At 73.8% G+C, this 114084-nt stretch carries 94 protein-coding genes, 1 pseudogene and 1 riboswitch (2 of these 96 running past the window's edge); of the genes and pseudogenes, 45 read left to right on the forward strand and 50 right to left on the reverse strand.

What is annotated here, in order from left to right; translation table 11 throughout:
• Positions 1–762, reverse strand: partial view of an alanine racemase gene (locus ACI1MP_RS04925; RefSeq protein WP_380332671.1) — the 5' portion only. Its footprint begins 573 nt before the window's first position; the window shows 762 of its 1335 coding nt (coding positions 1–762); its start codon is at positions 760–762; the stop codon falls past the left edge of the window.
• A 247-nt stretch (positions 763–1009) separates the two neighbouring features.
• Between ACI1MP_RS04925 and ACI1MP_RS04930 the strand changes: the two genes are divergently transcribed.
• The 4 genes from ACI1MP_RS04930 to ACI1MP_RS04945 all read left to right on the forward strand — a co-directional run bounded on the left by ACI1MP_RS04930 (position 1010) and on the right by ACI1MP_RS04945 (position 4220).
• Complete coding sequence (locus tag ACI1MP_RS04930) at positions 1010–2140, forward strand: sugar kinase (RefSeq protein ID WP_404867821.1); 1131 nt, start codon at positions 1010–1012, stop codon at positions 2138–2140.
• Positions 2137–2895: an IclR family transcriptional regulator gene (locus tag ACI1MP_RS04935; RefSeq protein ID WP_404867822.1), complete on the forward strand. Its 759-nt coding sequence runs from the start codon at positions 2137–2139 to the stop codon at positions 2893–2895. The genes ACI1MP_RS04930 and ACI1MP_RS04935 overlap by 4 nt, the downstream gene beginning before the upstream one ends.
• A gap of 32 nt (positions 2896–2927) precedes the next feature.
• Positions 2928–3338 carry a RidA family protein gene (locus tag ACI1MP_RS04940; protein ID WP_380332680.1) on the forward strand — a complete coding sequence of 137 codons (411 nt, stop codon included), beginning with the start codon at positions 2928–2930 and terminating at the stop codon, positions 3336–3338.
• Between the two features lie 141 nt (positions 3339–3479).
• Positions 3480–4220, forward strand: coding sequence for a cobalt-precorrin-6A reductase (locus ACI1MP_RS04945; protein ID WP_100584796.1), 741 nt, complete (start codon positions 3480–3482; stop codon positions 4218–4220).
• 16 nt (positions 4221–4236) lie between these two features.
• Here ACI1MP_RS04945 and ACI1MP_RS04950 read toward each other — a convergent pair whose 3' ends face one another.
• From ACI1MP_RS04950 to ACI1MP_RS04960, 3 genes are read right to left on the reverse strand one after another with little or no spacing between them, the layout of a single operon-like run.
• Positions 4237–5796, reverse strand: a complete 1560-nt coding sequence (locus ACI1MP_RS04950) for a precorrin-2 C(20)-methyltransferase (RefSeq protein ID WP_404867823.1) — start codon at positions 5794–5796, stop codon at positions 4237–4239.
• Positions 5793–6419: a precorrin-8X methylmutase gene (locus ACI1MP_RS04955; protein WP_043911352.1), complete on the reverse strand. Its 627-nt coding sequence runs from the start codon at positions 6417–6419 to the stop codon at positions 5793–5795. The genes ACI1MP_RS04950 and ACI1MP_RS04955 overlap by 4 nt, the downstream gene beginning before the upstream one ends.
• Positions 6416–7756 carry a hypothetical protein gene (locus ACI1MP_RS04960; protein WP_404867824.1) on the reverse strand — a complete coding sequence of 447 codons (1341 nt, stop codon included), beginning with the start codon at positions 7754–7756 and terminating at the stop codon, positions 6416–6418. Before ACI1MP_RS04960 ends, ACI1MP_RS04955 begins: the two co-directional genes overlap by 4 nt.
• Positions 7757–7949: 193 nt before the next feature.
• Positions 7950–8088, forward strand: a riboswitch (cobalamin riboswitch).
• Positions 8089–8257: 169 nt separating this feature from the next.
• Here ACI1MP_RS04960 and cobN point away from each other — a divergent pair.
• Entirely contained in the window at positions 8258–11866 is a 3609-nt protein-coding gene (gene cobN, locus ACI1MP_RS04965) for a cobaltochelatase subunit CobN (RefSeq protein WP_404867825.1), read from the forward strand.
• A 187-nt stretch (positions 11867–12053) separates the two neighbouring features.
• On the forward strand, positions 12054–13613 hold the full coding sequence (lnt, locus tag ACI1MP_RS04970; protein WP_404867826.1) for an apolipoprotein N-acyltransferase: 1560 nt from the start codon (positions 12054–12056) through the stop codon (positions 13611–13613).
• Between the two features lie 209 nt (positions 13614–13822).
• On the opposite strand, the gene ACI1MP_RS04975 is transcribed toward lnt, so the two are convergent.
• The 5 genes from ACI1MP_RS04975 to ACI1MP_RS04995 all read right to left on the reverse strand — a co-directional run bounded on the left by ACI1MP_RS04975 (position 13823) and on the right by ACI1MP_RS04995 (position 20767).
• Positions 13823–14587 carry a VOC family protein gene (locus tag ACI1MP_RS04975; RefSeq protein ID WP_380332698.1) on the reverse strand — a complete coding sequence of 255 codons (765 nt, stop codon included), beginning with the start codon at positions 14585–14587 and terminating at the stop codon, positions 13823–13825.
• Positions 14584–15498: an NADP-dependent oxidoreductase gene (locus ACI1MP_RS04980; protein WP_404867827.1), complete on the reverse strand. Its 915-nt coding sequence runs from the start codon at positions 15496–15498 to the stop codon at positions 14584–14586. The genes ACI1MP_RS04975 and ACI1MP_RS04980 overlap by 4 nt, the downstream gene beginning before the upstream one ends.
• Positions 15499–15628: 130 nt before the next feature.
• Entirely contained in the window at positions 15629–17863 is a 2235-nt protein-coding gene (locus ACI1MP_RS04985; RefSeq protein ID WP_404867828.1) for a putative bifunctional diguanylate cyclase/phosphodiesterase, read from the reverse strand.
• Positions 17860–18666 (reverse strand): SAM-dependent methyltransferase, encoded by an 807-nt coding sequence (locus ACI1MP_RS04990; RefSeq protein WP_380332707.1) that lies wholly within the window; start codon positions 18664–18666, stop codon positions 17860–17862. Before ACI1MP_RS04990 ends, ACI1MP_RS04985 begins: the two co-directional genes overlap by 4 nt.
• Positions 18667–18883: 217 nt before the next feature.
• Positions 18884–20767, reverse strand: coding sequence for a glycoside hydrolase family 6 protein (locus tag ACI1MP_RS04995; protein ID WP_380332851.1), 1884 nt, complete (start codon positions 20765–20767; stop codon positions 18884–18886).
• A gap of 551 nt (positions 20768–21318) precedes the next feature.
• On the opposite strand from ACI1MP_RS04995, the gene ACI1MP_RS05000 reads away from it, so the two are divergent.
• The 10 genes from ACI1MP_RS05000 to ACI1MP_RS05045 all read left to right on the forward strand — a co-directional run bounded on the left by ACI1MP_RS05000 (position 21319) and on the right by ACI1MP_RS05045 (position 31743).
• The gene (locus tag ACI1MP_RS05000; RefSeq protein WP_404867829.1) at positions 21319–22500 is read left to right on the forward strand and encodes a winged helix DNA-binding domain-containing protein; all 1182 of its coding nucleotides are present in this window, start codon (positions 21319–21321) and stop codon (positions 22498–22500) included.
• Positions 22501–22662: 162 nt separating this feature from the next.
• Positions 22663–23913 carry an MFS transporter gene (locus tag ACI1MP_RS05005; protein ID WP_380332713.1) on the forward strand — a complete coding sequence of 417 codons (1251 nt, stop codon included), beginning with the start codon at positions 22663–22665 and terminating at the stop codon, positions 23911–23913.
• A gap of 217 nt (positions 23914–24130) precedes the next feature.
• Positions 24131–24781 (forward strand): hypothetical protein, encoded by a 651-nt coding sequence (locus ACI1MP_RS05010; protein ID WP_380332716.1) that lies wholly within the window; start codon positions 24131–24133, stop codon positions 24779–24781.
• Positions 24782–24851: 70 nt separating this feature from the next.
• The gene (locus ACI1MP_RS05015) at positions 24852–25394 is read left to right on the forward strand and encodes a HEAT repeat domain-containing protein (protein ID WP_380332719.1); all 543 of its coding nucleotides are present in this window, start codon (positions 24852–24854) and stop codon (positions 25392–25394) included.
• A 106-nt stretch (positions 25395–25500) separates the two neighbouring features.
• Positions 25501–25776 (forward strand): hypothetical protein, encoded by a 276-nt coding sequence (locus ACI1MP_RS05020; protein WP_404867830.1) that lies wholly within the window; start codon positions 25501–25503, stop codon positions 25774–25776.
• A gap of 359 nt (positions 25777–26135) precedes the next feature.
• On the forward strand, positions 26136–27398 hold the full coding sequence (egtA, locus tag ACI1MP_RS05025) for an ergothioneine biosynthesis glutamate--cysteine ligase EgtA (RefSeq protein ID WP_380332724.1): 1263 nt from the start codon (positions 26136–26138) through the stop codon (positions 27396–27398).
• Positions 27392–28720 (forward strand): ergothioneine biosynthesis protein EgtB, encoded by a 1329-nt coding sequence (gene egtB, locus ACI1MP_RS05030; RefSeq protein ID WP_380332726.1) that lies wholly within the window; start codon positions 27392–27394, stop codon positions 28718–28720. The genes egtA and egtB overlap by 7 nt, the downstream gene beginning before the upstream one ends.
• Entirely contained in the window at positions 28720–29496 is a 777-nt protein-coding gene (gene egtC / locus ACI1MP_RS05035) for an ergothioneine biosynthesis protein EgtC (protein ID WP_380332728.1), read from the forward strand. The genes egtB and egtC overlap by 1 nt, the downstream gene beginning before the upstream one ends.
• Positions 29493–30482, forward strand: a complete 990-nt coding sequence (gene egtD / locus ACI1MP_RS05040; protein WP_380332730.1) for an L-histidine N(alpha)-methyltransferase — start codon at positions 29493–29495, stop codon at positions 30480–30482. The genes egtC and egtD overlap by 4 nt, the downstream gene beginning before the upstream one ends.
• A gap of 73 nt (positions 30483–30555) precedes the next feature.
• Entirely contained in the window at positions 30556–31743 is a 1188-nt protein-coding gene (locus ACI1MP_RS05045; RefSeq protein ID WP_404867831.1) for an aminoglycoside phosphotransferase family protein, read from the forward strand.
• 146 nt (positions 31744–31889) lie between these two features.
• On the opposite strand, the gene ACI1MP_RS05050 is transcribed toward ACI1MP_RS05045, so the two are convergent.
• From ACI1MP_RS05050 to ACI1MP_RS05065, 4 genes and pseudogenes are all read right to left on the reverse strand, one after another.
• Positions 31890–32621: an MIP family channel protein gene (locus ACI1MP_RS05050; RefSeq protein WP_043911319.1), complete on the reverse strand. Its 732-nt coding sequence runs from the start codon at positions 32619–32621 to the stop codon at positions 31890–31892.
• Between the two features lie 403 nt (positions 32622–33024).
• Positions 33025–33321: pseudogene (locus ACI1MP_RS05055) on the reverse strand (DUF3592 domain-containing protein); the annotation flags it as partial.
• Positions 33322–33661: 340 nt separating this feature from the next.
• Positions 33662–34129, reverse strand: a complete 468-nt coding sequence (locus ACI1MP_RS05060) for a hypothetical protein (protein WP_404867832.1) — start codon at positions 34127–34129, stop codon at positions 33662–33664.
• A 124-nt stretch (positions 34130–34253) separates the two neighbouring features.
• Positions 34254–34883, reverse strand: coding sequence for a TetR/AcrR family transcriptional regulator (locus ACI1MP_RS05065; protein WP_404870767.1), 630 nt, complete (start codon positions 34881–34883; stop codon positions 34254–34256).
• A 136-nt stretch (positions 34884–35019) separates the two neighbouring features.
• Between ACI1MP_RS05065 and ACI1MP_RS05070 the strand changes: the two genes are divergently transcribed.
• The 3 genes from ACI1MP_RS05070 to fabG are packed head-to-tail and all read left to right on the forward strand — an operon-like array spanning position 35020 to position 38205.
• Positions 35020–36168 (forward strand): acyl-CoA dehydrogenase family protein, encoded by a 1149-nt coding sequence (locus ACI1MP_RS05070; protein ID WP_380332737.1) that lies wholly within the window; start codon positions 35020–35022, stop codon positions 36166–36168.
• Between the two features lie 55 nt (positions 36169–36223).
• On the forward strand, positions 36224–37411 hold the full coding sequence (locus ACI1MP_RS05075; protein WP_100584816.1) for a thiolase family protein: 1188 nt from the start codon (positions 36224–36226) through the stop codon (positions 37409–37411).
• Between the two features lie 35 nt (positions 37412–37446).
• The gene (gene fabG, locus ACI1MP_RS05080) at positions 37447–38205 is read left to right on the forward strand and encodes a 3-oxoacyl-ACP reductase FabG (RefSeq protein WP_189272174.1); all 759 of its coding nucleotides are present in this window, start codon (positions 37447–37449) and stop codon (positions 38203–38205) included.
• 26 nt (positions 38206–38231) lie between these two features.
• Here fabG and ACI1MP_RS05085 read toward each other — a convergent pair whose 3' ends face one another.
• Both ACI1MP_RS05085 and ACI1MP_RS05090 read right to left on the reverse strand, forming a co-directional pair.
• The gene (locus ACI1MP_RS05085) at positions 38232–39857 is read right to left on the reverse strand and encodes an ABC-F family ATP-binding cassette domain-containing protein (protein WP_404867833.1); all 1626 of its coding nucleotides are present in this window, start codon (positions 39855–39857) and stop codon (positions 38232–38234) included.
• 517 nt (positions 39858–40374) lie between these two features.
• Positions 40375–42009, reverse strand: a complete 1635-nt coding sequence (locus ACI1MP_RS05090; RefSeq protein WP_100584819.1) for an ABC-F family ATP-binding cassette domain-containing protein — start codon at positions 42007–42009, stop codon at positions 40375–40377.
• A 430-nt stretch (positions 42010–42439) separates the two neighbouring features.
• Here ACI1MP_RS05090 and ACI1MP_RS05095 point away from each other — a divergent pair, with 430 nt between their 5' ends.
• Together ACI1MP_RS05095 and ACI1MP_RS05100 are read left to right on the forward strand one after the other, a co-directional pair.
• The gene (locus ACI1MP_RS05095; RefSeq protein ID WP_198520345.1) at positions 42440–42847 is read left to right on the forward strand and encodes a carboxymuconolactone decarboxylase family protein; all 408 of its coding nucleotides are present in this window, start codon (positions 42440–42442) and stop codon (positions 42845–42847) included.
• Between the two features lie 89 nt (positions 42848–42936).
• A complete protein-coding gene (locus ACI1MP_RS05100; protein WP_404867834.1) occupies positions 42937–43302 on the forward strand; it encodes a hypothetical protein in 366 nt (121 codons plus the stop codon).
• Positions 43303–43309: 7 nt separating this feature from the next.
• Here ACI1MP_RS05100 and ACI1MP_RS05105 read toward each other — a convergent pair whose 3' ends face one another.
• Together ACI1MP_RS05105 and ACI1MP_RS05110 are read right to left on the reverse strand one after the other, a co-directional pair.
• Positions 43310–45508, reverse strand: a complete 2199-nt coding sequence (locus ACI1MP_RS05105) for a hypothetical protein (protein ID WP_404867835.1) — start codon at positions 45506–45508, stop codon at positions 43310–43312.
• Between the two features lie 195 nt (positions 45509–45703).
• Positions 45704–46747 (reverse strand): S66 peptidase family protein, encoded by a 1044-nt coding sequence (locus ACI1MP_RS05110; RefSeq protein ID WP_404867836.1) that lies wholly within the window; start codon positions 46745–46747, stop codon positions 45704–45706.
• A 123-nt stretch (positions 46748–46870) separates the two neighbouring features.
• On the opposite strand from ACI1MP_RS05110, the gene ACI1MP_RS05115 reads away from it, so the two are divergent.
• Positions 46871–47437, forward strand: a complete 567-nt coding sequence (locus ACI1MP_RS05115) for a DUF6210 family protein (RefSeq protein ID WP_404867837.1) — start codon at positions 46871–46873, stop codon at positions 47435–47437.
• Here the strand turns inward: ACI1MP_RS05115 and ACI1MP_RS05120 are convergent.
• Positions 47334–48287 (reverse strand): zinc-binding dehydrogenase, encoded by a 954-nt coding sequence (locus ACI1MP_RS05120; RefSeq protein ID WP_404867838.1) that lies wholly within the window; start codon positions 48285–48287, stop codon positions 47334–47336. The genes ACI1MP_RS05115 and ACI1MP_RS05120 overlap by 104 nt on opposite strands.
• A 127-nt stretch (positions 48288–48414) precedes the next feature.
• Between ACI1MP_RS05120 and ACI1MP_RS05125 the strand changes: the two genes are divergently transcribed.
• The 3 genes from ACI1MP_RS05125 (at position 48415) to ACI1MP_RS05135 (ending at position 51174) form a co-directional block, all read left to right on the forward strand.
• The gene (locus tag ACI1MP_RS05125) at positions 48415–48963 is read left to right on the forward strand and encodes a DUF4240 domain-containing protein (RefSeq protein WP_380332756.1); all 549 of its coding nucleotides are present in this window, start codon (positions 48415–48417) and stop codon (positions 48961–48963) included.
• 291 nt (positions 48964–49254) lie between these two features.
• On the forward strand, positions 49255–50004 hold the full coding sequence (locus ACI1MP_RS05130; RefSeq protein WP_404867839.1) for a class I SAM-dependent methyltransferase: 750 nt from the start codon (positions 49255–49257) through the stop codon (positions 50002–50004).
• A 42-nt stretch (positions 50005–50046) separates the two neighbouring features.
• On the forward strand, positions 50047–51174 hold the full coding sequence (locus tag ACI1MP_RS05135) for a hypothetical protein (RefSeq protein WP_404867840.1): 1128 nt from the start codon (positions 50047–50049) through the stop codon (positions 51172–51174).
• Here ACI1MP_RS05135 and ACI1MP_RS05140 read toward each other — a convergent pair.
• Positions 51140–51976 carry a nucleotidyltransferase domain-containing protein gene (locus ACI1MP_RS05140; RefSeq protein WP_380332762.1) on the reverse strand — a complete coding sequence of 279 codons (837 nt, stop codon included), beginning with the start codon at positions 51974–51976 and terminating at the stop codon, positions 51140–51142. The genes ACI1MP_RS05135 and ACI1MP_RS05140 overlap by 35 nt on opposite strands.
• Positions 51977–52198: 222 nt before the next feature.
• On the opposite strand from ACI1MP_RS05140, the gene ACI1MP_RS05145 reads away from it, so the two are divergent.
• Both ACI1MP_RS05145 and ACI1MP_RS05150 read left to right on the forward strand, forming a co-directional pair.
• Positions 52199–52687: a VOC family protein gene (locus ACI1MP_RS05145; RefSeq protein WP_363469846.1), complete on the forward strand. Its 489-nt coding sequence runs from the start codon at positions 52199–52201 to the stop codon at positions 52685–52687.
• Positions 52688–52921: 234 nt separating this feature from the next.
• A complete protein-coding gene (locus tag ACI1MP_RS05150) occupies positions 52922–54397 on the forward strand; it encodes a phospholipase D-like domain-containing protein (protein ID WP_404867841.1) in 1476 nt (491 codons plus the stop codon).
• On the opposite strand, the gene ACI1MP_RS05155 is transcribed toward ACI1MP_RS05150, so the two are convergent.
• Both ACI1MP_RS05155 and ACI1MP_RS05160 read right to left on the reverse strand, forming a co-directional pair.
• Entirely contained in the window at positions 54384–54614 is a 231-nt protein-coding gene (locus tag ACI1MP_RS05155) for a hypothetical protein (RefSeq protein ID WP_404867842.1), read from the reverse strand. The two genes, ACI1MP_RS05150 and ACI1MP_RS05155, sit on opposite strands and share 14 nt — an antisense overlap.
• An 18-nt stretch (positions 54615–54632) precedes the next feature.
• A complete protein-coding gene (locus ACI1MP_RS05160; RefSeq protein WP_404867843.1) occupies positions 54633–55538 on the reverse strand; it encodes a MerR family transcriptional regulator in 906 nt (301 codons plus the stop codon).
• A 159-nt stretch (positions 55539–55697) separates the two neighbouring features.
• Between ACI1MP_RS05160 and ACI1MP_RS05165 the strand changes: the two genes are divergently transcribed.
• Complete coding sequence (locus tag ACI1MP_RS05165) at positions 55698–56624, forward strand: NAD-dependent epimerase/dehydratase family protein (RefSeq protein ID WP_404867844.1); 927 nt, start codon at positions 55698–55700, stop codon at positions 56622–56624.
• Positions 56625–56749: 125 nt separating this feature from the next.
• On the opposite strand, the gene ACI1MP_RS05170 is transcribed toward ACI1MP_RS05165, so the two are convergent.
• The 13 genes from ACI1MP_RS05170 to ACI1MP_RS05230 all read right to left on the reverse strand — a co-directional run bounded on the left by ACI1MP_RS05170 (position 56750) and on the right by ACI1MP_RS05230 (position 70821).
• Positions 56750–61054, reverse strand: coding sequence for a BTAD domain-containing putative transcriptional regulator (locus tag ACI1MP_RS05170; RefSeq protein ID WP_404867845.1), 4305 nt, complete (start codon positions 61052–61054; stop codon positions 56750–56752).
• Positions 61054–61449 (reverse strand): hypothetical protein, encoded by a 396-nt coding sequence (locus ACI1MP_RS05175; RefSeq protein ID WP_152645006.1) that lies wholly within the window; start codon positions 61447–61449, stop codon positions 61054–61056. Before ACI1MP_RS05175 ends, ACI1MP_RS05170 begins: the two co-directional genes overlap by 1 nt.
• 80 nt (positions 61450–61529) lie before the next feature.
• Entirely contained in the window at positions 61530–61967 is a 438-nt protein-coding gene (locus tag ACI1MP_RS05180; RefSeq protein ID WP_157815411.1) for a TadE/TadG family type IV pilus assembly protein, read from the reverse strand.
• The gene (locus ACI1MP_RS05185; RefSeq protein ID WP_100584834.1) at positions 61964–62410 is read right to left on the reverse strand and encodes a TadE family protein; all 447 of its coding nucleotides are present in this window, start codon (positions 62408–62410) and stop codon (positions 61964–61966) included. Before ACI1MP_RS05185 ends, ACI1MP_RS05180 begins: the two co-directional genes overlap by 4 nt.
• Positions 62407–62676, reverse strand: coding sequence for a hypothetical protein (locus ACI1MP_RS05190; protein WP_035868447.1), 270 nt, complete (start codon positions 62674–62676; stop codon positions 62407–62409). The genes ACI1MP_RS05185 and ACI1MP_RS05190 overlap by 4 nt, the downstream gene beginning before the upstream one ends.
• 52 nt (positions 62677–62728) lie before the next feature.
• Complete coding sequence (locus tag ACI1MP_RS05195) at positions 62729–63616, reverse strand: hypothetical protein (protein WP_043911271.1); 888 nt, start codon at positions 63614–63616, stop codon at positions 62729–62731.
• The gene (locus ACI1MP_RS05200) at positions 63613–64590 is read right to left on the reverse strand and encodes a type II secretion system F family protein (RefSeq protein ID WP_404867846.1); all 978 of its coding nucleotides are present in this window, start codon (positions 64588–64590) and stop codon (positions 63613–63615) included. The genes ACI1MP_RS05195 and ACI1MP_RS05200 overlap by 4 nt, the downstream gene beginning before the upstream one ends.
• Positions 64590–66191, reverse strand: coding sequence for a CpaF family protein (locus tag ACI1MP_RS05205; RefSeq protein WP_404867847.1), 1602 nt, complete (start codon positions 66189–66191; stop codon positions 64590–64592). Before ACI1MP_RS05205 ends, ACI1MP_RS05200 begins: the two co-directional genes overlap by 1 nt.
• A complete protein-coding gene (locus tag ACI1MP_RS05210; protein WP_404867848.1) occupies positions 66181–67590 on the reverse strand; it encodes a hypothetical protein in 1410 nt (469 codons plus the stop codon). The genes ACI1MP_RS05205 and ACI1MP_RS05210 overlap by 11 nt, the downstream gene beginning before the upstream one ends.
• Positions 67590–68222: an SAF domain-containing protein gene (locus ACI1MP_RS05215; protein WP_100584838.1), complete on the reverse strand. Its 633-nt coding sequence runs from the start codon at positions 68220–68222 to the stop codon at positions 67590–67592. The genes ACI1MP_RS05210 and ACI1MP_RS05215 overlap by 1 nt, the downstream gene beginning before the upstream one ends.
• 88 nt (positions 68223–68310) lie before the next feature.
• Positions 68311–69219 carry a hypothetical protein gene (locus ACI1MP_RS05220; RefSeq protein WP_404867849.1) on the reverse strand — a complete coding sequence of 303 codons (909 nt, stop codon included), beginning with the start codon at positions 69217–69219 and terminating at the stop codon, positions 68311–68313.
• Positions 69213–69842 carry a hypothetical protein gene (locus ACI1MP_RS05225; protein ID WP_404867850.1) on the reverse strand — a complete coding sequence of 210 codons (630 nt, stop codon included), beginning with the start codon at positions 69840–69842 and terminating at the stop codon, positions 69213–69215. The genes ACI1MP_RS05220 and ACI1MP_RS05225 overlap by 7 nt, the downstream gene beginning before the upstream one ends.
• Positions 69843–69984: 142 nt before the next feature.
• Positions 69985–70821, reverse strand: coding sequence for a hypothetical protein (locus tag ACI1MP_RS05230; RefSeq protein WP_043911262.1), 837 nt, complete (start codon positions 70819–70821; stop codon positions 69985–69987).
• Positions 70822–70988: 167 nt separating this feature from the next.
• Here ACI1MP_RS05230 and ACI1MP_RS05235 point away from each other — a divergent pair, with 167 nt between their 5' ends.
• The 3 genes from ACI1MP_RS05235 (at position 70989) to ACI1MP_RS05245 (ending at position 73662) form a co-directional block, all read left to right on the forward strand.
• Positions 70989–71408, forward strand: a complete 420-nt coding sequence (locus tag ACI1MP_RS05235; RefSeq protein ID WP_100584841.1) for a pyridoxamine 5'-phosphate oxidase family protein — start codon at positions 70989–70991, stop codon at positions 71406–71408.
• 139 nt (positions 71409–71547) lie between these two features.
• The gene (locus ACI1MP_RS05240) at positions 71548–72003 is read left to right on the forward strand and encodes a MaoC family dehydratase (protein ID WP_198520348.1); all 456 of its coding nucleotides are present in this window, start codon (positions 71548–71550) and stop codon (positions 72001–72003) included.
• A gap of 324 nt (positions 72004–72327) precedes the next feature.
• A complete protein-coding gene (locus tag ACI1MP_RS05245; protein WP_380332855.1) occupies positions 72328–73662 on the forward strand; it encodes an MBL fold metallo-hydrolase in 1335 nt (444 codons plus the stop codon).
• 7 nt (positions 73663–73669) lie between these two features.
• Here ACI1MP_RS05245 and ACI1MP_RS05250 read toward each other — a convergent pair whose 3' ends face one another.
• The 4 genes from ACI1MP_RS05250 to ACI1MP_RS05265 form a co-directional block, all read right to left on the reverse strand.
• Positions 73670–74023, reverse strand: a complete 354-nt coding sequence (locus ACI1MP_RS05250) for a hypothetical protein (protein ID WP_043911256.1) — start codon at positions 74021–74023, stop codon at positions 73670–73672.
• 52 nt (positions 74024–74075) lie between these two features.
• Positions 74076–74609, reverse strand: coding sequence for a TetR/AcrR family transcriptional regulator (locus tag ACI1MP_RS05255; RefSeq protein WP_404867851.1), 534 nt, complete (start codon positions 74607–74609; stop codon positions 74076–74078).
• 451 nt (positions 74610–75060) lie between these two features.
• The gene (locus ACI1MP_RS05260) at positions 75061–77724 is read right to left on the reverse strand and encodes a DUF6493 family protein (RefSeq protein ID WP_404867852.1); all 2664 of its coding nucleotides are present in this window, start codon (positions 77722–77724) and stop codon (positions 75061–75063) included.
• A gap of 133 nt (positions 77725–77857) precedes the next feature.
• Positions 77858–79162, reverse strand: coding sequence for an SWIM zinc finger family protein (locus tag ACI1MP_RS05265; protein WP_404867853.1), 1305 nt, complete (start codon positions 79160–79162; stop codon positions 77858–77860).
• A gap of 105 nt (positions 79163–79267) precedes the next feature.
• On the opposite strand from ACI1MP_RS05265, the gene ACI1MP_RS05270 reads away from it, so the two are divergent.
• The 6 genes from ACI1MP_RS05270 (at position 79268) to ACI1MP_RS05295 (ending at position 84545) form a co-directional block, all read left to right on the forward strand.
• Positions 79268–80179 carry an acyl-CoA thioesterase gene (locus ACI1MP_RS05270; RefSeq protein WP_404867854.1) on the forward strand — a complete coding sequence of 304 codons (912 nt, stop codon included), beginning with the start codon at positions 79268–79270 and terminating at the stop codon, positions 80177–80179.
• Positions 80180–80255: 76 nt separating this feature from the next.
• On the forward strand, positions 80256–80885 hold the full coding sequence (locus tag ACI1MP_RS05275; RefSeq protein ID WP_043912645.1) for a TetR/AcrR family transcriptional regulator: 630 nt from the start codon (positions 80256–80258) through the stop codon (positions 80883–80885).
• 73 nt (positions 80886–80958) lie between these two features.
• A complete protein-coding gene (locus ACI1MP_RS05280) occupies positions 80959–82614 on the forward strand; it encodes a BCCT family transporter (RefSeq protein WP_380332797.1) in 1656 nt (551 codons plus the stop codon).
• A 324-nt stretch (positions 82615–82938) separates the two neighbouring features.
• On the forward strand, positions 82939–84048 hold the full coding sequence (locus ACI1MP_RS05285) for a hypothetical protein (RefSeq protein WP_380332799.1): 1110 nt from the start codon (positions 82939–82941) through the stop codon (positions 84046–84048).
• A gap of 32 nt (positions 84049–84080) precedes the next feature.
• Positions 84081–84257 (forward strand): hypothetical protein, encoded by a 177-nt coding sequence (locus ACI1MP_RS05290; protein ID WP_404867855.1) that lies wholly within the window; start codon positions 84081–84083, stop codon positions 84255–84257.
• Positions 84258–84332: 75 nt separating this feature from the next.
• Positions 84333–84545 carry a cold-shock protein gene (locus tag ACI1MP_RS05295; protein WP_380332801.1) on the forward strand — a complete coding sequence of 71 codons (213 nt, stop codon included), beginning with the start codon at positions 84333–84335 and terminating at the stop codon, positions 84543–84545.
• Here the strand turns inward: ACI1MP_RS05295 and ACI1MP_RS05300 are convergent.
• Both ACI1MP_RS05300 and ACI1MP_RS05305 read right to left on the reverse strand, forming a co-directional pair.
• Positions 84535–84951: a hypothetical protein gene (locus ACI1MP_RS05300; protein WP_380332802.1), complete on the reverse strand. Its 417-nt coding sequence runs from the start codon at positions 84949–84951 to the stop codon at positions 84535–84537. The genes ACI1MP_RS05295 and ACI1MP_RS05300 overlap by 11 nt on opposite strands.
• Positions 84952–84978: 27 nt before the next feature.
• Complete coding sequence (locus ACI1MP_RS05305) at positions 84979–86361, reverse strand: DUF2398 family protein (RefSeq protein ID WP_380332804.1); 1383 nt, start codon at positions 86359–86361, stop codon at positions 84979–84981.
• 89 nt (positions 86362–86450) lie between these two features.
• On the opposite strand from ACI1MP_RS05305, the gene ACI1MP_RS05310 reads away from it, so the two are divergent.
• Positions 86451–87326, forward strand: a complete 876-nt coding sequence (locus tag ACI1MP_RS05310) for a sterol desaturase family protein (RefSeq protein WP_404867856.1) — start codon at positions 86451–86453, stop codon at positions 87324–87326.
• On the forward strand, positions 87323–88009 hold the full coding sequence (locus tag ACI1MP_RS05315) for a lysoplasmalogenase (RefSeq protein ID WP_404867857.1): 687 nt from the start codon (positions 87323–87325) through the stop codon (positions 88007–88009). Before ACI1MP_RS05310 ends, ACI1MP_RS05315 begins: the two co-directional genes overlap by 4 nt.
• 130 nt (positions 88010–88139) lie before the next feature.
• On the opposite strand, the gene ACI1MP_RS05320 is transcribed toward ACI1MP_RS05315, so the two are convergent.
• From ACI1MP_RS05320 to ACI1MP_RS05350, 7 genes are all read right to left on the reverse strand, one after another.
• Positions 88140–88802: a hypothetical protein gene (locus tag ACI1MP_RS05320; RefSeq protein WP_404867858.1), complete on the reverse strand. Its 663-nt coding sequence runs from the start codon at positions 88800–88802 to the stop codon at positions 88140–88142.
• A gap of 469 nt (positions 88803–89271) precedes the next feature.
• Positions 89272–91638, reverse strand: a complete 2367-nt coding sequence (locus tag ACI1MP_RS05325) for an FtsX-like permease family protein (RefSeq protein ID WP_404867859.1) — start codon at positions 91636–91638, stop codon at positions 89272–89274.
• Positions 91635–92321, reverse strand: a complete 687-nt coding sequence (locus tag ACI1MP_RS05330) for an ABC transporter ATP-binding protein (RefSeq protein ID WP_380332814.1) — start codon at positions 92319–92321, stop codon at positions 91635–91637. Before ACI1MP_RS05330 ends, ACI1MP_RS05325 begins: the two co-directional genes overlap by 4 nt.
• Positions 92318–92845 (reverse strand): PadR family transcriptional regulator, encoded by a 528-nt coding sequence (locus tag ACI1MP_RS05335; protein WP_043911223.1) that lies wholly within the window; start codon positions 92843–92845, stop codon positions 92318–92320. The genes ACI1MP_RS05330 and ACI1MP_RS05335 overlap by 4 nt, the downstream gene beginning before the upstream one ends.
• A 237-nt stretch (positions 92846–93082) precedes the next feature.
• Entirely contained in the window at positions 93083–93886 is an 804-nt protein-coding gene (locus ACI1MP_RS05340) for an exodeoxyribonuclease III (RefSeq protein WP_404867860.1), read from the reverse strand.
• Positions 93887–93991: 105 nt separating this feature from the next.
• Positions 93992–95785, reverse strand: coding sequence for a gamma-glutamyltransferase (gene ggt / locus ACI1MP_RS05345; RefSeq protein ID WP_404867861.1), 1794 nt, complete (start codon positions 95783–95785; stop codon positions 93992–93994).
• An 823-nt stretch (positions 95786–96608) separates the two neighbouring features.
• Entirely contained in the window at positions 96609–97745 is a 1137-nt protein-coding gene (locus ACI1MP_RS05350; protein ID WP_100584862.1) for an ROK family glucokinase, read from the reverse strand.
• Between the two features lie 281 nt (positions 97746–98026).
• Between ACI1MP_RS05350 and ACI1MP_RS05355 the strand changes: the two genes are divergently transcribed.
• Positions 98027–99112 carry an alpha/beta hydrolase gene (locus ACI1MP_RS05355; RefSeq protein WP_380332819.1) on the forward strand — a complete coding sequence of 362 codons (1086 nt, stop codon included), beginning with the start codon at positions 98027–98029 and terminating at the stop codon, positions 99110–99112.
• 141 nt (positions 99113–99253) lie between these two features.
• Positions 99254–100906, forward strand: a complete 1653-nt coding sequence (locus ACI1MP_RS05360) for an IS1182 family transposase (RefSeq protein WP_404867862.1) — start codon at positions 99254–99256, stop codon at positions 100904–100906.
• 80 nt (positions 100907–100986) lie between these two features.
• Here the strand turns inward: ACI1MP_RS05360 and ACI1MP_RS05365 are convergent, their stop codons facing one another.
• On the reverse strand, positions 100987–101901 hold the full coding sequence (locus ACI1MP_RS05365; protein ID WP_404867863.1) for a glycoside hydrolase family 16 protein: 915 nt from the start codon (positions 101899–101901) through the stop codon (positions 100987–100989).
• Positions 101902–102286: 385 nt separating this feature from the next.
• Here ACI1MP_RS05365 and ACI1MP_RS05370 point away from each other — a divergent pair, with 385 nt between their 5' ends.
• From ACI1MP_RS05370 to ACI1MP_RS05380, 3 genes are all read left to right on the forward strand, one after another.
• Positions 102287–102706, forward strand: coding sequence for a hypothetical protein (locus ACI1MP_RS05370; RefSeq protein ID WP_404867864.1), 420 nt, complete (start codon positions 102287–102289; stop codon positions 102704–102706).
• 118 nt (positions 102707–102824) lie between these two features.
• On the forward strand, positions 102825–104915 hold the full coding sequence (locus tag ACI1MP_RS05375) for a bifunctional polysaccharide deacetylase/glycosyltransferase family 2 protein (RefSeq protein ID WP_380340464.1): 2091 nt from the start codon (positions 102825–102827) through the stop codon (positions 104913–104915).
• A 2-nt stretch (positions 104916–104917) separates the two neighbouring features.
• Entirely contained in the window at positions 104918–106141 is a 1224-nt protein-coding gene (locus tag ACI1MP_RS05380) for an acyltransferase family protein (RefSeq protein ID WP_380340178.1), read from the forward strand.
• 446 nt (positions 106142–106587) lie between these two features.
• Here ACI1MP_RS05380 and ACI1MP_RS05385 read toward each other — a convergent pair whose 3' ends face one another.
• Positions 106588–111510 (reverse strand): RHS repeat-associated core domain-containing protein, encoded by a 4923-nt coding sequence (locus tag ACI1MP_RS05385; RefSeq protein ID WP_380340181.1) that lies wholly within the window; start codon positions 111508–111510, stop codon positions 106588–106590.
• A 519-nt stretch (positions 111511–112029) separates the two neighbouring features.
• On the reverse strand, positions 112030–113580 hold the full coding sequence (locus ACI1MP_RS05390) for a PucR family transcriptional regulator (protein ID WP_404867865.1): 1551 nt from the start codon (positions 113578–113580) through the stop codon (positions 112030–112032).
• Between the two features lie 315 nt (positions 113581–113895).
• On the opposite strand from ACI1MP_RS05390, the gene ACI1MP_RS05395 reads away from it, so the two are divergent.
• A protein-coding gene (locus tag ACI1MP_RS05395) for an FAD binding domain-containing protein (RefSeq protein ID WP_404867866.1) crosses the window boundary here: on the forward strand, positions 113896–114084 show its beginning. 687 nt of this gene lie beyond the right edge of the window; 189 of the gene's 876 nt are visible here — the first part of the coding sequence; its start codon is at positions 113896–113898; its stop codon lies beyond the right edge, outside the window.

Raw genomic sequence — 114084 nt, forward strand, 5'->3', positions numbered from 1 at the left:
CAGGTAGTCGCGGACGGTGGCCAGGGCCCGGTCGGAGGCGTCGTGGGCGAGGGCGCCTTCGTAGCCGCCGACGCCGGCCAGGCGCAGCGTGGGGGCGGCGTCCACGGCGGCGGCGACGTCGAGGGCGGCGGGGATGCCGCGGGCGCCGGTGCGGCCGCCGGGGCCGCCGAGTTCGACCAGGACTTCGACGGGGCGCTTCGCGCCGGCGGCGCGCAGCGCGGCGTCCATCTGGCGGACGCTGTCGGCGGAGTCGACCCAGGAGGTGAAGGCGAAGTCGGGGTGCCGGTCGAGTTCGGCGGCGAGCCAGGCGAGGCCGGCGGGGTCGAGCAGGGTGTTGGCGAGCAGCAGGCGCTGGACGCCGAAGGCGCGGGCGACGCGCAGCTGGGGCAGGTTGGCAAGGGTGATGGCGTGGGCGCCGGCGGCGAGTTGGGCCTGCCAGAGGGCGGGGGCCATGGTGGTCTTGCCGTGCGGGGCGAGCAGTACGTCGGCCTCGCGGCACCAGGCGGCCATGGTGCGCAGGTTGTGGTCGAGGGCGGCGGCGTCGAGGGTGAGCAGCGGGGTGCCGAGGCTGTCGAGGGTGGGGTCGGTGGCGAGCCAGTCGCGGACGGTGCGGCCCCAGGCGTCGGCGGGGACGGCTTTGAAGCGCCAGTCGAGGGTTTCGTCGGCGAGGGCGGCGACGGCGTCCCGGTCGATGCCGGGCCCGGGGGCGGGGTCCGCGAAGGAGTGGTGTCCGGTGTGCTGGTGTGCTGCCGTGTTGCTCATGGCTGTGCCTCCGTTCCGGTCCCGGCCCGCCCGACGAGCTGGGATGTTGCAACATGTGCAACCTCTATTGCGCATGTTGGTGTTACGGTTCTAGCATTCACGCCGGACGGCGGTCAACGGACCGCGACGCGGCCCGTCCCCCTTCCCACCAGGTACGCAGCACCGGAACTCACCGCCGAGCGACGGCCGCGCGGGCCGTGTTGGCGGGGGCGGGGAGCACGGGCCCGAGGGTGAGGGAGCGGGATTGATGGCGGATCAGGACGGCGGGGCGGCGACCGGCCGGGCGGTGTGCCTGGGCGAGTCGATGGCGGTGCTGCTGCCCGACCGGCCGGGACCGTTCGAGGCCGTCGGCGCGTTCCGGCCCTCGGTCGGCGGCGCCGAGTCCAATGTCGCCGCGGCGCTCGCCGGGCTCGGCGTGCCGACCGCGTGGATCAGCCGGGTCGGCGCGGACGGCTTCGGCCGCCGCCTCACCGGCGACCTGGCCGCGGCGGGGGTGGACGTCTCCGCCGTGGCGGTGGACCCGCACCGCCCCACCGGCGTCTACCTGAAGGAGACCGGCGGCTCCGACCTGCCGCACGACCTCGGCGCGGGCCGCTCCCGCCTGCACTACTACCGCGCCGGCTCGGCCGCCTCCGCGCTCTCCCCCGCCCTGCTGGACGACCCGGCGGCGGCCGCGCTGCTGGACCGCGCCCCGCTGCTGCACCTGACGGGCATCACCCCCGCCCTCTCCGACGACTGCCTGGAGCTGGTCCGCGCCCTGCTGGCCCGCCGCCGCCCCGGCCGGCTCGTCTCCTTCGACCTCAACTGGCGCCCCGCGCTGTGGCGCCGCCGCGACCCGTCGGTGCTCCCGGCCCTGCTGGACGCCGCCGACGTGCTGCTGCTGGGCGCGGACGAGGCCGAGGACGCGTTCGGCACCGGTGACCCGACCGCACTCAGAAAGCGCTTTCCCACTCCCTCCGTACTGGTCGTCAAGGACTCCGGACACCTCGTCACCGCGCTCGACCGCAACGGCGGTTCGGTCACCGAGCCCGCCCTGCACGTCGAGGTGGTGGAGCCCACCGGCGCGGGCGACGCCTTCGCGGCCGGCTACCTGGCCGGCACCCTGCGCGGCCTCGACCAGCGCTCGCGGCTGCGCCTGGGCCACCTGGCGGCGGCGAGCGCGCTGACCGCGCCCGCTGACCACGGCACCCTCCCGGACGCCCGCACGGTGGCCGCGCTGCTCGCCGCCGACGAGCGGGACTGGGCCGCGACCCGGATCTCCGCGTCCGGCATCACCTCCCCCGCGCTCGCCTCCGCCGTACCCGCCTCCCCCGCGGACGCCGGAACCCGTAACCTCCCCGAAGCCCTCGAAACCCTCGGAACATCGGGACACCCATGAGCCAGACCGTCACCCGCGCCCTGCGCCTGCTCGCCGAACTCGGCGAGGGCGAACGCTCCCTGGACCAGCTGGCCGACCTGCTCGGCGTGCACAAGACCACCGTGCTGCGGCTGCTGCAGACCCTGGAGGAGGAACGGTTCGTCCACCGCGACGCCCAGTACCGCTACCACCTGGGCGCGGGCCTGTTCGCGCTGTCCAGCCTCGCCCTGGAGCAGCGCGGCATACGGCGCACCGCCGCCCCGCACCTGGCGGAGCTGAACGCGACGACCGGCCAGACCGTGCACCTGGCCGCGTACGAGGGCGGCGAGGTGGTCTACATCGACAAGTACGACTCGCGGCACCCGGTGCGGATGTACTCCCGGATCGGGCTGCGCGCGGCGCTGCACAACACGGCCGTGGCGAAGGTCCTGCTGGCCGACCTGTCGCCGGTCGAGCGTCGCCGGGTGGTGGACACCATCGAGTTCACCGTCCACACGCCCAACACCATCACCAGCCCGCACGCGCTGCTCGCCGAACTGGAGCAGGTCGCCGCGCAGGGCTGGGCGCAGGACCACGCGGAGCACGAGGCGTTCATCAACTGTGTGGCCGCGCCGATCCGGGACGCCTCCGGCCGGGTGGTCGCCGCCGCCTCCATCTCCGTCCCGGACGTCGTCCTCCCCTACGAGCAGGTCCTCGACCTGCTCCCCCAGCTGCTCGCCTGCACCCGGGCGATCTCCGCCGACGCGGGCCTCCCCGCCCGCGGGAGCCTTTCCTGACGTATCGTCATCTTCCTTTTGGAGCACCGCACATGAGCGACAAGACCGAGATCCGCACCGACGGCGCGCCCGCCCCGGCCTGGATGTTCTCGCAGGGCGTCCGCAAGGGCCCGATCCTGCAGGTCTCCGGCCAGGGCCCGCAGGACCCGGCCACCGGCGAGTACCTCCACCACGGCGACGTGAAGGCCCAGACCCGCCGCACCCTGGAGAACGTCAAGGCCATCGTCGAGGCCGGCGGCGCCACCATCGAGGACGTCGTGATGTTCCGCGTCTACCTCACCAAGCGCGCCGACTTCCCGCTGATGAACGAGGTCTACGCCGCTTTCATCGACGAGAACATCAAGCCGGGCGGCGTCAAGCCGTGCCGTACCACCGTCTTCGTCGAACTCCCCCAGGAGCCCATGCTGGTGGAGATCGACGCCCAGGCCGTCGTCACCGACTGACGCCACTGCCGCAGCAGGCTCCGGCCGACCGCCGCGGCCGGCCACGAGAGGCTCCCGGCCGACCCGCCGGGGGCCTCTCGGCGTGCGGGCGGCCCCGGTTAGGGTGGTGTGTCCGAATCGCGTCGGCTCCGGGAGTCCGCCATGCACGTCCTGATCCTCGGCGGTACCAGTGAGGCCCGTCGGCTGGCGGAGGTGCTGGTCGCCGACCCGGCCCTGCGGGTGACGAGCTCACTGGCCGGGCGGGTGGCCCAGCCGCGGCTGCCTGCCGGGGAGGTGCGGATCGGCGGGTTCGGGGGCCCGGCCGGGCTCGCGGCCTGGCTGCGCGGGCACCGGGTGGACGTGCTGATCGACGCCACGCACCCGTTCGCCGAGACCATGAGCCGCAACGCGGCCCTGGCCGCCGCCGAGACCGGGACGCCGCTGCTGGCGCTGCGTCGTCCCAGCTGGCTGCCGCAGGACGGCGATCGGTGGCATCCGGTGCCGAGTCTGGCCGCCGCGGCCGAGGCCCTGCCCGCGCTGGGTGCCCGGGTGTTCCTGACCACCGGACGGCAGGGCATCGCCGCGTTCGCGCATCTGAACGCCCTGTGGTTCCTGGCCCGTTCGGTCGAGCCGCCGGTGTCGCCGATGCCCGCGGCCGTCGAAGTCCTGCTGGAACGTGGGCCGTTCACCCTCGACGGGGAGCGCGCACTGCTGCGGGCGCACCGCATCGACGTGCTGGTCACCAAGGACAGCGGCAGCGCCGCCACCGCCCCCAAGTTGACCGCCGCCCGCGAGCTCGGCCTGCCGGTGGTGGTCGTCCAGCGCCCGGCCGCCCCGCAGGGCGTGCAGACCGCCCCGGACGTCGCCGGGGCGGTCGACTGGCTGCGCCAGCTGGCGGGTTGAACGAACTGACGGAGCGTCAGGCCTCCGGGTAACGGCGCGGCGTCCACACCACGTCGTGCCCGCCGTCGCGCTGCACCCACTGGGTCTGGGTGGAGCCGATCAGCAGCAGGGTGCGCATGTCGACGTCGGCGGGGTCGAGTTCGGCCAGCGCGACGGTGCGGACCCGCTCGGTGGGGCCGCCGACGTCCCGGGCCAGCACCACGGGGGTCGCCGGGTCGCGGTACTCCAGCAGCAGGTCGCGCGCCGAACCCACCTGCGTGGTGCGGGACTTGGAGCCGGGGTTGTACAGCGCGAGCACCAGGTCTGCCTCGGCGGCGGCGCGCAGCCGGCGGGCGATCACCTCCCACGGCTTGAGCCGGTCGGAGAGCGAGATCACCGCGTAGTCGTGGCCGAGCGGCGCTCCGGCCCGGGACGCGGCGGCGTGCGCGGCGGTCATCCCCGGCAGGACGCGCACGGGGACGTCCCGGTAGGGGTCCTCGCAGGCGGCTTCCAGGACGGCGGTGGCCATCGCGAACACGCCCGGGTCGCCCGAGGAGACGACCGCGACGCGGCGGCCGCGACGCGCCAACTCCAGGGCGAATTCGGCGCGTACGCCCTCGACCTTGTTGTCGGAGCCGTGCCGGACCTGCCCGGCGCGGACCGGCACCCGGTCCAGGTAGGTGGTGTAGCCGACCAGGTCGGTCGCGCCGGCGAGCACCCCGCGCGCCTCGGGCGTCAGCCACAGCGGCCCGGCCGGGCCGGTCCCGACCACCACCACCTCGCCGGTCTGCGACGGCTGTTCGGCCGGGGCCGCGAACGCCTCGAACGGCTGCCCGTCGGAGTCGAGGGCGGCGACCCGGCTGGGCAGCACGGCGACCGAGAAGTACGGCACGCTGTCGGCGTCGATCTCGGCGAGCAGGCCGGTGCGTTCGCCGTCCATGGTGGCGCGCTCGACGTACCGGGCCTCGTCCAGGCGTCCGGCCCGTTCCAGGGCGCGGCGCACGGTGGGGAAGGTCCGGCCGAGCTTCATGACGACGGCGGAGTCGGTGGCGGCGAGGCGCGCGGTCAGCTCCTCCTCCGGCAGGGTGCCCGGAATGATCGTCAGCACCTCCTCGGCCTCCACCAGCGGGGTGCCCAGGCGGGCGGCGGCGGCGCTGATCGAGGTGACGCCGGGCACCACCTCGGTGGGGTAGCGGTGCGCGAGGCGCTTGTGCATGTGCTGGTACGAGCCGTAGAACAGCGGGTCGCCCTCGGCGAGGACGACGACGGTGCGCCCGGCGTCGAGGTGGGCGGCGAGCCGCTCGGACGCCTCCTGGTAGAAGTCGTCCAGTGCGCCCCGGTAGCCGCCGGGGTGGTCGGTGGTCTCCACCGTGACGGGGTACATCAGCCGCTCCTCCAGCTGACTGCCCGTCAGATAGCGCTCGGCGATGGCCCGGGCGTGCGAACGGCCGTGCCGCGCGCAGTGGTAGGCGATGACGTCGGCCCGGCCGATGAGTTCGGCGGCGCGCACCGTGATCAGCGACGGGTCGCCCGGTCCGACGCCGACGCCGTAGAGCCGACCGGTGGTCGCCGAGGAGGTTTCCTGACGGTCCGTCATTCCTGTTCGCTCGCAATCGCGTTGATCGCGGCAGCGGCTATCGCGCTGCCGCCCCGGCGGCCCCGGACCACCAGGTGTTCCAGTGCGGCCGGGTGTTCGGCCAGGGCCTGCTTGGACTCGGCGGCGCCGATGAAGCCGACCGGGACGCCGATCACTGCGGCGGGTCGGGGCGCACCGGCCTCGATCAGCTCCAGCAGGCGGAACAGCGAGGTGGGTGCGTTGCCGACGGCGACCACGGCGCCCTCCAGGCGGGGCAGCCAGAGTTCCATGGCGGCGGCGCTGCGGGTGGTGCCCATGGCGCGGGCCAGTTCGGGCACCGACGGGTCGGTGAGGGTGCAGATCACCTCGTTGTCGGCCGGCAGCCGCTTGCGGGTCACCCCGCTGGCCACCATGTTGACGTCGCACAGGATCGGCGCACCGGCGTGCAGGGCGCGCCGGGCGTCGGCGACCACGTTCGACGACCACAGCAGGTCCTCGACCAGGTCGGTCATGCCGCAGGCGTGGATCATCCGGACCGCGACCTGGGCCACGTCGGCGGGCAGCGCGGCGAGGTCGGCCTCGGCGCGGATGGTGGCGAAGGACTGGCGGTAGATGGCCGCGCCGTCCTTCTCGTAGTCGATCATGCGGTCCTCCGCCAGTCGGCATTGCGCGCCTCGGCGACTGCCTCGGCGAGGTCGTTCTCGGTCGTGTCGTTCTCGGCCGGGCCGTCCCCGGTCGGGCCGTCCCCGGTCGGGCCATTCCCGGTCATGTCGTTCCCGGCCGCCCCCTGCCCGGACGCCCCCGGCCACGTCGTCTCGCGGACGCGGCCGTCCACGGTGACGCGGTGTCCGGTGGCGGTGGCCAGCACGTCGACCCAGCGTCCGGCGGGGTGCCCGCAGCGGCGTTCGCAGCCGGACCAGTGCACGGGCAGGCCTTCGACGGGCGCGGCGGCGATCGCCCGGGCGGCCTGCGCGCGGACGTCGGCAAGCGCTTTCCCGCAACCGGGCAGGCCGGTGCAGGCGCTGACGCCTTCCCAGGGGCCGCCGGACTCCACCCGGAAGCCCGCGTCGGCGAGCCGCGGCAGCCACTGGGCCCCAGCCCCGGGCACGACGACGCCGCGCCACGGGGTGAGCCGCACGCTCCCGCCTCCGCCGCCACCCGCACCGCCCGGTCCGAGCGCGTCCGCCAGCAGCCGCCACTGCGCGCTGCTCGCCCGCCCGAACCGCAGCCCGACCGAGGCGGCGTCACCGACCGCGCCCAGCAGCGGCCGTTCGCCGACGAAGCGCGGCAGCGCCACGTCTCCGTCGGGCAGCTCGGCCTGCACTTCGCGCAGGTGCCAGGCGCGTCCGGCGGCCAGGTCGAGGAAGTGCCGGGCGGCGGCGAGCGCGGCGGGCACGGGGTGGTCGACGACGGTTCCGGTGCGGGCGCGGCCGAGGCGCAGCAGGGCGCGCCCGTCGCCGACTGCGATCAAGGTCACATCGGCGTCGAGGGCGGCGATGTCGCCGCGGCCGTCGTCCAGGGCGAACAGGAATTTGCCGGAGAGCCGGGCGGCCCACGGCGCGGCGCACAGGGCGGCGTCCAACTCCCGTACCCAGTGCGGCAGATCGACGTCGGGGCGGCCGCGTCCGTCCAGGCCGGCCAGGGGCGAGGCGGCGATGTTTCGGACGCGTTCGTGGGTGTCGGAAGGCAGCAGGCCGACGGTGCGCAGCCGTTCGGCGAGGTCGGCGGCGCACTGCTCGCGCAGGCCGCGCAGTTGGAGGTTGCCGCGGGAGGTGATCTCGACCTCGCCGTCGCCGAGCGCGTCGGCCGCGTCGGCCAGCGCCAGCAGCTGACGGTGCGTCAAGTAACCGCCGGGCAGCCGGAGTCGGGCGAGGTGGCCGTCCTCGGCGAGGTGCAGGCGGAGCGCGCCGGGGCAGGCGTCGGCGCGGCCTCGGTCGGGCCCGACGAAGGGTGCCGCGAAGGCGTCGGGTGTGGGTGGCATGGCGGCGAGCATACCCATGGCGGCGGGTCGCGCCACTGCCCCGAGTGTCGACCTCCGGTGTCGTGGGCCCGGTGAATGCCCAGCTCAGCGCGGGGTTCCGGGGTCGGCGCGGATCGGATCGGGGGCGCGTCGCAGGTCACACTCCCCCGATGCGCCGTCAACCCGTACGATGCTGGCGGGTGCCTTTCGAGGTGTCCCGGGCGCCTTTCGGGGTGTCCGCTGCCAGCGACGGCACAGCGGAGGAAGTCCGGTGAGAATCCGGTGCGGTCCCGCCACTGTGACCGCGGCTCAGTGAGCCGTGGGAGCCAGGAACTCCGGCCGTCCTCCACTGCCCGGGGCGAGGACCCCGAGGAAGGTCCGTGCCATGCGCCGTCGCATGCCCGCATCCTGGCGGGTGCCCGTGGGCTCTGTCCCCGTCGGGCCCTTCCGCGTCCTCGATCGCACCTGTGCTCCCACGACCGGGTTGTCCCCGCTGTCCGAGACGCCCGGGAGGGCTTTCGCATGATCCTGCTGCTGTCCACGTCCGACACGGACCTGCTGAGTGCCCGGGCGTCGAACGGTCCGGTGCGGTTCCGGTGGGGCAATCCGGCCCGGCTGGATCCGGCCGGGCTGCCCGAACTGCTGGACGGCGTCGAGCTGGTGGTGGTTCGGCTGCTGGGTGGGCGCCGGGCCTGGCAGGAGGGTCTGGACGCGCTGCTCGCGGGGCCGCGTCCGGTGGTGGTGCTGACGGGCGAGCAGGCGCCGGACGCCCAGTTGATGGAGTTGTCGACGGTGCCGGCGGGCATCGCCGCGGAGGCGCACGCGTACTTGGCGCACGGCGGTCCGGCGAACCTGGCGGAGCTGGGCGCGTTCCTGTCGGACACGGTGCTGCTGACCGGTCACGGTTTCGCGCCGCCGGCGTCGGCTCCGTCCTGGGGCCCGCTGGAGCGCACCGCGCACTCGTCGGAGGGGCCTTCCGTCGCGGTGCTGTACTACCGGGCGCACCACATGAGCGGCAACACGGCGTTCGTGGAGACGCTCTGCCGGGCGATCGAGGCGGAGGGCGCGCAGGCCCGGGCGTACTTCTGCGCGTCGCTGCGCGGTGCGGAGCCGGAGCTGCTGGCGGAGCTGGGCGCGGCCGACGTGATCGTGACGACGGTGCTGGCGGCGGGCGGCACCCGACCGGCCGACGCGCAGGCCGGTGGTGACGAAGAGGCTTGGGACGCGGGCGCGTTGGCGGCGTTGGACCGGCCGATCCTGCAGGCGCTGTGCCTGACCTGGTCGCGGGCGCAGTGGGAGGGCAGCGACGACGGGCTGTCGCCGTTGGACACGGCGACTCAGGTCGCCGTCCCGGAGTTCGACGGCCGGCTGATCACCGTTCCGTTCTCCTTCAAGGAGGTCGACCAGGACGGACTCACGGTGTACGCGGCGGACCCGGAACGTGCGTCGCGGGTGGCGGGCATCGCCGCGCGGCACGCCCGGCTGCGGCACACTCCGGCGTCCGAGCGCCGCCTGGCGCTGGTCCTGTCGGCTTATCCGACCAAGCATGCCCGGGTGGGCAACGCCGTCGGCCTGGACACCCCGGCGTCGGCGATCCGGCTGCTGGAGCGGCTGCGCGCGGAGGGCATGGACCTGGGCGACAGCCTGCCCGGTCTGCACACCGAGACCGAGCACCAGCACGACGGCGACGCACTGATCCACGCGCTGATCGAGGCGGGCGGCTACGACCAGGCGTGGCTGACGGAGGAGCAGCTGGCCCGCAACCCGGTGCGCATCCCGGCCGCCGACTACCGGCGCTGGTACGCCACGCTCCCGGCGGCGCTGCGCGAGCAGGTGGAGGAGCACTGGGGTCCGGCGCCGGGCGAGCTGTACGTGGACCGTTCGCAGAACCCGGACGGCGACCTCGTGCTGGCGGGTCTGCGCTCCGGCAACCTGCTGGTCCTCGTCCAGCCGCCGCGCGGGTTCGGCGAGAATCCGGTGGCGATCTACCACGACCCGGACCTGCCGCCGAGCCACCACTACCTGGCGGCGTACCGCTGGATCGCGGCGGCGCAGGAGGACGGCGGGTTCGGTGCGCACGCGGTGGTGCACCTGGGCAAGCACGGCAACCTGGAGTGGCTGCCGGGCAAGACGGCGGCGCTGTCGGCGGAGTGCGGTCCGGACGCGGCGCTCGGCGATCTCCCGCTGGTCTACCCGTTCCTGGTGAACGACCCGGGCGAGGGCACCCAGGCCAAGCGCCGGGCGCACGCCACGCTGGTCGACCACCTGGTGCCGCCGATGGCCCGCGCCGATTCGTACGGTGACATCGCGCGCCTGGAGCAGTTGCTGGACGAGCACTCGAACATCGCGGCGATGGACCCGGCGAAGCTGCCGGCGATCCGGGCGCAGATCTGGACGCTGATCCAGGCCGCCCGGCTGGACCACGATCTCGGTCTGGACGAGCGGCCGGAGGACGACGGCTTCGACGACTTCCTGCTGCACGTGGACGGCTGGCTGTGCGAGGTGAAGGACGCGCAGATCCGCGACGGCCTGCACGTGCTCGGCCAGGCCCCGAGCGGCGCCGACCGGGTCAACATCGTGCTGGCGATCCTGCGGGCGCGGCAGATCTGGGGCGGCGTCAGCGCGCTGCCGGGGCTGCGGGAGGCGCTCGGCCTGGACGAGGCGGCGCTGACGCTGGGGGCGACGGACGCCGCCGAGGCGCAGGCGCGGGCGTTGGTGGAGGCGATGGAGGCCGAGGACTGGAACCCGGCCGCCGTCGAGAAGGTCGCGGCCGGTCTGCCGGCCGCCGTGGCGGAAGTGCTCTCCTTCGCGGCCGCCCAGGTGGTGCCGCGGCTGGCGTCCACCACGGACGAGTTGGACGCGGTGCTGCACGCGCTGCAGGGCGGGTTCGTGCCGGCCGGGCCGTCGGGTTCGCCACTGCGCGGGTTGGTCAACGTGCTGCCGACCGGCCGGAACTTCTACTCGGTGGACCCGAAGGCGGTGCCGAGCCGGCTCGCCTGGGAGACCGGGCAAGCGCTTTCCGCCTCCCTGATCGAGCGGTACCGGGCCGACAACGACGGCCAGTTCCCGCCGTCGGTGGGCCTGTCGCTGTGGGGCACCTCGGCGATGCGCACCGCCGGCGACGACATCGCCGAGGCGTTCGCCCTGCTGGGCGTCCGGCCGGTCTGGGACGACGCCTCGCGCCGGGTCACCGGTCTGGAGGCGATCCCGCTCGCCGAGCTGGGCCGGCCCCGGATCGACGTGACGCTGCGCATCTCCGGCTTCTTCCGGGACGCCTTCCCGCACGTGGTGGCGCTGCTGGACGACGCGGTGCGGCTGGCGGCCCGCCAGGAGGAGCCCGCGGAGCAGAACTTCGTCCGCGCCCACGTGCAGGCGGACCTGGCCGAGCACGGTGACGAACGCCGGGCCACCGTCCGGGTGTTCGGCTCCCGCCCGGGGACGTACGGGGCGGGCCTGCTGCAGCTCATCGACAGCCGGGACTGGCGCACCGACGCGGACCTGGCCGAGGTGTACACGGTGTGGGGCGGCTACGCGTACGGCCGGGACCTGGACGGGCGACCGGCCCGGGAGGAGATGGAAAGCGCTTACCGCCGGATCACGGTGGCGGCGAAGAACACCGACACCCGCGAGCACGACATCGCCGACTCCGACGACTACTTCCAGTACCACGGCGGCATGGTGGCCACGGTGCGCGCGCTGACCGGCAGCAGCCCGGCGGCGTACATCGGCGACTCGACCCGCCCGGAGACGGTGCGCACCCGCACCCTCACCGAGGAGGCAGCCCGGGTGTTCCGGGCCCGGGTGGTGAACCCGCGCTGGCTGGAGGCGATGCGCCGGCACGGCTACAAGGGCGCGTTCGAGATGGCCGCGACGGTGGACTACCTGTTCGGCTACGACGCCACCACCGGCGTGGTCGCGGACTGGATGTACCAGAAGCTCACCGAGGAGTACGTCCTCGACCCGGTCAACCGCGAGTTCTTCGCCGAGGCCAACCCGTGGGCCCTGCACGGAATTTCGGAACGCCTGCTGGAGGCCGCCGAGCGCGGCCTGTGGGCGGAGCCGGACCCGGCGCTGCTGGCCGAGCTGCGGCAGGTCTTCCTGGAGACCGAGGGCGACCTGGAAGGCGAGTGACGGCGGAGCCCGCCACCGGGCCGGGGCTCGAAACCGGGCCGGGGCTCGAAACCGGGCCGGGTACCGACGCACGCCGGAGGTGAACGTCGGGACCCGGCCGGGGCCGGAGGTGAACGTCGGACGACACTTGACGTGCCGATGATCGCGAAGGGGTGTCTTCCGGCCCGCCCGGGCGGACAATTTCCGCATGAGCCTGCGAACCGCCCTGACCCGCCCGGCGCGCTACGGCGCGCTGGTCGCGGGCGCGCTGCCCGTCCTGACGTTCCCGGGTGCCGGCCTGGCCGCCCTGGCCTGGGTGGCGCTGGTGCCGGGGCTGCTGCTGATGCGGGCGGCGGGCACGGCGCGCGAGGCCGCGGTGCGCGGCTGGTGGTTCGGCGCGGGGTTCATCCTGACCGCCATGTACTGGCTGATCCCGTCGATCGGCCCGGCGCTGCCGCTGCTGGCGGTGGTGTTCGGGGTGCTGCAGGCACCGGTGGGCGTGGCGGTGTGGTGGCTGCTGCACGGCGAGTTGACGCTCCGCCGGTCGGCGGCGGCGCTGGTGGTCGTCCCGGCGGTGTGGGTGAGCGCCGAGTTCGCCCGGTCCTGGCATGCGCTGGGCGGGCCGTGGGCGCTGCTGGGCGCGTCCCAGTGGGAGCATCCGGCGGTCCTCGGCCTGGCCTCGGTCGGCGGGGTGTGGCTGGTGAGTTGGGCCCTCGTCACGGTCAACACGGCATTGACGTTGCTGGTGCTGGCCCGCGAGGTGCGGCTGCGGGCACTGGCGGTGACGACCGCGCTGGTCGCGGTGGTGTCGGGTCCGGCGGCGTTCGCCGCGCAGCCCGCGCCGGCGACCCGCGGTTCGGCGTCGGTGGCGCTGGTGCAGGCGGGCCAGACCACGGACGAGCGGGCCCGGTTGGAGGCGAACGTCCGGATCACCCGCTCGCTGGCGGGCCGCCCGGTGGACCTGGTGGTGTGGGGCGAGAGTTCCACCACCGCCGACCTCGACCGGGACGGCGCCACCCTCGACCGGCTGACCGCGCTGTCGCAGTCGACGGGCGCGCAGCTGCTGGTCGGCGAGGACGCCCGGAAGGCGGACGGCCGGATCTCCAAGGACGCGGTGCTGGTGGATTCCTCCGGCATCGCGGCGCGATACCGCAAGATCCGGCTGGTGCCGTTCGGCGAGTACATTCCGCTGCGTCCACTGCTGGGCTGGATCGCGGGGGTGAGTTCGGCGGCGGGCGAGAACCGGGCCCCGGGCCGTTCGGTGCACCTGCTGCCGGTGGTGGGCCAGGGCGGCCGCCCGCTGCCGGTCGGCGCGCTGATCTGCTTCGAGTCGGCGTTCCCCGACATGTCGCGCACCGCGTCCCGGCAGGGCGCCGAGCTGATCGTCTACCAGTCGGCGACCTCGACCTTCCAGTCCACCTGGGCGCCGGCGCAGCACGCCTCGCTGGGTGCGATCCGCGCGGCGGAGACCGGCCGGCCGGTGGTTCAGGCGGCGCTGACGGGCGAGTCGGTGGCGTACGACGCGCAGGGCCGCCGGCTGGCGCGGCTGACCACGGCCGAGTCGGGCGCGGTGACGGTCCACCTGTCGCCGGCCGATCCGACGGCCCGGACGTGGTACGTCCGGCTGGGCGACTGGGTGCCGTTGTCGGCGCTGGCGGTGACGGCAGCGGCCGGGGCGGCGGGCCTGCTGCCCCGGCTGCGTGAGCGCCGCCGACCGTCCGCGCCGGCCGCCCCGCCGTCCTCCGACCTGCCGTCGGCTCGGGTCTGAACTCCCCTACTGGCTCCGGGCGTTGCGGTGCTCGGCGCCCGTTCCGCCCGCACCGCCCGCCGCCCCGCCGTCCTCCGACCTGCCGTCGGCTCGGGTCTGAACTCCCCTACTGGCTCCGGGCGTTGCGGTGCTCGGCGCCCGCGCCGCCCGCCGACCCGCCGTCACCCGTGGGCCTGAACTCCCGTGCCGGATCGCAGAGTTGTTCGAACTCAGCTCTCCTGGTACGCCACGTGGATGCCGAACGCCGCCCCTTGCGGGTCGCGCAGCACGGCCAGGCGCGGGCCGTCGGGGACGTCGGTGGGCGGCAGGGTGACGGTGGCGCCGAGGAGTGCGGCGCGTTCGGCGCTCAGGTCGACGTCGGCAACCGCGAAGTACGGCATCCAGTACGGCGGGACTTCGGGCGGGAACTGGTCGGCCATGTCCATCATGCCGCCGAAGTCCCGCCCGTCCAGGCCGAATTGGGTGTACATCTCGCCGACGGTGACGGTCCAGTCGAAGATCTCGCGGTAGAACACGACGGCGCCCCGCGGGTCGCGGGTGGCGAGTTCGATCCAGCCGAGCGAGCCGGGTTCGTTCATCACCTCGCAGCCGCGCCGGTTCCGGGGCTGCCAGGCGGAGAAGACCGCGCCGGAGGGGTCGCGGACGACGGTGAACCGTCCCCAGTCGAGGGCGTCCGTCGGCGGGACGATCAGGCTGCCGCCGCCGGCGGTGATCTTCTCCGCGGTGGCGTCGACGTCGGGGGCGTGGAAGCTGATGTTCCACGCGGTGGGCTGGCCCTCCTTCATCAACCCGACCAGGCCGGCGGCGAGTCGGTCGCCGACGTACAGCCGGGTGTAGCCCATCGCCTTCTCTTCGGGGACGGCCTCGGTGCGCCAGCCGAACAGTTCGTGGTAGAAGGTCCTGGCCGCGACCGGGTCCTTGGTGGACAGTTCGACCCAGCAGGGCGCGCCGGGCTTCGCGTCGGTGATCTTCACGGGCGGTTCATCTCCAGGATCAGCTTGCCGCGGGCGTGTCCGGACTCGACCTCGGCGATCGCCTCGGCCGCGTGCTCCAGCGGGTACCTGGCGCTGATCTGCGCGTTCAGCGTCCCGGCGGCGACCAGGTCGGCGAGGGCGGTGAGCACGGCGGCGGTGCCGTCGCGCTTCACGTACGCGCCGCCGAGGTCCTCGATGGTGGCGCGGTCGGCGGTGGACACCAGCCGTCCGGGTCGGCGCAGCGCCCCGGCGACGTCGCGGACGGCGGCGCCGCCGACCAGGTCGAGGACGGCGTCGACGCCGTCGGGGGCGGCCTCGCGCAGGCGGTCGGCGACGCCGTCGCCGTAGCGGACGGGTGTGCCGCCGAGGGAGCGGACGTGGTCGGCGCTGCCGGCTCCGGCGGTGCCGAGGACGGTGATGCCGCGGGCGCGGGCGATCTGGGTGGCGGCGCTGCCGACGCCGCCGGAGATGCCGACGATCAGCAGGGTCTCGCCGGAGTGCAGGTCGAGTTGCCGGAGCGCGTCGTAGGCGGTGGCGGCGGCGACGGGCAGGGCGGCGGCCTGGTCGAAGCCGACGGTGGGGGGTTTGCGGGCGGTGGCGCGGGCCGACAGCAGCACCTGTTCGGCGAACGCGCCGCCGGGAGCGATGCCGAACACCTCGTCGCCGACGGCGAAGGCGTCCACGTCGTCCCCCACGGCGGTCACCACGCCCGCGGCTTCGCTGCCCATCACCAGGGGCGGCTCGGCGACCGTCCCGAACCAGCCTTCGCGTTTCTTCCAGTCGGCCGGGTTGACGCCGGCCGCCCTGACCTCGATCCGCACCCCGCCCGGGCCGGGCACGGGCAGCGGCCGGTCGAGGAACTGCTGCTGCTCCGGCCCGCCGTACGCGACGAACCCGAATGCCTTCACCATCGCGTCCTGCCTCCTCCTGCTCTCCGGTTCCGCCGACGCCCTTCAGCTTGCCGGGGTACTGGCGGGTAGCCGGGGACGGGTGGGCCGAACGGGAGTGCCGGGCCGGGAGGCGGGGGCGGGGCGCCGGGCCTCAGGAGTCGCCGTCGGTCCGCGGGGCGAGTTCCGACTCGGGGGCGAACTCCGGCCCGAACGTCGGGAGTTGGCGGACGCCTTCGGGCGCGCGTCGGCGTTCGGTGCCGTCGGGGCCGGTGGTGGGCTCGATCTCGGCGGTCCGGTCGGGGTCGCCCTCGGCGATCCGGCGGGCGATCTCGGCGGGGCGGACCGGCCGTCCGAAGTGCCAGCCCTGGGCGAGGTCGCAGCCCATCAGCCGCAGGCGTTCGGCGTCGGCGCGGCTCTCGACGCCCTCGGCGGTGACGGACAGGCCGAGGGTGTGGGCGAGCGAGACCAGACCGCTGACGATCCGCCAACCGAGGTGGGTGTCCTTGGCGGGGTCGTGCAGGTCACCGACGAACGAGCCGGCGATCTTCAGGTTGGACACCGGCAGGTCGCGCAGGTAGGCGAGGTTGGACCAGCCGGTGCCGAAGTCGTCGACGGCGAGCGAGACGCCCATGTCGACCAGGGCATGCAGGGCCTTGAGGGCCTCGTCCTCGGGGCCGACCACCGTCGATTCGGTGATCTCCAGCTGCAGCATCGACGGGTCGAGTCCGGTGCTGCGCAGGATCCGGTCGATGTCGCCGACCAGACCGGCGTTGCGGGCCTGCCGGACGGCCAGGTTGACGCTCAGGCGGGGCGCCCGGTCGCCGAATCTGGCGACCCATTCGGCGGCCTGCCCGCAGGCCTGTTCCAGCACCCAGCGGCCGAGCGGCATGATCAGCCCGGTCTCCTCGGCGACGCCGACGAACTCCTCGGGGCTGAGCACGCCCAGCTGCGGGTCGCGCCAGCGCACCAGTGCCTCGACGCCGGTCATCACGCCGGTGCCGAGGTCGATCATCGGCTGGTAGTCGATGAAGAACTCGCCGCGGTCCAGTGCGGCGGGCATCCGCACGGACACCGCGTAGCGGCTGACGGCGCGCGCGTTCTCCTTCGGGTCGAACAGCGTCCAGCGGCCGCGTCCGGCCTCCTTGGCGCGGTACAGCGTCAGGTCGGCGGCGCGGACGGCCGCGCCGGGGGTGGTGCTGGAGATCCGGCGCTCCAGCACGCCGACGCTGGCGCCGACGGCGAGCCGGTGGTCGCCGATCACCACGGGCTTGGTGAGCGCGGCGAGCACGGTCTTGGCGGCGGCGACGGCCTCCTGTTCGCCGCGGCAGTTCTCCAGCAGCACCACGAACTCGTCGCCGCCGAGCCGAGCCACCATGTGGCCGAGCGGACTGAGCGCGGACTCCAGCCGGCGGGCGACCACGGACAGCAGTTGGTCGCCCATGTCGTGGCCGAGGCTGTCGTTGACGACCTTGAAGCCGTCCAGGTCGACGTAGCACAGGCCGAACCGGGCGTCCGGCTCCGGCGACTCGAAGAGGCGCTCCAGCCGCTCGAAGAACGCGGCGCGGTTGGGCAGGCCGGTCAGCGGGTCGTGGGTGGCCTGGTGGCGCAGCCGTTCCTGCAGCCGGTAGCGGTCGGTGACGTCCTCCAGCATGGCCACCTGGTACAGCGGCGAGCCGTCGTCGTCGCGGATCAGCGAGACCGTCAGGTGGGTCCACACCACTTCGCCGTCGCGCCGGTAGTACGGCTTGTCGAACTGGAAGTACTCGCGCTTGCCGCTGATCAGCTCCTCGTAGGCCTCCCACACGCCGGGGGTGTCCTCGGGGTGCATCAGGTCGTTGACCCGGACGCCCTGCATGTCCTCGGGGCCGCCGCCGAAGATCTCGCCGAGGGCCCGGTTGACGGCCAGGATGTTGCCGTCGGTGTCGCCGAGGCCGATGCCGATCGCCGCGGATTCGAACAGGGCGCGGAAGCGGGCCTCGGAGACCCGCAGCGCCCGCTCGATCTCCTGGCGGGCGGTGTCGGCGGCCAGCCGGATCGCCTCCTGCTCGCGCAGGGTGCGTTCGCGCAGCGCCGCCGCCCAGCCGGCCGCGAAGGCGCCGGACAGCGCCGGGCCGCGCCCGTCGGGGACGGACCGGCTCTGGATCAACTGGACGGCGTCGGAGAGCAGTTGGGGGTCGGTGAAGTGGTTGTCGATCAGCAGCGCGCCGACCTGCCCGGCGAGTTCCGGGCGGAACGGGTGTTCCAGGGCGGCGCGGCGCAGCAGTTCGGCGGTCCGCGCGATCAACGGGTTGAGGACGCCGGGGCGCACGGCCGCCCCGTGTCCGGTGCGCAGCATGGCGGCCCAGGCGGTACGGAACCCGTTGTCCGGGGCGGCCGCCTCGTTCATGACAGGCGTCCGACGCCGGCCATCCCGGTCATCCGCTCGGGGTGCGGGTCGACCGCGGCGGCCTCGTCGGGGCGCCATTCGGGCAGGTAGACCACGCCGGGCTCGACCAGGTCGAAGCCTTCGAAGAAGGAGGTGATCCGTTCGCGGCTGCGCATGGTGAGCGGGGTGGGGGTGGCCCGGTACAGGTCCTGGTGGGAGCCGGCCTGGTCGGGGCGGCCCTCGAGGGAGGCGTGCGAAAGGACCAGGGCGCTGCCGCTGGGCAGGGCTTCGCGGAGCTTGGCGAGGATCTTCTCGGGCTCGTCGTCGTCGGTGACGAAGTGCATCACGGCGTTGAGGATGACGGCGACGGGCTCGCCGGGGGCGAGCAGGTCCTCGACCTCGGGGCGGGCGAGCAGGTCGTCGGTGTTGCGCAGGTCGGCGTCGACGATCTGGCACAGGTCGTCGTCGGCGAGGATCAGGCGGCTGTGCGCGACGGCGACCGGGTCCATGTCGATGTAGACCACGCGGGCGTCGGGCTGGTACTCGCGGGCGACCTCATGGACGGCGCCGAAGGTGGGGATGCCGGAGCCGATGTCGAGGAACCGGCTGATGCCCTCGGCGGCCACGTACTGGGTGGCTCGGTGCAGGAACGCCCGGTTGGCCCGCATGATCTTCGGCAGGTCGGGCCACAGCTCCATCGCCTTGCGGGCCATCTGCCGGTCGACCTCGAAGTTGTGCGAACCGCCGAGGTAGTAGTCGTACACCCGGGCGGCGTTCGGCTTGTCAGGGTCGGTCCCCGCAGGCACCCAGTTCGGACGCGCCATGACGGCACCCCTTCCGGCGGGCAATCGGTCGAAAAATGGCAACAGGACATAAAGATCTTCCTATACTTCCGATCCGCTCGGCAAGCCACCTCGTCCGGGCGGCCGCACCGGCCGCCGTCGGCCACGCGACTTCGGGGGCCCTGCCGCCCGGCAACGCGGCCGCCGCCCGCCCGCTGGATCTGCGGGCGGACGGCGGCCGGGTTGCGTTCCCGCGTCGTCAGCTGGTGGCGGTGCAGGTCAGGGTGGGCAGGGCGTTGGCGCCGGAGTAGGTGGCGCCGAAGCCGAAGGAGGTGCTGGCGCCGGCGCCGACCGTCCCGTTGTAGGCCAGGTTGGTGACGCTCACGGCCTGGCCGGACTGGGCGAGCTGGCCGTTCCACAGGTTGGTGATCTGCTGGTTGCCGCCGTAGTTCCAGCTGACCTTCCAGGTCTTGATCGCCGTGCTGCCGGCGGTGACGGTGACGTCGGCGTTGAAGCCGGCGCCCCAGTCGTTGGTGACCTTGTAGCTCGCGGTGCAGCCGGAGCCGGTGCCGCCGCCGGACGCCGTGGTGGTGGCGACCAGTGCCGCGGACGCCGGGGAGACGTTGCCCGCCGCGTCGCGCGCCTTGACGGTGTACGAGTACGCGGTGGAGGCGGTGAGACCGGTGTCGGTGTAGGAGGTGCTCGCGGTGGAGCCGACCAGGGCACCGCCGCGGTACACGTCGTAGCCGGTGACGCCGACGTTGTCGGTGGCGGCGCTCCAGGTCAGCGCGACGCTGTTGGCGGTGGTGGTCGCGGCGAGGCCGGTGGGCGCGGTCGGCGCGGTGGTGTCGCTGCCGCCGGACGAGCCGAGCGCCGGGTAGGCGTTCCGCATCAGCTCCTGGAACTGGGCGGAGAACCAGTGGCCGGCCAGCGGGGCGTTCGGCAGCGCGCCCGACATGTTGTTGTTGTTGCGCGGGTTGCCGGTGTACGTCGGGTCGCACATCCGGTCGAAGCCCTTGCCCTCGTCGTTCGAGACGGCCGAGCTCGCGCCGTCCGACTCGCCCGGGGGCTTCACCCACACGTACGCGGCGATGCCGTCCTCGGGGGCGGCCTTGGGACGCTCGCCGAGGCCTGCGCCGGACTGGTTGCACCAGTTGCCGGTCTGGAAGCGGCGGTCGATCCGGCCGCCGTCGACGTACGCGTCGACCGAGGTCTTCGGGCCCGGTCCGGCCGGGCGGTTGGCGCCGCCCCAGCCGTTGCGCGAAGTGTCGATCAGCATGCCGACGTTGGCGTTGAAGCCGGACGCGACGGCCTTGGCCCGCCAGGCCTTCGCGAAGGACGCCTCGTCGACGTAGTTGTTCCAGTCCACCCACTTCGACTGGCGCACGGTGGTGCCGTTCACCGAGTCGCCGACGGTGAAGTTGGGCTCGTGCAGCGCACCGTAGTTGGCGGTGTTGACGACGAAGCCCTGGACGTTGCCGAGCGTCGAGCCGGACGCCGTGGCGGCCTGCTTGATGGTGTCGATGGTCGGCTGCAGGTTGGAGTCCCAGCCCAGCCAGCCGTGGTGACCGGCGTCCACGTAGTTGTAGACGTTGGAGATGGCGCCGAGCTTGGCGAGCGCGTAGCCGACGCCGTTGATGTAGTTGCCGTTGGCCTTCATGGTGTCGCAGGCGGGCGTGGCGGTGGCGGTGCCGCCCGCGTTGGTCACCAGGTTCGGCAGCGAGTCGAGCTCGATCGTAGTGACGATCCGCAGATTCGCGTAGGCCGGGTCGGCCAGGATCGAGGCGATCGGATCGATGAACTCGCTCTTGTAGCGCGGCAGGTCGGTGGGGCCGAGCTCACCGTTCGAGGCCAGGGCTGCGCAGTCGCGGCCCGGCAGGTCGTAGACGACGACCTGGAAGACGAACGGCTTGCCGGCCGCCTGCTGCACCGCCTTGTTCAGGTGGTCGCGCAGACCCATGCCGCCGTTGACGCCGTTGATGGCCGCGATCCGGTCCAGCCAGACGAACGTGGGCTGGTTGGCGACGGCCGAACCGCCCGGCTCGGCGGCAGCGTTGGCGGACCACTCGGGGTTCACGTACACCCCGGCGCCGGCGAAGGGGTTGTCCACACGGGCCGCCGCGTGGGCGGCGGGGGTCGACATGGCAATGGGCAGCACGGTCGCGGCGCCGAGCGCCGCGGCCGCTGCCGCCGTCCGAAGACGGCGCGTCAGGTTGGCCGACACAGTGACGGGAGTCCTTTCGGGTGGGGGACGGACTCGGCGGAGCCTCCCTGGGGATGGGAGCGCTCCCAAAATTTGCCCCCGGGCAGAGGTGAACTCGGCCTGGGAACAACCGATATGAAGCCATGGCCTTGATGTGTCGTCAAGGAGTTGCGCAGAAACCGTGGGAGCGCTCCCGCAATGCTTCCAGCGGCCCCGTGCCCGGCCGCGCAGTTCACCGCCCTGCCGCCCCGCGCGAAACCCTCCCCGCCGCACCCCCAGGGCGGGCCGGTCACCCGGGTGAAACTTTCACGTCGCGGGGTCGCGGGGTCGCGGGGTCGCGGGGTCGCGGGGTCGCGGGGTCGCGGGGTCGCCGGGCCGGTGGCCGGTGACGGGTGTTGCGGGCTGTCGGTGCTGCGGGCCGTCCGTGTGGCGGGCGCGGGGTGACGGTGCGGCGTGGCAGGCTGGGCGGCCCGAAGTTCGAGGAGGAACGCGTGCCCGCCCGACCGCAGTTCGACGACGACCAGCGCCGCGCCCGGCTGGCCCGGCGGCACCGCCTCGCCCCCGGCACCCGGGCGGACCGGGCCGAGCAGGTGGTGGACGACCTGGTCGCCGTGCACGCCACCGACCCCGCCACGGTCTTCCTCGCCGTCTCGGCCCGGCTCGCCACGCCCGGCATCGCCGACACCGAACGGGCCCTCTACCAGGACCGCACCGTGCTGCGTCACCACGGCATGCGCAGCACGCTGTTCGCGATCCCCGCCGCGCTCGCCCCGACCGTGTACGCCTCCACCACCGCGAAGGTGGTGGCCCGCGAACGCGCCCGCCTGCTCAAGGACTTCGCCGCCTCCGGCCGCGACGCCGCGTGGACGGCCGGGGTGGAGGCCGCCGTCCGGGCCGCCCTCACCGACTCGCCCACCGAGCTGACCGGAACCCAACTCAGCGAGGCCGTACCGCAGTTGCGCGAGACGATCGAGTACGGCGCGGGCACCTCCTACCAGGCCGAGCAGCCGGTCGGGATGCGGCTGCTGCGGCTGCTGGGCATGGAGGGCAGCATCGTCCGCCGCCGCCCGCAGGGCAGTTGGACCAGCAGCCGGCACCGCTGGGCCCCCGGTCCGGACGCCCCCGCCGCCCCGTCCGCCGCCGAACGTGCCGCCGCGCAGGTCGAGTTGGCGCGGCGCTGGCTGGCGAGCCACGGCCCGGCGACCGAGGACGACCTGGTGTGGTGGACCGGCTGGGGTGTCCGCGAGGTGCGCGCGGCGCTGGCCGGCTGCGCCGCCGTCGAGGTCGAACTCGCGGGCGGCGCAGCGGGCTTCGTCCTCCCCGACGATCTCGACCCCGTCCCGGAGCCGGCCCCGTGGGCGGCGCTGCTGCCCGCCCTGGACCCGACCGCGATGAGCATGAAGCACCGCGACTGGTACCTCTCCCCCGCCCACCGCTCCGAGCTGATCGACCGCTCCGGCAATCTCGGCCCGACGGTCTGGTGGAACGGCCGGATCGTCGGCGGCTGGGCCCAGCGCTCGGACGGCGAGGTGGTCCTCGACCTCCTGGACGACCCCGGCCGCGAGGCCCGCGGCGCGATCTCCGCCGAGGCCGCCGTCCTGCGCACCGTCCTCGGCGACGCCCGCGTCACCCCGCGCTTCCGCACCCCGCTGGAGCGCCGTCTCACCTCGTGAGCCCCCGGCCGTGCCGGACCGGTTCCGCCGGCCCGGCACGGCGCCTGACCTGCGATCGGATCCGGTCCGCTGCGGTGCGGTGGCGATCGGCTTCCGCCCACCGCCGGATCGTGACCCGTGGCGACTGGAAATCCCGCCCGGTCGGCGCCAAGACTGCTTCCCGTGACGCACTCCGAGCTGCAGCCCCCGCTCTTCGGCCCCGCCGCCGCCACTGCCGGGCCGGCGATCTGGTCGCGCAACTTCCGGTACTACTTCGTCGCGCGCAGCGCCGGGTTGCTCGGGCACACCATGCTGCCGGTGGCGGTCTCCGCGGGCCTGATCGGTGCGGGCCACGGGCTGGGCAGCGTCGGTCTGGCGCTGGCCTTCATGACGACGCCGTTCGCCGGCCTGGTGCTGTTCGGCGGTGTGCTCGCCGACCGGTTCACGGCCCGCCGGATGATGATCGGCGCGGACCTCACCAATCTGGTCACCCGCGCTCTGATGGCCCTGCTGTTCTTCCAGGGCATCGAGCGGCTCTGGCAGTTGTACGCGCTGATGGCGGCGGCCGGCGCGGCCGCCGCGATGTTCCAGCCCGGCGCCGCCAGTACCGTCCCGCTGGTCGCCCGCGACGTGCAGGGGGCCAACGGTGTGCTGCGGACGTCCGAGGCGCTGACCGCGCTGCTCGGCCCGGCGCTGGCGGGCCTGCTGGTGGGCGCGGCCGCGACCGGCTGGGTCATGGTCATCGCCGCCGTCACCTACGGCATCAGCGCCTGCGGGCTGTTCGCGCTGCGGCTGGGCCCGGTCGCCGCTCCGCCGCCCGGGGACAGTCTCTGGCGGAACCTGGCGATCGGCTGGCGGGAGTTCCGCTCCCGCCGGTGGCTGTGGGGCACCATCGTGATCTGGATGTTCTACACGATGTTCTCCACCGGTCCGCTGCTGCCGGTCGCCGCCGGTGTGCTCGTCCCGGTGTACGGATCGGCCCTGTTCGGGCTGCTCAGCTGTGCTTTCGCGGTCGGAACGGTCTGCGGCGGGCTGCTGGCGATCCGGCTCAAGCCCCGGCGGCCGCTGGCGGCGGGCGCCGTGGCGTTGCTCGCCTTTCCGCTCTACCCGTTGGGGATCGTCCTGGGCTGGCACGTTCCGGTGCTGGCCGTGGCCCAGGTGCTGGTGGGCACGGGCGTCACGTTCTGGGGTGTGATGTGGGCGACCAGTGTGCAGACCCAGGTCCCCGGCGAGGTGCTCAACCGGATCCACGCGTACGAGGTCGCGGGCTCGGTCTGCATGCTCCCGATCGGCAGTGCGCTCGCCGGCCCGGCCGCCGAGGCGTTCGGCCCGAGCACCGTGCTCACCGCGGTGGCGCTGGCCGCGCTGCTGGTCGCTTCGGCGCTGCTGCTGAGCCGCCCGATCCGTGAACTGCGGCGGGTGCCGGGCACCTGACGCCCGGGCCGGGGCAGGCCGGACGCGTCCTCGGCCCGGGCCGCGGCGGCTTCGTGATGCTTCAACTGTGCTGATTTTCTTGGCCGGTTGATTCCCTTCGGGCCGCCCGTCGGGGACCCTGGAGTGGCCGGCGCCCGCCGTTCGGGGGATCGGGTCGCCGGCCGGGACTGGGGGCCTGATGGAGAGCGAGCAGCGAGTCGTCCGCAGGAACACGCTGTTGTCCAGACTGTTGAACACTTCGGCCGCGGTGGCCTTGGCGCTGCTGGCGTACAGCGTGGTCCACGACAACCTGTCGGACCATCTGCAGAACACCTGGCCGTGGAAGCTGAAGCTCCTCGACATCCAGAGCGCGACCACGGCGGCGCTCGCCGCGCTCGGTGCGTCGCTCGCGCGCGCCCAGTACGCGAGGACGGTCAGGCCCGCGCTCGGGCACTCCGGGCGGGCCGTGGACGGCATGGCCCCGCTGGGGCAGCGGGCCTGGGCGTGCCATCTGACGAACGCCGCCCAGGACGTCGCCGTCATCTCGGACATCAGCTACCTGGTCGCGTTCCGGCCGCCCGCCGACGGCGCGCCGCCCCGCGCACCGGGCGCCTGGGGGACGGCGCTGCACGCGATCGCGGAGATCGCCGCGGCGGGCCTGGAGCAGCGGAAGGACTTCATGCTCGTGGTGCTCACCTCGGGTGTGCCGCTCCCGGCCCAGGGGAGGCGCTTCCTCGGCTGGTTCACCGAGCACGCCATGCAGGTCGTCGACGAGGTCTACATCCGGGTGCAGGTCGTCGACCGGGTGGGGGACACCCACGAGCGGACCATCGCCTGCCTCAAGGCCGCCGACCGCACCCCGGCCCACCCGGACCCTGAGCTGTCCTGACCCCTCCCCCCCCGTGGCCGCGCGGTGAAATCCCTTTGCCGGGGCGGCCGTTGGGGCGGACACTGGCGCCATGCTGGGATTCGTCAGGACCGACAACGAAGCCCTGGTCTCGTGCCTGGGCGACCCGCAGCGCGCCGTGGCGGCCTACCGGGAGCTGCTGCTGCGCAAGGACGACGCGCTGGGCGCCATCCGGGCCGGCCTGTCCGACGGGAACGCGGCCGTCCGCGAGGGGTGCTGCCGCCTGCTGGACCATCTCGTCGACACCGAGTCCATGGGGCGGCTCATCGCCATGGCCGACGATCCGGACGCCGACGTCAGGATCGCGGCGTTCCACGCCCTGGCCTGCGACCGGTGCAAGGACGACACGTGCGCGCCCGGTGCGGAGCGGGTCATCGAGCCCGCGTTGCGGCATCTGGCGTCCGACCCCGATCCGCGGGTCCGGGTGAGGGCCGCCGAGCTGGTCGGCAAGTTCGTCCACACCGAGGCCCGCGCCGTCGCCGCCCTGGAGGCGGCCCGCGCCGACGACCCGAGCCCGGCCGTCCGGAAGAAGGCGGGCTGGTACGCCCCCGGCGGGTCGATCCACCGGCGGACGGCGCCGCGCCCGCCGAGGTAGCCGGCCGGCCGACCGGAGCCCGGTCGAACCGCCGGTGCGCGTCCTCGGACGCCCGGCCCAGGACCCGCCGTCCCGGGCGTCCGATGCGGATGGCAGCATCGCCTCCGTGATCACTCGGGTGGAGGAGGCGGCCGTGGCTCAGGGGGACGAGGTGGTCCGGGCGCTCCTGACGGCGCCGGCGACCCTGGAGGACCTCGTCGCGGTGGGGCACGACACCCAGTTGGCGCTGAGCACGCTGGAGGGGGTCGCCCACGAGCTGGGCGGCATGGACGCGGCGGCGCACCGGCGGTTCGTCGACGGGCTGGAGCGCATCGCCGCAGCGGAACCGGATCGGGCCGCCTGGATCCGGGGCCTTCCCGACGCCCTGGGCCTCGACCGCTGAGCCTGCGGCAGGCCACGCCTCCGGCCGAACCGGCGGCCACTCCTGCGACCGGTCCGGCCGACGGCCGGACCGCCTGCACAGCCGCTCACACAGGGTCAAGTCGAACTGGTGGGCGATTTCATCCGATTGCGCCCGCCCCTGGCCGGATCCCGCCCTGCCGTCGGATCGTCCCCGCACCGCTCTCACCCGCTTGACCTGCGCGACTGCGGGCCGAGCGGCGTCGAGGTTTGCTCCGGGGCAGACTGAGCAGGAACAACCGGGCCATAGTCACGTACCGAGGGATGGTGAGTCCGGTGACATCTCTACGTCCACCGCAGGCCGATCGGCCGGTCGGTTCGACACAGAGCGTAACCGCATTGATGGAATTGACCGAGGCGTCGGCCGAACGACACCTGGGCGCCATCTGCTTCAAGATCGGGCCCCCGGCGCTGGTCGGGGTGGAGGCGGAGTGGTTCGTCCACGACGACCGATGTCCGACCGCTCCGGTGGATCCCGCCCGGGTGGCGTCCGCGCTGGCGGTGCTGCCCGATTCGGCCGACGGCCCGGTGTTTCCGGCCGGCTCGCGGCTGACGTACGAACCCGGCGGGCAGGTCGAGCTGAGCTCCCCGCCCGCCCCCGACCCGGCCGCCTGCGCGGCCGGTCTGAGCGCCGACCAGGCGGTGCTGCGGGCGGCATTAGCCGCCGAGGGCCTGCGATTGACGGGCACCGGCACCGATCCGCTGGACCGTGAGCGCCAGATGCAGGCCACCCACCCGCGGTACCGGGCGATGGAACGCTACTTCGACCGCGGCGGCCCGTGGGGCCGGATCATGATGACGGGCACCGCCTCGGTACAGGTCTGCGTCGACGCGGGCACCGAGCGGACCTACCTCGACCGCTGGCGACTTGCCCACCTGCTGGGCCCGGTGCTGGTCGGCGCGTTCGCCAACTCGCCGCTGCTGGAAGGCCGCCCGACGGGCTGGAAGTCGACCCGGCAGCTGATCTGGTCCCGGATGGACCCCTCCCGCACGCTCGCTCCGCCGCCGCTGGCCGATCCGCGCGAGGCGTGGACCCGGTACGTGCTGGACGCCACGGTGCTGTGCGTGCGCCGCACCGACGGCCTGCCGTGGGACGCGCCGGCCGGGCTGACCTTCCGCGACTGGCTGCGCGGTGGCGGCGAGCGCGGCGTCGCGCTCGCCGACCTGGACTACCACCGCACCACGCTGTTCCCGCCGGTGCGCCCGCGCGGCCATCTGGAGCTGCGGATGATCGACGCCCAGCCGGGCGAGGGCTGGCGGGTGCCGCTGGCGCTGGTCTCCGCGCTGATGGACGATCCGTCGGCCGCCGAGGAGGCCCTGGAGGCGCTGGAGCGGCTCGGCCACGCGGGCTCGCGCGCGCCCCGCTCGGGCCTGTGGCGGCGCGCCGCCGCGCTCGGCATGGCCGACCCGGAACTGCGCAGGGCTGCGCTGGCCTGCTTCGCCGCCGCCGACCGGGCGCTGTCCCGCCTCGACGGCGAACTGCGTTCCTCCGTAATGGAGTTCGCCGAACGCTATCCGGCCCGGGGCCGCTGCCCCGCCGACGACCAGCTGGCCGCGCTGCGCTCCGGTGCGGCGCCCGCGCTGCAGGAGGACTCCTCGTGCTGAACGCCGACCGCACCGACCCCGCCGTGCTGCGCGAGCTGATCGCCACCGAACTGCTGGCCGCCCGGGAGCGCACCGCGCTGCTCACCGGCGCCGTGGAGGACGCCGAACTGGTCGCCCAGCACTCGCCGTTGATGTCGCCGCTGGTCTGGGACCTGGCGCACATCGGCAACCAGGAGGAGCTGTGGCTGCTGCGCAATGTCGGCGGCCGCGACCCGATGCATCCGGAGATCGACCCGCTGTACGACGCGTTCGAGCACCCGCGCTCCGAGCGGCCCAGCCTGCCGCTGCTGCCGCCCGACCAGGCCCGCGCCTACGCGCACGAGGTGCGCGGCCGGGTGCTGGACCTGCTGGCTGCCTCCCCGCTGGAGGGCGCACCGCTGCTGGACGCCGGGTTCGCGTTCGGGATGATCGCGCAGCACGAGCAGCAGCACGACGAGACGATGCTGATCACCCACCAGCTGCGCACCGGCCCGGCGGTCCTGGACGCCCCTCCCCCGCCCGCCGCCGAGGGCGCCCTGCGGCCCGAAGTGCTGGTCCCCGCCGGGCCGTTCACCATGGGCACCGACACCGAGCCGTGGTCGCTGGACAACGAACGACCGGCCCACCGGGTGGACCTGTCGGCGTTCTGGCTGGACACCGCGCCGGTCTCCAACGCCGCCTACCAGGCGTTCATCGCGGACGGCGGCTACCGGGAGCCCCGCTGGTGGACGCCGGCCGGCTGGGAGCACCGGATGGCCGCCGACCTGACGGCGCCGCTGTTCTGGACCGAGCAGGGCGGACAGTGGCTGCGCCGCCGGTTCGGCCACCTGGAGCCGGTGCCTCCGAACGAGCCTGTGCTGCACGTCAGTTGGTACGAGGCGGACGCGTACGCGCGGTGGGCGGGACGGCGGCTGCCGACCGAGGCGGAGTGGGAGAAGGCGGCCCGGCACGACCCGGCGACCGGCCGCTCCCGCCGCTTCCCGTGGGGCGACGAGCCGCCCGGCCCGGAGCACGCCAACCTGGGCCAGCGCCACCTGCGCCCGGCCCCGGTCGGCGCCTACCCGCAGGGCGAGTCGCCGCACGGGGCACGGCAGTTGATCGGCGACGTGTGGGAGTGGACGGCGAGCGACTTCACCGCCTACCCGGGATTCCGGGCGTGGCCGTACCGGGAGTACTCGGAGGTGTTCTTCGGGCCCGAGTACAAGGTGCTGCGCGGCGGTTCGTTCGCGGTCGCGCCGGTCGCCTGCCGGGGCACCTTCCGCAACTGGGACTACCCGATCCGGCGGCAGATCTTCTCCGGGTTCCGCACCGCCCGTGACGCCGAGGGCGCAGGTGAGGCCTGATGTGTCGTCACTTCGCCTATTTGGGAACGCCGGTGGCGCTGCGCACGGTGCTGCTGGATCCGCCGTTCGGGCCGCTGCGGCAGTCCTGGGCGCCCCGGTTGCAGCGCCACGGCACCGTCAACGTGGACGGCTACGGGGTGGGTTGGTACGCCGAGGGCGACGAGCGGCCGGCCCGCTACCGGCGGGAGGGGCCCATCTGGGCGGACGGCGACCTGGCGGACCTGGCCCGGGTGGTGCGCTCGCACGCGATCCTCGGCGCGGTCCGCTCGGCCACCCCGGGCTGCGCGCCGGGCCCGCAGGCGGCGGCGCCGTTCGCCGCCGGGCGCTGGCTGTTCAGCCACAACGGGGCGCTGCCGGGCTGGCCGGGCGCGTTCGAGCCGCTGGCCGAACTGATCCCGACCGGTGAGCTGTTGGAGCTGGAGGCGCGCACCGATTCGGCGCTGCTCTGGGCGGTGGTGCTGAACCGGCTGCGCAGCGGCGTCGAGTTGGGCAAGGCGCTGGCCGAAGTGTGCCTGGCGGCATCCGAGTTGGCCGATGCCCGGATCAACCTGCTGGCCACCGACGGCCGCAGCCTGGCCGCGACCGCCTGGGGGGACACGCTGTTCCGGCGGCGGGACGCGGACGGTTCGCTGCTGGTGGCCTCCGAGCCGTTCGACGACGGGCCGGGCTGGTCCGAAGTCCCCGACCGTTCCCTGCTGGTGGCCGACGCGGCCGGCAGCGCGCTCACCCCCCTGGCCCCGACCGGGCCGCGTAGCCGAGAGGACGCCCCGCTGTGACCGGATACCGGCTGACCCGCCTGCTGCCCGCCGACCACCTGCACCGGGCGCTGCGCGCCGATGCGCGCGCAGGTCTGACGGGGCAGCCCAAACGGCTGCCGCCGAAGTGGTTCTACGACGCCCGGGGCTCCGAGCTGTTCGAGGAGATCACCCGGCTGCCCGAGTACTACCCGACCCGGGCGGAGCGGGAGATCCTGACCGCGCGGGCCGGGCAGATCGCGGCCGCGACCGGGGCCCGCACCCTGGTCGAGCTGGGCTCCGGCTCCTCGGAGAAGACCCGGCTGCTGCTGGACGCGCTGCGCGGGCACGGCACCCTGGAGCGGTACGTGCCGGTCGACGTCAGCGAGAGCGCGTTGGAGTCGGCGGCCGCGTCGCTGATCGAGGAGTACCCGGGGCTCGACGTCTCCGCGGTGCTGTCGGACTTCACCACCGGTCTCGGCCTGCCGGAGGAGGGCGGCGGCCCGCGGCTGGTGGTGTTCCTCGGCGGCACGCTGGGCAACCTGGTGCCGGCCGAGCGGGCGGCGTTCCTGTCCGGCCTGCGGGCCCAACTGCTGCCGGGCGACGCCCTGTTGCTGGGCACCGACCTGGTGAAGGACCCGGCGGTGCTGGTCGCCGCGTACGACGACGCGGCGGGGGTGACGGCGGCGTTCAACCGGAACCTGCTGTCCGTGCTGAACCGGGAGCTGGACGCGGACTTCGACCCCGCGCAGTTCGCGCACGTCGCGCTGTGGGATCCCGAGCAGGAGTGGATCGAGATGCGGCTGCGTTCGCTGCGGGCGCAGAGCGTGAAGATCACGGAGTTGGGTCTCGCGGTGCACTTCGAGGAGGGCGAGGAGCTGCACACGGAGGTGTCGGCGAAGTTCCGCCGGGAGCGGGTGGAGCGTGAACTGTTCGCCGCCGGACTGAAGTTGACCGACTGGTGGACGGACGCGGAGGGCCGGTTCGGGCTGTCGCTGTCGCGGCCGATGACGGACGCCTCGGACTGAGCGGCGACTGCCGGGCCCGCCCGTCGGCGGTAATTCGCTGGCGGGCGGGCCGCTGCGTCCGGACAATGCCGGGGTGCAGAACACTGAACAGCGGACGGCGACCGTCCTGATCGCATGGCAGGGTGAACTTCTCGGCGCAGTGGGGCCTTTCACGGCCTCCTCGCCCTACTGGGCGCAGATCGGCGAGGTGGTGCGGGCGGCCGCCGAGGCGGCCGGGGCGCCGGTGGCGCTGCTGCGGATGCTCGCCGTGGACGGCGGGGAGACCGGCAGCTGCGGGGACGTGGTGTACCTGGCGCAGGCGCTGGAGCGTCCGTCGCGGCCGCTGACCGCGGCCCCCGCCGTGGCACTCGACGAGCAGCCGCTGCGGCTGCCGTGGGCGTCGGCGGACGGGTTGGCCGCGGAGTGGGCATGGGCGGACGGCGAGTTGGCGGCGCTGGGGCGGTCGCGGTCCGGCCCGGTGGAGCAGCTGCGCAGCTGGAACCTGTCGGCGCTGTCCCGCTTCCCGACCGGTGCGGGTGCGGCCTGGCTGAAGAGCACTCCGCCGTTCGCGGTGGCCGAGGCCGAGGTGATCGCCCGGGTGGCGAAGGCCGACCCCGGGCTGGTGCCGCAGGTGCTGGCGGCGGACGGTCGTCGGATGCTGATGGCGGACGTGCCGGGCGTGGACTGCTGGGGGCTGCCGGAGGACGGCATGCTGAGTGTCGTCGACCGGTGGGCGGCCGTGCAGGCGGCCGCCGCCGCGGACGGGCCGGGCGGGTTGACGGACCGCTCGCCGGCGGCGCTGGCGGAGCTGTTCCCGGCGCTGCTGGAGCGGCTGCGGCCGGAGCTGACCGCCGAGGAGTACGACCGGGCCCTGGCACTGGCCGACCGGCTGCCCGAGCTGGTCGACGAACTCGCCGACTGCGGGCTGCCGTTGACGCTGGTGCACGGCGACTGCCATCCGGGCAACTGGCGCTGGGACGGCGAGCGCGGGGTGGTCCTGGACTTCTCCGACGCGGTGTGGAGCCACCCGGCCCTCGACGGCCTGCGCCCCGACCCGTTCCTCTCCCCCGAGCGCGCTGCCCAGGTCCGGGCCCGCTGGGCCGCCGCCTGGCAGGCCCTCGTCCCGGGCAGCGACCCGCTGCGCGCGCTGAAGCCGGCCGCCCCGCTGATGCACCTCCACTACGCGCTGCGCTACCAGGAGTTCCTGGACGGCATCGAGCCCAGCGAGCGCCCGTACCACGCGGGCGACCCGGTGGCGTCCCTGCGCCGCGCCCTGCGGTAGGCGCTCTCCCTCCGGAGTGCGGGCCCGCCCGGTGAGCGACTTCGAGCCGCGTGCCCGACCGGGGGCCCCGTTGCACCCGACGCCGAAGCGGCGGCCGGGACCGTTCATCACGGTCCCGACCGCCGCTTCGGCCGTCGGGTCGGGTACTACACCCGGGCGTCGGTGGCCAGGGCCTCCGCGACCGGAAGGTTCGGCTGCGGGTGGGTCAGCAGGTGGATGCCCGCCGCCAGGGCGCCGCCGACCAGCGGGGCGAGCAGGAACAGCCACAGCTGGGAGAGCGCGTCGCCGCCTGCGAACAGCGCCGGGCCAAGGCTGCGCGCCGGGTTGACCGAGGTGCCGGTGAGCGGGATGCCGACCAGGTGGACGACCGCCAGGGCGATGCCGATCGGCAGCCCGTCGAAGCCGACCGCGGCCAGCCGGTGGGTGACCGCCAGCACGACGTACACCAGCAGGAAGGTGAGGACGACCTCGGTCAGGAACGCGCCGCCGGCGTTGATGTGCACCTCGGAGCGGTCGCCCCAGCCGTTGGTGCCGAGCTTGCCGTGGGTTTCGAGCCCCGGCACCTGCTTGGCCAGCACCAGGACGAGCGCCGCGCCGGCGATGCCGCCGAGCACCTGCGCGATCCAGTACGACACCGCGGTGCGCCCGTCGATCCGGCGGGCCAGCAGGAAGCCGAGCGTCACCGCCGGGTTCACGTGGCAGCCGGATATCGGTCCGAGCGCGTATGCCAGCGCGAGCAGCACGAAGCCGAACGCCAGCGCGATGCCGACCGGGCCGATCGCCTCGCCCGCGAGCACCGCGGCGCCCACCGCCAGCAGAACCAGCAGCAGCGTCCCGAGGAACTCGCCGATCACCGCCCGCCTGTCCGTTCCACCCATACGCCTGGTCCTCCTGACCGTCAGGGCAGGCGGACCGGTGCCGCCCACGTCCGGCCAACCATGGTCGACCGTTCGAGCGACCGCATGTCGGCCGGACGGCGCTACGCCGTGTTCACGGCGCGTCCGCCTGCCGAATTGCTCCGAACGGATGAAACCGTACGGAAACGGAGAGCTCAATGCAAAACGGAAGTAAAACGGACAGACAGGGACAGGCTGGGCGGCGAACTGCTGTCGGAACGTCAGACCATCGGCCCGGACGGCCCTGGAGAGCATCCGCGGCGCGTTCCACGGGCGCCCGGTCGGGCCCGGTCGACAGAGCGCAGTCGCGCAGACCGCCCGCGAGGGCTCCCGCGACAGCTCCCGGGGCGTCGAGTCCAAAGACGCTCGGGCCCGGCCCCGGTCGCTACGGCCAGGTGCCCGGGTCGGGCGGCGGCTCGGTCGGCAGCTGGGAGGCGAAGACGGCCATGCCGATGGCGACTGCGGCGAAGACCAGGCCGGCCAGTCCGAAGAACGAGCCGAACACGACGCCCGGGGTGTGCCCGAGGCGCCAGCCGGAGCCGGGCGCATCGGTGGGAAGGGTCTGGTGCGGGTGGGCGGGGAGATACCGGACGGTGACCCGGTCGCCGACGGTCCGGGGGATGCCGGTGGTGTCCTTGACGCGGATGTCCTGGCCGTCGGCAGTCCGGAAACCGAGGACGACGTGGCGCCGGGTGACGGTGGAGAGTCCAGTCGTCGGGCCGCTCCCTTGTCAGGCAGGTGTCCAGCACCGCGGCCTCGGCGACGAGTCCGGAGGTGCGGATGCGGGTGCGCCGGCGGGAGCGCCGCAGGACGAGGACGATGCCGGTGATGCCGAGGCCCGCGATCAGCAGGCCGATCAGGGCCAGCAGAGCCGCGACGAGGCTGAAGACCGTGGTGACAGCCTGTTCTCCGTCGGGCATCCGTTCCCCCCGGTGCCGTGCGATGCGCCGAAGAACAGCATCACGGGGCGCGCGGGGGGCAAGAGCTCTCCGCCTGGCCGCGCGACGGAATCCCCGGCCCGATCAGAACCAGGCTTCCGGGTCGGTGGGCCCGGTCGGCGGGTCGGCCCGGATCGCGCAGACGCCGACCACGGTGACGGCGAGACCCAGCGCGGCGAGGAAGACCGGGAGAATCAGCGTGGACCAGGAGAGCTGTTCGAGGAGCAGCGCGTGGCCGGGGCGGACCAGGGCGGTGACGGTGGCGCCGGGCACCAGACCGTCGGGGGCGGTGCGGATGTCGTCGAGCGGAACCGGCTCCGGTACGCCGAGGGTGATGTCACGGGCGGTGGAGCTGTGCGCCTCGCGGTAGTCGGCGGTCAGGACCGTCGCCCGGACGCGGGGTGCGTCGGCGAAGTCGATGCGGGCCTGGATGTTCGACCAGCCCATGAGGACTGCGACGAACATGAGCAACGGGCCGATCAGGGCGAGGAGTTTCGGGTTGCGGCTCACCGTGCTGCCTTCCTCGCTGCGGTCCGCGAACGAGTGGATCATGGCAGGCGGGGCACGGCCGGCGGAGGGCAGGGCAGGTCAGTGCGTCCGGGTGCGAAGGTGCGCTGTGCCCGTTCGACGTCGTCGGCGGTGCGGACCCCCACGTCCCACGACTGTTGACGCTCCGTCAACTCAGCTTGCAGTAGCGGAGTTCGAGCCCGTCGAGGAGTGCTTCGAGGCCGGTTTCGAAGGCGCCTTCGTCGATGGTGCGGCGGTGTTCGGCGAGGCGGTGGGCGTCGGCGAGGTGGGGGTAGTCGGCGGTGTAGAGGGCGGCGTCCTCGGGGAAGCCGGCGGCGAACGAGCCGAGGGCGGAGCCGGTGATGAAGTAGCGCATCAGGGCGCCGATCCGGGTGGCCTGGCCGCGGGGCCAGCCGGCGTCGACCAGGCAGCCGAAGACGGCGTCGGCGAGGCGCAGCGCGTTGGGGCGGCGGCCGGGGCCCTGGGCGAGGACGGGGACGAGGTGGGGGTGGGCGGCCAGGGCGGCGCGGTAGGAGCGGGCCCAGTCGCGCAGGGCGGTGCGCCAGTCGTCCGGCGCGTCGAACATGGTGAGGTCGACCTCGCCCATCACACTGTCGACCACGGCGTCCAGGAGTTCGTCCTTGGTGGCGAAGTGGTTGTAGAGGGACGGTCCGCTGACGGAGAGTCCGGCGGCCAGGCGGCGGGTGGAGAGGGCGGGCAGTCCCTCGGTGTCGACCAGGGCGAGTGCGGCGGCGACGATCCGGTCCCGGCTGAGCAGGGGGGTGCGCGGTCGGGCGATCTTGGCCTCCTCGGGTCGCGGGCCGACGGAACCGGCCCATTGTCGCAGGCGGCCTCTTCCGTGCGGGGCGGGGGCGGGCTACAGTCGCCGTAAAACTTGCACCGCTAGTTTATTGGGACTGTCGAGGGGTCGCCGCGTGGACCTGGAGCTGACCGAGGAGCAGGCCGCCGTCCGGGAGTTGGCGGCCGGGTTCGCCGACCGGGAGATCGTGCCGTTCGCCGCCGAGTGGGACCGGGCGGAGTCGATCGACCTGGGGATCGTGAAGAAGCTCGGCGCGCTGGGCTTCCTCGGCCTGACCCTGCCGGAGGAGTACGGCGGCAGCGGCGGCGACCACCTGGCGTACTGCCTGGTGCTGGAGGAGCTCGGGCGGGGCGACTCCTCGGTGCGCGGGGTGGTGTCGGTCTCGCTGGGCCTGGTCGCCAAGTCGATCAACGCGTTCGGCACGGCGGAACAGAAGCGGCAGTGGCTGCCGCGGCTGTGCTCGGGCGAGGCGCTGGCGTGTTTCGCGCTGACCGAGCCCGGCACCGGGTCGGACGCGGCGAATCTGACCACCCGGGCGGTGCGGGACGGCGACCACTGGCTGATCTCGGGTTCGAAGATGTTCATCACCAACGGGACGTGGGCCGAGGTGGCGCTGGTGTTCGCCCGCACCGGCGAGCCCGGGCACCGGGGGGTGAGCGCTTTCCTGGTACCCACCGACACGCCCGGGTTCACCCGCACGCCGATCCACGGCAAGCTGGGCCTGCGCGGCCAGGCGACCGCCGAGCTGTCATTCGACGCGGTCCGGGTGCCCGACAGTGCCCGGCTCGGCGCGGAGGGCAAGGGCTTCACGGTGGCGATGGCGGCGCTCGCCAAGGGTCGGATGTCGGTCGCGGCGGGCTGCGTCGGCATCGCGCAGGCCTCCCTCGACGCGGCGGTCCGCTACGCCGGCGAACGCGAGCAGTTCGGAAAGCCCATCGCCCACCACCAGTTGGTGCAGGAGCTGTTGGCCGACATCGCGGTGGACGTGGCCGCGGCGCGGCTGCTGACCTGGCGGGTGGCCGACCTGGTCGACCGCGGCCTGCCGTTCGCCACCGAGTCCTCGGTCGCCAAGCTGTTCGCCTCCGAGGCGGCGGTGCGGTCGGCGAACAACGCACTGCAGGTGTTCGGCGGGTACGGCTTCATCGACGAGTACCCGGTCGGCAAGTACCTGCGCGACGCCCGCGTGATGACGCTGTACGAGGGCACCAGTCAGATCCACAAGCTGCTCATCGGGCGTTCCCTCACCGGGGTCAACGCCTTCTGACCGTGCGTCACGAGCGCACCGGTCGACCGACCGTCACGAACAGGAGCTCGACGAAGTGCTTCCGGTCTTCATCGCCGCCGCCCGCCGCACCCCGATCGGTCGGCTGCGCGGCGCACTGTCCGCCGTCCGACCCGACGACCTGTCGGCGGCGGTGCTGCGCGGACTGCTCGACCAGGTGCCGGGGCTGGACCCGGCGCGGATCGACGACGTGTACTGGGGCGCCGCCAACCAGGCCGGCGAGGACAACCGCAACCTGGCCCGGATGGCGGTGCTGCTCGCCGGCCTGCCCGACTCGGTCCCGGGCGCGACCGTCAACCGGCTGTGCGCGTCCGGGATGGAGGCCGTCACCACGGCGGCCCGGGCGATCGGGTCCGGTGAGGCGGACGTGGTGGTCGCGGGCGGCTGCGAGTCGATGAGCCGGGCCCCGTTCGTGCTGCCCCGCCCGGACGAGGCGCTGCCGCACAAGCTGGAGACCTTCGACACCCGGCTCGGCTGGCGCCTCACCAACCCGCGGATGCGCGAGCTGCACGGCGTGCTGTCGATGGGCGAGACCGCCGAGGAGGTCGCGGCCCGCTACGGCATCGACCGCGAGGCGCAGGACGCGTTCGCGCTGCGCAGCCACCGACTGGCCGCGCAGGCACGGGAGTCGGGCCACTTCGACGCCGAGCTGCTGGCCGTCGAGCGCCCGGACGGGGTGCTGGTGGAGCGCGACGAGTCGATCCGTCCCGACACCACGGCCGAGAAGCTGGCCGCGCTGAAGCCGGTGTTCCGGGCGGGCGGGACTGTCACCGCGGGCAATGCCTCGCCGATGAACGACGGCGCGGCAGCGCTGCTGCTGGTCAGCGAACGAGCGCTCGCGGAGCTGGAGTTGGAGCCGCTGGGGCGGTACGTGGCGGGCGCCTCGATGGGCGTGCACCCGGACGTGATGGGCATCGGGCCGGTCCCGGCGACCCGGCGGGTGCTGGAGCGCGGCGGCTGGAAGCTGCAGGACGTGGAGACCGCCGAGTTCAACGAGGCGTTCGCGGCCCAGGCGCTGGCGTCCGTCGGCGAGTTGGGCATCGACCCGGAGCTGGTGAACCCGTCCGGCGGGGCGATCGCCCTGGGCCACCCGCTGGGCTGCTCGGGTGCCCGGATCCTCACCACGCTGCTGCACCGGATGCGCCGCACCGGCGCCCGGCGCGGCCTGGCGACCATGTGCGTGGGCGTCGGCCAGGGCTCCGCGGTGCTGGTCGAGCGGGACTGAGTTCATTCATGACGAACCATCAGGAAGGTGTGACTGTGGGCAGGTTCGACGGCAAGGTGGCGGTGGTGACCGGCGCCGCGCAGGGCATCGGGGCGGCGACGGCGCGGCGGCTGGCCGAGGAGGGCGCGGCGGTGGCCGTGGTCGACCTGACGGCGGAGCGGGCCGAGGGCACCGTCAAGGAGATCGTCGCGGCGGGCGGCACAGCGCGGGCGTTCGGCTGCGACGTGGCCGACTACGAGGCGGTGGAGGCCGTGTTCGCCTCCGTGGTCGAGGAGTTGGGCGGGGTGCACATCCTGGTGAACAACGCCGGGATCACCCGCGACAACCTGTTCTTCAAGATGCCGAAGAGCGACTGGGACCTGGTGCTGTCGGTCAATCTGACCAGCGCCTACAACTGCTCGCACGTCGCGCAGCGGTACTTCGTGCAGCAGAAGTACGGCAAGATCGTGTCGCTGAGCTCGCGATCGGCGCTGGGCAACCGCGGCCAGGCCAACTACGCGGCGGCGAAGGCCGGCATCCAGGGCCTGACGGCGACGCTGGCGATCGAGCTGGGTCCGTACAACGTGAACGTGAACGCGGTCGCGCCGGGCTACATCGCGACCTCGATGACGGCGGCGACGGCCGAGCGGGTCGGGGCGACGCCGGAGGCGCACCAGGCGGAGGTCGCGCAGCGCACCCCGCTGCGGCGGGTGGGCCTGCCGGAGGAGGTCGCCTCGGTGGTGGCGTTCCTGGCGAGCGAGGACGCGTCGTACGTGAGCGGGCAGACGCTGTACGTCAACGGCGGCGCGCGGTAAGTCCGTTGGCGCAGGCCGGCGGTGCGTCAGGGGTTCAGGCCGATCTCGCGACCCTGCCAGCGGCGGCGCAGCCAGCGGTCGTGGGCGGCCACCACGATCGCGCCCGGGCCGTTGGCGCCCATGGCCTCCTCCAGTTCGTCGCAGAGCACCGGGGAGAGGTGGTTGGTGGGTTCGTCGAGCAGCAGCAGCTGCGGCGGGCGGGCCACCAGCAGGGCGAGGGCGAGGCGGCGGCGCTGGCCGACCGACAGGGACCCGACGGGGCGGTCGAGGTCGGTGGCGGCCAGCAGGCCGAGCGAGGCCAGCGGGACGCGTTCGGCGCGGTCGGGGCCGAGCGCCAGCTCGTAGGTGTCGCGGGCGGTGCGGTCGGGCCGTTCGAACACGGTGTCCTGGGTGAGCAGCCCCACCGTCAGGCCGGTTCTCCGGTGCATCCGCCCCGTCGCGTCGAGGCGGCCTGCCAGGACGGCGAGCAGGGTGGACTTGCCGGTGCCGTTGCCGCCGGTGATCAGCAGGCGTTCGTCCGCGGCCACGTCCAGGGCGTCGAGTGCGAGCCGTCCGGGCACCCGGAGCCGGTGCAGCGTCACCAGCGGGTCGGGCACCTCCTGCTCCGGGCCGCCGACGAGGGCGTCCGGGGCGAAGCGCAGCGGGGCGGGCGGTTCGGCCACCTGGCGGCGTTCCAGGTCGGCGAGTCGGCCGGCGGCGTCGCGCACCCGGCGGGAGATCTGCTGCTGCACCCGGCCGGCCCGGTGGCCGTAGCCCATCTTCTCGTTGTCGGTGGGCCCGCGGTCCGGAGCGACCCGGTGCGCGGTCACCTCCACCGAGCGCCGCAGCTCCGCCAACTCCCGCTGCTCGTCGGTGAACCGGCGCTCCCAGCGGTGCCGCCGGGCGCGCTTGGCGTCCAGGTAGGCCCGGTAGCCGCCGCCGAAGCGGACCGGGCCGTCCGCCGCCGGGTCGAGGTCGAGCAGGTCGGTGCAGACCGCGTCGAGGAACGCCCGGTCGTGGCTGGCGACGACCACCGTGCCCGGCAGGGAGCGGAGTTGCTCCTCCAGGAAGGCCGCGGCGCCGTCGTCGAGGTGGTTGGTCGGCTCGTCGAGCAGGACGGCCGCGGGGCGGCGCACCAGCAGGGCGGCCAGGGCGAGGCGGCCGCGCTGCCCGCCGGACAGCGAGCCGAGAGTGCGCTGCGGCGCGACGGCGGCCAGGCCGAGACCGTCGAGCAGTAGGGCGGCGCGGCGGTCGGCGTCCCAGGCCTCCCGGTCCTGGGCCTGCTCCAGCCGCGCGCCGTACGCGGCCAGCAGGTCGGGCAGGCGCGGGTCGCCGTCCGGGAGTTCGGCGAGGTCGGCTCCGAGCCGGTCGAGTTCGGCGAGGTCGGTTCGGGCCTCGCGCAGGGCGTCGTCCAGTACGGCGGCGACGGTGGTGGCCGCGTCGAACGGGATCTCCTGGTGCAGGTACCCGAGGTCGGCCGGGCGGTCGACGCTCCCGGCATCGGGCTCGTCCACGCCTGCCAGCACCCGCAGCAGGGTGGACTTGCCGCAGCCGTTCTCGCCGATCAGGCCGAGACGGCGGCCGGGTGCGGCGGTCAGCGACAGGCCGTCGAGGATCCGGCGGCCGCCGAGGACCCGGACCAGGTCATGGGCGATCAGGGCAGGTTGGGTCATGAGGTAACTCCGTTGCAGTCGTTGGCGGCTCGCTTCGGGCGGGCGAGCGGCCCGGGCCGGGATCGGACGGACGGACGGACCGACTCGGCGACAGCCGGGGCCGGTTGAGGCACGGCGAGCGGGGCTCCCGCGGCCCGGTCGGCGGCGAGCTGCCACCCGGGCCGCGGGACGCGGCGGGACGGCCGCACGGTGCGGCCCGCCGCCGCCCCGGGCTCGGCAACTCGGGTGCGCGCGACCGTGGTTGAAGCATGGTTGAAGCACCCCGTCGGCCGCTGAGCCCCGCAGCACAGCCACACCGGGCAGTGCGCCGGGCCGACCCCGCCCAGGTGGCCCGGCCTCGCCCGCACCCTCGGCCGGTCGAGCCCCCGCCGAACTCCCCCGCAGTCCGCGACGAGCAGCCCGCCGGGCACGCTGCCGCAATCCACGGGAACCGGCAGGGCAGCCTCACCGCGGCCCACTCGCGACACCTGCCCGGGCGGCCGGTGGCCCGCCCGGGCAGGTGTCTCGGGGCGGTCGGTCAGATCGCGGGGGCCGCCGCTTCGGCGAGGACGCCGTCGGCCAGGCGCAGGCGGCGGTCGACGCCGATCTCGGCGAGGAACCGTTCGTCGTGGCTGACCACCAGGAACGCGCCCTTGTAAGCGTTCAGGGCGCTCTCCAACTGGCCCACGCCGACCAGGTCGAGGTTGTTGGTGGGCTCGTCGAGCAGCAGCAGGTGCGGTGCGGGTTCGGCGCACAGCACGCAGGCCAGGGTGGCGCGCAGCCGCTCGCCGCCGGACAGCACGCCGACCGGCAGGTGCGCGCGGGGCCCGCGGAACAGGAACCGGGCGAGCAGGTTCATCCGCTCGGCCTCGGGGCGCTCGGGCGCGAACTCGGCGAAGTTCTCCGCGACGGTGCGGTTCTCGTCCAGCAGGTCCAGGCGCTGCGACAGGTAGGCGATCCGGCCTTCGCCGCGCCGCAGTTCGCCGCTGTCCGGGGTGAGCGCGCCGGTGATCAGCCGCATCAGGGTGGTCTTGCCGGCGCCGTTGGGGCCGGTCAGCGCGATCCGCTCGGGGCCGCGGACGACCAGGTCGACACCGCCGGGGGCGAACACCTCGCTGCCGTCGAGGCGCGCCTGCAGGCCGGTGCCGTGGAACAGGGTGCGGCCGGCGGGCACCTGGGTGTCGGGCAGTTCCAGGCTGAGGCGCTGCTCCTCGCGCACCGCCCGCCCGGCCTCGTCGAGGCGGGCCTTGGCCTCGTCGACCCGGGCGGCGTGCACCTGGCCCGAGCGGCCGGCGGCTTCCTGCGCGCCGCGCTTCATGTTTCCGGCGAAGATCTTCGGCAGTCCGGCGTTCTTCAGGTTCTTCGCGGCGTTGCTGGCCCGCCGGTCGGCGCGCTCCCGGGCCTGCTGGGCCTCGCGCTTCTCCCGCTTCAGCGTCTGCTCGGCGTTGCGGACGTTGCGTTCGGCGACCTCCCGCTCACCCCGGACGGCCTCCTCGTAGGCGGTGAAGTCGCCGCCGTACAGGCGCAGTTCGCCGTTGCCGAGTTCGGCGATCCGCTCCATCCGGTCGAGCAGCGCGCGGTCGTGGCTGACCAGCAGCAGGCAGCCGTTGAACTCGGACAGCACGTCGTAGAGCCGGTGGCGGGACGTCAGGTCGAGGTTGTTGGTGGGCTCGTCGAGCAGCAGCACGTCGGGGCGGCGCAGGAGTTGGGCGGCGAGGCCGAGGGAGATCACCTGGCCGCCGCTGAGCGTGCTCAGGCTGCGGTCCATGGCGAGGTGGCCGAGGCCGAGGCGGTCGAGTTGGGCGCGGGTGCGCTCCTCGATGTCCCAGTCGTCGCCGATGGTGGCGAAGTGCTCCTCGGCGACGTCGCCGGACTCGACGGCGTCCAGGGCGCGGATCACCTCGGCGATGCCGAGCACCTCGGCGACCGTGAGGTTCCCGGTCAGCGGCAGGGTCTGCGGCAGGTAGCCGAGGGTGCCGGAGACCGTCACCGACCCTGCGGTGGGCTTGAGTTGTCCGGCGATCAGCCGGAGCAGGGTGGACTTGCCGGAGCCGTTCGGGGCGACCAGGCCGGTGCGGCCGGTGGGCACGCTGAACGACAGGTCGTGGAAGACGGGGGTGTCGTCCGGCCAGGAGAAGGACAGGTTGGAGCAGACGACGGCAGCGTCGGACATGGTGAAGAGACCTCGAAGGTGCTGGAGGGCAGGGAACAGCCACTGCCCCGAGGGGACGGGCGAAAAAGGGGACGACGAAACGGACCACTCCGGCAGCGCTCCTGTGCGCCGGCCCGGTGGCCGTCAGATCCGGATCTCACCCGGAGATGTCGTCGTCACCCGCCACGTCTCTGTCCCTCTGCTCACGCGAATCGCGTACCCGCGCATCGCGTACCAACGGTGTCGCGGCGAGTGTAGCGCCTCCTCGCGCCGGACGTCGCAGCATTTGATTCCGGCCGGTGTCGACCCGGCCAGCCCCGCAGGGCCGCCCTCCGTTGGGCCGCCGGGGGGGCGCGTCGGCGCGGCCCGCCCGATGCGGCCCGGCCGGACTCTACGGTGGCCTTCGGGCCGTCGAGCTGCCCGATCGTCGAACCACGCAGGGAGCCGGGCCATGACCACGGACGACCGCCGTGAGCGTTTCGAGCGGGGCATGCGGGTCCTCGGGCGGATCGACGGCGAGGCGGGCGAGCGGATGGTGGCGGCGCTGACGGACGTCTCCCCCGAGCTGGCGCACCAGATCGCGGCCTGGGGGTTCGCCGAGATCTACTCCCGTCCGGCGCTGGAGCCACGCGACCGGCAACTCGTCACGCTCGGCATGCTGACCGCGCTCGGCGGCTGCGAGCCCCAGGTCGAGGTCCACGTGAACGCCGCACTGAACGTCGGCCTGACGCCGCGCCAGATCGTCGAGGCCCTGCTGCACGCCGCCGCCTACTGCGGGTTCCCCCGGGCCATCAACGCCACCCTCGCCGCGAAGCGGGTCTTCGCCGAGCGCGGCCTGCTGCCCGTCGACGCCGACTGAGCCCGGCCTCCCGGTAGCGTGGGCAGTTCGGGACCGCGCCGCCGCACCCGGAGGGAGACCGCCCGCATGACCCAACAGCACGCCGAGCGATGGGAGTTCGCCGACCACCCGCCCATCGCGGCCGACGGGCAGGACGCCGTCGCCGAGCTGCGGCGACGGATCGGCGCGGGCGGCTGGAGAACTGGCTGCACAGTTCGCGCGGGCGGCAGTTGGCGGTGGTCTGCAACGGCGAGCGGGCGATGGTGATGCTGCTGGACGGGCCGGGCGACCCGGGCGGGCACGCCGTCGACCCGGGCGCGGACGGCTGGAGCGACGGCTACCTGCTCGCCAGCGGCCGGCACGACGAGTACCCGGACGAGGACACCGTCCCGCTCGACCGGGCGCTGCGCCTCGTCCGGCACCTGTTGGGCACCAGTGCGCCGCCGCCGGACGCGCCGTGGTCCGTGGATCGGTGAGCGGGCATCAACTGCCCGCCGCCGCCTTCGCGTTGACGAGCTGCTGGAGGTAGCGTTCGGAGGCGCGCAGCTTGCGGCCGTCGGGGCCGGGCAGGTGGGCGCGGAGCTCTATGATCTCGGGCGCGATCCGGATCGCCTCGGTCGGGTCCTTGACGGCGCGCCAGCAGGCTTCGGCGTTGGTGGCGGCGCGCTGGGTCTCGGGGTGCTCGGGGCCTTCGACCTGCAGCAGCGCGGCGGCCACCTGGCGGTACAACTCGGCGGCCAGCAGGGGAAGTCCGGCCACCCGGGAGACGTGCGCGCGGACCTGCCGGACCTGGAGCACCACCGGGGCGAGGGTGCCGTGCGCGGCGACCGCCTTGTTCTCCAGGGCGAGTGCGAGCGTCGCGGCGGTGTCGTGGTCGCCCGCCTCGGCGGCCCGGACGATCTCGCCGATGGCCTCCAAGTAGTCGGTCGGCGGGGCCTGTTCGGCCGGGGCAGCGGAGGCGTTCTTCTCCAGCGGGACGGCGACCACCCGCGGGTCGTGCCGGACCGGCGGCTTGTCCAGTGGCACGGTCGCTGCCAACGGGTCGTGCCGGAGCGGCGGTCGGGGCTTGTCGAGGGGCACGGTCGGAACCGTCGCGCCGGGGTCGGGCAGCGGCAGGGTGGCGGCCAGGGCGTCGCCGGTGATCGGGACGGTCGCTGCCAGCGGGTCGAACCGGGGTTCCGCCGCCGCGGGTTCGGACCGTTCGAGCAGTCCGGCCGGTGCGGGCGCGGGTGCGGCCTTGGCGAAGTCCACGGCGTACCACTCGGCCGGTGCGGGCGCGGTTTCGGACTCGGCGAGTTCGGCCGCCGGGAGGTCCTTGCCGAGCCGGACGGTGGGCTCGGGTGCGATGTCCGGTGCGGGGCGGTCCTTGCCGAGGTCGACCAGCGGCGTGTCCACCGGGACCATCGGGACGCCGCGCACCAGCGAGACGATCATTCGGCGGCGGGCGGGCGTGGCGGGCACGCCGGGCTTGCGCAGCGAGACCAGGGCGCGCGGCGTCCAGCCGGGGGCGAGCCGGGGCCGGGCCGGTTCGGCGGGGCGCGCGGCGGGCGGGGCGGCCGGGGCCGCGGCGGGGGGTGCGGTCGGTCGGCCGGCAGCGGTGTCGGCAGGGCCGATCTGCCGGGAGGTGTTGCGGAACCACGGCCGGTCGCCGGGGTGGGCGGCGATCACCACGGTGTCGGCGCGCAGCACCGAGTGGACCTGCTGGCGGACCAGTTCGGGGGTGAGCAGCTGGTCCGCGCCGGGGCGGCCGCGGTGCAGGGTCTCGATCAGCGCGCGGGTGAAGGTGCCGAGCTGGTCGGGGTCGTGGTTGACGACGGCCCACAGCGGCACGCCTTCGCTCAGCTGCTGCCCGGCGGCGGAGACGAGGTGCGGCCACAGCACCGGGTCGGCGCTCAGGTCGCCGACCACCAGGGTGTCGAACTCGGTTCCGCGGTGCCGCAGTTCGGTGGCGAGGGCGGACCAGGGCAGGCTCTCGGAGGCCTTGTTCTCGCGCAGCGAGAGGTACATCTGGTCGCCGCGCCGGTCGGTGACCAGGTGGCCGCCGAGGTGGATCAGCAGCGGCCCGGGGTGGCGGGCGGCGGCGCGCAGGTGGGCGAGCACGGTCTGCGGGTCGTTGGCGCCGGGCAGGTGAACGGCGTCCACCTGGTCGGCGGAGAGCAGGATCTGCGGGGCGACGCCGGCCAGCGCGGCGGACAGCACGGAGGCGTGCGCGGTGCCGCCGCGTCCCCAGCGGCGGCCGCCGCCGTAGCCGCCCTCGATCACCAGGATCCGGCCGCGCAGGCCCTGGCCGATGCCGCGGGCGGGCGCGGGTACCGGCGCGGGTGCGGGAGTTGACGCCGCGACGGGTGCCGGGGCGGCCGTGCCGGGCGGCGGCATGTCGGCGGTGATCACCGGGATCATGCCCGTCCACCCGGTGCTGACCGGGGCGGGCGGCATCGCGGGCGGCGGCGGGACCGGCGTGCCGCCGGCCGGGGTCGGGGTGGGCGGCGGGGCCGGCCGGTTGCCGCCAGGGGTGAGGTCCGGGGGCGTCAGGTTGACCCGCAGGTTGACGGAGGTGGCGAACGGGTCGTTGGCGGGCGGAAGTTCGGCGCCCTGCGCGGGGCTTCCCGCCGGCTGGGTCGGCAGCTTGAAGGTGTCCTCCAGGTCTGCCGCCGCCGGACCGTCCCCCGTCGTCGATGCCACGTCAGCCACCGTCAGGTCACCGCCCCCGTCCGCCGCCCGCGCGACGTCGTGCCCGTTCGCCGCAGTGCCCCGGGCACCGCGTTCCGATCCCGGCCACGATACGTGGTCGGCGGGCGACCGGGCCAGGCCGGGTGGCGCGGCCCGCGGCGGCCCGCGCTGGTCGGCGCGGGTGCGGGCACGTGCCGCCGGGCAGGGTCAGTAGGTGACGGTGATGCGGCGGGCCGGGCCGTCGACCCGGATCCGGCCGCCGTACGGAATCACCTGCTGGGGCTGGGTGTGGCCCAGGTCGACGTCGAACACGGCCGTGGTGTCCGGCGCGTAGGCGTCCAGGGCGCGCAGCGCGCCGGCCCGCTGCTCGGCGCGGTACTCGGCGCGCTGCGCGGCGTCGTTCGGCTGCTCGAAGGACCAGGCCATGGCGCGGCCGAACAGCACGGCCGGGAACTGCCGGAGCAGTCCGCGTTCACCGAGGTTGCGCAGCATCCGGTACACCTCGGTGCCGGACGGCATCTCCTCGGAGGTCTCCAGCACCAGCACGCAGCCCGCGTACGCCTCGACGGGCAGCAGGCGGTCGGCGGCGGCCATCCAGTGCAGGATCTCCAGGTTGCCGCCCCAGCTGACGCCTTCGACCACCTGGTCGGAGCGGTGCCAGTAGGTGCCGGTGCCGGGCTCGCTCGCAGGCAGCCGTTCGAAGGTGGCCGGGTCCTCCCAGCGGCCGAGCTCGGTGCTGACGTCCTCGGCTTCGCGCAGTTCGAACTCGCCGCTGTCGAACAGCGCGGCCCGCAGCGAGGCCTCGGTGAGCGGGTGCAGGGCGCCGGGCCGGCCGAACTCGGTCATCACCGCACCGCCGTGGTACGAGACCACGCCGTGCCGCCACAGGAAGTCCAGCAGGTTGGTGTTGTCGCTGTACCCGAAGAACGGCTTGGCGTGCGATCGGAGCAACTCCCCGTCCAGGTACGGGACGAGACTGATCTGCTCCTCACCGCCGACCGTCGCCAGCACGGCGGTGATGCTCGGGTCGGTGAACGCCGCGTGCAGGTCGGCGGCCCGCTCCTCGGGGCTCGCCCCGAGCTTGCGGGTGGTCGGGTACTCGACCGGCTCCAGTCCGAACTCCTCGCGCAGGCGGCGCAGGCCGAGCTCGTACGGCAGCGGGAACGCGGCGGGCCCGGCGAAGGACGGCGAGAGCACGGCGACGCGGTCGCCGGGCCGGGGCTTGGGAGGGTACATCGGCTGATCTGACATGTCGGGATGCTAACGAGACCGTCGGGCCGGGCACGACCCGATTTCCGACGGCCCGTCAGTCGCGCGTTCGCCCTGCGGGGAATCCCGTTGAGCCCGGGGCCGGCCGCCGGGAAGACTGCGGCCATGGGCTTTCGACGCGTCGTCTTCCTCGACCCCGACGGCACCAGCGGCGGCGGCTGGCTGTTCGCGCTGGTCGAGGCGCCGACGAGGGTCGTCCACCAGCACCAGTACGGCGGCACCGCCTGCCGAATGGGACAGGTCGAGGGCTTCCTGATGCCGCTGTTCGCCCCGGCCGCACTGGACGCGCTGCGCGAGCTGTTCGAGCGTCACTTCCGCGGCGCCGGCACCTGGAGCCACAGCTGGCCGGACGACGAGCGGCGCCGCCTCCGCGCGATCGTCGGGACCGTCCGCTACTGGACCTCCGACGGCACCACCGAGCAGCCCCACCCCCTGTGCCTGGACGAGACCCGGCTCGACCGGGCGGAGGAGGCGTGGGTTCCGGTGCTCACGCCGGACGGGCCGGCCGTGCTGGTGCGGTCGAACTCCGACCGACCGGGCGTCGCTCGGGTTCGACGCAGCGTCCGGGTCACTCCGGGCGGACGTCCAGCAGCGTCTTGCCGAGCGTGGCCCGGGATTCGATGGCGCGGTGGGCGTCGGCGGCCTGCGCCAGCGGGAAGCGGCGGCCGATGACGGGGCGCAGGCGGTCGGCCGCGGCCTCGGCGAGGACGTGGGCGGTGGCGGCGCGGACGGCGTCGGGGGTGGGGCGCAGGGTGAGGACGGTGAGCCCGCGGGCGGCGACCTCGTCCGGCGGCAGGTCGGTCCAACTGCCGCTGGCCAGACCGTAGCTGAGTAGGTGTCCGCCGGGGCGGAGCAGGGTGGTGGCGGCGCGGCCGAGGGTGCCGCCGACGCCGTCGAGGACGAGGTCGACGGGGGCGGTGCGGGCGGTCCAGTCGGGTTGCCGGTAGTCGAGGGTTTCGGCGGCGCCGAGTTCGGCGGCGAGGGCGAGTTTGGCGGGGCCGCCGGCCGCGGCGACCACGTGCAGGCCGGCGCGGGCGGCGAGTTGGACCAGCAGGGTGCCGACGCCGCCCGCGGCCGCCAGGATCAGGACCCGGGAGCCGGGGGCGGGTGCGGCGGTCTCCAGCAGCAGGCGGGCGGTGCGGCCGTCGGCGAGCAGCGCGGTCGCGGTGTCCAGGGCGAGGCCGTCGGGCACCGGGTGGAGGCCGGCGGCGGGGACGGCGGCGCGTTCCGCGTAGCCGCCGCTGCCGCCGGTGGAGGAGATGACGCGCCGGCCGAGCAGCTCGGCGTCGACGCCGGGGCCGACGGCGGCGACGGTACCGCCGACGCCGTTGCCGGGGATCATCGGCAGCGCGGCGGAGAACGGGCCGAGTCCGGTGGCGCGGAACTGGGTCTCCACGAACGTCAGGTTGGCGTGGGCGACGTCGATCAGCACCTCGCCGTCGCCCGGCACCGGATCCGGCGCCTCGCCCGGCACCAGGACCTCCGGCCCGCCGAACTCCCGCAGCCACACTGCCCGCATCATGCCTCCACCCGTCGTCCGGCCGGACGTTTCCGGCCCTGCCGTCGCCCATCCTGCGAGTTCAAGCGCCCTTGAAGTCAAGGGCCTGCGGCGGAAACCGGTGTCCTCGGGGCGTGGGAGCATGCCGGGCATGGACCTGAGCGTTTTCTGGGAACTGGTGGAGTCGACCCTGGAGGCCGGCGCGCCCTGCGACCGCACCAAGCTGCTGGTCGACCGGCTGGGACAACTGCCGTTGGAGGAGGTGCTGGAGTTCCAGCTGCGCCTGGACGAGGTGCGGGCGCCGGTGGACACCCGGGCCACCGTCGCGGTGGCGAAGCTGGTGGCGCCCGGCCGTCTCAGCGACGACGGCCTGTGGTACTTCCACGCCTGGCTGGTCGGCCTCGGGCAGGACGCCCACCGGCTGGCCGTCGACGAGCCGGACGCGCTCGCCGACCACCCCGAGTTCCGGCGGCTGGCCGCCGAGACCGACCGCCAGCTGCCCGGCTGGGAGACCCTCGACTACTGCGCGGCCGACGCCTGGGAGGCGCTCACCGGCAACGAGGACGGCCTCGAGGAGGCGATGCTCGCCCAGGGCCACGACAGTCCGCTGGTCGCCGACCCGGACGGCGAGCCGTGGACGGCCGAGCAGACCGCCGCCCGCCTGCCGAAGCTGACCGCCCTGTTCCCTGCCGCCGACTGACACCCCGTCGGCCCGCGGATCCAGCCCCGGGGCGAATGTCGGCCACGCCACGCCCTGTCACCCGCCCGGATGATTTTTTCTCGACCCCGGGCGGCCGGGCGCAGCGCGGAAGGCGCCCGTCCCGGCCTCGCAGGGGTGGCCCGCCCGGCCCGGGGCCCGTCGCCCGAAGTCCGGGGCCTGCGATGTCGGCGCCGGGCGGCAGCGGCCCACTGCGGCGGTGGCCGAAACTCGCCCGACCTGGTCGGCCCGGTCCCCGCTGCCTAGGATCGGCGAGGTCGGAAGGGGGGCCGGATGGACCGGACCGTTCGCACGGTCGAGGACGTACTCGCGCTCCTGGACGGGCTGTTCGGCACCGCGCCGGAGACCGGCCGGCTCGCCACCGGCGACGGCCGGGACTACTGGGACCGCTTCTACGGCGACCGGAGCAGGCCGGTCCCGTTCTTCGTGGCGAAACCGGACGAGAACCTGGCCGCGCACCTCGACCGGGGCCTGATCGCCCGCGGCCGCGCGCTGGACCTGGGCTGCGGCCCGGGCCGCAACGCCGTGCACCTCGCCGCGCGGGGCTTCGAGGTGGATGCGGTCGACCTCTCCCCCGTCGCCGTCGAATGGGGTCGGGAGCGGGCCCGCGAGGCGGGTGTCGACGTCCGGTTCCGCTGCGGGGACGCCTTCGCCGTCGGTGCGGGCGAGCTGAGCGGGCCGTACGACCTGATCGTCGACTCGGGCTGCTTCCACCACCTGCCGCCGCACCGCCGGGTCGGCTACCTGGCGCTGCTCGACCGCGTACTGGCTCCCGGCGGTCTGTTCGCGCTGACCTGCTTCGCCGCCGGCGGGGGCGGCATGGGCTCCGAACTCTCCGACGCGGACTGCTACCGCGAACGCTCGCTGCACGGTGGCCTCGCGTACACCCCGGACACGCTGCGCCGGGTGTTCGCCGACCTGACCGAGGTCGAACTGCGCCGCATGCGGGAGCAGCCCGCCGAGTCGCCGCTGTTCGGCATGCCGTTCCTGTGGACCGCCCTGTTCCGGCGCCCCGCGCACTGACGGACCGTCGACTGTCCGTCCCGCCGCCTACTCTCGGCGGCCATGACCACCATCGACGACCCCGAGTGGCGTGACAATCCCCGGCTGAACGCCTGGCTGACCGAGGGCCGGGACGGGTTTCCCGCCTGGGCCGAACTCACCGGCGGCGGCTGGGACTTCGACACCGGCTCGCTTCCCCGCCTGGAGCGGACCGTTCGGGAGCGCTTCCCGGACCGGGAGCAGGCGGACGCGGCGCGGAACGAGCCGTTCCTGACCGCTGCGGCCTGGTACTTCGGCGAGGTGCACGTCCGCAACTACGGTGCGCTGTGGCACTGTTCGCCCGAGCCTGCACCCCATGCGCCCGGGCGGCTGCAGCCGCTGCTGCGGCTGCCGAAGGAGGTGCTGGACGAGGAGGAGGCCCAGGAGCTGGCCGAGGCCGAGGAGTTGTACGAGGACGACTTCCCGATGTGCGCCGCGCTCGACACGGTGGTCGCGGCGGCCGGCCCGCCGGCGGGCGACCGGCTGGCGGAGACGCTGGAGGGCTATGCGTTCTGGGATTCGGTGGTGGACCGGGCCCTGGACCTGGCCCGCACCCGGCCGGGGCAGAACCGGGGCAGCCGCCCCCGGCCCGACGCGCCCGGACCGCTCGACCCCGGCCGGCCCGGCCAGGACCTCGCGCTCTGGCTGGCGATTCGCGAGGAGGCGTTCCCGCTGTGGGCGCGGGCCACCGGCCGGGAGGGTGAACTCGACTTCTCGGAGCGGTCGTTGGAGGCGCTGGAGGAGGTGCTGCGGCAGCGCGTCCACACCCTGGGCCTGGCCGACAAGTTGGACCACATGGCGGCAGTGGAGCGCTACCGGATCGCGCATCTCCCGTCCGTGATCCGCCTGTTCGACGATCCGGTCTTCGACTGTGCGCTCTGGTACCTCGGCGAGACCGCCTGCCGCGCCCGGGGCGCCCGCTGGCTCCCGCTGCGCAACAACGAGGACGTCGACGCCGAGACCCGTCCCCGGCTCGCGGTGGCCCTGATCGACCGCCGGATCGGCCCGCGGCTCGAACTGACCGCCGCCGTCCACCGCTGCCTGCGCGACCGTGCCGACCCGGCCGACGGCTACGGCTCGCTCCGCGCGGCGCTGTCCGTCCTCGGCCGAACTCCCGTCACTCCAGCGCCCGTTCGATCGCCGAGCGGGTGAACAGCCGGGCCTGCTCGGCGCGCTGGTCGCGCTGTTCCCCGGTGAGCGGCAGCGGTGTGCCGTAGCGGCGGGCGACGATGTCCGCGACCAGCTCGGACGGGGCGTCCAGGGACGGAAGTCGGGCGATCGCCTCGCGCTTGGTGATCAGGCGGCTCTCGCGGAGGGCGACGGTGGCGCGGGTGGTGGTGATCGGGCCGAAGTCCACCCAGATGTCGCGCTGCCACGGTCCGGGGCGGTCGGTGACGGGGTACCAGTAGGTGCGCAGGTCGGTGCGGAGGTGCGCGTGCAACTCCTGGTCGCCCACCGGGGGCAGCAGCGCGACCGCCTCGGCACCGGCCAACCGCATTCCGCCGTCCAGGAGTTCGCGCCTGGTGACGGCGGTGACCGGCCGGTCCATCGGCTCGCCCTGGGCGAAGGTGAAGTGGTCGACGGCCGGGTCGGCGAGCGCGTCCTGCGACAGGTAGGTGCAGTGCAGCTTCTCCGCGGGCGACCGGTCGGCGATCAACTGCTGGTGCAGGAGCGCGAGTTCGGTGCGCAGCCGGCGGTCCGGCGCGGTCGGCAGGACGGCGATCAGGTCGAGGTCGCTGCGGCCGTGCCGGTAGTCGCCGAGCGCGAGCGAGCCGTGCACCCAGAGCGCGGTGACGGGGGTGACGGTGTGCAGGCGGGCGGTGAACTCCGTCAGCAGCGGGGCGGCGAGGGCGCGTTGGGCCGGGTCGCGCTCGGCCTGTTCGGCGGCGGTGGGCAGGCCGGCGACGGGCGGGAGGTCGGCGGCGGGCGGGGTGACCGGGTCCGGGAGCGTCATGGCACCGACTCTGCCACGGCCCGCACGGCCCCGCCCCGCATTCCGCCCCCACCTGTCCCCCGAGCTCTCCCCCGGCCCGCCCCCTCGACCCGCCGCCTCGGCCCGTCCCCTCGGCCCGTCCCCCGACCTGGCGCACCGCCGGAGCGCCGCCCGCTCCCGCCGGACCTGCCGGGCTAGCGTCGATGCGGCAGGCCTCGAACAGCGACGAAAGGCGTTCCCCCGATGGCGGAGAAGATCACCCCGTTCCTGTGGTTCGACCACCAGGCCGAGCAGGCGGTCGCGTTCTACCTCTCGGTGTTCCGGGACGGCCGGGTGACGGACGTCAAGCACTACTCGGAGGCCGGGCCGGGCCCGGCGGGCAGCGTGATGCTGGTGTCGTTCGAACTGTTCGGCCGGGAGTACCGGGCGCTGAACGGCGGGCCGATGTTCACCTTCAACGAGGCGTTCTCGCTCCAGGTGGACTGCGACGACCAGGCCGAGGTGGACCGCTACTGGGAGTTGCTGACCGCGGACGGCGGGGAGCCCGGCCAGTGCGGCTGGCTGAAGGACCGTTTCGGCCTGTCCTGGCAGATCGTGCCGCGCCGGCTGCTGGAGCTGCTGAACGACCCGGACCCGGAGCGGGCGAACCGGACGGTGACGGCGATGCTCGCCATGACCAGGCTCGACCTCGCCGTGCTGGAGGCCGCGGCCGACGGTGACTCGTCCGGGTGACGGCGCAGCCGACGGGTCGCCCCTCACCCGGGCTCGAACCTCCGCGCGAGCCGGGGTGGCGGGGCGAACGCGGGACAGAACGTCCGGTCAACGGTTGTCCGGGTCCCGGTAAAAGTATTCCTGTTCAGCGATCTGTCATGTCCGGACTCTTCTGATCGGCCGTCAGGGCGTGTCTTACTGGGCGGCGCTACGCGCGTCACTTCCGTATGTGCACCCGACAGCTGGAGCCCCGCCATGAGCCTCACCCGCCGCCTGCTGCGCACCCTCGCCGCCGGTGCCACCGTCGCCGCCACCGCGCTCGCCCCGGCCACCGCCGGCCACGCCGCCACCGGCGCCTACACCCTGGTCGTCCTGCCCGACCAGGGCGAGAGCGCGATCTACGGCCTGGTGAACTCGGCCACCAGGTCGGTCGACGTCACCATCTACGAGCTGCGCGACACCAACCTCACCACGGCGCTGGTGAACCGCCAGAAGGCGGGCGTGAAGGTCCGGGTGGTGATGGACCCCAACCACAGCACCGTCAACAGCGCCGCGTACAACGCGCTGACCGCCGGCGGGGTGAGCGTGGTCTACTCGTCCACCTCGTTCACCTACACCCACCAGAAGACCATCACCGTGGACGGCGCCAGGTCGTACGTCTCCACCGGCAACTTCGACACCACCTACTACGCCACCTCCCGCGACTACGGCGTGCTGGACACCGATGCGGCCGACGTCGCCGCGATCGAGCAGGTCTTCGACGCGGACTACGCGCACACCGCCGTCACCCCGTCCGACGGGACCGACCTGGTGTGGTCGCCCACCGACTCGCAGAACCGGCTGCTCGCGCTGATCAACGGCGCCCAGCACAGCCTGGACGTCGAGCAGGAGGAGTTCGGCGACACCGCGCTGGTCAACGCGATCGTCGCCGCCGAGCAGCGCGGCGTGACGGTGCGGGTGGTCGCCGAGGACACCTCCGCGAAGTACACCGCGCAGTTCAACCAGGTCACCGCGGCGGGCGGCAAGGTCACCACGTACACCAGCAGCACCGGGTTCTACGTGCACGCGAAGGCGATCGTCGCGGACTACGGCACCTCGACCGCGAAGGTGTTCGCCGGTTCGGAGAACTTCTCCGACAACTCGCTCAACCACAACCGCGAACTCGGCCTGATCATCGCCGACCCGGCCGTGATCTCCGGCATCGAGTCCACCTTCACCGCCGATTTCAACCGCGTCCCGAGCACCGGCGGCACCACCCCGCCGCCCACCGGCTCCTGCACGCCCACCCAGCTGCTCGGCAACCCCGGCTTCGAGACCGGCGCCCTCAGCCCCTGGACCGGCACCGCCGGCACCGTCAACAGCGCCGCCACCGAGCCCGCCCGCAGCGGCAGTTGGGACGTCTGGCTGGACGGCTACGGCACCACCCGCACCGAGACCCTCACCCAGACCGTCACCGTCCCGGCCGGCTGCGCCGCGAGCCTCACCTACTGGCTGCACGTCGACACCGCCGAGACCAGCGCCACCACCGCCTACGACAAGCTCACCGTCACCGCCAACGGCGCCACCGTCGCCACCCACTCCAACCTCGACCACAACACCGGCTACACCCAGCACACCGTCGACCTCTCCGCCTACGCGGGCCAGACCGTGACACTGACCTTCATCGGCGCCGAGGACTACCAGAAGCAGACCTCGTTCGTCCTCGACGACCTGGCGCTCAACGTCTCCTGACACTCCACCGGCACCGGGTCTCCCAGCCGCCGTCCAGCAGGTGCCGCGTACCGTCCGCCCGCACGACGGCCGGACCGGGGTCGGCGAGCTCCACCCGGTCGCCGGCGGCCAGGAACAGCGGGCGGGTCGGAACGAACGCGTAGCCGTCGTCGGTCTCGAACTCGTCGATCAGGACGAGCCGCGAGGCCGCGACGGCTCCGTCTCCGGTGAGGCGCATGCCGCAGATGATGGCACGTCAGCCCGGGAGGCGGGCGGCCAGGGCGCGGGTGAACCAGGTGAGGACCGGGGTGAGACCCTCCGGGGCCGTCCAGCCGTTGATCACTGCGAGCAGCCGCAGGTACTGCTCGCGGCGCGGATCGTTCGCCGCCTCCAGGTACGTCCACAGGTGACGGCGCAGCTCGACGTCGTCGGGCCGGGCCAGCTCCTCGGCGTACTGGGCCGTCACCGCCTCGACCACCGGATCCGCCTGCGCGGACGCCGGGTCCAGGCCGGCGGTCACCGCCGGGGCGGCCCGGTCGCGGACCAGAGCGACCGCGTCCCGGTGCAGGCCGGGACGGCGCCCGTCGGCCAACTGCCGGACGACGGCGCGGAACTCCGGGTCCTGGGTGAGTTCCGCCAACTCCAGCCAGGCCTCGACCTGACGGGCATCCGGATCGTCGGGCAGCTCCGGGGTCAACGTGCGCCTGGCGCCGGCGAGTTCGGGGGCGTCCCCGAGGGCGGCGTCGAGGAAGTCCTCGATCAGCCGCCGGCGTTCGTCCGCCGAGAGCTTGGCCAGTCGGTGCATCAATTCGGTCTCCTCGGGTGTCGCCCCGCGCCTGGCCACCGCCGTCAGTACCGCACGCCGCAGCCGCAGCACGTCGATCTGCACGGCAAGCGCCTCGGCGTGCGCAGCCGCGACCTCGCACAGCGACAGCTCCCGGTCCACGACCCTCCGAATCGCCGGAAGCCCCAGCCCCAGATCGCGCAGCGTCCGCACCAGGTCCAGCCGTGCGACGGCGTCGACGCCGTACCAGCGGTGCCCGGCCGGGGTACGGCCGGTGGGCGGCACGATGCCCCGATCGGAGTAGAACCGGATCGCCTTGACCGTCAGCCCGGTCCGCCGGGCCAACGCACCGATCGAGTAGCGCGTGTCGCCTGTCATCCCGCCATCCTCCGACCTCCCCCTACGGGAGGAGCAACCCGGCGAACCCGCGCTGGAGTGCGGAGGCCTCGGACCGTCCGTTCGATCAACAGTTCTTCTTCACATCTGCCCTGCAAGTCGGGACTTCTACTGATGCCCACCCGCTACCACCATGGGCGCATGCGAAAGATCTGTGTCATCGGCGGAAGCCGGTACTTCGGGAAGCTCCTGGTCGAACGACTGCTGGCCGCAGGGCACCAGGTCACGGTGATCAACCGTGGTTCCGTCCCGCCGCCCGTCGGCGTCGAGCACCTCGTGGTCGATCGGAATGACGAGGCCGCCCTGACGGCCGCCCTCGGCAGCCGCGCCTTCGACGTCGTGGTGGATCAGGTCTGCTACACCCCCGTGCAGGCCGCCGTCGCCGTCCGGGTCTTCGCCGGTCGGACTCGGCGGTACGTGATGACCTCCACGATCGAGGTCTACGACCCGCGGAGCGGCCCGCTGCCGGCCCTGGCGGCGGAGGTGCCGGTGCCGGAGGAGGTGGTGGACCTGGGCGGCTGGCCGGTGGCCATGGATGCACCGTGGGAGGACGACGCGTACCGAGCGGCGCACTACGCCGAGGGCAAGCGGCAGGCGGAGGCCGTGTTCGCCCGTGCCGGTGGCGTCGAGTTCGCCGCTGTGCGCAGCGCGCACGTCCTGGGCGGCGGCGCGCAGGAGTTCACCGGGCGATTGGCGCACTACGTCGAGCGGATCGCCGAGGGCCGGGCGGTCGACGTGCACGCGGAGGCGCTGCCCACCGTCTTCATTCACTGCCGGGAGCTGGCCGAGCTGCTGGTGTGGGCGGCCGTCGCCGAGTTCACCGGCCCGGTCAACGCCTGCTCCGACGGCCTGCTCGACGTGCACGGCCTCGCCGCGATCGTCGCCGAGGGGGTCGGCCGGGAGCCCGTCCTGCGGACCGTCCCGGTGGGCGGGGAAGCTTCGCCGTTCTCGTTCGACCGGCACTACGCCATGAGCAACGCCCGTGCGAAGAATCTCGGTTTCGCCTTCTCCCGCACCACCGACTGGCTGCCCGGCGCCGTCGCCGAAGCGATCAGCACGAGGCCGTGACCGGCCGGGCGACCAAGCAGACGTCCAGGCGGTGGCCCGGTCGTCGGACAGGCGGTCGTTCGAAGGCCCGGACCGCTGAGCGGCCCGGGCCTTCGTCACCTCTCCTCGCCGGTCCCGGTGCGAGCTCAGCCTCCGGTGAGGAGGTCGCGGAGCAGGGCGACCGTGTCGGGGTCGAGGTCGCGGCCGGTGCGGCGGCTGAGGGCGTCGAGGCGGTTGACGGCGCGGACGAGTTGGTCGCGGGCGCCGGCCGAGGCGTACGCGTAGAACAGGTCGCGGTGCAGGAGTTCGACGTCCGGGGCGACGGCGAGGGCGCGGAAGATGGCGGCCTCGGCGGTGCGGTGGTCGCCGTACTGGAGGCGGCGGGCGGCGAGTTCGTGGGCCGTGTCGACGATCGCCGCCAGCATGTCCTGGCGTTCGGTCTCCGCCCACGCGAAGGTGCCGGCCGGGGCCTCGGCGAACGGGGCGCCGCGGACCAGGGCGAGGGCGTGCGCGAGTGCGGCGTCCGCGGTGGTGGAGGTGGAACGCATGCCGCGCCGGTACAGGCTGCGGAACTCGTCCCAGTCGCAGCCGACCGTCGGCGCGAAGGTGTACGTCTCGGCGGGTTCCGCGGCCAGGTAGTCGCGGCCCTCCGGAGAGGTGCCCAACCAGGCTGCCAGCGCGGCGAGTTTGACGGGCAGCGGCTCGGCGAGGCGCTCCGCGGTGGCCTTCGGGTCGAGGTGGGCGGCGCCGGGGTGGATGTCCCGGTCGATCGTCGAGTGCTCGGAGCCGGGGCGCAGCGCCAGGTACGCGGCGAGTTCGGTCAGCCGGGGGCGGCCCGCCGGGTCGATGGTCCCCGCAACCCCGAGGACGTCCACCGGGCCGAGCAGCCGGATCCGGGGTGCGGAGCGCAGGTGGTGCGCCTCCGGGGAGCGCAGGATCGCCAACAGGTCGTCACTGTCGGTCCGGGAGGCAGTGCTTCCGGGCCGGGCGGACGGCCGGGCGGCGATGCTCACGCCGTGCGGGTCGGGCGCCTCCGCCTGGTCGTGCATCGGCGTGGGCTCGGCCACCGAGGGCACCACGGGCGCGGCGGGCGCGGCGGGGGCAACCGGCGCGACCGGGGCGGGGGCGATCTCGGGGACGGTCGCGACGGGCGGGAGCTCGAAGTACTGGGTGCCCTCCGCAGCGGGTTCCGCGACCGGCTCCACGGCCGGCTCCGTGCTCGGCTCCGGGGCGCTCTCGGCCGGCAGGAGTTCGAAGTACTGCGTGCCCTCGCCGTACTGCACCGGCTCCGCGACCGGCGCCGGAGCGGCGTCCACGGGCGGGAGTTCGGCGGTGTCGGTGGCGTCCGGGCCCTGCTCGACGGGGCTGTCCGCCGAGGTCGGGTAGGCGCCGAGACGCGGGTCGATGCGGGTGCCGTGCGGCGGGGTGGTGGCCTTACGGGCCTGCCCGTTGGCGGCGTGCCGGGGCGCAACAGGCTCGGCGGCCGCGGGCGGGACGGGGGCCGCCGGCGGGACGGGGGCGACCGGGGAGACCGGGATGACGGCGTAGGGGTTGGTGGGGGCGGTGGGGACGAGCCCCGCGAACGGGCTGCTGCCGGTGGGGACGACCCGGGCCACCACGCACGGTCCGGCGGCGTCGCCGTCGGCGGCGGGCTTGGCGAGCGAGAGCGGTGACGGTGCGTCGGTGACGTCCTGCTGCGCTCCGCCGGGGCCGCCGAGCAGGGCGATCAGCCGGGCGTCGAGCGCGGTGTCGGCCCGCTCGGAGGACCGGCCGGAGGGCCGCTCGGAGAGCCGTTCGGCGGACCGTTCGGAGGCGAACGCGACGGGCTCGGCGTCGAGGCCGATCAGCCCGGGGTGGGTGGCGATCGCCGCGCCGACGGTGGCCAGCGCGGGGACGGCGGGCAGCGGGAGCTCCTCCTCGTCCTCGGGGCCGTTGTGCGGGCCGTCGAAGGTCCACTCGGGGGCCGGGTGCTGGGTGAAGTCGCCGGAGGCGCGGACGAGTTCGCCGAGCTGGTCGTACTGTTCGCGGCTCAGGCGCTGGAGTTCGACGCTCAGGTGCAGCCCGGGCAGCGTGGACTGGCCGGTCGCGGGGAGCGTCCAGCGGGCGACCGGGCCGGCGCCGCGCTCGGGGGCGCGGGTGAGGACGGCCAGGCAGGTGCGGGGGCGGCCGTCGAGCAGGCGGCCGAGCTCGGCGGGGATGGTGCCGGCGGGCGGCTGTGCGGAGAGCACGATCTCCGGCACCCACGCCTCGTCGGCGCTGCCCCGACTGCGGGCCTCGCGGGGGCTGCCGGCCTCGGCGGCGACCAGGGTGGCTCGGGCCTTGGCGGTGCGCGGGCCGAGCGCGGCGAGCGCGGCCTCCAGGGTGGCGTGGTGGTGGACCCGGTCGGTGGCGGGGCCGGCGGCGGGCAGGTCGGTGGCGATGCCGACCAGGTGCAGGTGGAGGCGGTCGGCGAGCGGGCTGTGGGCGAGTTCGACGGCGAGGGTGCGCAGCACGTCGTCGGCGTCGTCGGGGTGCCCGGAGAGGTGGACCAGGCGGACGGTCTCCAGGTCGGCGAGGACGGTGGAGCCGTCGGGGCTGTTACCGAGGGTGACCAGCGCCGGGTAGGGGGCGCTGTACTTGGCGGCCTGTCCGGCGGACAGCAGTTCGCCGGAGTCGTCCGGGCACCACCACACGTTGGGGGCGTGCGCGGCCCGGAACGGGGCGATCGGCACGGCGGGCGCGGCGAGGTGCAGTTCGACGGTGCCGGCGGTGGTGATCCGGGCGGCGACCAGGGCGGGCAGCCGCTTGTCGCCGCGGACGGTGTTGCGGCCGAGGGTGCGCAGCGCGCGGTTGAGCAGGTCCAGGCCGCCGTCGTTCTGACGGGCCTTCAGCTCGGCCTCCAGGCGCCCGGCGGGGCCGGACGGCAGGGCGATCCGGTGCCGGGGGCGGCGGGCCCGCTGCTGGTCGGTGCGGCGGCGGGCGACCAGGGTGATCAGGGCTGCGGCCATCAGCACGCCGATGGTGGAGACCGCCAGCGGCACGGTGTAGTCGTCACCGTGGTGCGCCTGCTGCTGGTCGCCGGCGGCGGGCAGGTCTGCGGCGGGCGCGCTGTCCTGCGGCGCAGGCGGCTGGGCGGCGGGCGTCTCGGCAGCCGGTGTCTGAGCGGCCGGCGGCTGAGCGGCGGGCGTCTCGACGGCGGGCGGCTGGGCAGCGGGCGGCTGGGCGGCAGGCGTCTCGGCCACCGGCGTCTGCGCCGGCGGTGCCGTCCGCTCGTCGACCTCCGGCCGCTCGGGTGCGTGGCTGCGCGGAACGGTCAGCTGCGGAGCGGGCAGCGGGGCGGTCGGCGACTGGGCGTCCGGCGGCTGCGGAGCGGGCGTCTGGGGAACGGGCGGCTGCGCGGGGGCCGGCTGCGCGCCGGGGACGGTGAGCACCATGCCGGGGGCGAGCACGTCCGGGTCGGTGAGCTTCTCGCCGTCGGGGGCGGTGACGCCCTTGTTGGCGTCGAACAGCTCGGGCCAGCGGTCGCCGTCGCCCAACTCCCGCTGGGCGATGGAGGACAGCGAGTCGCCGCCGTGCACGGTGACGGTGGCGTGGGCGGCCGCGGACAGTCCGGGCGGGGTGACGGCGGCGCTCCGGTTGCTTCCACCGGCGGCGGCGTCGGCCGCCGGGGCGGCGGCGCCGTCGGGCTTGGCGTCGGCGGGCATCAGCAGCTGCCAGCCGGGCTGGATCGGCCGGTCGGCGTCGAAGCGGGTGCCGGAGTCGTCCATCGGGCGGCCCGCGTTCAGCTTGGCGATCTCCGTCCAGCGGTCGCCGGAGCCGAGTTGGCGTTCGGCGATGGACCACAGGCTGTCGGCGGGCCGGGAGTCGCGGACGGTGTAGCTCGGCTGCTGCGGGTCGGCGGTGGGCGCGGTGGCCGGAGCGGCGGCGGGCAGCGCGGCGAGCGCCGGGGAGGTCGTCAACTGGGCGACGGCGGCGGGGCGTTCGCCGAGTTCGGGGGTGGCGGCGAAGGCCGAGCCGGCCACCGGGAGCAGGGCGAGGACGGAGCCGACCAGGCCGGCCGCGATCCGCTGGCTCCAGCCGAAGGCGGGGATCCGGCGGGCCACCCGGCCGCGCAGCTGGGCGGGGATCTCGATCAGGACGGAGGCCAGGAAGCACAGCCAGCCGAGCCAGCCGACGGCGACCAGCAGCCACAGGAACAGGCTGCCGTCGTCGGGGCTGGTGAGGGCCTCCAGCAGGCCGCGGCCCAGCGGGTTGCCCATCGCGGCGACGGTGGCGGTGCCGTAGCCGAGCAGCGCGGGTACGCCGATCAGCAGCAGGGCCAGCGCCAGCAGTGAGCCGAGCGCGGCGAACACCGAGCCGCCGGCGCCGCGCCGGCGGGTGGGGCGCAGGTGCACGGGCGGGGTGCCGCCGGGGTGCGGTCGCCGCTCCTGGCGGCCCTTGCGGTGCTGGTCGTCGGCTCCGCGCGCGGCCATCAGCCGGTCGTCCCTTCCGTGATGCCGTGCACCAGGGTGGCCTTGCCGTGGCCCTGCACGGGGAGTGTGGTGATGCCGACCAGGCCGAGCAGCGCGGTCGGGTAGTCCGTTTCGACGGTGACGCTGAAGGTCTTGAGGTCGCCCTGCCGGGGGAAGCCGATGGCGCCCTTGACGCCGTGGCTGCGCAGGTAGGCGGTCGCGGTCCGTTCGGCGGCGGCCCGGTCGAAGCGGTAGCCCTGGCCGGCCCGCAGCGCGTCGATGTCGAGTTGCTGTCCGCCGGCCCGGGCGGCTTCCTGGGCGAGCGCGTCGGCCCGTTCCACGGCGCGCAGTCGGCCGCCGCAGTCGAGGACCAGGCCGACCACGGCCACCAGGCTGACGGCGGTGACGGCGACCATGACCGAAATGCTGCCCCGGTCACGGCAGTTCACGCCTTGTTCGTTCACAGTCCCTCCCCCCATCCGGTGGTGCCGTGCGGTCAGTTTCCCCGATACCGGTCCACCACGGAGGTGAATGTACCGGTGAGCGTCTTGTGGCCGGGCAGGCCGTCCAGTTCCATCAGGTCGCCGAACGCGACGGTGCAGGAGACCTTGACGGTGATGGTGGTGAGCGGTTCGCCGTCGGTGTTCAGGATGCCGTACTCGGGCTCCCCCACGGGCTCGGTCGCGCACTGCACGTGGCGGTCTTCGAGGGCTTGTGTCACGGCGTCCGCCGCTGCCTGCCGGGCGCCCTCCGGGGTGCGGGCCAGCGACGCGGCGCGCGCGCCGGAGCGGGCGGCGGCGTCCACGATCGCGCCGGTGCTCTGGACGCGCCCGGCGGCGACCGCCATCAGCGCGAAGGCGAGCACCACGGGCACGAGTATCGCGGCCTCGATCGCGAACGACCCGCGGTCGTCCTTCAGGTGTCGGGTCGTCACGGCTGCCCCTGCGGTACGAACTTCTCCCGGGGGGCGCTGGCGGTCTTGGTGAGCGTGAGCCGGTCGAAGAAGGGCAGCACGGACGCCGGGTGCACGGTGACGGACAGCCGGTACAGCTCGGGGTCGCCGTTGTCGGGGTCGATCCGCTCCAGCCGGGCCAGGTTGCCCAGCCGGTCGGTGAAGTCCTGGGCCCGCCTCGGCCCGTCGTCCGTGTGCGCGCCGTTGACGCGTCCGGCGTCCACGCCTTCCCGGGCGGCGGTCAGCGCGGCCTGGTCGGCGTACCACCAGAGGCCGGCCTGCACGACCAGGAGGATGACGAACAGCACGGCGGGGAAGACGATGGCGAGGCTGATCGACATCGCTCCCACGTCGAGCGTGCGTCCGCGGAATCGTCGGGCCGTCAGGGCGGCGCGGGCGAAGGGCCGGGGCGGGCGTCGGGTCACGGCGCCTGGCCTCCGTCCGGGACGTTCTGCGGGATCTTGTTCTTCACGTTGGTGCCGAGCTGGGTGATCGCGTAGACCACCGCTCCGGCGATGGCGACCAGCACGATGACGGCGAGCGCGAGTTCGATGCTGATCGCGCCGCGGTCGCCGGAGGCCCGGGCGGCGCGCAGCTTGACCAGGCGGAACTCGAGGACGGGGCGCAGCAGGTGGACGGGGAACAGCAGCGGCAGCAGAACTGCTGTTGCCAGGGCGCGGATTCGGGTCATGGTGTGCTCTCCGGTGCGTTCGGTGCGGGGGGACGGGGTGCCTGCGGTGGGGTCATTGGACGGTCAGCATCTGGTAGAGCGCCGGGAAGACGATCAGGACCGTCATCAGCAGGGTGAGCGCTGAGCCGGGGGCGACCATCCGTTCGCTGTCGGTGTTGGCCTTGGCGAGTTCCTCGGAGAGCAGTTCGCCGCGCAGGCTCTTGGCGCGGGCCCGCAGGGTGTCGTAGACGGCGGCGCCGTCGACGCCGGAGATCCGCATGATGTCGGCGACGTCCTGGAGCGGGGTGAGCCCCAACTCCTGGGCGAGGGCGTCGAGTCCGTCCCAGGGCGGGAGCCGGTCGGTGGCCGCGCGTTCCAGGGCGTCGCGGATCCGGCGGAACACGGTGCCGCGGCCGGCGGCGGCGGCCCGGCGCAGGGCTTCGGCGGGTCCGCAGTCGGCGGCGCGTTCCAGCGCGACGAGTTCCAGGTAGGCGGCGATGCCGTGCAGGTACTCGGTGCGGGCCTCCTTGGCCTCGCCGGCCACGATGCCGTCGGGGACGAACCAGAGCAGGGCGCCGAGCAGCGGTCCGACCAGCACGGGGACGGCGAGCGGCAGTCCGTCGCCGAACAGGGCGGCCAGGGCGGCGAACCAGCCGGGCAGGGCGAGGCCGAGGACGGCGAACAGCACCTTGTGGGCCATGAACCGGGCGGGGCTGCGGCCGATCAGCGCGAGTTCCTGCTGCGGGATGCGGACCCCGGGCAGCTGGAGGGAGCGCGTCCCGACCCGGTCGTACCAGGGGTCGGCGGGGTTCTCGGCGGTGTCCCGGCGCGGTTCGGGGGTGCGGTGCAGCCGGTCCAGGGCCTGGCCCAGGTCCGGTGGGGCGGGCCGGAGTTCGGCGAGCAGCAGGGCGAGGCCGCCGGCCGCGGCGGCGCCGGCCAGGACGGCCCAGGGCGAGATCATCGGGCCCCCTTGACCAACGGGTCGGTGTCGTCGCCGGCGGCGGTGTCGGGGCTCTCCTCGGCGGTGCGCTGTCCGGGCATCCGGCCGGCCTTGGAGCGCCGGTCCTGTTCCAGGATCCGCGGCAGCGGGGTGTAGGAGGCCAGCGCGCGCATCCAGGCGATCACCAGCACGAACGCCACCGCGACGACGCCGAGCACGAGTTGGCCGATGCCGGTGGTGTAGGGCTGGGTGTAGCTGGAGTTGAACGAGCCGAGGACGACGACCAGCAGGATGATGCCGACCATCCAGCGGATGGTGGTGCGGTGCTTGGCGCGGTCGGCTTCGATGGTGCGGCGCTGGCGGACCTCCTCGCGCACCGACTCGGCCATGTCGGAGAGCGCCCGGGCCAGGCCGGGGCCGCTGTCGCCGGCCCGCAGCAGCAGTGCGGCGAGCACCTTGTCGGCGGTGGCGTCGGCGAGTTGGTCGGCGAAGGCGCGCAGCGCGTCCTCCGGGCGCCAGCGGGCCTGCAGGCGGGCGGCGAGGTCGGCGATCTCGGTCTCCAGGGCGGCGGGTGCGGTGCGGCGGCTGGTCACGATGGCCTGGTTGAGGCCGACGCCGAGCAGCAGTACGTCGGCGAGGCGCTGGGTCCACTCGGCGAGTGCCTCCAGGCGTTCGATCCGGCGGGTGTCGGAGCGGGTGGCGTCGAACAGCCAGGGCAGGCCGAACACGGCGGCGGGCACCAGCAGGGCGACCAGCGGGATGCCGGTGAACAGCCAGCCGGCCGGGCCGCCGAGCAGGGCCAGCGCGAGCTGGACGCGGCGCAGCCGGGCGATGCCGGGCGAGGCGGTGCCGGGCGCGCCGTACCAGAGGGTGTGCAGCCGTCCCTCCAGCGGGTTGGCCCGCTCGTCGGGGTCGCGCTGTCGCCCGGTCAGTCCGGCGACCAGGGCCACCAGTCCGCCGGCGACGAGCAGTCCGCACAGCACGTACAGCAGCATCAGCGCATCCCCCCGATCCGCAGGTTCAGCGGCGCGCCCCAGGTCCCGTACGGGGAGGCGAGCAGTCCCGCGTCGAATCCGGCCCGGCGCAGGTCGTCCAGGCAGTGCGGCGGGGTGACGGGGACGGCCCGCACCTCGCCGAGTTCCGGGCGCGGCCCGAAGACGGTGTTCATCGCGGGCCGTCCGGACTCGCCGAGGCCGGCCACCTCCAGGACGTGCGAGACGAACCGGTGGCGGCGGCCGCCGACGGCGGTCTCGTCGACCATGGTGACGTGCACGATGAAGTCGATGGCGTTGGCGGTGAGCCGGTACGCCAGGCTGTCGGTCATGTGGGAGCCGTACTCGAGGCAGAGTTCGGCGATCCGGTCGACCACCATGTGCGGGCCGCGGGCGTGCAGGGTGCACATCGAGCCGCCCTCGCCGTTGGTCATCACCCGCAGCATCGGCACCACTTCGCCGGAGCGGACCTCGCCGACGATGATCCGCGACAGGGTCATCCGCAGGGCGGCGGGGATGAGTTCGCCGATGGTCAGCTCGCCGGCGAGGCGGCCGTCGACGCGTTCGCCGTTGCCCTCGCGGGCCTCCATCGGGACGACCTGACGCAGGTGGCCGAGGGTGTGCAGCCAGAGTTCGAACTCGGACTCCAGGGTGCCGATCCGCTCGTCGGGCGGGATCTCGGCGGCCATCGCGCGCAGCAGGCTGGTCTTGCCGACGCCCTGGGTGCCGGTGATCATCACGTTCTTCCGGGCCCGGATCGCGGCGGCCAGGAACGCGGCCAGGGTGGTGTCCACGGTGCCGAGTTGGACCAGGTCGCGGAGGGTGGCGCTGGCCACCCGGTGGCGGCGGATCGCCACGTACGGGCGCGGGGTGACCTCGGTCATCGCCTGCAGGCGCATGCCGCCCTCCAGGCGCAGCGCCAACATCGGGCTGGCGGTGGACAGGCTGCGTTCGCCGCCGCCGTGCTGCCGGGCGAGGTCCTGGAGCAGTTCGATCAGTTCCTCGTCGGAGTCGGCGACCGGCGGGACCTGGCGCAGCGGCTGGTGCACCCGGGACACCCAGACGTCGTCGCAGCCGTTGATCAGGATGTTCTCGATCTCCGGGTCGTCCAGGTACGGCTGGAGCCGCCCGGCCCGGAACAGCAGGTCGTAGACGGCCTCGGCGAGGGCCCGGTCCTGTTCGCGGGTCGGCGGGATGCCGTGGGTCTGCGCGTACGCGTCGGACCAGCGGGCCACCGACTCCTCGATCAGCGCCCGCCCGCGCTGGCGCCGGGTGGCCCGGTCGGCCTCGGTGCCGGACGCCTCGTTCAGCCGGGACAGCTGCTGGTGCAGCTCGGCCGCGACCTGCCGCTTCAGCTCCCGGGCGACCTGCGGGTCCACGGCCGGCACCGCGCCGGCCGCGGCGAGCGCGGGCACGGCGGAGGGCACGGCCGCCACCGGCCCGGCCGGCGGCACGGGCGCGACGGGCATCGGCGCGGGGACGGCCGGCTTGGCCCACGGCAGCCCGGCGGCGTCCGGCGAACCGCCGTACACCACCTGCCCGTTGACGGGCTGTTGCGGGCCGCCCGGGTACGGCGGCGGCCCCTGGTACGGGTTAGCGCGCACGGTGCACCTCCCCCGGGCCGTCCTCGGGCCCGTCGTCCTGTCCGGGGAACGGCGCGGGCGCGGGCGGCTGCGGCACCACCGGCGGCGCGATGTACGGCGCGGCGTACGAGATCTGCGGCTGGCTCTCCACCCGGATCGGCCACTCGCCGGTGAACTGCCCGCCCGGCTGCGGACGCGGCGGCTGGCCGAGCGGCGGCGGAACGGGCGAGGGCTGGACGGGCTGTTGGTGCGGCGGGTACGGCTGCGGCCGGCCGGGCTGCTGGTGCACGGGCTGCTGGTGCAGCGGCGGGTACGCCTGGGGCGGGTACGGCTGCTGGTGCTGCGGCTGCGGTGGGTACGGCTGCTCCGGGCGGCCGCCCACCGGTCCGGCCGCGAACGGCGGCTGCGCGAACGGGGCTCCGGGCTGCGGCGTCTGCGGGTGCGTCATCTGTTGGTGCGTCATCTGCTGCGAGGGTACGGCCTGCTGGGGCGTCGACGGCCGGGGGGCCGGTGCCTGGTACGGCTGTTGGAGCTGCGGCTGAGCCTGCTGGGGCGGCTGCGGCGGGAGCTGGGCGGGCTGGGTCCGCGGCGCCTGCTGGATCTGCGGCGGCTGCGGCGGCTGCTGGGCCTGCGGGCCGAGGCGTCGGCGGCGGCCCTCGGCGTGGTGCTGGATCCGGTCGGCGGCGGTCCGGGCGGTGCGCATCAGCTCGGAGCGGATGAACCGGCGGTCGGTGGTGTCGCCGCCGTCGGACAGCACGCGCGCGGTGCGCGGCGCGTGCGTGAGGGTGCCGAGGACGGGCAGCTGGAACTGCCGGGACACCTCGTGGTCGGGGTAGGGGCCTTCGGCGACCAGCAGCAGCCCGAGGCTGTCCGCGCCGGTGCCGTTGGTGTCGAGGTCCTCGCGCAGCGCGGCCAGCCGGGGCCGGACCGCGGACAGTCCGCGCAGCGTGGTGCGGACGGTCGCGGCGACCACGTCGGAGCGCCGGGCGAGGACCGCCATCGGGCCGTTCGCGCCGGAGCGGCCGAGGTCGAGGATCACGTCGTAGCCCTCGGGGTCGAGCGCGCGCAGCGCCTCCACCAGGGGTTCCCAGGTGTAGGCGAGGCCGGGGGCCTGGGCGGGGTCGGTGAGTCCGGGCAGCAGCAGGCGCTCGCCGTTGCCCTGCGGGGAGACGTCCAGCAGCTGCTCCCACAGGGCCTGGGCGAGCAGTCCGCGCCGGTCGGCGACGGCCAGGTTGCGCAGTCCGTACACGGCGTCGACGCGGCCCTCCAGGGCGCCGGCCAGGATCGCGCCACCGTCGGGGTCGCACTCGACGAGCAGCACCCGGCGGCCCGGGCGCAGCGGCCAGGACAGCAGCAGGGCGAGGGCGCTGCTGGTGGCCCCGGGCGCCCCCGGCCCGCCGAGCACGGCCACCACGGTCATCAGGAGCCCCCGGCGTTTCGGGGTGCGAGGATCACCTGGAACTTGCCGCCGGCCACCCAGGAGGCCAGCCGGGGGCCGTCGCCGGGGCCGATGGCGACGTCGATGACGGTGGTGCCGTCGGTGTCGGCGCGGCCGACGACGGCGACGGTGGCGGTCATGGTGTCGGGGGTGCGGGTGTTGCCGTCGGGCTTGGTGCTGTCGGGGGTGTAGACGATCAGCACCTGGAGGCCGGGCTGGAGCCGGGTGGCGGGGAGTTGGGAGCGTTTGGCGGCGAGGCCGACGATCTGCTGGCCGGGCTGGGTGGCGGGGTCGCTGGTCAGGTCGGACTTGACCAGCAGGGCGCCGCGCTTGAGGTCGGTGGTGGCGCGCAGCCCGACGGTGTGTTCGAGGTCGCGGGCGTCCAGCGGGTGCAGTGCGGGGTCGCCGGCGATGTGTGCGACCACCAGGTCGTCGTTGCTTATCACCTGGCCCATCGGCACGTCGCGGGCCAGGGCCAGGACGGCGATCCGCTGGCCGCTGCTGTTGTACAGCACCGCGCCGCCCAGTCCGCCGGCGGCGATCAGCGCGGCCGCCATCGCCAGCACGGCGGGCCTGCGCCGGCGCGCCCCGAGGCGGCGCGGCGGGGTCGGCATGCTTCGGTTCTCCACCGCTTCGCGGCCTCTCACTCGTGATGGAACGTCAATGCTGGGGCGGCGGCCGGCGGTCCGGCCGCCGGGCCGGTCAGTTCAGCACCTGGACCTCGTTGACCGGGATCCGCAGCGTCAGTCCGGGGAACTCGCTGCGCCAGGTGAAGTCCGCCATGTCGATGTCGGTGTTGGCGGAGGTCTTCGCGGTGACCCGCCACAGCAGGGCGACCCGCACGGTGTAGGCGTGGTCGGCCATGGCGGCCGAGCTCCTGGCGAAGATGTGGCTGCAGCTGGGCGTCTGACCGACGGCGAACGGGGTGCCGGGGTCCGAGCAGGTGAACTCCTGGGAGCGGCCGCCGGCGGGGCCGTCGTCGACGGACCAGACGACCTGCTTGAGCGTCACGGTGGTGGTCACGGTGTAGCCGGGCCCGGGGACGTCGTGGCTGATCGGGCCGGCGCTCTGCGGGGTGGCGTCGAACCAGAACCACACCGGGGAGCCGACCACGGCGTCGGTCTGCGGGGCGGCGTGCAGCACGGGCCGGGCGACCTTGATCTGGTCGAGGGCGTCGAACGCGAGCTGCCGGGGCGTCGGGGGCTTCATCCCGCCGGGCGGCTGGGCGAGGAAGACCGAGCCGGGCGCCTCGTTGCCGAGGCAGGCCCGGTCGTAGATCGCGCCGTCCTTGCTGGTCTTCCCGTCCCAGACGTCCTCGGTCTCCAGCGGCTGGGGCTTCGCCAGGCGGTAGTAGCAGCCGCTGGAGAACCAGCCCAGGTCGTCGCGCCAGCACGGCACGGGCTGGCCGTTCCAGCTGCAGGTGTCGGAGCCGGAGCCTCCGCCGGTCGACCCGCCGCCGGGGGTTCCGCCGCTGCCGGGTTCGTGGATGCCTGTGCAGATGATGTCGTCGGCGCACGGCGTCACGTCGGCGCTCGCCGAGGGGACGAACGCGACCGTCAGTCCGATTCCGGTCAGTGCACAGAGCGCTGCGCGCCAGGCGGAGTTCAGCATGTCTTGGTCACCTCACGGGTGAAGTCGGCGATCAGCCAGCGATTTCCGTATCTCTTCAGGACCGCGGTCACGGGGTAGCGGGACGGCCGTTGTTGCGGATCCTTGATCTGCTGGGTGGCGGCGTCCACCTGGTGCCAGCCGCTGACGTCGAGGCAGTCCTCGATCGACGCGGTGGGCGGACTGGCCTGCAGGTCGAGGGTTTTGACGAGGGGTGAGGTCTTCGGCGCTCCGGTCATCACGAGTTTCGCATCGTGCAGCTGGGTGAGCGAGAGCAGGGCCTCGCTGAGCGCGTTTCCGGTGGCGTACTGGCCGAGCGCCGTTCCGTCCGAATTCGATCGCTTGAACGCCTCGGTGCGGACGTCCCACCAGGCCTGATAGGCCGTCACCGCAGCGTGCGCCTCCAGCCCCTGGTCGCCCTGGTCGGGGACGGGGCTGCGATTCGGGTCGCTGCTCGCGGTGGGGGCGGCGGTGGCCCGGGGAAGGCCGGAGGCGGGGGTGCCGAGGCGGTCGGCGGAGCCTTTCTCGGTGGTTCCGCATGCCGTCAGGGCCGCCAGCAGGAATGGCAGAACCAGCCCGCTGATCCCAACCGCCTTAGGGCGCACCAGAATTCCGCGCTGCCGCATAGCCCCACCTTGTCGCGGCCGAACCTGTGGCGGGTCCGGACCGCGGATCTCGTCTGCCGTCCCCTGTGGTGATTCCGGGTCGCTCGGAGGTCGATTCTTCGCCAACCCGCCCCGGCACGGCAACACCCGGGGCGTCCTGACCTTACGCGGAAGGCGGATCCGTTGGGGCACTTTCTCGCCACAGAACAGCCAAAAGTTCATCGGAAAGCGGCAGTCCGGCGAGCGCTCCGCGCACGGCCGCCCGGTTGCGCATCAGGAGTCTCCCTCCGTCACGGGGCACCAGCAGTCTGGCCTCGCCGGCCGACGCCGGTTCGCCCCAGCCGAGTTGGCCCTCGACGGCGGGCTGGAGGTCGAGCGGGCCGACGGCGGCGGGCGCGCCGGGCACGCCGTGCTCCAGCACCCGGCCGAGCGCCCAGCTGAACGAGCCCTCCGCGCCGGGGAGCACGCCGTCGCGTCCGCGCCGCCCGGCGCTCCAGCGGCCGATCCGGCCCCACAGCGGCACCCGGGAGTGGCCGAGCAGTTCGCCCGCGCCGTCCTCGCGCAGCAGCGCCGCCCAGGTGTCGCGGTCGGCGACCGCGTCGACGATCAGCAGGGTCTCCTCCTGCTCGCCGTGCACCATGGCGCTGGTGATCCAGTCCCAGGCGAGGCCGCGCCGGTAGGCGTTGTCGGGCGTGGATCCGGCGGTGACCAGGGCGACCCGGCGCCCGCGCGGGTCGGCGATCAGCTGGCCGAGCAGGCAGACCACCAGCCAGCGGGCCGGCCGCGCGGAGGCCTGGCGCAGCGCGGTGAGCAGCGTGTTGGCGTCGGCGTCGGCGGGCGGCATGCTGACGTTGCTGCCGCGGGTGCCGGCGTCGAAGGTGCGGCCGGGCAGGGCGGCGGCGAGGGTGCGGGCGCCGTCGGCGGCGCGGGCGGAGCCGCCGTGGCCGCGTTCGGGGCCGCCGTCCGCGCCGATCACCACCAGTTCGATGCCACCGCTCACCTGTACCGCCCCCTCGCCTGCGCATTCCGGCCACCAGTGAGTGCTGCGGCCGAATGCCAAGGTATCGCCGAGCGGTGTCGGCGCGCGCCGAATTCGGCCCGATGAGCCCCAGCTCAGGGACCATGGGCCCTGTTCGTGGGCGGTGCGGGCGGGGCACCATCGGCCTTATGGACCGAGACGACCGGGTGGAGACCCTGAGCGAGGCCGAGTGCCTGCGCCTGCTCGGCGCCGTGCCGTTGGGGCGCGTGGTGTACACCGAGCACGCGCTTCCGGCGGTGCTGCCGGTGGCTTTTCGACTGGCCGAGGACGGGCGGCTGATCCTGGCGCTGCGCACCGGGACCAGGGTGGCCAGGGCGCTGGACGGGACGGTGGCGGCGTTCCAGGTGGACGATTTCGACCCGGCGGGCCGCTGCGGCTGGAGCGTGCTGGTGCACGGGCGCGCCGAGGTGGTGCGGGACGCGGAGGAGCGCGCGGCGCTGGAGTCGGACGGTCTGCGCCCGTGGATCCCGGAACCGGGCCCGGAGTACGTGGCGATCACCCCGGAGCTGGTCTCCGGCCGCCGGCTGATGCCCGACCCCGCGCTGTGATCCCGCCGGGGCCGGTCCGGTCGCTCGCCCGCGGCGCGGCCGGCCCCGGCCCCCACTGACAGGTGACCGGCGAGTAGGCATACTCTGCGGGGCGGCCCGGACGGGCCGTCCCTGCCCCGTCGCACCTGTGGAGCGCACCGTGACGACCTTCGCCTCGCTCGCCGATCTGACCGCCGCCGTCGGCGCCGAACTGGGCACCAGCGAGTGGCACACCGTCGACCAGGAGCGGGTGAACCTGTTCGCGCAGGCGACCGGCGACCACCAGTGGATCCACGTCGACCCGGAGCGCGCCAAGGACTCCCCGTTCGGCGGGACGATCGCGCACGGCTACCTGACGCTGTCGCTGCTGCCGGTGCTGGCGAAGGAGTGCTACGCGGTGGAGAACATCGCGATGGCCCTCAACTACGGCTCGGACAAGGTCCGCTTCCCCGCCCCGCTGCCGGTGGGCTCGGCGGTCCGGGCGACGGCGGTGCTGGTGTCGGCCGACGAGGTGCCCGGCGGGGTGCAGGCGGTGGTCCGGTTCACCATCTCCAGCGAGGGCAGTGCCAAGCCGCACTGCGTCGCCGAGACCATCACCCGCTTCTACCGGGCCTGATCTGCGCCTTTTCACGCTTCCCGCACGGACCGTCCCGCAACCCGGGGCGGTCCGTTCTCGTTGGGCCGAACGGCGCGCCGACGGCCCGTTCGGTGGGTTTTGGTCGTTTGGAAAGGTAATGTCCAGGTTCGAGATGCGTCGTCCGCGCCGGGGTTTCCGGCTGCCCGGGCGGCGCCGTCCGGCCTGCCGTCGACCCGTGCGGGGCGCAACTGCGTTCCGCCGCCCCGGCACGCCGCCGTTCGGGTGTTCTACCGTGGAGGTGCCTTGTCCCGTCCCGTCTCCTGGCTGTTCCGCGCCGGTGAGCTGGCTGCCGAGGCCGGGCTCCTGCTGCGCGACGTGAAGCGCTCCTACCGGACCCTGCCGCGGGAGAGCTGGCACCGGGTGCGCACCGACGCGTTCGGCGCCGACCCGCGCGGCAAGCGCCTGCACAGGGTCTCCGGTTCGCCGCACTTCGTGGACGGCTCCTTCCGCAACCCGGTGCCCACCCGCCCGCTGGCGTACGGGCACACCCCGCTGGCGCTGATGCGCACCAGGCTGGCAGTGGACGGCGGCCGCCGCAGCCCCGCCGCCGCGGTGCCGGTGCACCGGCTGCTGCCGGCCGAGCTGTCCACCCCGCCCGAGTCCGGGCTGCGCCTGACCTGGCTCGGCCACGCCACGGTGCTGGCCGAACTGGACGGCGTGCGGGTGCTGTTCGACCCGGTGTGGAGCGAGCGGGTCTCGCCGTTCGACTGGATCGGCCCCAAACGGCTGCACCCGGTGCCGCTGCCGCTGGCCGAACTCGGGCCGGTGGACGTGGTGGTGATCTCCCACGACCACTACGACCACCTGGACATGGACACCATCCGCACGCTGGCGGCGGGCGACGCGGTGTTCGCGGTCCCACTGGGCGTCGGCGCGCACCTGGAGCACTGGGGCGTCGAGCCGTACCGGATCGTCGACCTCGACTGGTGGGAGTCCGCCGAACTGGACGGCCTGCGGCTGACGGCCACCCCCGCCCGCCACTACTGCTCGCGCGGGCCGCGCCCCAGCGGCAAGTTCCTCTGGTCGTCCTGGGTGGTGGAGAGCAAGCGCCACCGTCTGTTCCACAGCGGCGACACCGGCTGGTTCCCGGGCTTCGCCGACATCGGCCACCGCTTCGGGCCGTTCGACGCCACCATGATGCAGGTCGGCGCGTACTCCGAGCACTGGCCGGAGGTCCACCTGACGCCCGAGGAGGCCGTGCAGGCGCACCGCGACCTCGGCGGCAAGGTCATGCTCCCGATGCACTGGGGCACCTTCGACCTCGCCCCCCACCCGTGGGAGGAGCCCGCCGAACGGACGGTCGCCGCCGCGCACGCCGCCGGCGTCACGCTGGCCGTCCCGCGCCCCGGCAAGCCCTTCGAACCGGCCGACCCGCCGCCCGCCGCACCCTGGTGGCGCGCCGTCGCCGCCACCCCGGCCGGCGCCGACGTGCTCGTTCCCGAGGCCTCCTCCCCCGTCCCGGACACCCCGGCCGGCCTCACCGCCGCCGCCCCGCGCCCGGACGCGCCGCTGGCCGCGGCCAAGCCGGCCGCGAGCGCCGTCCGGACCGTCGAGCCGGAGGCCGCCGCGGCCGAGCACTCCTCCGGCCGCTCCCCCGGCCGCTCCGGCCAGGACGGCGGGCCCGTCCGGCCGGCCTGACGCCCGCTCAGTGCCGCAGTGCGCCCTCGACCAGGGCCACTGCGGCCCGCGGGTCCTCCACCTCGACGATCACCCGGGCGTACTGCTCGTCCGCGAGCTCGATCACCACGGCCTTCGCCGGGTTCTTCACGTCCCAGAACACCAGCTCGCCGTGCCGGCGGAAGCGGCCCGCCGTGATCAGACCCGGCCACTGGGTGCCGCCGACCTTGATGCCCTTCGGCTCCGACGCGACGCCCGGATCCGCGGTCGCACCACGGACGTTGGCCAGTGGGATCTCTATTCGGCTCTTGATCGCCCAGAGCTTGTCCAGACCCTCGATCTCCACGACCAGCGTCCCGTTGTCGACAGACAGTCGAGCCATCTCGGTGAACCCTCCTCGTACGGTGTGTGCGAAACAGTGAGTCGACGGCCGGTCAGTCGGCCAGTCTGGCGGCCAGCGCACGGACCGCCGGGGCGGACGCCGCCGGCCCGAACGCCCGGTCCCGCAGCCGCAGTCCGAGCACGCTCGCCCCGAGCGCCCCGATCAGCGGGCTGTCGGCCGGCTCGCCGAGCACGGCCGCGAGCGCCCGCTCCAACGCCCGCAGGGCCTCCTCCACCAGCGCCGCGACGTCCGGGTCGGTCGGAGCCTGGTGAACCGCGGCGGACAGCAGCAGCCCGGCCGCGGCACCGCCGTCGAACCCGCCCGCCGCCTGCGCGAGCGCCTCCGCCGGGCCGCTGGTGACGGTCAGCGCCGCCACGGTGGGCAGCACCTCGTCCTCCAAGTGGTGCCGGAGCGCGGCGAGATACAGCCCCCGCTTGCTGCCGAACACCTTGTACAGGCTGCCGCGGTGCACACCGAGGCCCTGCACCAGGTCGTCGACCGAGGTGCCGTCGTAGCCGCGTTCGGCGAACAGCACCGCGGCCCTCCGGATCGCCTCGGCCTCGTCAAAGGCGCGTGGTCTTCCCATGCCCACGACCCTAGACATTCGAGAACGATCGGTCAAGAACGAGCGTTCCAGAACTCGCGCGGCGCGGCGTTCCGGTCCACGGCGTCGAACTGTCGCGGGCGATGGTGAAGCGCCTGCGCGCCAGGCCGGGCGGCGCGGAGATCCCCGTCACCGAGTGGGCCTGCACCGTCCACGACACCGTCACCCAGGACGCGACCTGCCACTGCCTCACGGTCGCCGAGGACGGCCGCGGCGAAGCCCGAACGATGCCCTTCCGCCACGTCCGGCCCGCCGAGCTGGACCTCATGGCCGACTCGCCGGCCTGCGGCTCCGCCACCGCTGGGACGGCCGGACCCGCGCGCGCTTCACCGGGAACAGCGCCCAGCACGTCCCGGTCCGGGAGAAGCCGGCCGCCTGACGGCCCGCGCCGTCAGGCCCGCGCCGTCAGGCCCGCACCGTCAGGCCCGCACCGTCAGGCCCGCTCCAGCAGTCCGGCCAGGACTTTCGCCTCCGCAGCCAGCTTGCTGCGCCCGCCACTTGTCGCGGCGGCCGTCACCGCCGGAATCTCCCCTCTCGCCCCTGCCCGGCGTACGCACTCCACCGCCGCCGTCAGCAGCCCCGCCGCGCCCGCCGGCGGGCGGCCGTCGAGCAGTGCGGGCAGGACGCCGGCCAGCACCGTCCAGGCGAGCCTCGGCGCGCCCGCGTCGGCGAGTTCGGTGCAGGTGGCGGCGAGGCGGTTAGGTTTGACCGCGCCCGCGCGCAGCAGTTCGCCGGTCTCGTGGCCGAGCAGCGTCGCGTCGAGCGCGGACTGCGCGGCCAGCAGCAGCACGGCGTCGACGGCGGCGGTGCGGTCCTCGGGGAGGGCCGCGCCGAGGCCGTAGGCGAGGGCCTGGTGGACGGCGAAGCCGGCCGGGCCGCCCGTCTCGGCGAGCAGCGGGAGCAGTTGGGGGTAGCCGCGGACCGGCGACGAACCGGCGGAGTCGGCGAGTTGACCGATGAGGCGGACGGCGAGTTCCTCGCGGTGGTGCGGCAGGACGGCGAGCCAGCGGGCGTCCGGCATGGAGTGCTCGACCTCGGAGCACCGGTGGAACCGCTCGGTGGGGCCGAGCAGCGCCCGGACCGGGTCCGGCACTCCGCCCTCCGGCCGCACGCCGGGCGCACCGGATCCGGGCACCCCGAGCATCGACAACTCGGCGTCGCCGAGGCCGGGTTGGTCGCAGAAGCGGCGGTACTCGGTCATCCGCACCCCGGGCCGCGCCCTCCCGGCGGGGATCGGCGTGGCAGCCTGCCGGGGCAGCCCGCCGGCCCGCAGCCAGGCGGCCAGCAGCGCGCCCGCCGGGGAGGCGAGGCCGTCCGCCCCGGCGTCCGACGTGCCGTCGGGGACAGTGCGCAGCAGGGCCTGGGCGAGGTCGATCGGGCCGGGTTCGAGACCGAGTTCCTCGTACCGGCGAAGTCGCGCCACCAGCTCGCCGGGGTCGAGCGCGCCGTTCCGGCGGGTGGGGATGGAGAGCAGCAGGGGGACGGGGTCGCCGGTCAGTCGCCAGGCGGTCTCCTCCAGTCGGGCGGCGATCAACCCGCCCACGCCGCCGCGCAGTTCCCAGGTCCGGAACGGGCTGGCCTTGGGCGTCGTCAGGGACCGCCAGGCCCGCTGCTCGGGCAGTGCGCCGGTGACGGCTCCGGCGAGTACGCCGAGCGTCCGCCACTCGTCGGCCACGAGGACGGGGGCGAGCGCGGAGGCGAGCGCCTCCCGGTCCTGCCAGGCGTGCCGGACCAGCCCGTCCAGGACGCGTTCGAAGGCGACGCTGTCGCCGTCGCCGGCCAGCGCGGCGGCGAGCTCCTCGGCGACCTCGGCGGGGCTGCCGAGCGGCGCGGGCATCGCCACCGGTCGGGGCGGCTCGGGCAGCCGGTCCTGTTCCTCCGCCGCCTCCTCCGACTCGACGTGAATGCCGAGCAGTTGAGCCGCTGTCTCGGCGTGCGCGGGGTCCAGCGCGAGGGCGGCCGCCCGCAGCTCGACCAGCAACCGGCCGCGCACGCCCGCAACATGGCGGCCGGTCACTTTCAGCGCTTGGCCCTGGAGTTGCCGGTCCGGGTGCCCGTAGGCCTGGGCGACGGCCCGCAGCGCGAGCTCCGGTGCTCGCGCCGCCACCCGGTCCAGCCAGGCCAGTTGGGTGCGGACGAGCTTCTTCTCCGGCCGGGCGAGCAGCACCTCGGCGGCTTCGGCCACCGTCGCGTCGTCGAGCCGCCCGGCCCGGTCGAGGGCGATCAGGCAGTCCTGCGCGTACCCGGCGAGCGGCGAGGCGGCGTCCAGCAGGGCGGTCAACGCCCGCAGGTTGGCGAGGAGTTCGTCCTCGGACGGGGCGAGTGCGCGGACCACCGCGAGGTAGCCGCGCAGCTCCCCGGCCCCGCCGCCGCGCACCAGCCGGGCGAAACCGCGGGCGACCAACTCCTCGCGGTCGACGACCTGTTCGTCGGCGAGCCGGGCGAGGACGCCGGGCCAGCGCTGGGCGTCCTCCTTGGCGACCCACGGGCCGGAGAGCTGCCCGGCGGTGTCGGCGTCGAAGACCAGCGGGGCGAGGACGGGGGTGAAGCTGTCCTGCACGAGCCGCGCGAACAGGTCGATGCCGGGCGGCAGTCGCGGCTCCCCGTGCCGGGGCCGCGGGTCGCCGCGGTCGGTCATCCACTCGACGACGAACCCGGGGTCGGTCGGCGGCGGGGTGTCGCTCGCGCGCAGCAGGTGCTCGGCGATCCGGTAGGCGGTGGACGGCCCCCAACTCTCGCGGTCACCGGGGCGGCGGGCCAGCCGCAGGGCCACCTCCCGCTGCCAGCCGGTGTCCTGACCGTCCAGCAGGCCGCCCAGCGGCGGCCGGTGCCACCGCTCGACGCCCTCGAAGTCACCGGAGCCGATCCACTCGGCCGCACCGGACGGCGCGGTGTGGCAGACCGCCCCGGCGACCAGCAGGGCCGTCCCGGCCCCGGCCCGGGAGTGGATGCTGTCGCGCAGTTCACGCCGCAGCGCCTTCAGCCCGGGCACCTCGGCCCGCCGCTGCGGCGGCGTCAACCCACCCACCAGTCGGGCGACTTCGTCGAAGTCGGCACGGCGGATCGCCGCCACCAGGTCCGTCTCGGACTGCTTCACCGCTGGTTCTCCTCGATCGTCGTCCGCACCGCCGCCACCGCACTGCACGCCCCCGGTCGCCGCGACGGCGGCCCACCACCCGGACGCCCCCGCGCAGCCCGCAGCACCTCCGGTCGCAGCACTCCGCCCCGCCTCACCGCGCCCCCTCCGTCGCCATCCGCACCGCCAGCACATGGCTGCACGGCCCCCGGTCACCCCGGTGCCGGGCCCACCAGCGGCAGGTGCAGCCGGCGGGGCCGTCGGCGTCGAGGCGGACGTGGTGGGCGTGGTCGCCGACGGTCACCACGCGGATGTCGCCGGTGCGCGGGCCGACGGCCCCGGCGGCGAGCAGGTCGCGGGCGCGTCGCAGGCGGGGGTTGGCGTCCGCCACCCGTTCGGCGGTGTACGGGAGTTGGCGGTGGAAGTGGGCGGCGTCGGCGAGGTCGTAGCCGATCCGGCCCGCGGTGGCGAGGTGGGCGAGGGCGGCCCGGACCCGGTCGGGGGGCAGGCCGAGGTCTGCGGCGAGGTCGATCCGGGGCTCGTCGTCGAACAGCGCCTCCAGGATCTCGGCGTCGCCGGCGGCCGTCGGCACGGCCAGCAGGTCGAGCAGGCCGCCTTCGCCGGAGAAGCCGCGGGAGGCGTCGGGCGACAGGGTGAGGGTGATCCGGCCGCCGGGCAGGGCGAGTTCCCAGGCGGAGGCGGTGGGGCCGGTGGGCGTGCCGGGTGGGCCGTAGATCCGCAGGGCGACGACATGCCGCAGCAGCGGGCGCAGGGCGGCGAGCCGTTCGGGGCCCGGGAGGCAGACGGCGCCGGGGCCGGGCCGGGAGGTGGGGCGCAGCCCGCGGCCGGTGGGCAGGACCCAGCGGACGGTGCTGCGGCCGCCGGTGGGCAGGGTGCGCAGGAAGCGGACGGCTTCGGCGGCGGGCAGTTCGGCGCGCAGGTCGAACCGGGCGGTGCGGACCTGGGTCTCGGCGAAGCCCTTGAGCCAGCGTGTCGGCAGCGGCACCTTCCGTTCGATCAAGGTGTCCGCGCCGATGCCGACTTCGACCTCGTCCGCGCCGACGGCGAGGCTGAGCCGCTCGGCCGGGGCGCGCAGCCGCAGGGCTTCGCGCAGCGGGGCGCCGATGTCGATGTTCGTGGTGCCGTGGCCGGTGGCGGCGCCGTCGAGGCCGTCGGGGAGCAGGTCGAGGCGGGCGTGCACGCCGCCGCAGCCGGAGAAGGATTCGAAGCGCAGCCGGTCGCCGTCGGCGGTGACCACGGGGTCGAGCGAGGCGGCGGCGAGCGGACGGTGGTAGCGGGCGGCGGCCACGTCGGCGACGGCCAGCAGCGCGGCGGCGGCCGGCCCGGGGTGGCGCAGCGCGCCGTCGAAGAACGGTCCGTGCTGGGTGGCGAGTTCCAGCCGGTGCGGGCGCAGCGCGGAGGGCCTCGGGTAGCGCAGGGTGTGGACGGCCGTGGTCATGGACGGAACGCTAACGATCACCCCCGACAGGCGATCACCTCGGACAGCGCGACGTGACCCGTTCCACATCCGATCAACACTGCAACGTGTTCTAGCATGTGCCGCGTGACTCCGAACTCCCCGACCGACGCCCCTTCCTTCACCGACCTGCTCGGCATCGAGGAGCTGGACGAGAACCTGTTCCGGGGGCACTGTCACGCGGGTGCGCCGCTGCGGGCGTTCGGCGGCCAGGTGGCGGCGCAGGCGCTGACGTCGGCGGGGCGGACGGTGGAGCCGGCGCGGCGGGTGCACAGCCTGCACGGGTACTTCCTGCGGCCGGGCGATCCGCGCCGTCCGATCGTCTACCAGGTGGACCGGGCCCGGGACGGGAACTCGTACGCGACCCGGCGGGTGACGGCGCTCCAGCGCGGTGAGGCGATCTTCACCATGTCGGCGTCGTTCAAGCGCCCTGAGTCCGCGGGCGACCGTCAGCGCACCATGCCGCCGGTGCCCGGCCCGGAGGAGCTGCCGGACCCGCACCTGGCCTGGCAGCGCGACGCGCCGGAGGAGTACGAGTTGTCGGCGATCTTCCGCGCCCTGCGGATGCGGTTCGTCCCGGCGGGCGCGCCCGGCCTGCCGCCCGAACTGCCGGGGGTGCCGCAGCAGTTCGTCTGGCTGCGGACGGACGCCGGGCTGCCCGCGGACGATCCGCTGCTGCAGGTGTGCGCGCTCACCTACCTCTCGGACCTGACGTTGGCGTCCACCACGGCGCTGCACCTGCAGCCGCACCGGGTGCACCGGGTGGCGGAGTCGCGGGTGGCGCTGGCCTCGCTGGACCACGCGATGTGGTTCCACCGCCCGTTCCGCGCCGACGAGTGGCTGCTGTTCGCGCAGCGCAGCCCGTCGGCGTCGGACGGCCGGGGGCTGGCGATGGGCGAGTTCTACGACCGTGACGGGGTGCTGGTGGCGTCGGCCGTGCAGGAGACCCTGCTGCGCGAGCTGCGGCCCGGGGTCCCGGGGGCGCCGAAGTCGCCCTGAGTCGGGAGCGACCGTCACTGACCGGTGACCTGTCGCGTCATACCGCGGCGAGGGGCCGCCCCGTATCATGGTTCGGGTGACCAAGGTTGACCTGTCACCTCGTCCGGTGGAGGCGATGTCCCCCCGTCAGCTCGAACGCCGCGGCTCCCTCCTGTCCGCCGCCCTGGCTCTGGTGACCGAGATCGGCGTGGAGCGGCTCCAGATGAAGCAGGTGTCGGAGCGTTCGGGGGTGGCTCTCGGGACCGCCTACCGGTACTTCTCCTCCAAGGACCATCTGCTGGCCGCGGCGATGGCGGACTGGCATCGACTGCTGCTCGCCGACCTGGTGGGCGAGGTGGGGGCGGGGCGCAGCGCCTCGCCGACCGAGCGGGCGGTGCGGTTCGTGCGCCGGGGGATGCGGGCGTACCAGCGGCAGCCCGAGCTGGCCCGGCTGCGGGTGGCGGTGGCGACGTCCACGGATCCGTTCGCCAGCGAGGCCCTGCAGGGGCTGGCCCGGGCGGACCGGGCGGCGCTGGGCGCGGTGCTGCCGGAGGTCCCGCCGGGTTCCGGGGAGTTGGTGCGGCACATGGTGGGGCACGCCTGGCAGGGCGAGTTGACGGCCTGGGTGACCGGCCGGTCCACCCTGGACGACGCCCGTACCCGGCTGGAGGAGATGGTCCGGCTGGTGCTGGGCCCGTACGAGCCGCCGCCGGTGCCGACCGCCTGACGCCGGGCCGGCTGCGCGGGCCCTCGGCGTGCCGCCTACCGACGGGCGGGCGTTTGTGGACATAGTGCCTCATATGCCCACGCCTTCCGAGCCCTTCGGGCCCTCCGAGCCTTCGACAGACCCTCGGCCGTCCGCGCCGGACGCCTTCCCGGTGGACCGGGTGGTGTTCGGCGTCGGCGCCGTCGCGGTGCTGGGGGTGGTCGCCTGGGGGGTGTTCGCGCAGGACTCGCTGAGCCGGACGTCCAGCACCGCGCTGTCCTGGGTGCTGCACTCCTTCGGTTGGCTGTTCGTGGTGGCCGCGGACGTGTTCCTGGTGCTGGCGGTGGTGATCGCGCTGAGCCGCTTCGGCCGGGTGCCACTGGGCCGGGACGGTGAGCAGCCGGAGTTCTCCACGCTGGCCTGGGTCGCGATGATGTTCAGCGCCGGCATGGGCATCGGCCTGCTGTTCTACGGCGTCGGCGAGCCCCTGCAGCTGTACGCGCAGCCGCAGCCGGGCTCCGACATCGCGCCGCAGTCGTCGGCGGCGGCGCAGCGGGCGCTGGAGTTCTCGCTGTTCCACTGGACGCTGCACCCGTGGGCGATCTATGCGGTGGGCGGCCTGGCGCTGGCGTACACCACGTTCCGCAAGGGCCGGGGCAACCGGATGTCGGAGGCGTTCGTGCCGCTGCTCGGCGAGCGCCGGGCGCACGGCTGGGCGGGCCGGGTGATCGACCTGCTGGCGGTGTTCGCGACGGTGTTCGGTTCGGCCACCAGCCTGGGCCTGGGCGCGATCCAGGTGGCCGGCGGCCTCGGGTACGTGACGGACGTCCGGGCCACCCAGGGCGTCGAGCTGGTGGTGATCGCGGCGCTCGGCGGGGCGTTCGTGCTGTCCGCGATGTCGGGTGTGCACCGCGGCGTGAAGTGGCTGTCCACCACCAGCGTGGTGCTGGCGGCCGCGCTGATGGCGTTCGTGTTCGTGGTCGGCCCGACGGTGTTCGTGCTGGACGCGCTGCCCTCCACCGTCGGCGGCTACCTGTCCGACCTGGCGGTGCTGGCCACCCAGACCGGGGCGTTCACCGACGAGGACTGGCTGGGCTCCTGGACGATCTTCTACTGGGCGTGGTGGCTGTCCTGGGCGCCGTTCGTCGGCACCTTCATCGCCCGGATCTCCCGCGGCCGGACGGTCCGCCAGTTCCTGATCGGGGTGCTGCTGGTGCCGAGCGGGGCGACCACGGTCTGGTTCGTGGTGATGGGCGCCACGGCGATCCGGTTGCAGTCCACCGGTGCGGCCGACCTCGTCGCGACCATTCCGCAGGGCGCGGACGCCGGGCTGTTCGAGATGCTCAAGTCGCTGCCGCTGGGCTCGTTGACCAGTGTGATCGCCGTGCTGCTGGTGATGCTGTACTTCATCACCTCGGCGGACTCGGCCTCGCTGGTGCTGGGTTCGCTCTCCTCGGGGGGCGCGCTGCACCCGCGCACCTGGCTGGTGGTGGTGTGGGGCGCGCTGATGGCGTCGGTCGCGGCGGCGCTGCTGCTGGCGGGCGGGCTGACGGCGCTGCAGAACGCCACCATCCTGGTGGCGCTGCCGTTCGTGCTGGTGATGCTGGCGCTCTGCCTGTCCCTGATCCGCGAGCTGCGCGACGACCCGGCGGCGGGGCCGTCGCGGATGCACGCGGCGCACGGGCTGCGCGACGCCGTCGGCACCGCCGTCGGCGAGGAATACCCCGGGCGGTCTCGCCCGCAGGGGTGAAACGGCCCCGCCGCGGCCCGCGGCGGCTGTCCCGGCGGCCCGTGCGGCGTCTGGGCGAGCGGCAACTCGCCCGGCTTTACCAAGAGTTCGTAATGGTCAAAGCCGCCGCGGGACGGTGGCAGGCTGATCCGGGTCGGACTCCACGCCGCGCGGCGGGCCGGGCGGCCGTCATCCGCCCGCGCCCGCCGGTCCTCCACTCCCCGCGCCGCCCGGGAGCCCGGACGTCCGCCACCCGGACCCGCCGCCCGCGTCCGTCCGCCGCCACGCCCCGCTGCCTTTCCGCCGCACGTCCCGCCGAACACCCCCTCGAAAGCCCCGCCCCCCATGCGCCCGTTCTGCACCGCCCTCGACCGCGCCCTGCGCCGCCGTCTCGCCGCCGCCACGGTGGCCGCCTGTCTGCTGGGGGCGCTGCTGCCCGCCGCGGCGGGGGAGATCCGGCACTGCCGGGCGGCGGGGGTGACGGTGCCGATGCTGATGCTGGTGGCGGCGATGTTCATCGGCGGGTTCGAGACCCGGGCCGCGGACGTCGGCCGGGCGCTGCTGCGGCCCGGGCTGCTGCTGGCGGGACTGGGGGTGGCGCTGGTGCTGCGGGCGGTGGTGCTGCTCGGCGCGGAGCGGGCCGCCGCCGGGTGCTGGCCGGACGTCCGGGAGGCCCGTTGGCTGGTGGTCGGGCTGGCGCTGACGGCCGCGATGCCGGTCGCCGGCGCCGCCCAGACCTGGGGCGCCCGGGTGGGCGGGGACGCGCCGCTCGGCCTCGGCCTGGTCCTCGTCACCACGCTGCTCAGCCCGCTCACCACCCCGCTCGGCCTGGCGCTCGCCGAGGAGCCGGAGAGCGGCGGCCTGCGCCGGGTGCTGGACGCCCTCGCCCACTCCGACACCACCTGTCGGTTCATGGCGCTGTGGGTGGCGCTGCCCTGCCTGGCCGGGCTGCTGGCCCGCCGCGCCACCCGGGGTCTGCTGAGCGGTCGGCTGCGCGCCGCGCTGCTGCCCCGGCTGCGGCTGGCGGGTCTGCTGAACGCCCTCGCGCTGACGTACCTGAACGCGGCGGGTGTGGCCCGGGAGATCGTGCTGCGGCCCGAGCCCCGGCTGGTCGCGGTCGCCGCCGGGTGCGGCGCGCTGGTCTGCGCCGGCCCGTTCCTGGCGGGCTGGCTGGCCACCCGCCGCTCCCCCGCCGCGCCGGCGGCCCGCACCACACTGACCCTCGCCTCGGGCCTGAACAACACCAGCGCGGCGGCCGCGCTGGCGGGCGCCCAGTTCGGCGGCCACCCGGCCGTGCTGCTGCCGATCTTCTTCTACGGCGCGGCCCAGCAGGTGCTGGCCTCGTTCCTGCCGGGCCTGCTACGCACACCGGCGACTCCCCTGCCGACCTGCGGCGATCGGGTCGTGGAGGTTCCGACGCCGAGATCCCTTCCGGATTTCACCCGCGTTTGGTGACCGCGTAACGCCGCCCTGCCACGCTCTCCGCCATGAACGCCCGCACCACCGCGTCCGCCCCGGTTCTGCGCTTCCCGTTGCCGAAGCGCCACCGCCGGATGCTCGCCTGCGCCGCCGTCGCGGCCTCCGTCGTCCTGGGTTCCTTCGGCGTCGCCGCCACCGTGGAGACCGTCCGCCAGGGCCATGCCGTGAGCGCCGCGCAGCGCTGACGCTCGGCCGAACGAGTGGTGGGTCCCGGGGCCGCGGCCGATACTGAGGGTGACCGGCCCGAAGGGAGTCCCGCCATGGAGACCGGCACCGTGCGGTGGTTCGACATCCACCACGCCTACGGCTACATCACCCCGGACGCGGGCGGCCCCGAGGTCGCCGTCTACTACGACTCCGTCCTCGCCCCCGACGACAACCGCTTCCTCCACCAGGGCCAACGCGTCCAGTACGACGCCACCGTCCAGGAGTTCCGCCCGGTCGCCGAACACGTCCGCCCGCTCACCCCTTGACGCCCCCCGCCGCCTTCCCCGCCCGCCGCGCCCCGGCCCGACCGACCTGACGCAGCGTCACCGGCAACCCGATCGCGACGGCCGCCTCCAGCGCGGCGAGCGCGAGGTGCCCGCCGCTCCGACCGTTGGCCAACGTGATCGCCAGCGCGACCAGCCCGCCCGCCGAGGCGCCCAGCGAGGGCCGCCAGTCGTCGGTGCGGATCACCGTCCAGCCCAGCCCGGCCGTCGAGAACGCCGCCGCACCGCAGGCGATGAAGTGGGGCAGGTACCCGTCGGGAACCCCGCACTGCCGCCGGCCCCGCGAGAAGCCCCAGTCGCAGCCCGCCTCGACCAGTCCGGTCAACCCCCAGCCGAGCACCGCCATGACCGCCAGCCCGTACAGGGCGCCCCACCCCTTGCTCGTCATGCCCCGAAACCCTAGGTGTTCTGTCCTTCACACCGCCTGCCGGTCCCGGCCCTTCGCGGGGCGCGAATGGCGGCCGGAGCCCGGGGCGGGCTGGAGTTCGGCGCGCGGGGCGTAGCGGGCGGCGGGGGCGCGGAGCAGCCAGTTGCGGCCGGCGGGGGCGGCGAGGCCCATCCGGTGGAGCAGGTCGAGGGCGTCGCGGCGGAACGCGGCGAGGTCGGCGAGGTAGCCCGCGTCCCAGCCGGCGCTCATCCCGTAGTCGTCGGTGATGTCGCCGAGGGTGCCGTCGATGAGGGCGTCGGGGATCAGCACGGCGGGCGGGGCGCTCCCGGTGTCGACCGGGCGGAGGTCCTCGACCAGGCGTTCGGCGAGCAGCAGGGCGGCCTGGGCGAGGGTGCCGGTGCCGGGGAGGGCGAGGTCGGTGAGTTCGTCGGCGGGGTCGAGCAGGGCGATGCCTTCGGCGCGGATCTCGGCGGTCAGGCCGAGCACGTCGGCGAATCGTTCCGTCTCCGCGGGGACGGCCTCGCGCAGGTGGTCGCGTTCGGCGGGGGCGAGGTCGTCGAGCAGGACGACGGGTGTCTCGGCGAGCAGTCGGCGGACCGTCAGGTCGGGTCCGGCGGGTGGCAGCGGGGATGCGGTGAGCAGGTCGGCGGCGAGTTCGGCGGGTGGCTGCCACTGGTCGAGCAGCGCCTGCACCGCGTCGACGTCCGCCGTGGGCCGCTCGCCGCGGGCGATCGCGGCCAGCGCCCGGACGAGCGCCGCGTACCCGGCGGGGTCGAGGCCGGGCAGGCCGCGGCCGGGCAGCGCGGCCTTGTGCAGGCGGGCGTGGGCGGGGCCGAGGGTGAGCCGGTAGCCGAGCAGGGTGTGGAAGCGTTCGGCGAGGGTGGCGGCGTGACGGCGGATCAGCGGGAGCGACGCGCCGTGCGGACCGTCGGCGGTGACCAGCGGGTGGGCGAGCAGCAGCCGGGCGGCGATGCGCAGTTCGGTGGTGGGGCGTTCGGGTTTGCGGTGCCGGCCGCCGCCGGTGGCGCGGGGCGCGGGCAGCGCGGGGGCCTCGCGCCGGATCCGGCGGTAGCCGAGCGGCCGGAACAGCGGCGAGGTGGTGTGGTGGACGCTCGGCCCGTGCCACCAGCTGGTGCCGGCGGCGGGTTCGGCCTGCTGGGGTGCGCCGCCGAGGTGCCGGGCGCCGTGCGCGCCGAGCACGGCCGAGGCCAGCAGATCCGCCCCGGCCCGGTCGGCGGCGGCGAACCGCTCCGCCAACCGCCGCACGGAATCGGCGAATTCGCTTCCGGTACCGACGATCTGCGGGTACGTCCGGTCGGGGGTCGCGAGCCGCGTGGCCCCGCCCGTACGTCCGTTCCCCGTACCGCCGGTGGCCGCCAGGGCGCCGGCGGCTGCCTCCTGCCGCTCCATGTCGCCCCCAAGCCTAGACGCCGCACCGCACACTACGCGTCGGTAACTACCTCTTCCGCCGGTCGCCCACGTCCCTTATGGTTCCGGGCATGCCTGACCTACCCGATGTCGTGCTCTGGTCGATACCGGCCTTTGTGCTGCTCACCGTCCTGGAGATCGTCTCCTACCGCTTCCACCCGGACGACGACGAGCAGGGCTACACCGCGAAGGACACCGCGGCCAGCCTGTCGATGGGCCTGGGTTCGCTGCTGTTCGACGCCGGGTGGAAGATCCCGATCGTGGCGATCTACTCGTTCCTGTACGAGTTGACGCCGCTTCGGACACCGGTGCTGTGGTGGACGGTGCCGCTGATGCTGCTCGCCTACGACTTCTTCTACTACTGGTCGCACCGCGGCCACCACGTGATCCGGGTGCTGTGGGCCTGCCACGTGGTGCACCACTCCAGTCGGCACTACAACCTGTCGACGGCGCTGCGTCAGCCGTGGACGTCCGCCACCAGCTGGATCTTCTACCTGCCGATGATCGTGGCGGGCGTGCACCCGGCGGCGGTGGCGTTCTGCGGCTCGGTCAACCTGGTCTACCAGTTCTGGATCCACACCGAGCGGATCGGCAGGCTGCCCCGGCCGGTCGAGTACCTCTTCAACACGCCGTCGCACCACCGGGTGCACCACGCCTCGCAGGGCGGCTACCTGGACCGCAACTTCGGCGGCATCCTGATCGTCTTCGACCGCTGGTTCGGCTCGTTCGCGGCCGAGGCCGAGCAGCCGGTGTACGGACTGACCAAGAACATCTCGACCTACAATCCGTTGAAGGTCGCCACCCACGAGTACGCGGCGATCGCCCGGGACGTGGCCCGTGCCACCACCTGGGGCGATCGGCTGCGCCACCTGGTGAAGGGCCCGGGCTGGCAGCCCGCGCCGCGTACCGATTCCCCCGCCGCCTCACCGGAGAGTGCCCCCGCATGAGCCCCGCCCGCGACCCGCGCACCGCGCGGGCCCTGCTGATCGCCTTCGCCGTCGTCTCGGTGGCGCACCTGACGGCGATCGCCGTCCACGTGCCGGTCCTGCGGTACTCCACCAAGCCGCTGCTGATGCCGCTGCTGGCCGCCTGGGTGTGGGCGTCGGCGCGGCCCGCCACGCCGAAGCTGCTGATCCCGGCGCTGCTGTTCGGCGCGGGCGGCGACATCCTGCTGCAGGTCGGCGGCACCGTCGGGTTCCTGGCCGGCATGGGCTCGTTCGCGGTCGGCCACGCCTGCTACGTGACGATGTTCGTGAAGCTCGGCGCGCTCGCCGACCGGCGCCGCACGGCGATGGTCGCGGCCTGCTACGCGGTGGCCTGGGCGACGCTGATCACGCTGCTGCTGCCCGACCTGGACGCCGCCATGCGGATCCCGATGGCCGCCTACAGCCTGCTGCTGGCCTCCACCGCGGTGACGTCCTCCCGGATCGACTGGCGGGCGGGCGTGGGCGGCGCGCTGTTCCTGCTGTCCGACACCCTGATCGCCACCGACCTGGCGAACTGGAAGCTGCTGCCCATGCACAGCTTCCTGATCATGCTCACCTACATCGTCGGCCAGTACCTGCTGACCGTCGGCACCCTGCAGCGCACCGACGCCGCTCCCGCGGCCGCCGCGGTCCCGGCCACCTGACCGGCCCGCCCGGACACGCTTCGAGGGCGGCTCCCACCGTTTGGTGGGGGCCGCCCTCGGGCGTTCCGTGCTGCGGGCCGCGGGGGACGCGGGGCCCGCCGGGTACGGTGGGCGCGTACCGGAGGACCGCTCAGAGCTCCTCGCCGGCAGCCGATCCGCGCCGGCGCAGCAGCCAGAACCCGGCCACTCCGGCCGTCACCAGCCCGGCCCCGGCGGCCAGCCGCCCGGCGTCCATGCCGACCGAGCCGCCGACCCCGGTCTCCACCCCGCCGTGCGGGAGCCGCGCGGCGCCCTCCCAGTCGCCGCCCACGGCACCGCTGCCGCTGCCCGGGTTGCTGTTGCCCGCGTTGCCGCTGCCTGCGTTGCCGTTGCCCGTGCTGCCGCTGCCGGCCCCGGCTGCCGCGATGGCGACCGCGCCGACGAACTTGTCGCCGTTCGGGCACTTGCCGTCGATGCCCCAGGACGGGTCGTTGGCGGTGGAGCGCTTGGCGGCCGCGTCGGCCATCTCGTGCTCGGAGATGACGGTCGCGGTGCCCGAGTACTTGCCGTCGGGGCCGACGCTGAGCGTGGTCGAGCCGCCGGCGAAGGCGAGCGAACTCGCGGTCAGCGTCTTCGTCTCGTTGCCGGCGCAGTTCACGCTGACCGAGACGGACTGGCCGGGCTGCGCCTGCGCCGGGCTGACCCAGGCGGGCTGGCTGCCCTTCGCGGACGCGGGGCCGGCGGTGACGCCGGCCAGGCCGAGCAGGACGGTGGTGCCGAGCAGAGCGACGCCGGCGGTGCGCGTTCGGCGCATGCCGTACCTCCAGGGAGTCGAGCCGAGGGGCAGCGGTGCGTGACCGCCCCACTACCCGTGGTCGCCGACCACGCTAGGCCAGGGCCCGGGGCCCGGCGACACCTCAAGGGCCGTTCGGGTCCGGAGCGTCGCCCTGCCCCGGAACCCGTGGCGACCGGTCAGTCGTACGTGATCAGCACCGGCGCCCCGCTCGCCCTGGGACCCTCGGGATCGCCGCCCCCGGGACCACTGCCTCAGGCAGCAGGAGCTGTACGACGACAACCTGACCAACGACGCATTCACTACCCCCTTGGTCGTCGACGGGACGCCGCACGGTGCGGGTCCCGCCGGGATCCATGCTCCGGAACCGGGCCACCGACCCTCAAGCCTCCGCCGTCCCATCTTCCCGACGGGACGGTCGGACCCCGGTGACCTGCGGAGACGCCGCGTCCGCGGGACGCGGCGCCACCGGATTCCACCAGCCGGAGGGCTACTCGTTGCGGGCCGTCTCCGGTCCGGTGATCCGCCGCAGCAGCGGCATCGTCGCGCCGATGATGGCCAGTGCGGCGCTCAGGCCGCCGATCACCACGAGGTAGTAGCCGGCGCCGAGTGCGTGCAGCGTGTACTTCAGCTGGGAGCGCAGGAACAGGTCGGCCGCGAGCAGGCCGACGCCGATCGCCACGGCGGCCATCACCAGCAGCGGCACCACCGACTCCATCGCCACCACCCGGCGCAGGGTGCCGAGCGGCACGCCGGTCAGGCGCAGCAGGCTGAACGGGCGTTTGCGCTCGCTGAGGCCGCCGGCGACGCTCACTGCCAGGCTGCATCCGGCGATCGGGAAGGTCGCCAGGATCACCGCGTCGGCGAGTTGCTGGAAGCCGCGCACTTCGGCTCCGGCCAGGCTCCACGCCTCGCCGAGGGTCATCATCTGGCGCTCGGCCGGGTAGGCGACGTCCACCATGGTCCGGATCTGCTCGACGGCGGCGGGTGAGCCGTCGGTGTCCACCACCACGTTCAGTACGCCCGTGGCGTCCAGTTGGTCGGGGGTGAACGGGGCGGCGGGCCATTCGGTGGCGCTCTCGTCGCGCCAGCCGTACCAGGTGACCGGGACGTAGGCGCTCTGCGCGCCGGGCGCGCAGTGGCCGTACAGCTTGAGGGGCTCCAGGTCGCGGCAGGCCACGACTTCCCGGGTGGTGGCGGGTCCGTCGGCGGCCTGCACCTCCAGCTGCCGGTCGCTGGGGTGGGCCAGCAGCACGGTTCGCACGCCGGGGACGGCGCGCAGGCGCTGGAGCAGTTCGGGTGAGGCGGGCGGGCCCTGGCTGACGAACCGTTCGCTGCCCTGGTCGAATCCGCCGGTGAGGTCGTTGACCAGCATGTTGTTGAACTGCGGGCCGCCGTGGGGGTGGTTGCGCTCCTCGCTGATCGTGGTGATGACGCCGATCGTCGCGGTCATCACCAGCAGGGCCAGCACCAGTCCGCTCACCGCGCGGAACCCGGCGGTCGGGTTGTCGACCAGTCGGCGCACCGCGATCAGCGTCGCCGGGCGCTGGGTGCGCCGGGCGATCCGCCCCGCGCCCTTCATGGTCAGCCACGGGCCGGACAGCACCAGGCCGAACGCGATCAGCAGGAACGAGGACAGGTACGCCTTGACCTGCCCGGGCACCGACTCCGGGTGCCAGACCAGGAACGCGGACAGCTCGACCAGCCCGGCCACCAGCGGCACCACTCGCCACGTCCTGGGCGGCTTGGGGGTCACCCGGCGGCTCACCCCGAGCGGGGAGATCTGCACCCGGCGCAGCGCGATCCGGGCGGCGACGGCGGCGGCCAGCGGGACGCCCACGGCGACGGCGGCGATCTGCACGGGCGTCAGGGCGATGTCCGAGGCGAAGAACGGTGCGCCGGTCAGCTTCGCGTTCGTGACGGGGCCGCGCAGCGCCAGGTACGGCAGGAAGCCCAGCAGCACTCCGAGCGCGGCGGCGACCGTCGCCTCCACCGCCGACACCGTGGACACCTGACGGGGTGTCGCGCCGACCAGCCGCATCGCGGCGAACCGCTGCTCGCGGCGGGCCGCGTTCAGCCGGGTGGCGGTGCCGATCAGGATCAGCACCGGGAAGACCAGCGCGCCGGTCACCACCGTGAGGATCAGGTCCACGCCGTTGGCCTTGATGCCGACCACGCACTTCGCGCACTTCTCGGGCGCGACGGCGGCGACCTGGTCCACCATCGTGGCGCCGAGCTGCCCCGAGAGCTCCTGCGGGGTGCGGCCGACCAGTGCCAGCAGGCTGTCCGGCGCGGGCAGCGCGGCGTCCCCGAGGATTCCGATCCGGTGCCCGGGGAGGCGGTCCCCCAACTGCGCGGGCGGCAGCTCGTCGACCAGTCGGGCCAGCGCGGGCGACAGGTAGTACTCGCCGGGCCCGGGCATCCGCGGCACGCCGGGTGCGAGCGCCGCCCGCGGCCCGGTGGGCGCGACGTCGATCCGCCCGATCTCCTTGCCCTGCACGGTGTCCCGCCGCGTCGTCCACCACATCGGATCGACCCCGGCCGCACTCGCCGCCCGACCGTCGGCCGCCACCGCGCTGCCGGAGGCGGAGCTCCCCGCCTCCGCAGCACCGCCGGACGCGCTCGCCCCCTGGCCGCCGCCGGAACTCCCCGCAGCCTCCCGATCGGCGGGGAGCCCGTTGACGAACGGCGTGTTGAGCCACGCGTTGCGCGCGTTCTGGGCGTGGACGCCGTTGATCGCGGCGAGCGTGGTGAACAGCAGCCCCACGCCGATGGCGACCGCGCCGGCGGTGATGGCGAGGCGGACCAGTGCCTCGCGCCCGCCGCTGACGGCCAGTCGCAGTCCGAGCCCGATCACGAGGTCAGCCGTCCGCTCATCGAGGTGGCGCGGCCGTCGCGGACGATCGCCTCGCGGTCGGCGTAGGCGGCGATCCGGGCCTCGTGGGTGACCAGGACGACGGTGGTGCCCTGTTCGCGGGCGCAGCCGACCAGCAGGTCCATCACCTGTTCGCCCGTCAGGGAGTCGAGTGCGCCGGTGGGTTCGTCGGCGAACAGGACGCGGGGTTCGGCGACCAGTCCGCGGGCGAGGGCGACGCGCTGGGCCTGACCGCCCGACAGTTCGCCGGAGCGGCGGGCCTCCAGGCCGTCCAGGCCGAGCTTCGGGAACCAGCTGCGGGCCCGCTGGAGCGCGGCGGGCCGGCGCAGCCCGCCGAGCAGCAGCGGCAGGGCGACGTTCTCCTCGGCCGTCAACTCCGGCACCAGCTGCCCGAACTGGAACACGAAGCCGAAGCTGTCGCGGCGCAGGGCGCTGCGTTCCTGTTCGCCGAGGTTGTCGATCCGGCGGCCGTCGAACCGGATCTCGCCGCTGTCGGGGGTGAGGATGCCGGCCAGGCAGTGCAGCAGGGTGGATTTGCCGGAGCCGCTGGGGCCCATGATGGCGAGGATCTCGCCGGCCTCGACGGCGAGTTCGGCGCCACGCAGGGCGGGGGTCTCGCCGAAGGCGAGGGTGACGCCGTGGGCGTGGATCAGGGGGTCGGTCATCGCTTGGCCACCTCTGCGGCAAGGGCGTCGAGTCGGGCGGCGGTCAGGTCGATCCAGCGCAGGTCGGACTCCAGGTGGAACAGGCCGTGGTCGGCGAGGAGCGCGTCGACCAGGCCGCCGGAGCGCTTGATCTCGGTGAGTTCGCGCATCCGCTTCAGGTGGGCGGCGCGCTGGGTGTCGAGGTACAGCTCGGCGTCGCGGCCGAGCATCAGGGCGAGCACGACCTTGCTGAACAGCACGGTCTGCAGGTGGGGTTCGGCGGCGACGGGTTCGCGCAGCCAGTCCTCGAACTCGGTGGCGCCGGTCTCGGTGATCACGTAGCGCTTGCGGTCGGGCCCGTCGCCGGCCTCGGGCTCGCCGACGACGACCTTCCCGTCCCGGGCGAGCCGCCCGAGGGTCGCGTACACCTGGCCGAAGGGCAGCGGCTTTCCGCGTCCGAAGAACGCGTCGTAGTCCCGTTTGAGGTCGTAGCCGTGGCTGGGCTCGCGTTCGAGGAGCCCGAGCAGGGTGAGTGGAACGCTCATGATCGAGAGAGTACGCCGAGGGTGTACTCCACGTCTATACACTCAGAGAATACTGGCGCGGAGTCCTGCACCTTCCGGCTCTGACCTGGGGTTTCACGATCGAAGGGCGACGCGGTGGAGTTCACCGAGGCGGGGTCGGACGAAGCGTCAGCCGCCACGACCCTCGGGCGAACTGACGCTCCACCGGACACCTTCGGCCACCCGCGCCGACCGGGCAGCCAGCCCCCTGACGGCCGGTCAGAGGTCCAGGTCGACCACCACGGGCGCGTGGTCCGACGTCCCCTTGCCCTTGCGGGCCTCGCGGTCGACGTAGCTGTCCGACACCGCGTCCGCGAACGGCTTGTTGGCGTAGGTGAGGTCGATCCGCATGCCGCGGTTCTTCGGGAAGGCCAGCTGGCGGTAGTCCCAATAGGTGTAGGGGTGGTCGTACTTGAGCGGGCGGGGCACCACGTCCTGCAGGCCGATCTCCTGGAGGGCCGTAAGTGCGGCGCGCTCGGGCGCGGTGACGTGGGTGAGGCCCTCGAAGGCGGCGATGTCGTAGACGTCCTCGTCCGCGGGGGCGATGTTGTAGTCGCCGAGGACGGCGAACGGGCGGTCGCCGGCGGTGTCCTCGCGGACGGCGTCGCGCAGCGCGGCCAGCCACTCCAGCTTGTAGCGGTAGTGGGCGTGGTCGACCTCGCGGCCGTTGGGCACGTACACCGACCAGACCCGGACGGGGCCGCAGGTCGCGGCGACCGCGCGCGGCTCGACCACGGGGAGCATCGCGTCCTCGGCGAGGTACCCGGGCTGGCCGGGCAGGTCGCGGACCACGTCGTCCAGGCCGATCCGGGACAGCACGGCGACGCCGTTCCACCGGCCGGTGCCGTGCGCGGCGCTCCGGTAGCCGAGCTCGCCGATCGCCTCGGCGGGGAACGCCTCGGTGGTGCACTTGAGTTCCTGCAGGCAGAGCACGTCCGGCTTGGCGGACTCCAGCCACTCCAGCAGCTTGGGCAGCCGGGCGGTCACGGAGTTGATGTTCCAGGTGGCGATGCGGACGGTCACGGCGGCCTTCCCTCGGCGGTACGGACGGACGGGGCGCGCGGCACCGGGCCGGGCACCCCGTCCGAACATACCGCCCGGCGCCGACAGCGCCCGGCAGGCGACGGCTCAGCGGGACGGATGCACCACCGCGGCCGCTCCCCCGCCGCGGCGGACGGGTTCGGCGGCGGCCAGCCAGCGGCCGTCGGGGAGGCGTTCGATGCCGGTGGCGGCGCCGATCTCCGGGGTGCTGGTGAACACGTGGCCCATGGCCTGGAGCTTCGCCGCCTCGGGCGAGGCGAGGAAGGCCGGTTCGGCCTGGGTGGCGGCGGTGTTGCGCTGGCTGGCGCGGGGCGCGGCGATGGCCTGTTCCAGCGTCAGGCCGCGGTCGATCCGCCCGGTCAGCACCTGCAGCACGGTGGTGATGATGGAGGCGCCGCCGGGCGAGCCGGCCGCCAGGTACGGCTTGCCGTCCTTCAGCACGATGGTCGGCGAGATCGAGGAGCGCGGGCGCTTGGCCGGGCCGGGCAGGTTGGGGTCGGGGACGCCCGGGGTGAGCGGCGCGAAGTTGAAGTCGGTCAGCTCGTTGTTGAGCAGGAAGCCCCGGCCGGGCACGGCGATGCCGCTGCCGCCGGTCTGCTCGATCGTCAGCGTGTAGGCGACCACGTTGCCCCACCGGTCGGCGACCGTCAGGTGGGTGGTGCTCAGGCCCTCGTACGGTTCGGCGACCGGCTGTCCGCTGCTGGCGCAGGCCGCCGGGTGGTAGGGGTCGCCGGGGGCGAGCGGGCTGGTCAGCGCGTGCTTCGGGTCGATCAGGCAGGCCCGTGACGCGCCGTAGGCCGGGTCGAGGAGCTGACGGGTCGGCACCTGCACGGCGCGCGGGTCGCCGACCCAGCGGTTGCGGTCGGCGAAGGAGATCCGGCTGGCCTCCAGGAAGCGGTGGTCGTACTGGACGGGGTCGGCGAGGTCGGCGCGGCTGCTGGTGCCGAGGATGTTCAGCGCCTCGCCGACGGTCGTCCCGCCGGAGGAGGACGGGGCGATGCCGTACACGTCCAGGCCGCGGTAGGTGACGTGCGTCGGGTCCTGCTGCCGGACCTGGTAGGCCGCCAGGTCCGCGGCGTCGACCTTCCCGGGGCGGGCGTTGCGCCCGGACGCCGGGTCGACGGGCGGGTGCTGGAGGGTCCGGACAATGTCGGCGCCGATCGGGCCGCGGTACAGCGCGGCGGTGTCGGTCCGGCCCAACTCCCGGTAGGTGGCGGCGAGATCGGGGTTGCGCAGGGTGGAACCGACGACCGGCAGCTTGCCGTTCGGCAGGAACAGCGCCCGGCTGGCCGGGAAGTCCTGGAACCGGGCCTGGTTGAGGGCGGTCTGGTCCTGGAAGGTCTGGTCGACGGTGAACCCGCGGTCGGCGATCCGCTCGGCCGGTTTCAGCACCTCGGCCAGATCGCGGCTGCCCCAGCGGCGCAGCGCCTGCTCCCAGGTGGCGGCCGTGCCGGGCACGCCGACGGACAGGCCGCTGGTGACGGCGTCGTTGAACGCCAACGGCTGCCCGTTCTCCAGGAACAGCGAGCTGTCGGCCGTCCGGGAGGCGGTCTCCCGCCCGTCGAGGGTGGTGACCTTCCCGGTCCGGGCGTCGTAGTACACGAAGTACCCGCCGCCGCCGATACCCGCCGAGTACGGTTCGGTCACCCCGAGCGCGGCCGCGGTGGCGACCGCGGCGTCCACGGCGTTGCCGCCGCGCCGCAACACCTCCAGCCCGGCGGCGGTGGCGTCGGCGTCCACGCTGCTCACCGCTCCGCCCCAGCCCACCGCCTCGGGCTGTTTCCCGGCGACGACGGCCTGGTCGGCCTGCGCGGGCGCGGCAGTGCAGAGCAGTCCGGTGACGAGTGCGAATGCGGGGACGAGACGGACGAGGGGTCTCATACGGCCTCCCTGGGACGGCATCGGTCTCCCGTTCTCCCACACCCGCCACGCACTCGACAACGGCACGTTCGGCCAACTGCCGCACGCCGAAACGATCCTGTCGCACCCTCAGACCGCACCGACACGAACCGCCTTCCCCGCAGGGCCCCGCGCCGGCGTGCTGCCGCGCCGACGGACGGCAGACCCGCGCCGGCGGAGCACGGCCCGGCACCGGCAGGCCCGCCCCGGCGACCCACGAAGAAACCCGACCCCGACAAGCCCCACGTCAGCGGATCACGCCACAGCCACGGCAGGCCCCGCGTCAGCGGGAGGCCGCACCACCGGACGACAGACCCGCCCCGGCAACTCGCCGAAAAACCCGACCCCGACAAGCCCCACGCCAGCGGATCACCCCAGAACCACGACAGGCACCACACCCGCCCCCGGGAGCAGACCCCGCGTCAGCGGAAGGCCGCACCGGCAGACGGCAGACCCGCGCCGGCGAAGCACGGCCCGGCACCAGCAGGTCCGTCCCGGCGACCCACGAAGACGCCCGACCCCGACAGGCCCCACGTCAGCGGCCCGCACCACCACCCAGCAGGCGCTACGCCAGCGGCTCGCCCCACGACCACGGCATGCACCGCACCGGTCCCCAGGAGCAGGCCCCGCATCAGCGGGAGGCCGCACCGGCAGACGGCAGACCCGCGCCGACGAGACACAGCCCGACACCAGCAGGCCCGCCCCGGCAACTCACCGAGAAACCCGACCCCGACAAGCCCCACGCCAGCGGATCACCCCACCACCACGGCAGGCACTGCACCGGTCCCCGGGAGCAGACCCCGCGTCAGCGGCTCGCGCCGCCGCCCAGTAGTCCCCGCGTCAGCGGCTCGCGTTCCACCCGCCGGCGCTTGACCGTGCGGAACCGGCGGGCGACCTGGCGGGCGAGGTCCGCCGCGCCGACCAGGCCGGCCTCGTTGCCGAGGGCGGCGTGGACGATCTCGGCCTCGGGGCGGAAGCCGCGGCCGGTGAGGGTGCGGCGGAAGGCGTCCTGGGCGGGGCCGAGCAGGAGGTCGCCGGCCTCGCTGACGCCGCCGCCGACGACGAACCGGCCGGGGTCGAGCGCGGCGGCCAGGTTGGCGATGCCGACGCCGAGCCAGCGGCCGACCTCGTAGAGCAGCTCGGTGGCGACGGCGTCGCCGTCGCGGGCGGCTTCGGTGACCAGCGGGCCGGTGATGCCGAGCGGGCTGCCGCCGGCCCGGGCGAGCAGCGGCTGGACCACCGGGGACTCCTCGGCGACGAGTTCGCGGGCCTCGCGGACCAGCGCGTTGCCGGAGGAGTACTGCTCCCAGCAGCCGCGGTTGCCGCACGGGCAGCGGTGGCCGCCGGGGACCACCTGCATGTGGCCGAACTCGCCGGCCAGGCCGTGCTTGCCGCGGTCCACGTAGCCGTCGCGGACGACCGCGCCGCCGATGCCGGTGCCGAGGGTGATCATCACCATGTGGTCCTCGCCGCGGCCGGCGCCGAACCGCCATTCGGCCCAGGCGGCGGCGTTGGCGTCGTTCTCGACCACCACGGGGAAGCGCAGCCGGGAGCTTAGCGCCTCCTGGAGGGGTTCGTTCCGCCAGTTCAGGTGGGGGGCGAACAGCACGGTGGAGCGTTCGGAGTCGACCCAGCCGGCCGCGCCGACGCCGACGGCGTGGACGTCGTGCTTGTCGGCGAGCTGGAGGACGAGGTCGACGATGACGTCCTCGACCACCTTGGGGCTCTTGCTCTTGTCGGGGGTCTCGGTGCGCAGCCGGTCCAGCACCCGGCCTTCGCCGTCGACCACGCCGGCGACCACCTTGGTGCCGCCGATGTCGACGCCGATGGTGGGCAGTCGCAGCACTCCGGCGGGCAGGGTGCGGCGGCGGCGTTCGGCGCGCGGGCCGAGGCCCAGCAGGCTGGGCAGGGCGGGGCGGGCGGGGCCGTTGGCACTGGTCACGGAATGAATGCTCCTGGTTTCGGTAAAAGCTTCGGGCTGGTGCGGGAGGGGTTCGAACGAGCTGGCAGACTAGGCCGCGAACGCACAGCGGATTCTCACGAAAACGTGATGTTCCTCTCAGGTTTCTGCGGGTGTCGCCAGCAACTGATCGTGTGTTTGACGCAGTCTGACAAGTGTGATGTGCGAACCGGGGGACCCTGCCCCGGACGGCCGGACGACCCGATTCGAGAGACCCGATGCAGCTGACAGGCACCCCTTTCCTTATTCTGACGATCATCCTGGTGCCGATCTCCATCGCGGCCGCGCTGCTGCTGTGGGGCCGGGTCCGCGGGCCGCAGCCGGTCCAGGTGCTGTCCCGGATCGTGATGCTGCTGGTCTGTCAGATCACCGCGGTGATGATGGTCTTCGTCATGGTGAACAACGCCAACCTGATCTACGGCAGCTGGGACGACCTGCTGGGCACCGGCAACCACGTCCGCGCCGTGCCGAACGTGCAGGCCGAGGCCGGCGGCAGCGCCGCCCCGGGCAACGACTCCAAGCCGCAGCGCAACAAGGTGATCCAGCAGTTCAAGCCGGTCGGTGACCCGAAGGTGCCGAACGACGTGCAGACCACCGATCTGAAGGGCGCGGTCTCCGGTGTCGACGGCGAGGTGCTGGTCTGGCTGCCGCCGCAGTACAACGACCCGGCGTACAAGGACAAGACCTTCCCGGTGGTCGAGCTGCTGCCGGGCTGGCCGGGCTCCTCGAAGACCTGGTACGGCACGCTGCGGGTCTCCGAGCAGCTGAAGCCGATGATGCAGAGCGGACAGGTCGCCCCGTTCATCCTGATCTCGCCGCGCACCAACCTGCTGGGCGACTCCACCGACACCGGCTGCGCGGACGTGCCCGGCAAGGTCAACGCCGACACCTGGCTGTCCCGGGACGTTCCGCAGATGGTGCTGGACAACTTCCGGGTCGACACCTCGGCCGAGCGCTGGGCGGTGGCCGGCTACTCCGCGGGCGGGCACTGCGCGGCCAAGCTGGCGCTGGAGCACCCGGACCGCTACCGGGCCGGCATCAGCCTCTCCGGCTACAACGACCCGGGTGCGGAGGGCCAGTCGCTGACCGCGAAGGACCCGCACCTGAAGGAGATCTCCAACCCGCTGTACATCCTGAAGAACGCCAAGACCCCGCCGAAGGTCGCGCTGTACGTCACCGGCAACAAGGGCGACGGCCTGGAGGGCGGCGAGGCGCTGAAGGCCGCGGCCAAGGCCCCGACCACGGTGACCACGCAGGAGACCACCGGCCCGCACAGCAGCGACGTCTGGAAGCAGCTGGTCCCGAGCATCTTCACCTGGCTGACCACGATCATCCCCGCCCAGCACTGACGCCCAGCACTGATGCCCCGCACGCACGAGGGCCCGGCCGCACTCGGACGCTGTTGGTTAATGCGGGCTTGTGCGTGACGTCGGTCTTCAAGACTCAGTTGTGGTCTTGAAGGCCGACGTTGTCGTTTGGGGTGGGTGCGGGTGTCGATGCAGCCGAAGGGGTCTGGGGAGATCCCGGCGGAGACGGTGCGGGTGGCGCGGGCGGCGTTCCCGAAGGGGAGCCTGGCGATCCGGGTCAGGGACGAGCTGGGGCCGCTGTTCACCGATGAGGGGTTCGTGGGCCTGTTCGCGGTGCGGGGCAGGCCTGCCTGGTCGCCGGCGCGGCTGGCGCTGGTGGCGGTGCTGCAGTTCGTCGAGGGCCTGACCGACCGGCAGGCCGCCGAGTCGGTGCGGGCCCGGATCGACTGGAAGTACGCGCTGGGGCTGGAACTGACCGATCCGGGCTTCGACTTCTCCGTGCTGTCGGAGTTCCGGGACCGGCTGGTGGGCGCGGACGGCGGCCGGTCGGTGCTGGACGGCATCCTGGCCGCCGCCCGGGAGAAGGGGCTGGTCGGCAAGGGCGGCAGGGCCCGGACGGACTCCACCCACGTGCTGTCCGCCGCGCGGGAGCTGAACCGGCTGGAGCTGGTCGGGGAGAGTCTGCGGGCGGCGCTGAACGCGGTGGCCCGAGCCGAGCCCAACTGGCTCGCCGTCCACGCCCCGCCGGAGTGGTTCACGCACTACGCGACCCGGATCGAGGACTCCCGCTTCCCGAAGGCCCAGGCCAAGCGGGCCGAGGTGGGGCGCCGGATCGGTGCGGACGGGACGCGACTGCTGGAGATGACCCGGGCGGACGGAGCGCCCGCCCGGCTTCGGGCACTCGCGGAGGTGGAGTTCCTGCGCAGGCTGTGGGTCCAGGAGTTCCACCTGGTGGAGGGCGAGGTGGTGCCGCGGGACCCAAAAGACCGGCCGCCGGGCGCGAAGCGCCTGGTCACGCCCTATGACCCCGACGCGAGGGGCAGCGTCAAGCGCGACACCTTCTGGGACGGCTACAAGGTCCATCTCACCGAGACGTGCGAGCCGGGGCACGTGCACCTGGTCACGAACGTGGCCACCACCGTCGCCACCGTCCCCGACGACCGGATGGCCGCCGTGGTCCATGCCGGCCTCGCGGGGCGCGACCTGCTGCCGGACGAGCACTGGGTCGACACCGGCTACGCCAACAGCGGCGCGATGGTCGCCGCCCGCCGTGACCGCGGGGTCGCGCTGCACGGGCCACTGAAGGCCGTGACCGTCCCGCACGCCCGCGGCGAGGCCGCCTTCGGACAGGACGCGTTCACCATCGACTGGGACAACCGGCGCGTGACCTGCCCGAACGGCACCACCAGCACACAGTGGCACCAGCGCCGCTCGGAGGACGGCCTGCCGACCGTCCGGGTCCGCTTCTCCCCGGCCGACTGCCGCACCTGCCCCCAACTGCGGCAATGCGTCAACTCCCCGACGGCCCAACGCCGGGAGATCAACCTCAGGCCCCGCGACGAATACGAAGCACTCCAACAGGCACGAGCTCTCCAGCGGACCGACGAGTGGAAGGACCGCTACAAGATCCGCGCAGGGGTCGAGGGGACCGTCTCCCAAGCAGTACAGGCCTGCGGCCTGCGCCGATCCCGCTACCGAGGCCTGCCGAAGACCAGCCTCCAACATCAACTCACCGGCGCCGCCGTCAACCTGATCCGCATCGACGCCTGGCTCACCGGCAAACCCCACGCCCGCACCCGCACCAGCCCCCTGACAGCACACCGCCCCGCCGCATAAGCAACGGGGCGAAGTGCCATCAGGCCCGCATTAACCAACAGCGTCCCGTACGGCGGCCGGGCCCTTCGCGTGGCGCGAGGTCAGGACTTCGGCAGCGTGTTGACGTAGTCGGTGCCCGCGCCGTAGAAGCCGTCCACCGCCTGCTGGACGTCGGCCGGGGAGAGCGCCTGGTCGGCCTTGTAGTAGAACCAGTTGACCTTCATGTCCCAGCTGCGCTGGCCCGTGATCGAGGGCAGCAGGTCGATGAACCAGTTGCTGAAGTGGATGTCCATCTTCTCGCGCGCGACGTACTTGTCGGAGCTGGTGAACAGCTCCTTGCCGTCCATGGAGTAGACGACCTTCCCGTCCATGGCGGTGATCACCATGGTGTGCCAGCCCTCCATCCGCTGCTTGGCCGCGCGGGTGACGCGGTCCGGCGGGTCGGCCTTGAACCAGCTGGTGGTGTCGAGCTTCGGGCCCGGCGCGCCCCAGCCGCCGTTCGGCAGGTACTCGAAGTCGAGTTCGCTGTAGTTCGCCGAGTCGTCGGCGGGCGAGATCGGGAAGTAGGTCTGCACGACGTGGTCGCCGGTGCGGCCGGTCGAGGGCTTGTCGCTGAAGTGGATCCGGGCGGCGAAGGTCCCGTGGAACAGGTTGGTGCGGGTGCTCTGGACCTCGACCTGCTTGGTGCCCTGCTTGGTGCCGTCGGTGGACGAGCGCAGCTGCAGCGCCCGGCCGCCCTGCGCCGTCGGGTCGGCGGGGAACGAGGCGCCGGCCGCGGACCAGGTGTCCTTGACGCCGGGGCCGCCGCCGCCGTCGCGGACCTGCCAGCCGTGCGCGGCGAAGGCGGGGTCGTCGGGGCCGCTGTACTTGAAGGTGTCGAACATCGTTCCCGGCGGACCGCTGGGCGTCGGCGAGGCACTGGCGGCGGACGTGCCCTTCGCGCCGGAGTCTCCACCGGAGGCAGGGTCGCCGGTGCACGCCGCGAGCGCGCACAGCAGGGTCGGCAGCGTGATCACGCTCCACGCACGAGGGCGCGGAAAGCGGCGGGGCTGGCGCACACAAACTCCTTGGGGCGCAGCGGTGTCAGCTGGAACACGCCTGCTGCGCGGTGATCGACGACCGGTCGGAGGCGGTCATCCTAACCGTGCTCACCTCCGGCTTCGCCGCGGGGACGGCCCGGCCGGGGCGGGCGGGGCCTTGATCGACAATCCGTACACAGGTCTGAACCTGGTACGGACCGGTAGGGGTCTCGATCCGATTACAACCCTGACGCGGAACGCGTCGAAAGTGGACATCGGGCCCAATTCGTCCCAGGACGGTGCACTAGCGTTCGAGTTACGCTCCCGCGGTCTTCACACCTTCCCTCCCTGCCCTGAAAGGCCTCGCTCGGTGCGCTCTGCCATGCCTTCCTCCGAGCGCGGATCGGAGCACCTGATCCAGCCCGGCACACCCGGCCCGGAGGCCGAGGAGCCACTGCCCGAACCGGTGTTCGTCGACGAGTCCGGGCTGCGCGGCAGGCTGCTGCGCGGGCTCGGCTGGCCGGTGTCGGTGGTGGGCGCGGTGCTGGCGGTCGCGATGGGCGGCAGTCTGATCGGCGTTCAGGCGGACGCCCCGGCGATGGAGATCCCGGCGCAGCCCGCGCCGGCCGCAGCTCCGTCGGCCGCCCCGTCCCCCTCGCCGTCCGCGTCCCCGTCCGCGTCCTCGTCCGGGACGCCCACCCGCTCCACGTCGCCGCGGCCGGGCAACTCGGCCGGCACCACGAAACCCAGCACCGGGACGCACGGGGCGACGCCCTCGGGGAAGTCGACCAAGCACCCCTGACCCGGTCGGCCACGTACCCCTGATCCATCCGCACCACCCTTTCCAGGAGCGCCATTTGTCCCGCCACCAGCGCCGCCGGCAGTCCCTGCTGAGGCCGCGCCGACTGGCCGCGCCGCCGTTGCGCTTCGTCATGCCGCTGTCCCTGCTGGCGTGCCTGCTGGCGCTGCTGGTGCTGCGCGGGCTGGCCACCAACGAGGTGTTCCACGACACCCGGATCGCCGTCTCCGTCGACAAGGACACCGTCCCGGAGAACCTGCTCAACGGCGGCCCGGTGATCGACGCGCGCGGGGACAAGCAGGCGAACCCGGTCAGCTACCGGATCCCCGACAAGACGGTGGTGCTGAGCTTCGACGACGGCCCCTCGCCGGAGTGGACGCCGAAGGTCCTGGACGTGCTGAAGGCGCACGACATCCGGGCGGACTTCTTCGTGACCGGCGCGATGACCACCCGCAACCCGGAGCTGATCCGGCAGATCGTCGCGGGCGGCCACGAGATCGGCCTGCACACCTTCACCCACCCCGACCTGGTGTACCAGTCGCACGCCCGGATCAGCTGGGAGCTGGCGCAGACCCAGCTGGCGCTGGCCGGCGTCGCGGGCGTGCACAGCTCGCTGTTCCGGCCGCCGTACTCCTCCAACTCCGCGGCGCTGGACGACTGGAACTACCCGGTCATCAAGTACGTGGGCGCGCACGGCTACCTGACGGCGTTCATCGACCGCGACACCGACGACTGGAAGCGTCCCGGCGTCGAGGAGATCGTCAAGGCGGCGATGCCCGCCACGCCGGGCGCGGGCGAGCTGATCCTGCTGCACGACGCGGGCGGCGACCGCGCCGAGACGGTCGCCGCGCTGGAGCAGATCATCGTCAAGCTCCAGGGCGAGGGCTACCGCTTCACCACCATCTCCGACGCGCTCGGCGCCTCCCCCGGGACGGTGCCGGTGCACGGTTTCCAGCTGTGGGCGGGCAAGGGCTTCATCTGGGCGACCCAGGTCGCCGTGCACACCCTGCCGGTGCTGGTCGGCCTGATGGCCCTGGTCGGCTTCCTGAACTTCGGCCGGTTCGCGCTGATGATCGTGCTCGCCCCGATCCACGCCCGCCGCTCCAAGCGGCAGGGCGCCTGGGGGCCGCCCGTCACCCGGCCGGTCACCGTGCTGGTCCCGGCGTACAACGAGCGCGAGTGCATCGCCAACACCCTGAACTCGTTGGCGGCCAGTGACTATCCGATCGAGGTGATCGTCATCGACGACGGCTCGACGGACGGCACCGCGGACATCGTCGAGGAGATGAACCTGCCGTTCGTCCGGCTGATCCGCAAGGTCAACGGCGGCAAGCCCAGCGCGCTCAACGCCGGCGTCGCGGCGGCCTCGTACGACATCGTGGTGATGATGGACGGCGACACCGTGTTCGAGCCGTCGACGGTGCGCGAGCTGGTCCAGCCGTTCGGCGATCCGAAGATCGGCGCGGTCGCGGGCAACGCCAAGGTCGGCAACCGGGAGAGCCTGATCGGCGCCTGGCAGCACATCGAGTACGTGCTCGGCCACAACCTGGACCGCCGGATGTACGACGTGCTGAACGTCATCCCGACCATCCCCGGCGCGGTCGGCGCGTTCCGCAAGGAGGCGCTGCGGCGGGTCGGCGGGATGAGCGACGACACCCTCGCCGAGGACACCGACATCACCATGGCGGTGCTCAGCGACGGCTGGCGGATCGTCTACGCCGAGCGCGCCCGCGCCTGGACCGAGGCGCCGGCCAGCCTCCAGCAGCTCTGGTCGCAGCGCTACCGCTGGAGCTACGGCTCCATGCAGGCGATGTGGAAGCACCGCCGCGCGGTGATCGCCCGCGGCCCGGCCGGCCGCTTCGGCCGGATCGGACTGCCGCTGGTGGTGCTGTTCGGCGTGGTCGCCCCGCTGCTGGCGCCGCTGGTCGACCTGTTCCTGCTGTACGGCGTGCTGTTCACGGACGCCCCGATCACGCTGGCCAGCTGGGGCGCCTTCATCGCGCTGCAGGCGCTGCTGTCCTGGTACGCCTTCCGGCTCGACCGGGAGAAGCCCTGGCACCTGATCAGCCTGCCGATCCAGCAGGTGGTGTACCGGCAGCTGATGTACATCGTCCTGCTGCAGTCCACGATCACCGCGTTCACCGGTGGCCGGCTGCGCTGGCAGAAGCTCCGGCGCACCGGCGAGGTCGCCGCCGCACCGGTGGAGGGCTGACCATGAGCGACACCATTCGGCTGCGGATCCCCGAGCAGCTGCGCCGGGAGCTGCCCGCCGACCCGCCGCCGCCCGCCCGCACCGGCGGCCGCGACCGCTACCTCGACCTGCTGCGCGCCCTGGCGCTGGTCCGCGTGGTGCTGTTCCACAACTTCGGCTGGTTCTGGCTACCCATCGTCTTCCCCTCGATGGGCGTGATGTTCGCGCTGGCCGGCTCACTGATGACGCGTTCGCTGAGCCGCCCCGCGCTGGGCGTGATCCGCGGCCGCCTGCGCCGTCTGCTGCCGCCGATGTGGCTGTTCGGCGCGGTCCTGCTGACGCTGCAGATCGTCGACGGCTGGGGGCCCGACTCCGAGGGCCACCCGAACTGGTGGTGGGGCAAGCTGGCGTTCTGGGTGCTGCCGCTGAGCACCCCACCGTACGCCGACGAGCTGTCCGGCTTCCACCACCTGGTGGAGTCGACCTGGGCGGCCCAGCTGGTCGTCCCGCTCTGGTACCTGCGGGCCTACGTGTGGTTCGTGCTGCTGTCGCCGCTGCTGCTGCGGGCGCTGCGCCGGTTCCCGCTGGTGACGCTGTTCGCGCCGCTGGCGGTGTCGATCGGCCTGAACCTCTTCCTCACCGACCCGGAGTTCGTGTACGGCCGGGTCTGGGAGGCCGCGGGCGACTTCACCACCTTCGGCTCCTGCTGGATCCTCGGCATGGCGCACCAGGAGGGACTGCTGCGCCGGATCCCGCAGTACGTCCTGCCGTCGATCGCGCCGCTGATCATGGTGGCGGGCTTCTGGTACCTGCAGACCCGTCCGGTGGATCCGACCGTACGCAGCACCATCGAGGACTGGCCGATCGCGCAGGCGCTGTGGTCGTTCGGCTTCGTGGCGATGCTGCTGCACATCAGCCCGTCGTGGGAGCGCTGGCCGGCGCGGCTGGAGCTCTGGAACGGCCTGGTGAGCCTGTTGAACGCGCGCGCGGTGAGCGTCTACCTGTGGCACGAGGTGGCGCTGGTGGCGGCGGTGCCGCTGATCGACCCACTGTGGAAGATCCCGTTCTTCGAGCAGCACCTGCCATGGCTGCTCTCCAGCCCGTGGTTCACCCTGCTGGTGGGGCTTCCGCTGCTGGCCCTGCTGGTGCTGGTGTTCGGCTGGGTCGAGGACGTCGCGGCGAAGCGCAGGCCGCGGCTGTTCCCCTACCCGCGCCGCCCACGCGGTCGGCGCCGCGGCGTCGCCTGACGGCGAGATGACGTGGTGATGCCGCCCGCGGGTCCGATCCTCCGCCCGGCCGACGTCTCGGCCGGCCCGTCCGGGACGGCCGGCCCGCCTGGCATCACCTCGTCGGCCGGCTCCAGGCACCGGGGGCCCATAGAGGGAAGACTTTAAAGCCTTCGGTCCCCGAGATCTGATCTCAGGGACCGAAGCTTTTTTACTGTCGGCCCCGGCCGATGCCAACGCCGAGGAGGGCCAGTGCGGCCGCCCCCTGCAAGGCGAGCGACAGTGGTGTTGCCCGCCCATACGGGTAGAGGTGTGGTAGGGCCCACCCCGCTGCACTGGTGAGGGCAAGGGCTACCCACCAGCCAAGGGTGCGGTTTCGGCCGAGAGGGCGCAGTGCGTAGAGCGCCGCCGCGATCTCCGCCACGATCAGCACCGCTTGGGCGACCGACATGGGGTGCTCCCCTCGGTCACTGGCTGTACCTTCCGTCGTCCCAGTAGGAGGTCTTGGAGAAGCTTCCGAAGAAATTGACCCAGACGGTGATCCGGGACTGGGACTCCATACGACCGAGGTCCTTGCTCCAGTACTGGACGCTGTAGCCCACATATCGCTTGTACAGCGTTTTGCGATAGCGGTACCGCCAGGCCGTCCCCTCCACATAGCAACCGGTCATGAAGACACCCTGCAGGGACTGCAGGAAGGCCTTCATGTATTTGGGCAGTGAGTTGTAGGTCGAGGGGTACCACCGTGTGGTGTCCCAGTAGTCATAGAGCCGGTACCAGGGAGTGGGGGCTCGCCAGTCACAACTGGGCATGCCGCAGCTCACCTTCTGGCCGTCAAGGTCGAACCGGTTGACCGGGTCCTGGTTGGCGTACTCGTACGAGTTCGCCGAGCCGCCCGGGACGGGGTCGACGGACAGGAAGCGACCGGTGGCGGAGTTGTAGAGACGCGCCCCCATCAGGGTCAGGCCTGCGGCCGTCTCGGCGGAGCGGGCCTTGCCGCCCAGCCAGCCGTAGCGCGTCCCGGTCTGGCCGGCACGCGGGTTGCCGAACTCGTCGTAGTCGAGCACGGTCGGCGCGGTCGGAGTGGCCAGCGGGAGTTGGACGGCCACGTCGCCGTGCACGTTGGTGAGCTGGAGGACGGTCGAGCCAGTCTTGCCGGTGGTAGCGGCCAGGTCACCGGTCAGGTCGGCGACGTTGCGGGTGATCGTGCCGTTTGCGTCCTCGTTGATCCAGCGTGGGCTGTCGATGTCGCCGGAGTAGTGGTTGACCTTGCTGCCGGTCCGGCTCCAGGTCCCCGAGGTGTTGGTCTCGGTAGTCCAGCTGCGGAAGCGGAAGCCCGAGTCCAGCGCCCAGGTCTGCCGCTGGCTGCCGGTGGTCAGCTGGTACGCGCGGTCGTTGGTGTAGTAGCCCACCGTGGACCCGGGCAGCGCGGTGGTGCGCCCGAGCGTGTCGTAGACGTAGCCGCTGTCCACCAGACGGTCGCCGGTGTCGTAGTTGTGCACGGTGGTCGGGCCGCTGGTCGGGCAGGTACCGTCCGTACCACCGGTCGCGGCAGTCTGGGCGACCCGGTTGGACCGCTTGTCGAGCGTGTAAGTGCGCTGCGTGCAGACCGAGTTGACAGTGTCGCGGACCTCTGTCAGGCGGCCCGCGCGGTCGTAGGAGTACTTCTGGGAGGTCGCACCGCCGGTGGCGGCGGAGTGCGTGGCAACCTCGCCGTGGATCGAGCGGGTGACGGAGTCGGCCAGCAGGACGGCGCCGTCGCTGTCCCGAGTGTAGGTGCGGTTGGTGGCGCTGCCGGTGGCGTCGAGCGCCTGGGTCAGCGTGTAACCGCCGGGCAGGGTCTCCTTGGTGATCGCCCCGTCAGCGTTGAAGAGCGCGGTGAAGGTGCCTGCGACCGAGTCCACGATCTTGGTCGCCACGCCGGTCGGCTCGACCGAGGTGTCGTAGGTGTAGGTGGTTGTGGAAGGCGCGCTGTCCGTGATCGTGACGGGCCGGTTCAGGTCGTCGAACGTGCTGCTGGACGTGCCGCCGTCGGCGTCGGTGTAGGAGATCGGACGGCCGAGCTTGTCGTAGCGCCGGGTGATCGTGCCCCCCGTCGACGAGCTGGTGGTGACAGGACGTCCAGTCGCCGAGTCGTAGCCGGTGGTCACGGACGGGATGGCCTGGCCCACGTTTCCGGTGACGGTCGTCGTGGTCTGTCGGCCGGCTGCGTCGTAGCCCAGTGCGGTGGTCCGGTAGCCGCTGCCGGAGGTCTCGGCGATCTCGGTAGCCTGACCGTACCGGTCGTAGCTGAACAGGGAGTCGACCAACTCGGTCGGGTTGGATCCGCCTCCGGTGATGCTGCCGGACGGGCCCGTCCAGCACACCATGTCGGCCCACTCCGGGCGCCCCTTGCACCAGCCAGTGCCGCTGCCGGACCAGTAGACGGTGGTGCGGCTGGCCGCGTCATCGCCGGTGCTGCCAGGAAGATTGATGGCGGTGACCTTGCCCTGGGCGTTGTAGCCGGTGCCGGTGATCAGATTGAGACCGCCGGAGTCCTTGACGCTCAGCGTGGGCATGCCCTTGGCCCAGTCGTACTCGGTCCGGGTGATCCGCCGGTCGGCGATGATCGAGTCGAGACCGAGGACCCGCAGGCCGGAGATGGTCAGCGTCAGCTTGTCGCTGACCGTGGCCGTGCCGTCGGTGGGACGGTCGCTGTCGTACTCGTTAATGGACCAGGAATTCGCCGAGACCACCGTCCCCGTCGGAAACAGCACCTTGTCGCCCGACTTGAAGTCGGAGGTGAGCTCCACCCGCCGCAGCGGGCCGAACTGCTCGAGGAGCCGAGTGCCGCTCGCATTGTAGAGCGCGAACGTCGTGAGCAGTTCGGCCCGGTCGTCGGTGGCCAGCTGGGCTATCCCAAGCTCACCAAGGGCGGCCTGGTCGGCATTGGTCAGGCCGAGGGCCAGCGAGCGGTTCGCAGCGGTCAGCGAGCGGATGGTGTTGCCGAAGCGATCGTGCTGGGTGGTGGAGATCGCACCGCCGGGCAGCGCACTGTTCACACCCAGACCGGAAGCGTCGATATAGGAGATGGATGCCCGGGTGTAGCTTCCCGCACCCAGCGCGCTGCCGTTGTGCGAGGCGGGCACCTGGTCCGGCGGGAAAATCGCGGTCGCGTCAGTGGGAATGTCGCGCTGACCCCATGCCGCCACATCCTGGGCGCCCATCCGGTACGGCGCCGCCGACCCGCTGAGCGGCACTCCATAGACCACGTTGGTGGTCGCGGTACCGGCCGTCTGGTCGGCCGAACCCTGCACCAGGGTCGGGCGGGAGACCGAGAGCAGCATGCCGTCACCCGAGGTGGCGGCACCGCCCGCCTGGCCGTAACTGAAGGTCCAGGCCAGTTCCCCGGGCGGGGTCAGGCTGACGACCCGTCCGGCACTGTCGTAGGTGTACGCCGTCTTCAGTGGAGTGCTGATCCGGGGGTCCCAGGACTCGCGCAGGAAGCCGGACGCGTCGTAGGCGTACTTGCTGACCGCCACGGCCGTGGCCGTGCCGGCACCCGGGACAGTCGACCACAGATTGATCGTGGACACCTGCCCGGAGTAGTCGCCGAACGCGCTCGCGGTGGCCGTGGTCGAGTTGGCGTACACGAGCTCCAGCACTCGGCAGCCCGCGGTCGACGGGGTGGCCGAGCAGGTGGCGGCACTGACCGCGCTGGTGGCGCCAATCAGGTACTTCGGTCGCACGAACGTGCTGCCGCTGGCCGTGACCGTCTCGGAGACCACCGTAGAGGTGGAGGCTGCGGTCGGCAGCGAGGTGGTCGCGGCGTTCCAGACGGTGGCGCCGGAGGCCTTGGCGAAGACGGTGGAGCGGCCGTCGGTGTCCGTCAGGGTGAAGGAGCCGGTCGGCTGTCCGGTCAGGGTCAGCTTCTCGGCGCCCGGCTCGGGGGTCCAACTGCCGTTGGCGGCAGCGGTGAAGCCCGTCCGCGCACCGGAGGAGTCGACCACGGAGACTGCGGTCGGGGAGGTCTGCTCGACGTAGCGCCAGCTCGAATCGGTCTCCTGCGCGAGCGTCCCGGAGGACCACTGCGGCCCGAAGATGGCCGCCTGTCCGGTCTGCTGTGCGCCGGCCGTAGGACGGCGGGAGGAAGCCGTGCGGGTCACGGAGAGACCGAAGAACGAGGCATCGGTCGAGGTGATGGAGTAGTCACCGGTGAGCGGGTTCAGGTTGCCGGGCCCGATGGCCTGGTCCGGCGCCGGGCCCGCGTTGCGGTCGACCGTGACCGAGCTGCTGTCCGAATACCCCGTGGAGGCCGAGCCGGTGAACTTCGCGCGCACCTCGATCGGGCCGTCCTGCGCGAGCGAGGACGTCACGTTCCAGCTCAGGTCCGCCGGGCTGCCGCCGGTTACCTGGACAGGCCAGGTGACGGCAGAGCCGGTGGAGACTCGGATGACGTCGGCAGCGGGCACCTGCTTCCAGGCGTCGGCCTCGCCGAAGCGGTACTCGTAGGTCGCACCGGTGTAGTCGGTTCGCCCCTTCGCGGAGAGCATGATCCGGCGCGCCGAACGTGAACCGTCCGCCGGCGCGAGCAGGCCCACGCCGTCCGCGCCGATACCGAACCCGTAGGACACCGTGTTCGCCGACAGGTTTCCGGCGACATTCACCGTCCGGACCGAGAGCATGTGCCAGCCCTGGTCGGGCGTGATGCTCACCTGGAGGGAGGCGCCGCCGGTGCCGGTGGTGGTGTCACGCAATCGGTTGGGGGTGTTGAGGTCGTCCAGACCCCAGTCGTACCCCGCGCCGTCCGCGGAGGTCGTGCTGAACGTGCAGGTGATGGCCCCGTTCGGCGCGGCGTTCCAGCTGTTCTGGGGGAATCCGTTGCAGGAGACGGTCGGCGCGACCGGCTGGGTGGTGTCGACAGTGAACGTGGTGTAGTCCGTCCACGCGCTGTAGTCCGCCCCGTTGAAAGCCCGAGACCGCACCCTCAGGTGCTTTCCGTTGGGAAGCGCGTTGGCCGTGGGAACGACGAGAAGTGCGTTGACCCCCGACGCAGTGGTGCCGGAGCTACCGGTGTACGTGTACGTGGTGTCGGCGGCTGTCGGTTCCGCACTGATCTCGAACTGCGCCTGATAAGTAGAGCCGTTGGCGTTGACAGCGTTAGCCCACAGCGTCGGCGTGGCGTTCGCGGTGTAGCGAATCCCGCTGTAGGGGTTGACGGACCACGTGGTCAGCCCCCATCCGCTCGGTGTGCCCGGTGCGCCGCTGGCCAGAGTAACGACGCTCGGGGAGGCCGAAAAAGCCTGCCCGGTACTGAGAGCAGCCAAACCTGTCTCGGCTATCAGCATCAGGGATACGACGCCCGCGACTTTTCGCAGGCGTCCGCCCGTGTGTAGAGAAGAAGACCGCATGTAATGGCGCTCCTTGTCATGCCCTCCCAATGAGAGCCGACGAAGGACTACCAGACAGGTCAATAACAGGTCAATGTCTCATCCCGGTTCCGCCATGTTCTAGGCCAAGGGGGCCGCGCAAGTGTGAAATGCAACCATCGGGCGGCGCTTGACGAAATTGCCATTGCATCCGCAGGGAAAATGCACCCCAATCGGGCAAATACATTCGGACAAATTGGACATCATTTCCTATACATGGACAGACATCCCCCAAGTGTCGCCGATCGACACAGCAGAGCCATCTTGTAGCTCGACGATCGGCGGAGAATTTCGATCAAACCTCCGTGATTCGTCTCAAGCCTCGGACATCGCACCGGTGAACTACTCGCAGAAGTACCCGGGTGCGGATGGGCGCCGACCCTAAAGGGCGGTTTCTGCCGCTGATCGTCGGGAGCGGAAACCGCTGGTCGCCATCGGCGCCTTCGGAACCGGTTCCTCCGGCCCGAAGGCACCGCCGCGTGCCGGGACAGTGGCGGCCCGTCAGCCCGGCTGGAGGGCCAGGTAGAAGTCGACCCGGTCCTCCAGCCGGGACAGGTCGCGGCCGGTGAGCTCCTCGATCCGGCCGATCCGGTAGCGCAGCGTGTTGACGTGCACGTGCAGCTGGGCGGCGCAGCGCGTCCAGGAGCCGTCGGCGCGCAGGAACGCGGCCAGGGTGTGCAGCAGGTCGGCCTGGTGCTCCCGGTCGTAGGCGGTGACGGGGTCGAGCAGCCGGGACCGGAACGCCCGCCGGACCTCGTCGGGGACGGCGGCCAGCAGCAGCACGTGCGAGGCGAGGTCCTCGGGGCCGGCGACCCGTATCCGGCCGGCCCGGGCGTCGGCGACCCGGCGGGCGTGCCGGGCCTCCTCCAGGGCGCCGCGCAGGCCGCCCGACTCGGCGACGGGCGCGGCGACGCCGACGGTGATCCGGCTCCCGGCGTCGAGTCCGGCCTCCAGCGGGGCCAGCAGCGCGCGCACGTCGTCGGTGGGAGCGGCGGCGGCAGGGACGGCGGTGTCGGGGGCAGGCAGCACGGCGACGGCGCCGGTCGGGCCGTCCGCGGCGACCAGGGCGGTGGCCGGCAGCGCCTCTTCGAGGACGGGGCGCAGCGCGCCGTCGGGCAGGCCGGCGGCGTCGGCGGACAGCACCAGCCAGTGCGGCCGGCCCTCGCCGTGCAGGACGCGGGCGATGTCGGCGGGGTCGGCGTCACGCCGGAGCAGGGCGAGGAGCTCGTCGGCGATCCGGCGGCGCAGCCGGCGGCCGTCGTCGCGGCGGGTGCGTTCGGCGGCGACCAGCCGGGCCAGGTTCTCGGCGAGCTGGCGGCGCTTGGCGGGCCATTCGGTGAGGTCGCCGGCCACGGCGAGGATCCAGTCGGCGAGCGGGGTGCCGGTGGCGGCCTCGGCGGCGGGCAGCAGCGAGTAGGCGCCGTCGGCGAGGCGGACCCGGTGCGGGGGGCGCTGGCCGCGCTGCTGGGCGGCGAGGTGGGTGCGGGCGAGGCGGTCGCGGTCCTCGGGGGCGAGGCGGTCGGCGGGGCCGGCGACCACCTGGCCGGTGGGGGTGAGCACCCAGCAGTCCAGGTCGAGGTCGCCGCCGAGCAGGTCGAGGACGGCGTCCAGGCCGCCCGCGCCGGCGGCGGACACCAGCAGCCGGTGCCGGTCGACCAGCGCGGCGAGGTCGGCGGCGCGGCCGGCGGAGACGTGCCGGCCGACGTACTCGGTGACGGCGCCGAAGGCGATGTCGTCGGGGACGGCGAGCAGCGGCAGCCGGTGGCGTCGGCAGGCGGCGACCAGGTCGTCGGGGACGGGGCCGACCTCCACCTCGCCGGCCCCGAGCGCGGCGGCGCCGCCGGCCACCAGGGTGCGCACGAAGCGCGCGGAGTCGGCGGGGCCGGTGCGCCACAGCATGCCGGTGAGGACGAGTTCGCCGCCGTGCAGGAACCGCCCCGGGTCCTGGAGGTCGGTGGTCATCACTCCGGTGACCTGCCGGTCGAGCTCCTCCTCGCCGGCGAGCAGGCGCAGTCGGGGTGCGCCGGGGGCGAGCAGGTCGCGGACGCGCATGGACGGGGCCCTTCGTGACGGTGCGGCGGGTGCTGCGGGTGCTGCGGGTGGATCGTGGGGGTGATTCCGGGGCGAGGACGGCCCAGGGTGACCCGGGTGGGCCGGCGGATCGTCCACATTGGACGAACGTACAGGACAGTGCGGCTGCGCACCGTCGGCCCTCGTGCCATCGGTGACTGCCGGCGGCCCCGGCCGCGGCGGTTCACTGGCCTGCACGCCGCCGGGCTGCACCGCGGTGCCCGCCGGGCGGTCGGCCGGGCCACCCCCGGCCGGGGCGCCGGACCCCCGTCCGCCGGCGAAGAGAGGAGGCACCGCATGGAGTTCCTTCGGCCCGCGACCTGGGACGAGGCGCTCGTGGCGATGGCCGAGCACCCCGGGGCGCTGCCGGTCTCCGGCGGCACCGACGTGATGGTCGAGCTGAACTTCGACCTGCGCCGGCCGTCCGCGATCCTCGACCTGAACCGGGTCGGCGAACTGACGGACTGGAGCACCGACGGGTCGTCG

This window comes from Kitasatospora griseola (genome assembly GCF_044999035.1).
Taxonomy (GTDB): Bacteria; Actinomycetota; Actinomycetes; order Streptomycetales; family Streptomycetaceae; genus Kitasatospora; species Kitasatospora griseola.

Bases quoted from the DNA above. Each gene is read 5' to 3' on its own strand.
- ACI1MP_RS04930 (WP_404867821.1), top strand. From the start codon at position 1,010: ATGGCGGATCAGGACGGCGGGGCGGCGACCGGCCGGGCGGTGTGCCTG.
- ACI1MP_RS04935 (WP_404867822.1), top strand. From the start codon at position 2,137: ATGAGCCAGACCGTCACCCGCGCCCTGCGCCTGCTCGCCGAACTCGGC.
- ACI1MP_RS04940 (WP_380332680.1), top strand. From the start codon at position 2,928: ATGAGCGACAAGACCGAGATCCGCACCGACGGCGCGCCCGCCCCGGCC.
- ACI1MP_RS04945 (WP_100584796.1), top strand. From the start codon at position 3,480: ATGCACGTCCTGATCCTCGGCGGTACCAGTGAGGCCCGTCGGCTGGCG.
- ACI1MP_RS04950 (WP_404867823.1), bottom strand. From the start codon at position 5,796: ATGACGGACCGTCAGGAAACCTCCTCGGCGACCACCGGTCGGCTCTAC.
- ACI1MP_RS04955 (WP_043911352.1), bottom strand. From the start codon at position 6,419: ATGATCGACTACGAGAAGGACGGCGCGGCCATCTACCGCCAGTCCTTC.
- ACI1MP_RS04960 (WP_404867824.1), bottom strand. From the start codon at position 7,756: ATGCCACCCACACCCGACGCCTTCGCGGCACCCTTCGTCGGGCCCGAC.
- cobN (WP_404867825.1), top strand. From the start codon at position 8,258: ATGATCCTGCTGCTGTCCACGTCCGACACGGACCTGCTGAGTGCCCGG.
- lnt (WP_404867826.1), top strand. From the start codon at position 12,054: ATGAGCCTGCGAACCGCCCTGACCCGCCCGGCGCGCTACGGCGCGCTG.
- ACI1MP_RS04980 (WP_404867827.1), bottom strand. From the start codon at position 15,498: ATGGTGAAGGCATTCGGGTTCGTCGCGTACGGCGGGCCGGAGCAGCAG.
- ACI1MP_RS04985 (WP_404867828.1), bottom strand. From the start codon at position 17,863: ATGAACGAGGCGGCCGCCCCGGACAACGGGTTCCGTACCGCCTGGGCC.
- ACI1MP_RS04990 (WP_380332707.1), bottom strand. From the start codon at position 18,666: ATGGCGCGTCCGAACTGGGTGCCTGCGGGGACCGACCCTGACAAGCCG.
- ACI1MP_RS04995 (WP_380332851.1), bottom strand. From the start codon at position 20,767: ATGTCGACCCCCGCCGCCCACGCGGCGGCCCGTGTGGACAACCCCTTC.
- ACI1MP_RS05015 (WP_380332719.1), top strand. From the start codon at position 24,852: ATGCTGGGATTCGTCAGGACCGACAACGAAGCCCTGGTCTCGTGCCTG.
- egtA (WP_380332724.1), top strand. From the start codon at position 26,136: ATGGAATTGACCGAGGCGTCGGCCGAACGACACCTGGGCGCCATCTGC.
- egtC (WP_380332728.1), top strand. From the start codon at position 28,720: ATGTGTCGTCACTTCGCCTATTTGGGAACGCCGGTGGCGCTGCGCACG.
- ACI1MP_RS05050 (WP_043911319.1), bottom strand. From the start codon at position 32,621: ATGGGTGGAACGGACAGGCGGGCGGTGATCGGCGAGTTCCTCGGGACG.
- ACI1MP_RS05060 (WP_404867832.1), bottom strand. From the start codon at position 34,129: ATGATCCACTCGTTCGCGGACCGCAGCGAGGAAGGCAGCACGGTGAGC.
- ACI1MP_RS05085 (WP_404867833.1), bottom strand. From the start codon at position 39,857: ATGACCCAACCTGCCCTGATCGCCCATGACCTGGTCCGGGTCCTCGGC.
- ACI1MP_RS05090 (WP_100584819.1), bottom strand. From the start codon at position 42,009: ATGTCCGACGCTGCCGTCGTCTGCTCCAACCTGTCCTTCTCCTGGCCG.
- ACI1MP_RS05095 (WP_198520345.1), top strand. From the start codon at position 42,440: ATGACCACGGACGACCGCCGTGAGCGTTTCGAGCGGGGCATGCGGGTC.
- ACI1MP_RS05100 (WP_404867834.1), top strand. From the start codon at position 42,937: ATGGGAGTTCGCCGACCACCCGCCCATCGCGGCCGACGGGCAGGACGC.
- ACI1MP_RS05110 (WP_404867836.1), bottom strand. From the start codon at position 46,747: ATGTCAGATCAGCCGATGTACCCTCCCAAGCCCCGGCCCGGCGACCGC.
- ACI1MP_RS05115 (WP_404867837.1), top strand. From the start codon at position 46,871: ATGGGCTTTCGACGCGTCGTCTTCCTCGACCCCGACGGCACCAGCGGC.
- ACI1MP_RS05120 (WP_404867838.1), bottom strand. From the start codon at position 48,287: ATGATGCGGGCAGTGTGGCTGCGGGAGTTCGGCGGGCCGGAGGTCCTG.
- ACI1MP_RS05125 (WP_380332756.1), top strand. From the start codon at position 48,415: ATGGACCTGAGCGTTTTCTGGGAACTGGTGGAGTCGACCCTGGAGGCC.
- ACI1MP_RS05130 (WP_404867839.1), top strand. From the start codon at position 49,255: ATGGACCGGACCGTTCGCACGGTCGAGGACGTACTCGCGCTCCTGGAC.
- ACI1MP_RS05135 (WP_404867840.1), top strand. From the start codon at position 50,047: ATGACCACCATCGACGACCCCGAGTGGCGTGACAATCCCCGGCTGAAC.
- ACI1MP_RS05140 (WP_380332762.1), bottom strand. From the start codon at position 51,976: ATGACGCTCCCGGACCCGGTCACCCCGCCCGCCGCCGACCTCCCGCCC.
- ACI1MP_RS05145 (WP_363469846.1), top strand. From the start codon at position 52,199: ATGGCGGAGAAGATCACCCCGTTCCTGTGGTTCGACCACCAGGCCGAG.
- ACI1MP_RS05150 (WP_404867841.1), top strand. From the start codon at position 52,922: ATGAGCCTCACCCGCCGCCTGCTGCGCACCCTCGCCGCCGGTGCCACC.
- ACI1MP_RS05155 (WP_404867842.1), bottom strand. From the start codon at position 54,614: ATGCGCCTCACCGGAGACGGAGCCGTCGCGGCCTCGCGGCTCGTCCTG.
- ACI1MP_RS05160 (WP_404867843.1), bottom strand. From the start codon at position 55,538: ATGACAGGCGACACGCGCTACTCGATCGGTGCGTTGGCCCGGCGGACC.
- ACI1MP_RS05165 (WP_404867844.1), top strand. From the start codon at position 55,698: ATGCGAAAGATCTGTGTCATCGGCGGAAGCCGGTACTTCGGGAAGCTC.
- ACI1MP_RS05170 (WP_404867845.1), bottom strand. From the start codon at position 61,054: ATGGCCGCGCGCGGAGCCGACGACCAGCACCGCAAGGGCCGCCAGGAG.
- ACI1MP_RS05175 (WP_152645006.1), bottom strand. From the start codon at position 61,449: ATGGTCGCCGTCACCGCCGTCAGCCTGGTGGCCGTGGTCGGCCTGGTC.
- ACI1MP_RS05190 (WP_035868447.1), bottom strand. From the start codon at position 62,676: ATGACCCGAATCCGCGCCCTGGCAACAGCAGTTCTGCTGCCGCTGCTG.
- ACI1MP_RS05195 (WP_043911271.1), bottom strand. From the start codon at position 63,616: ATGATCTCGCCCTGGGCCGTCCTGGCCGGCGCCGCCGCGGCCGGCGGC.
- ACI1MP_RS05200 (WP_404867846.1), bottom strand. From the start codon at position 64,590: ATGCTGCTGTACGTGCTGTGCGGACTGCTCGTCGCCGGCGGACTGGTG.
- ACI1MP_RS05210 (WP_404867848.1), bottom strand. From the start codon at position 67,590: ATGACCGTGGTGGCCGTGCTCGGCGGGCCGGGGGCGCCCGGGGCCACC.
- ACI1MP_RS05215 (WP_100584838.1), bottom strand. From the start codon at position 68,222: ATGCCGACCCCGCCGCGCCGCCTCGGGGCGCGCCGGCGCAGGCCCGCC.
- ACI1MP_RS05220 (WP_404867849.1), bottom strand. From the start codon at position 69,219: ATGCTGAACTCCGCCTGGCGCGCAGCGCTCTGTGCACTGACCGGAATC.
- ACI1MP_RS05225 (WP_404867850.1), bottom strand. From the start codon at position 69,842: ATGCGGCAGCGCGGAATTCTGGTGCGCCCTAAGGCGGTTGGGATCAGC.
- ACI1MP_RS05235 (WP_100584841.1), top strand. From the start codon at position 70,989: ATGGACCGAGACGACCGGGTGGAGACCCTGAGCGAGGCCGAGTGCCTG.
- ACI1MP_RS05250 (WP_043911256.1), bottom strand. From the start codon at position 74,023: ATGGCTCGACTGTCTGTCGACAACGGGACGCTGGTCGTGGAGATCGAG.
- ACI1MP_RS05255 (WP_404867851.1), bottom strand. From the start codon at position 74,609: ATGGGAAGACCACGCGCCTTTGACGAGGCCGAGGCGATCCGGAGGGCC.
- ACI1MP_RS05265 (WP_404867853.1), bottom strand. From the start codon at position 79,162: ATGACCACGGCCGTCCACACCCTGCGCTACCCGAGGCCCTCCGCGCTG.
- ACI1MP_RS05280 (WP_380332797.1), top strand. From the start codon at position 80,959: ATGCCCACGCCTTCCGAGCCCTTCGGGCCCTCCGAGCCTTCGACAGAC.
- ACI1MP_RS05285 (WP_380332799.1), top strand. From the start codon at position 82,939: ATGCGCCCGTTCTGCACCGCCCTCGACCGCGCCCTGCGCCGCCGTCTC.
- ACI1MP_RS05290 (WP_404867855.1), top strand. From the start codon at position 84,081: ATGAACGCCCGCACCACCGCGTCCGCCCCGGTTCTGCGCTTCCCGTTG.
- ACI1MP_RS05295 (WP_380332801.1), top strand. From the start codon at position 84,333: ATGGAGACCGGCACCGTGCGGTGGTTCGACATCCACCACGCCTACGGC.
- ACI1MP_RS05300 (WP_380332802.1), bottom strand. From the start codon at position 84,951: ATGACGAGCAAGGGGTGGGGCGCCCTGTACGGGCTGGCGGTCATGGCG.
- ACI1MP_RS05305 (WP_380332804.1), bottom strand. From the start codon at position 86,361: ATGGAGCGGCAGGAGGCAGCCGCCGGCGCCCTGGCGGCCACCGGCGGT.
- ACI1MP_RS05310 (WP_404867856.1), top strand. From the start codon at position 86,451: ATGCCTGACCTACCCGATGTCGTGCTCTGGTCGATACCGGCCTTTGTG.
- ACI1MP_RS05315 (WP_404867857.1), top strand. From the start codon at position 87,323: ATGAGCCCCGCCCGCGACCCGCGCACCGCGCGGGCCCTGCTGATCGCC.
- ACI1MP_RS05320 (WP_404867858.1), bottom strand. From the start codon at position 88,802: ATGCGCCGAACGCGCACCGCCGGCGTCGCTCTGCTCGGCACCACCGTC.
- ACI1MP_RS05330 (WP_380332814.1), bottom strand. From the start codon at position 92,321: ATGACCGACCCCCTGATCCACGCCCACGGCGTCACCCTCGCCTTCGGC.
- ACI1MP_RS05335 (WP_043911223.1), bottom strand. From the start codon at position 92,845: ATGAGCGTTCCACTCACCCTGCTCGGGCTCCTCGAACGCGAGCCCAGC.
- ggt (WP_404867861.1), bottom strand. From the start codon at position 95,785: ATGAGACCCCTCGTCCGTCTCGTCCCCGCATTCGCACTCGTCACCGGA.
- ACI1MP_RS05370 (WP_404867864.1), top strand. From the start codon at position 102,287: ATGCCTTCCTCCGAGCGCGGATCGGAGCACCTGATCCAGCCCGGCACA.
- ACI1MP_RS05380 (WP_380340178.1), top strand. From the start codon at position 104,918: ATGAGCGACACCATTCGGCTGCGGATCCCCGAGCAGCTGCGCCGGGAG.
- ACI1MP_RS05385 (WP_380340181.1), bottom strand. From the start codon at position 111,510: ATGCGGTCTTCTTCTCTACACACGGGCGGACGCCTGCGAAAAGTCGCG.
- ACI1MP_RS05390 (WP_404867865.1), bottom strand. From the start codon at position 113,580: ATGCGCGTCCGCGACCTGCTCGCCCCCGGCGCACCCCGACTGCGCCTG.